At 39.7% G+C, this 95,567-nt stretch carries 70 protein-coding genes and 1 pseudogene; 32 read left to right on the top strand and 39 right to left on the bottom strand.

Translation table 11 applies throughout. From position 1 onward, the window contains the following. Positions 1-65: 65 nt before the first annotated feature. Positions 66-961, top strand: a pseudogene (locus tag FHK89_RS14350) (IS3 family transposase); the annotation flags it as partial. A 55-nt stretch (positions 962-1,016) separates the two neighbouring features. Here the strand turns inward: FHK89_RS14350 and FHK89_RS14345 are convergent. The 21 genes from FHK89_RS14345 to FHK89_RS14245 all read right to left on the bottom strand — a co-directional run bounded on the left by FHK89_RS14345 (position 1,017) and on the right by FHK89_RS14245 (position 21,769). Beyond that, positions 1,017-2,399: a DUF2868 domain-containing protein gene (locus FHK89_RS14345; protein ID WP_230661664.1), complete on the bottom strand. Its 1,383-nt coding sequence runs from the start codon at positions 2,397-2,399 to the stop codon at positions 1,017-1,019. 172 nt (positions 2,400-2,571) lie between these two features. Next, positions 2,572-3,303: a DarT1-associated NADAR antitoxin family protein gene (locus FHK89_RS14340; protein ID WP_230661662.1), complete on the bottom strand. Its 732-nt coding sequence runs from the start codon at positions 3,301-3,303 to the stop codon at positions 2,572-2,574. Positions 3,304-3,696: 393 nt separating this feature from the next. Continuing rightward, positions 3,697-4,599, bottom strand: coding sequence for a substrate-binding periplasmic protein (locus tag FHK89_RS14335; RefSeq protein ID WP_230661661.1), 903 nt, complete (start codon positions 4,597-4,599; stop codon positions 3,697-3,699). Positions 4,600-4,955: 356 nt separating this feature from the next. After that, entirely contained in the window at positions 4,956-6,446 is a 1,491-nt protein-coding gene (locus FHK89_RS14330) for a bifunctional 2-methylcitrate dehydratase/aconitate hydratase (protein ID WP_230661659.1), read from the bottom strand. Positions 6,447-6,662: 216 nt separating this feature from the next. Beyond that, a complete protein-coding gene (locus FHK89_RS14325) occupies positions 6,663-6,986 on the bottom strand; it encodes a DUF2834 domain-containing protein (protein WP_230661658.1) in 324 nt (107 codons plus the stop codon). 34 nt (positions 6,987-7,020) lie between these two features. After that, entirely contained in the window at positions 7,021-7,395 is a 375-nt protein-coding gene (locus tag FHK89_RS14320) for a VanZ family protein (protein WP_230661657.1), read from the bottom strand. Beyond that, positions 7,379-7,747 (bottom strand): immunity 51 family protein, encoded by a 369-nt coding sequence (locus tag FHK89_RS14315; RefSeq protein WP_230661656.1) that lies wholly within the window; start codon positions 7,745-7,747, stop codon positions 7,379-7,381. The genes FHK89_RS14320 and FHK89_RS14315 overlap by 17 nt, the downstream gene beginning before the upstream one ends. Positions 7,748-7,783: 36 nt before the next feature. Next, positions 7,784-8,386: a GNAT family N-acetyltransferase gene (locus FHK89_RS14310; protein WP_230661654.1), complete on the bottom strand. Its 603-nt coding sequence runs from the start codon at positions 8,384-8,386 to the stop codon at positions 7,784-7,786. A gap of 153 nt (positions 8,387-8,539) precedes the next feature. Further along, a complete protein-coding gene (gene prpF / locus FHK89_RS14305) occupies positions 8,540-9,814 on the bottom strand; it encodes a 2-methylaconitate cis-trans isomerase PrpF (RefSeq protein WP_230661652.1) in 1,275 nt (424 codons plus the stop codon). Positions 9,815-9,843: 29 nt separating this feature from the next. Further along, positions 9,844-10,110, bottom strand: a complete 267-nt coding sequence (locus FHK89_RS14300; RefSeq protein ID WP_230661650.1) for a type II toxin-antitoxin system Phd/YefM family antitoxin — start codon at positions 10,108-10,110, stop codon at positions 9,844-9,846. A gap of 113 nt (positions 10,111-10,223) precedes the next feature. Then, positions 10,224-10,517: a Txe/YoeB family addiction module toxin gene (locus tag FHK89_RS14295; RefSeq protein WP_230661648.1), complete on the bottom strand. Its 294-nt coding sequence runs from the start codon at positions 10,515-10,517 to the stop codon at positions 10,224-10,226. Then, positions 10,510-10,773 (bottom strand): type II toxin-antitoxin system Phd/YefM family antitoxin, encoded by a 264-nt coding sequence (locus FHK89_RS14290; RefSeq protein ID WP_227430350.1) that lies wholly within the window; start codon positions 10,771-10,773, stop codon positions 10,510-10,512. Before FHK89_RS14290 ends, FHK89_RS14295 begins: the two co-directional genes overlap by 8 nt. Before the next feature lie 83 nt (positions 10,774-10,856). Then, positions 10,857-11,531, bottom strand: coding sequence for a hypothetical protein (locus FHK89_RS14285; protein WP_230661646.1), 675 nt, complete (start codon positions 11,529-11,531; stop codon positions 10,857-10,859). 99 nt (positions 11,532-11,630) lie between these two features. Next, positions 11,631-14,255: a Fe/S-dependent 2-methylisocitrate dehydratase AcnD gene (gene acnD / locus FHK89_RS14280; protein WP_230661670.1), complete on the bottom strand. Its 2,625-nt coding sequence runs from the start codon at positions 14,253-14,255 to the stop codon at positions 11,631-11,633. Between the two features lie 192 nt (positions 14,256-14,447). Beyond that, positions 14,448-14,876 carry a PaaI family thioesterase gene (locus tag FHK89_RS14275; protein ID WP_230661644.1) on the bottom strand — a complete coding sequence of 143 codons (429 nt, stop codon included), beginning with the start codon at positions 14,874-14,876 and terminating at the stop codon, positions 14,448-14,450. Positions 14,877-15,272: 396 nt separating this feature from the next. Next, on the bottom strand, positions 15,273-16,403 hold the full coding sequence (gene prpC / locus FHK89_RS14270) for a bifunctional 2-methylcitrate synthase/citrate synthase (protein ID WP_230661642.1): 1,131 nt from the start codon (positions 16,401-16,403) through the stop codon (positions 15,273-15,275). Between the two features lie 81 nt (positions 16,404-16,484). Continuing rightward, complete coding sequence (locus tag FHK89_RS14265) at positions 16,485-17,180, bottom strand: DUF2059 domain-containing protein (protein WP_230661640.1); 696 nt, start codon at positions 17,178-17,180, stop codon at positions 16,485-16,487. An 82-nt stretch (positions 17,181-17,262) separates the two neighbouring features. Next, the gene (gene prpB / locus FHK89_RS14260) at positions 17,263-18,156 is read right to left on the bottom strand and encodes a methylisocitrate lyase (RefSeq protein ID WP_230661638.1); all 894 of its coding nucleotides are present in this window, start codon (positions 18,154-18,156) and stop codon (positions 17,263-17,265) included. 329 nt (positions 18,157-18,485) lie between these two features. After that, on the bottom strand, positions 18,486-19,562 hold the full coding sequence (locus tag FHK89_RS14255; protein ID WP_230661636.1) for a LysR family transcriptional regulator: 1,077 nt from the start codon (positions 19,560-19,562) through the stop codon (positions 18,486-18,488). A 54-nt stretch (positions 19,563-19,616) separates the two neighbouring features. Beyond that, positions 19,617-20,360 carry a hypothetical protein gene (locus FHK89_RS14250; protein ID WP_230661635.1) on the bottom strand — a complete coding sequence of 248 codons (744 nt, stop codon included), beginning with the start codon at positions 20,358-20,360 and terminating at the stop codon, positions 19,617-19,619. Positions 20,361-20,497: 137 nt separating this feature from the next. Beyond that, a complete protein-coding gene (locus FHK89_RS14245) occupies positions 20,498-21,769 on the bottom strand; it encodes an NRAMP family divalent metal transporter (RefSeq protein WP_230661633.1) in 1,272 nt (423 codons plus the stop codon). Between the two features lie 248 nt (positions 21,770-22,017). Between FHK89_RS14245 and FHK89_RS14240 the strand changes: the two genes are divergently transcribed. From FHK89_RS14240 to FHK89_RS14200, 9 genes are all read left to right on the top strand, one after another. Beyond that, positions 22,018-23,145: a DUF805 domain-containing protein gene (locus tag FHK89_RS14240; RefSeq protein ID WP_230661631.1), complete on the top strand. Its 1,128-nt coding sequence runs from the start codon at positions 22,018-22,020 to the stop codon at positions 23,143-23,145. A 60-nt stretch (positions 23,146-23,205) separates the two neighbouring features. Next, a complete protein-coding gene (locus tag FHK89_RS14235; RefSeq protein WP_230661629.1) occupies positions 23,206-23,787 on the top strand; it encodes a DUF805 domain-containing protein in 582 nt (193 codons plus the stop codon). 204 nt (positions 23,788-23,991) lie between these two features. Next, on the top strand, positions 23,992-24,789 hold the full coding sequence (locus FHK89_RS14230; RefSeq protein ID WP_230661627.1) for an RDD family protein: 798 nt from the start codon (positions 23,992-23,994) through the stop codon (positions 24,787-24,789). Positions 24,790-24,819: 30 nt separating this feature from the next. Further along, positions 24,820-25,953: a stage II sporulation protein M gene (locus tag FHK89_RS14225; protein ID WP_230661626.1), complete on the top strand. Its 1,134-nt coding sequence runs from the start codon at positions 24,820-24,822 to the stop codon at positions 25,951-25,953. Then, a complete protein-coding gene (locus tag FHK89_RS14220; protein WP_230661624.1) occupies positions 25,950-26,873 on the top strand; it encodes a hypothetical protein in 924 nt (307 codons plus the stop codon). The genes FHK89_RS14225 and FHK89_RS14220 overlap by 4 nt, the downstream gene beginning before the upstream one ends. Next, positions 26,870-27,916, top strand: a complete 1,047-nt coding sequence (locus FHK89_RS14215) for a hypothetical protein (protein ID WP_230661622.1) — start codon at positions 26,870-26,872, stop codon at positions 27,914-27,916. Before FHK89_RS14220 ends, FHK89_RS14215 begins: the two co-directional genes overlap by 4 nt. Then, positions 27,916-30,204, top strand: coding sequence for a DUF4350 domain-containing protein (locus FHK89_RS14210; protein ID WP_230661620.1), 2,289 nt, complete (start codon positions 27,916-27,918; stop codon positions 30,202-30,204). Before FHK89_RS14215 ends, FHK89_RS14210 begins: the two co-directional genes overlap by 1 nt. Before the next feature lie 24 nt (positions 30,205-30,228). Next, on the top strand, positions 30,229-31,371 hold the full coding sequence (locus tag FHK89_RS14205; protein WP_230661618.1) for an AAA family ATPase: 1,143 nt from the start codon (positions 30,229-30,231) through the stop codon (positions 31,369-31,371). A gap of 11 nt (positions 31,372-31,382) precedes the next feature. After that, complete coding sequence (locus FHK89_RS14200; protein ID WP_230661616.1) at positions 31,383-33,110, top strand: DUF58 domain-containing protein; 1,728 nt, start codon at positions 31,383-31,385, stop codon at positions 33,108-33,110. Between the two features lie 480 nt (positions 33,111-33,590). Here FHK89_RS14200 and FHK89_RS14195 read toward each other — a convergent pair whose 3' ends face one another. The 4 genes from FHK89_RS14195 to FHK89_RS14180 all read right to left on the bottom strand — a co-directional run bounded on the left by FHK89_RS14195 (position 33,591) and on the right by FHK89_RS14180 (position 37,559). Continuing rightward, positions 33,591-33,809: a hypothetical protein gene (locus FHK89_RS14195; RefSeq protein WP_230661614.1), complete on the bottom strand. Its 219-nt coding sequence runs from the start codon at positions 33,807-33,809 to the stop codon at positions 33,591-33,593. A gap of 1,350 nt (positions 33,810-35,159) precedes the next feature. After that, the gene (locus FHK89_RS14190) at positions 35,160-35,621 is read right to left on the bottom strand and encodes a DMT family transporter (protein WP_230661612.1); all 462 of its coding nucleotides are present in this window, start codon (positions 35,619-35,621) and stop codon (positions 35,160-35,162) included. A gap of 31 nt (positions 35,622-35,652) precedes the next feature. Then, entirely contained in the window at positions 35,653-36,597 is a 945-nt protein-coding gene (locus FHK89_RS14185) for a DMT family transporter (protein ID WP_230661610.1), read from the bottom strand. Between the two features lie 188 nt (positions 36,598-36,785). After that, entirely contained in the window at positions 36,786-37,559 is a 774-nt protein-coding gene (locus FHK89_RS14180) for a helix-turn-helix transcriptional regulator (protein WP_230661608.1), read from the bottom strand. Between the two features lie 767 nt (positions 37,560-38,326). On the opposite strand from FHK89_RS14180, the gene phbB reads away from it, so the two are divergent. From phbB to FHK89_RS14160, 4 genes are all read left to right on the top strand, one after another. After that, entirely contained in the window at positions 38,327-39,112 is a 786-nt protein-coding gene (phbB, locus tag FHK89_RS14175; protein ID WP_230661606.1) for an acetoacetyl-CoA reductase, read from the top strand. A gap of 226 nt (positions 39,113-39,338) precedes the next feature. Then, positions 39,339-39,896, top strand: coding sequence for a phasin family protein (locus FHK89_RS14170; protein ID WP_230661604.1), 558 nt, complete (start codon positions 39,339-39,341; stop codon positions 39,894-39,896). A gap of 206 nt (positions 39,897-40,102) precedes the next feature. Next, positions 40,103-42,292, top strand: a complete 2,190-nt coding sequence (phaC, locus tag FHK89_RS14165; protein ID WP_230661602.1) for a class I poly(R)-hydroxyalkanoic acid synthase — start codon at positions 40,103-40,105, stop codon at positions 42,290-42,292. Between the two features lie 212 nt (positions 42,293-42,504). Beyond that, entirely contained in the window at positions 42,505-45,036 is a 2,532-nt protein-coding gene (locus FHK89_RS14160; protein ID WP_230661600.1) for a DUF3141 domain-containing protein, read from the top strand. Between the two features lie 1,170 nt (positions 45,037-46,206). On the opposite strand, the gene FHK89_RS14155 is transcribed toward FHK89_RS14160, so the two are convergent. From FHK89_RS14155 to FHK89_RS14145, 3 genes are read right to left on the bottom strand one after another with little or no spacing between them, the layout of a single operon-like run. Further along, entirely contained in the window at positions 46,207-46,479 is a 273-nt protein-coding gene (locus FHK89_RS14155; RefSeq protein WP_230661598.1) for a hypothetical protein, read from the bottom strand. Positions 46,480-46,536: 57 nt separating this feature from the next. Then, a complete protein-coding gene (locus FHK89_RS14150; RefSeq protein WP_230661597.1) occupies positions 46,537-46,920 on the bottom strand; it encodes a hypothetical protein in 384 nt (127 codons plus the stop codon). Between the two features lie 54 nt (positions 46,921-46,974). Next, the gene (locus tag FHK89_RS14145) at positions 46,975-47,358 is read right to left on the bottom strand and encodes a hypothetical protein (protein ID WP_230661596.1); all 384 of its coding nucleotides are present in this window, start codon (positions 47,356-47,358) and stop codon (positions 46,975-46,977) included. A 713-nt stretch (positions 47,359-48,071) separates the two neighbouring features. Here FHK89_RS14145 and bioA point away from each other — a divergent pair. The 7 genes from bioA to FHK89_RS14110 all read left to right on the top strand — a co-directional run bounded on the left by bioA (position 48,072) and on the right by FHK89_RS14110 (position 67,039). Next, the gene (gene bioA / locus FHK89_RS14140; protein WP_230661595.1) at positions 48,072-49,346 is read left to right on the top strand and encodes an adenosylmethionine--8-amino-7-oxononanoate transaminase; all 1,275 of its coding nucleotides are present in this window, start codon (positions 48,072-48,074) and stop codon (positions 49,344-49,346) included. A 49-nt stretch (positions 49,347-49,395) separates the two neighbouring features. Next, a complete protein-coding gene (bioD, locus tag FHK89_RS14135; RefSeq protein WP_268993039.1) occupies positions 49,396-50,076 on the top strand; it encodes a dethiobiotin synthase in 681 nt (226 codons plus the stop codon). A 556-nt stretch (positions 50,077-50,632) separates the two neighbouring features. Continuing rightward, positions 50,633-54,181: a BRCT domain-containing protein gene (locus FHK89_RS14130; protein WP_230661594.1), complete on the top strand. Its 3,549-nt coding sequence runs from the start codon at positions 50,633-50,635 to the stop codon at positions 54,179-54,181. Between the two features lie 131 nt (positions 54,182-54,312). Further along, a complete protein-coding gene (locus FHK89_RS14125) occupies positions 54,313-62,436 on the top strand; it encodes a HEAT repeat domain-containing protein (RefSeq protein ID WP_230661593.1) in 8,124 nt (2,707 codons plus the stop codon). 3 nt (positions 62,437-62,439) lie between these two features. Then, on the top strand, positions 62,440-64,908 hold the full coding sequence (locus FHK89_RS14120) for a hypothetical protein (protein WP_230661592.1): 2,469 nt from the start codon (positions 62,440-62,442) through the stop codon (positions 64,906-64,908). A gap of 3 nt (positions 64,909-64,911) precedes the next feature. Then, positions 64,912-66,432, top strand: coding sequence for a reverse transcriptase family protein (locus FHK89_RS14115; protein WP_230661591.1), 1,521 nt, complete (start codon positions 64,912-64,914; stop codon positions 66,430-66,432). A 28-nt stretch (positions 66,433-66,460) separates the two neighbouring features. Then, positions 66,461-67,039, top strand: coding sequence for a hypothetical protein (locus FHK89_RS14110; RefSeq protein WP_230661589.1), 579 nt, complete (start codon positions 66,461-66,463; stop codon positions 67,037-67,039). Between the two features lie 43 nt (positions 67,040-67,082). Here FHK89_RS14110 and FHK89_RS14105 read toward each other — a convergent pair whose 3' ends face one another. Genes FHK89_RS14105 through FHK89_RS14095 form a run of 3 tightly spaced genes read right to left on the bottom strand, consistent with a single transcriptional unit; the run spans position 67,083 to position 68,941 of the window. After that, positions 67,083-67,502: a hypothetical protein gene (locus FHK89_RS14105; protein ID WP_230661587.1), complete on the bottom strand. Its 420-nt coding sequence runs from the start codon at positions 67,500-67,502 to the stop codon at positions 67,083-67,085. Positions 67,503-67,517: 15 nt separating this feature from the next. Further along, positions 67,518-67,949, bottom strand: coding sequence for a hypothetical protein (locus FHK89_RS14100; RefSeq protein ID WP_230661585.1), 432 nt, complete (start codon positions 67,947-67,949; stop codon positions 67,518-67,520). 38 nt (positions 67,950-67,987) lie between these two features. Further along, entirely contained in the window at positions 67,988-68,941 is a 954-nt protein-coding gene (locus FHK89_RS14095; RefSeq protein WP_230661584.1) for a hypothetical protein, read from the bottom strand. A gap of 267 nt (positions 68,942-69,208) precedes the next feature. On the opposite strand from FHK89_RS14095, the gene FHK89_RS14090 reads away from it, so the two are divergent. Continuing rightward, complete coding sequence (locus tag FHK89_RS14090) at positions 69,209-70,492, top strand: DUF711 family protein (RefSeq protein ID WP_230661582.1); 1,284 nt, start codon at positions 69,209-69,211, stop codon at positions 70,490-70,492. 159 nt (positions 70,493-70,651) lie between these two features. Next, a complete protein-coding gene (locus tag FHK89_RS14085; protein WP_268993035.1) occupies positions 70,652-72,910 on the top strand; it encodes an ornithine decarboxylase in 2,259 nt (752 codons plus the stop codon). A 50-nt stretch (positions 72,911-72,960) separates the two neighbouring features. Here FHK89_RS14085 and FHK89_RS14080 read toward each other — a convergent pair whose 3' ends face one another. The 5 genes from FHK89_RS14080 to FHK89_RS14060 all read right to left on the bottom strand — a co-directional run bounded on the left by FHK89_RS14080 (position 72,961) and on the right by FHK89_RS14060 (position 80,503). Then, on the bottom strand, positions 72,961-74,655 hold the full coding sequence (locus FHK89_RS14080; protein WP_230661580.1) for an AMP-binding protein: 1,695 nt from the start codon (positions 74,653-74,655) through the stop codon (positions 72,961-72,963). Positions 74,656-74,693: 38 nt separating this feature from the next. Then, positions 74,694-75,797, bottom strand: a complete 1,104-nt coding sequence (locus FHK89_RS14075; protein ID WP_230661578.1) for a CaiB/BaiF CoA transferase family protein — start codon at positions 75,795-75,797, stop codon at positions 74,694-74,696. After that, positions 75,787-77,931: a 3-hydroxyacyl-CoA dehydrogenase NAD-binding domain-containing protein gene (locus FHK89_RS14070; RefSeq protein ID WP_442966609.1), complete on the bottom strand. Its 2,145-nt coding sequence runs from the start codon at positions 77,929-77,931 to the stop codon at positions 75,787-75,789. Before FHK89_RS14070 ends, FHK89_RS14075 begins: the two co-directional genes overlap by 11 nt. Positions 77,932-78,034: 103 nt before the next feature. Then, complete coding sequence (locus tag FHK89_RS14065; RefSeq protein WP_230661574.1) at positions 78,035-79,243, bottom strand: acetyl-CoA C-acetyltransferase; 1,209 nt, start codon at positions 79,241-79,243, stop codon at positions 78,035-78,037. 108 nt (positions 79,244-79,351) lie between these two features. Then, the gene (locus FHK89_RS14060) at positions 79,352-80,503 is read right to left on the bottom strand and encodes an acyl-CoA dehydrogenase family protein (protein WP_230661572.1); all 1,152 of its coding nucleotides are present in this window, start codon (positions 80,501-80,503) and stop codon (positions 79,352-79,354) included. Positions 80,504-80,806: 303 nt separating this feature from the next. Here FHK89_RS14060 and FHK89_RS14055 point away from each other — a divergent pair, with 303 nt between their 5' ends. Next, entirely contained in the window at positions 80,807-81,514 is a 708-nt protein-coding gene (locus FHK89_RS14055; protein WP_230661570.1) for a TetR/AcrR family transcriptional regulator, read from the top strand. Positions 81,515-81,786: 272 nt separating this feature from the next. Here the strand turns inward: FHK89_RS14055 and FHK89_RS14050 are convergent, their stop codons facing one another. Then, positions 81,787-82,572, bottom strand: a complete 786-nt coding sequence (locus FHK89_RS14050) for an Atg14 domain-containing protein (RefSeq protein WP_230661568.1) — start codon at positions 82,570-82,572, stop codon at positions 81,787-81,789. A gap of 231 nt (positions 82,573-82,803) precedes the next feature. Beyond that, entirely contained in the window at positions 82,804-84,063 is a 1,260-nt protein-coding gene (locus FHK89_RS14045; protein ID WP_230661566.1) for an SLC13 family permease, read from the bottom strand. Between the two features lie 333 nt (positions 84,064-84,396). Between FHK89_RS14045 and FHK89_RS14040 the strand changes: the two genes are divergently transcribed. Both FHK89_RS14040 and FHK89_RS14035 read left to right on the top strand, forming a co-directional pair. Further along, on the top strand, positions 84,397-86,994 hold the full coding sequence (locus FHK89_RS14040; protein ID WP_230661564.1) for a plasma-membrane proton-efflux P-type ATPase: 2,598 nt from the start codon (positions 84,397-84,399) through the stop codon (positions 86,992-86,994). A gap of 53 nt (positions 86,995-87,047) precedes the next feature. Next, positions 87,048-87,896 carry a polyphosphate kinase 2 family protein gene (locus tag FHK89_RS14035; protein WP_230661562.1) on the top strand — a complete coding sequence of 283 codons (849 nt, stop codon included), beginning with the start codon at positions 87,048-87,050 and terminating at the stop codon, positions 87,894-87,896. Between the two features lie 265 nt (positions 87,897-88,161). Here FHK89_RS14035 and FHK89_RS14030 read toward each other — a convergent pair whose 3' ends face one another. Beyond that, complete coding sequence (locus FHK89_RS14030; RefSeq protein WP_230661560.1) at positions 88,162-88,785, bottom strand: TetR/AcrR family transcriptional regulator; 624 nt, start codon at positions 88,783-88,785, stop codon at positions 88,162-88,164. 192 nt (positions 88,786-88,977) lie between these two features. On the opposite strand from FHK89_RS14030, the gene uraD reads away from it, so the two are divergent. The 6 genes from uraD to alc all read left to right on the top strand — a co-directional run bounded on the left by uraD (position 88,978) and on the right by alc (position 95,494). Beyond that, positions 88,978-89,499: a 2-oxo-4-hydroxy-4-carboxy-5-ureidoimidazoline decarboxylase gene (uraD, locus tag FHK89_RS14025; protein WP_329958713.1), complete on the top strand. Its 522-nt coding sequence runs from the start codon at positions 88,978-88,980 to the stop codon at positions 89,497-89,499. A 55-nt stretch (positions 89,500-89,554) separates the two neighbouring features. After that, positions 89,555-89,926 (top strand): hydroxyisourate hydrolase, encoded by a 372-nt coding sequence (gene uraH / locus FHK89_RS14020; protein WP_230661556.1) that lies wholly within the window; start codon positions 89,555-89,557, stop codon positions 89,924-89,926. A 185-nt stretch (positions 89,927-90,111) separates the two neighbouring features. Then, positions 90,112-91,467, top strand: coding sequence for a urate hydroxylase PuuD (locus FHK89_RS14015; protein WP_230661549.1), 1,356 nt, complete (start codon positions 90,112-90,114; stop codon positions 91,465-91,467). A 161-nt stretch (positions 91,468-91,628) separates the two neighbouring features. Next, positions 91,629-93,077, top strand: coding sequence for an NCS1 family nucleobase:cation symporter-1 (locus tag FHK89_RS14010; protein WP_230661547.1), 1,449 nt, complete (start codon positions 91,629-91,631; stop codon positions 93,075-93,077). Positions 93,078-93,120: 43 nt separating this feature from the next. Then, positions 93,121-94,137, top strand: coding sequence for an allantoinase PuuE (puuE, locus tag FHK89_RS14005; protein WP_230661545.1), 1,017 nt, complete (start codon positions 93,121-93,123; stop codon positions 94,135-94,137). Positions 94,138-94,387: 250 nt separating this feature from the next. Further along, on the top strand, positions 94,388-95,494 hold the full coding sequence (gene alc, locus FHK89_RS14000; RefSeq protein WP_230661542.1) for an allantoicase: 1,107 nt from the start codon (positions 94,388-94,390) through the stop codon (positions 95,492-95,494). Positions 95,495-95,567 lie beyond the last annotated feature (73 nt).

Below are 95,567 nucleotides of genomic sequence, written 5' to 3'. Positions count from 1 at the left end.
TGATGTATGCTGAAGAAACCGTAGAGTAAAACTTGGTAAACTAACGTCTCAAATAGGAGTTTACCATGACAAAGAAAACACCCCATTACACAGTAGAATTTAAAGCTGAAGCTGTCAAAAAAATAGCAGACAATGGTGGCAATGTCAGTCAAACAGCCAGAGAACTTAAGATACCTATGCAAACCCTAGCAAACTGGCAGAACAAAGCTAACCAAGGCAAGCTTAAAGGTACTCAGCAATATGACCCTGAGCTTATTGCTCTTATCGAAGAAAACAAAAGACTGAAACGTCAGTTAAAGGTAGCCGAAGAAGAAAGAGACATACTAAAAAAGGCCACAGCGTACTTCGCCAAAGTCAGCAAGTGAAGTACGCCTTTATACAAGCTAATCAACAAGACTTTAGTATTATTAGCATGTGCAGGATATTGAATATCAAAGCTTCGAGCTACTACGACTGGTTAAACCGAGACATCAGTGAACAACAAATACACCGCAATCACTGTGAACTACTCGTTAGAGCTGCGCATAGTGAAACTAAACAGCGTTATGGCTACGAGAGACTACATGCTCATCTAACAGCTCAAGGAAACGACATTAGTAAGTATATGGTCAGACGCATTAAACAAGAGCATGGCATTTACTGTAAACGACACAAACGCTTTAAAGTCACTACTGATTCAAACCATGACAAACTTGTGTATCCTAACCTGCTTGAGCAAAAATTTGATGCTAGTTGTCCTAATCAAACTTGGGTTAGTGACATCACTTATATTTGGACTAATGAGGGCTGGTTATATTTAGCAGGGGTAAAAGACATCTATACCAAAGAATTGGTTGGCTATGCGTTAAATAAATGTATGACAAAAGAGTTAGTCTGTCGTGCATTGAATATGGCAATTAGAAACAAAAAGCCCAGTAAAGGCTTACTTGTACATTCAGACCGAGGCAGTCAGTACTGTAGTGATGTATGCTGAAGAAACCGTAGAGTAAAACTTGGTAAACTAAGGAAAAAATAGCTTAAAGCGACACCAAACCAATCTGCCTTTCTGCCAATGCCTTTTGCCATTGGTTATAACGCAGTTGCTGTTGATTTTGTTGTTCACGTTGCTCGTTGGTTATTCGCTCTGGGTTATCTCGGCTTAATTTTAGCAATGCTTCATCGGCTAATAACTGCACCACCAGCCCTTGCTTGGCATGACTGGCAATCTTATCCAGTTTGCGTAACACCCCTCTATCAGGTAAGGCACGAGTGTGAATGCCTAACAATACCTGCACATCATGATTATCCAAATAATCTAATAGCCGTTGTATGTCCTCACGCCCATCAACAACGCCAAAATCTTCAATATGATGCCCTGCACTAAACTGATACCAATTATCATCATGATATGGATATTCCAATAAGGCCACCAATTTTTTGCCTTGACTGACTTTTGCTTTGGGGGCAACAGGCTGTATCTGCTCATTAAAATCATCAGCATCGACTACATCACGTTGCCAAAAATCAATGATTTTTTGATAATAGGGCAGTTTTAAATCCAAACGCATTTTATTATGCGCAAATAGCCACGCACACACTGCCCACGCCATCGCACGAGGCACAATGCCATACATCAGCAAACTACCAATAAGCAAACTTGCCCATTGTCTGGCGATTGTCAACGGCATAGGCTCAGATACCAGACGACTTTGTGCCACCGCACTGGCATCAGGCACAGAAAAACCAACCTTACTGGGTAGCCAACCAAGCCACTGAGTTAGTGTTACCAAAGTATCATTAGATAATAAGGTTGACTCCCAACTAAAGGTATATTGACGCACAATCAGTAAAAAGATAATCGCAAACAGCATACCCGTTAACGTCGCCAGCCAAAGTTGATGGCTAAAACGCCCCACATACCAGCGCATACCTGTATGTTGCAACTGGCGTTCATATAAACGCACCGACGCTTGGGTGACATCATCTTTACCACGAATAAGTTGGCTTGGGCTGATAAAACTGGTGATGATACTTGGTGATTGCTTGCCTTGATTGACCAAGGTTAATACCAACCAAGCCAGCAACATCAAGGTATGAAAACCAAGCAGGCACACCAACACATAAAAAAAGTTCACCACATTGGCTTGCAGTAGGGTAAATAATCCCAAAAATCCTGAAACACACCAAATCACACTCATGATGATAATAATACCCTTAATACGAGCATCAATCTTGCCAAGAGTACCTGCCAGCGAGCCATTGGCATCAATTCTGGAGGCACGCCAATGCAATTTTTGTATCGGTGTGCCTTGCTCATCTTTGAGCTTTTCAGTGATGAGTAGTGGGTCGGCACTAAAGACGTGGTTTTGGCTTTCAAGCTCACGTACCAGCTCGGTTAATTGGTCTTGTTTGGATAGCATAATGGCTCTACAAAATAATCAGATGACAAATATAAAATAACAAAGATAAAAGAACAAAGATAAAAGAACAAAGATAAAAGAACAAAGATAAAAGAACAAAGATAATAAGAAATAGCCATAGTATATGGATTATATCGAAGGTGGTGAACCATTTGGCATAAATTAATTATTATCAGCTAGTCAGCTCGATTGTGTCATCATAAATACGTAAAAACTGCGACTGTGATTGCATCACCTTATCGAGTAGCCCACGCCTGAGCAATGCACAAAATAACGCCACCGCATGAGCCTGACAGTTGATGGATTTTTTTGGATTAAACTCAATATCCGTAAACGCATCATAGCTTAAAAGGGGTTGATGATATTCTGGGTGAGCAGTTAAAGCAGTGATATATAGCCAATCATAAAATGCGGTTAATGGCTGATTGTCCCAATGTTGCCCCTTAAAATTAAAGCCAATAATTGCCCCTGAATTTTTTAAACGAGGGTCAGTTTTTGCCTCTTTTGAGGTTTTATCTAACAAATCCAAATATTGCACAGGTAGGCTGGCGGGCTCTGCTGTTTGAAAAATTTTACTACTTTGAAAGGCACATTCTACGCTAAAATATTTATCTGCTTGATTTGATTTATTGGTATGTTGCGGGCTACTCATCATTAAATTAAACGCACTTAATGCCACGCCTAACTTATCTTTGGACTTGCTAGAAATTTCCAATACATTATGAATATTGGCATTTTTGGCTTTTAGGGCATTATGCAATGACTCAATACATTTTTGTTTTTGTAACAATGCAAAACCTGCAAACCACTTAAAGTCCACATTTTGAATATCTACTAGATTTTTTAATGAATGGTTTTGTTTGGATTGGGTGGGGTTTGCTATAAATACAGGACGGGTCGCCATTATAGTTCCTTATCGTGTCTCAATGTTACGATATTGCAATGTTATATCAAAAATAAAAAACCATAACCAACATTTGCTGATTATGGTTTTAATATAAATGTTTAGGTTTATAGTCAAAGAGCTACTAAACAGCTACGGTGTTGTCCTCTTAAAGCAATTCCCTGGCAAGGGAGAGTAAGGGAGAGTGTCGCATACTTTTTAGAACACCACCAATAATAAGAACCTGTATTCATAATCATAATCCAAAATCAGGGGAGTTTTAAACTAAAATTGTGTAATACAAGGCAAATTTGGGGGCGAATAGTCACTCTATTTAACCTAAAATTTAACGCCGTAGTACGTCTATTTTAGGCAAAAATCTACCATTATGGGTTGTAAATACAGGTCCTAATATTAATTGTTTAAGCTTTCTGTATTGTTGGTTGCAATACTGGATGCAACATTAGCGGGTAATATTGGTTCGGCAGATAGCCACTTGTCTTCTATTTGTTGCATTTTGCCACTGGCTATGAGTTTATCAATGCCATCATTGAGCTTATCCAGCAATTTTTGATTGCTTTTTTTGGTCATGATAACCTGTTGTGAGCTGGGTGTTTCCATATCTTCATAATCTACGATATCAAACTGATATTCAGGATAGCTTTTTGCTAAATACTCTAGCACCTGTCTATCCTCAAAAATAGCATCTGATTGTTTATTAACCATCTCTTTAAATGCAAAAAATATGGAATTAGGCTCAGATAGCTGGTTATATCCACCCACGTCCTTCATTTGTTCTACCTGTTTACTACCCTTAATGCCGCTAACATTCAATCCTTTTAAATCTTCTAAGCCATGAATGGTAATTTTTTTATCATTAATTGTTGTATTGGTCTTTTCATACATAATAGCAGCCGGAACGAATATATAAGACTTTGACAGTCCATATTTCGCTGCACGATCATCACTATAAGAGATACCTGCAATGGCCAAATCATTAGCACCAGATTCTACAGAGGCAAACATATGTTGTTGTGGCATACTGGTAAAATGAACTCTAAAACCCTCTAATTCACCAATAGCTTTAATGGTATCAATATCAATACCAACCAATTCTCCTTTGGTATCTAAAAAAGCAAAAGGTGGTGCACCGCCATAAGTCGCTACATTAAGAACAGGTAAGCTGGTGTCTGCTGTATCTGTACTGACTGACGTATCATCTTGAGAATCGACAGTATCCTGCGTAGATTGATTACACCCGACTAAAGATAAAGTAGCGATTAGAGGAAAGGAGAAAAGGGCATGGTATAACGTCATAGATTTTTCCTGTTTTTTAGAAAACAGCCTATTAAGTAGTATCTTATTTACAAAGATACTACTATTTTTAATTAGGAATTACGCAGCTTCATAGTTTATTAGCGACTGGGAATCACTTACTCACTGGCTGTAGGCTGTACATAGTTCTAGAGGCTCAATATAATTCCCAGCCGCTTTATTAAAACAAATATCGTACTTTTGTGTAAGTCCTATTAGCTATTTATTAATAATAAATTAATCTTATTAAGATTATATGAATAAATTCATATAAATACAAAGATTAAAGTAAAATCGCATCAGAAAACAAGAAAGCAAAATGAGAATGTATCTTACAATTTACATATATCAGTTACATATCAATTAACCACAAACAAATCCATAAACTCATTGACTGGCGTTTGCTCAAGTTTGTCTTGGTCAGTACACAGCTCGAAAATCTGCTCACAACGAGCGGCAATAAAACGAGTTGCTAAATTGGCTTTAAACTTCGCCTCTAGTACAGGAATACCTTTCTCACGGCGACGCTTATGCCCGATGGGGTATTCCACCGCCACTTTATCAGTACTGCTGCCATCGGTGAAAAATACCTGAATGGCATTAGCAATCGAGCGTTTGTCAGGGTCATGATATTCTTTAGAATAGCGTTCGTCTTCTTCCACCACCATTTTACTGCGTAGCTCATCAATCAATGGGTGCTGAGCATGGTAGCTGTCTTCGTAGTTTTCAGCAATTAAATCGCCTGTCAGTAGCGGCACAGCAACCATATATTGGATACAATGGTCACGGTCGGCAGGGTTGGCAAGCTCGCCTTCTTTGGAGATGATACGAATGGCGGATTCATGAGTGGTTAAGACAATTTTTTCAATCTCATCAATGCGGTCTTTGACTTGCGGATGCAAAATTACTGCGGCTTCACATGCTGTTTGTGAATGGAACTCGGCAGGGAAGCTGATTTTAAACAGCACATTTTCCATCACATAACTGCCAAAATCACGTTGGAAAGCAAATTTACGCTCTTCTTCAGGTTTGGTGGCTAAGTCTTTGTTGGTGTGGCTAAACAGCACATCATAAAATCCCCATTGTGGAGCTGACAATGCACCAGGGATACCCATCTCGCCACGTTTGGCAATATCGACCAAACGTACCGCTCGACTGGTGGCATCACCTGCCGCCCAAGATTTACGGCTACCTGCATTGGGGGCATGACGATAAGTACGCAATGCTTGCCCATCGACAATGGCTTGAGAAATGGCAGCCATCACACGCTCACGTGGTAGATTTTGTAATTTAGCGACCACTGCTGTTGAGGCAAGTTTGACCAAAAATACATGGTCTAAACCGACACGGTTAAATGAGTTTTCTAGTGCCAATACACCTTGGATTTCGTGTGCCATAATCATTGCCTCAAGCACCGCTTTCATGGTGAGTGGCTCACGGCCTTGGCTGATATTAACTTGGCTAATATAATCTGCCGTTGCCAAAATCCCGCCCAAGTTATCCGATGGGTGTCCCCATTCAGCAGCCAGCCATGTATCGTTATAATCCAGCCAGCGTATCATACAGCCAATATCAAAGGCGGCTTTGATGGGGTCTAAGCGGTGCGAAGTCCCCGGAACTCTTGCCCCATTTGGGGTGATTTGCCCCTCACAATCTGCCCCTAAATGCTTGGTACATTCTGGAAAACGTAGGGCAAGTAAACCACAACCTAAGGTATCCATCAGGCAGTTGCGCGCGGTGTTCCATGCCTCGCTATTTTCTATTTTATAATTTAAAACATAATCGGCAATTTTTTGGATTTCTGGGTCATAATCTGGACGAACATTGCTTTCGACATTGCTATGTGACATATTGCTTCCCTTGCTATGTTAATTAATGAGTTATTTTAAAAGTTAAAAAATAATCATTAGCAATCAATACTTACTATCAACTGATAATGATTATTAATTAATATAGCATAAGCAAGGGGAGGACGACAATAAGAGGGACAAAGAGTTATGTGAGAAAAGACTATAAGCTTGTAACGTAGTATGTGGCATTTTTAAAACAGTTAATTTATGTAATTTTTAATTTACATTATTAGTATAATTTTCTCTAAAATAAAGATACAAAGGTAAGCCACAAGAAACACCTACTAATAAAGTTGCGATAATACTCAGTATGCGTTTATTTGGTGGAACTGGTTTTTTATCCGTGACAATAAAATATATTAAGGCAATAGCAGATATCAGTACATCTACCCATGCAAATAAGCTAATTGGGTTATCAATAATTGAATGAAAAAACAATGATATATTAAAGCCATTATTCATCAACCAAAATATAAAAATAGTATAGGGAATAACTGCCCCTATGACTGCTAGTAGTAGATAAATTATTGATTTAGGCATTGGTTTCTCCAATACGTAATTTTGTTTTAGTTAATCAGCTTTTTTTATTAAGAAACAACTGCCAAATATAAGCCAAAACCACTGCTAATAATACTCCTGTACTATTTGCCAATAAATCTAGCCACTCCCCATAACGATTGACATACGGCTGGATTAACTCAATTGCACCACTAATAGCAATAACTCCTAATAATAACCCTTGCCAATATTTGGGTTTTGCCACCGCAATGGGAAAGCTAATTGCCATATAAGCAATCAGATGATGGGTTTTATCTGTGCCAGGGGCAGGAGGTAGACTGGGTAAAGGGAGTAATGACAATACCACTGTTAGTATTAAACATAACAGTGATAATTGCCACCAATAGTGGGTTAATAAACGATATAAGAAAGCATTAATCGAGCTCAGCACGAGTAAATAAATCCAACATGGTTTGCTCATCTTCACAAAGTTGTTTAAACGCCAATGCAAAGGCTTTTAAAGTTTCTTTATTTTCTATCTCTGTATAAGCACTAAACATACCTGCTTCAGGGTCAAAATTTATAATCTCTTGCCATTCTGGGTGTTTCTCTTCAATAAAAACGCTTGCCAAACTTGCCCAATCATAGCCATTACCTTCAAATCCTTCTTCAGCTCGGCTATCAAAAATATCCATTTTATAATCACCAACATCACCCATACAAAGTGACACGCTACTATCATGTTCTACCCAAAAAAATGGAGCGATTTGTTGTTCAAACTCTTGCTGCTGTTGATTATCCATCTTGTTATCCTTAATTTCTCGTTAATTTGCATAAGTTTAAACCATTAAATAAAGTAAGCCGATGATAAAGACAGCCGCTAACAATACCAATAGTCCATACAAAAGCTTTGTGGTGGTTGCAGCCACGCTTATGGTTTTCCCCTTCTTTTTTTGGTTGGGGTCTAAAATCATTGTTACATGTTCAATACCATCTTCAAGATATGGCATACCATCAATAACAAAGCCTAACGACTGATAAAATTGGGTCAGATAAGTCTGTGCAGAGATGATAATTGGGATTTTACGATAGTGTTTGTGGCAATACTTAATCGCCTGTTTCATCATTTTTCTTGCCAGCCCTGTACCTCGATACTCGGGCATGACCAATACTCGACCGATAGAAGGCATTGGCTTGGCACCATAAACACCTATCGTTTTGGGCATCAGTGTGCTGAACTCTGGAGCAATGATACGACAATAGCCAATAAGCATTTCATTTTGATGCGCAACCAAATGTAGACAGTCAAAATCCACCTCGTCTATATCTTGATATGCACAATTTTGCTCAACCACAAAGACCTGCGAGCGGGCGCGCAGAATATGATACAGGTCAACGTTGGTCAGCTCATCGAAAGTTTTAATAGATAATTTATAAGCCATGATTTAATTTTTACTTTCCAATAGTATATAAGACTTACCTATTTTATAGATTATTGCTTATGACTCATAGTTTTTCCTTATTCGATACTGTTAGATAAAATAAAAAATTTTAGCCTAACGGAGTGACAGTTCAACAGCCCCTAATGAGTTGTATCAATCGTCAAACGGAACAAATACCTCACCCACCATAATTCGTCTTGCTGAACGGCTCATCGATACCTTTTTGGCTTGCCAGCGACCTTCAACTTGCTCGGTTTTTCCGCCCACCAATAACGTCCCAGAAGGGTGACCAAAACGCACTTCTGATAATTCACCACCACCAGCCGCTTGATTGACCAATGTACCTTGTTTCTCATCAAAGGTAGTTGCAGCAGCAGCAATGGCAACGGCGGCTGTTCCCATCATCGCATGATGAAGTTGCCCCATACTCATTGCCCGCACAAGCAAATCAATCTCATCTGCTGATACCGTTTTGCCACTTGAGGCAGTATAGCTGGCAGGTTTGGCAACCCATGCTAGTTTTGGCACATGCTGACTGCTTTGGGCTTCACTAATATCGTTAAATAATCCCATCGCCACGCCACCATAAGCACGAATGGTTTCTAACTTGGCAAGCAGTTTATCATCACTATTGACATCACCTTGCAATTCAGTACCAGTAAAGCCTAACGCCTCCGCATTAACAAAAATAGTAGGGATACCCGCATTAATAAAAGTCGCTTGTAACTCGCCCAATTCTGGATACTCTGGCACAGCAAAGCTATCAACTAAATTACCAGTGGGGAACATATCGCTAGTAGCATCTACAGGGTCGATAAACTCAACTTTTACTTCAGCCGCAGGGAAGGTGACTCCATCTAATTCAAAATCACCCGTTTCTTGTACCTGTACCTTTTGATTGGCATCTAAATAAACAGGCACATGCGCAATGATAGTTTTGCTGATATTCTCTTGCCAAATGCGTACTTCGCAAATACCACTATTTTTTGCGCCATTTTTACCATCATTATTTTTACTATCATTAAAGCTGGCAGCAACACACTCGGCATCAACCAAGCCCATATTAATCGCACATGCACCCACCGCAGCAGTGAGATTACCACAATTACCACCCCAATCTATCATTGGCTTACTGATATTTACTTGTCCAAATAGATAGTTGACATCGTGGTCGGGCTTATCTGATTTAGATAAAATCACCGATTTTGAGGTGGAGGAACTGCCATTACCCAAGCCGTCAATTTGCTTACCATAAGGGTCAGGGCTACCGATGACGCGTAATAAAAACTGGTCACAAGCCTTGCCAGCGGTTTGACAAGATTTGGGTAAATCAGAGAGTTTAAAAAATATGCCTTTTGACGTACCACCACGCATATAGGTAGCAGGAACAGAAATTTGTGGGGCAAAAGGTTGTGTAGTTTGAGTCATGGAAAGTCCTTTTAGGTTTTAATTAGAAGTTAAAAGTCATCAGATAGTAATTCATCTAAGGTTACTCTAATAGCTTTGTCTTTATCATTCATACGCTGTTCTGCAATTTTACCTAGCTCTAAATCCTCCAATAATTCCATCATTTTTTCATAGGTTTCGGCAGGCACAAGATACCCTGATGGTTTATTGTGATTTAAAATAGCAATCGGCTGACCATCTGCTTGCTTTAATAGGGCAGTGGGGTTGCGTTTTAATTCTGAGATACTGGCGGTATGATTGGCAAATATGGGTTGCATGGTTTTATCCTATTTCTTGTAACTTGTTTTTATAAGGCACTAAATTTAGGTCTTATTTTAGCAATTATTTAAACCAGTGGCTTAGATTATCAACTCAATTATCAATAATGGCTTTAATAATGATAGCGACAAGAGATGATGGTTAAATACGCTTCATCAACCACATAAACCAAACGATGACTGTCATCAATTCTACGTGACCAAAACCCTGATAAATTCTCTTTTAACGGCTCAGGTTTACCAATTCCTGAAAATGGTGAGCGTTTGCAGTCGGTAATCAGCTTGTTAATGCGTTTCAGGGTTTTTTTATCTTGTGTTTGCCAATATATATAATCCTTCCATGCCTCATCAGTCCATGCCAGCAAGCGATTGTTATCTCGTCTGCTTTCTTGCCTACTATTATTCATCGTCTAGCTCGTGCAGTTCTCTAACAGCAGTTTTTCCTGCTTGATATTGAGCGATGGATTTTGCCAAATGATTGGCATTGGCAGGGGATTTAAGCAAATAAACGGTTTCCATCAAGCTATTATAATGTTCAAGTGACATGACCACCGCATCATCTGCATCACGTCGGGTAACAATCGTCGCATCAGCATCTTCTATAACTGTGTCTAATACTTCTTTAAAATGCTTTCTGGCTTGTGAAAAGCTAACAACACGCATGGCTTATTCCTTAATTGTACAATTTATAGTACAAGTATAAGATGGTTTAGCCATATTTGCTACTCATATTGCGTAAGTCCTAATTACATGAAATTCTCAGAATCAATTGACCTAACCATAACGTTTTTACAGCCAAGCGAAAAATGTAGCTTTGTTAAATGGCTAACTAACTGATAAGCATCATGAGATATGCTAACGTGAAAAATATCATACCAATCAACTTGATTACCTTTATCATCAACTAAGCAGTATTTGTTATGAGTCATCATAAATGTAGATGGATAAGGTAATGCTTGGTTTATTTCATAGTCATATTTATTCTCATGTAAAATTCTAAAAAATAATAACCATTCTGCATGTAAATCTGGAAAATTAGCAATACTGACAAAATCTTTTAGCAGTAATTTTGCCGCTTTTTTTAATTTAGTGGTATCAATAGCATTTCCCCATTCTCCAGCATTTAAATAATGCCACGTCGAAAAATCTATTATTGCTGGCATATTTTGGATAACATGACAAGCTCGTGCAAGTTGTTGATAAACAAAAAGCCATTGATAGTCTGTCGTAATAAAATCAGTATCTAAAAAACGCATATCATCATAGTCAAATATAATAAAAATATCAGATTGATGGATTAATTGACCAATGGCTAATATTGTCCAATCAGCATAGGGGGCGGGACAAGCATAATTGGCTGCTATGCGTAAAATTAAAGAAAAATAATCTGCACCGATATAAGAAAACTCATGTTTAGTCATAATAAATGTTTATAAAAAAATGGTAGTAAAAAATGAAAGCCAAATAGCATTACTTGGCTTTCATTCATTTTATACACTTATAGCATGAGATAGAATATTCTAAGCCGCACTCTTCGCCAAAAACTCCTTAGCAAAACGCTGTAGCATACCGCCGTTATTATACATCTCGACCTCATCTTCAGTATCCAGACGTACTTTAACCGCTACCTGCTCGCTGCGACCATCTTGGCGATTAATCACCAAAGTCATCTCACCGCCTGCACTTGGCGTACCAATGACATCATAAGTTTCTGTACCATCAAGTTTTAGTGTTTGCCGATTGACACCGTCTTGGAACTGCAATGGCAATACCCCCATACCGACTAAATTTTGACGGTGGATACGCTCAAAGTTTTCAGCGACGATACATTCCACGCCTGCCAGACGTACACCTTTTGCCGCCCAATCACGGCTAGAGCCTTGTCCATAGCCATCGCCTGCGATGATAATCAGCGGTTGGTCACGCTGCATATAGGTTTCAATACCTTCCCACATACGCATGACTTTGCCTTCTGGCTCGACACGAATATAAGAGCCTTGGTCAATACTACCATCGTTTTTGCGTACCATTTCGTTAAGCAGTTTTGGATTGGCAAAAGTCGCCCGTTGGGCGGTCAAATGGTCACCACGGTGGGTCGCATAAGAGTTAAAGTCTTCTTCGGGTAAGCCCATTTTTGCCAAATACTCGCCAGCGGCAGAAGAGGGTAAAATGGCATTAGAAGGTGACAAATGGTCAGTGGTAATATTATCACCCAATACCGCTAATGGACGCATACCTTTAAGTCGATTGGCTCGTGCCATTGCCCCTTCCCAATAGGGAGGACGACGGATATAAGTACTCATCTCACGCCAGTCATATAGTGGGTCAGAGGTGGCATCTTCCAGCACTGAGGCATCAAACATGGGGATATAAACACTGTCAAATTGCTCAGGTTTTACATGTGCTTTTACTAACGCATTAATCTCAGCATCTGATGGCCAGATATCTTTTAGATACACAGGCTGTCCGTCTTTATCATAACCAAGCGCATCTTTTTCGATATCAAAGCGAATCGTGCCTGCAATCGCATACGCTACTACTAATGGCGGTGATGCCAAATACGCCTCTTTGGCATAGGGGTGAATACGTCCATCAAAATTACGATTACCTGACAATACCGCGGTGGTATACAAATCACGGTCAATAATTTCTTGCTGAATCGCAGGGTCTAACGCCCCACTCATGCCATTACAGGTGGTACAAGCAAATGCCACTACATCAAATCCAAGCTGCTGCAAGTCATCTAACAAGCCTGCATCTTCAAGGTATAACTTCACCGTTTTAGAGCCGGGGGCAAGCGAGGTTTTTACCCAAGGCTTACGAGTCAGCCCCAAACGAGCCGCATTGCGTGCAATCAAACCTGCGGCAATCATATTGCGGGGGTTCGAGGTATTGGTACAACTGGTAATGGCAGCGATAATCACTGCACCATCTGGCATTAAACCATCTTCACTTTGCGGTAAGGCTTCGTTTTCTTTATGGGCAATACCACGAACGGCAAGCTCAGCCGTCGGTACACGCGCGTGCGGGCGTGAAGGGCCAGCTAAGTTACGAGTGACTTGATTTAAATCAAACTGCAATACCCGCTCATACTCAGCGTTTGCCATACCATCAGCCCACAAGCCAGTTTCTTTGGCATACTGTTCAACCAATTGGATTTGCGCTTCGGTGCGACCAGTCAAACGCAGATAATCTATGGTTTGCTCGTCAATATAAAACATCGCTGCCGTTGCCCCATATTCTGGGGTCATATTTGAGATAGAGGCTCTATCACCCACAGTTAAGCTACGTGCGCCTTCACCAAAAAACTCAATATAAGTGGATACCACGCCTTCGTTACGCAAAAATTCGGTCATTGCCAATACCAAATCTGTACCAGTAATGCCTTCTTTAAGTTTGCCAGTAATCTCAACACCCACAAAATCAGGACGACGCATCATCGACGGATTACCAAGCATCACACTTTCGGCCTCAAGACCACCGACCCCGATGGAAATCACCCCCAATGCATCGACCATAGGCGTGTGGCTATCTGTACCGACTAAAGTATCAGGAAAGGCGACTTTTTCACCGTCTTGATTGTGCATCACTTGTATCATAGGTGACATTTTCTCAAGGTTAATCTGGTGCATAATGCCATTACCAGGAGGCACGACATTGACATTATCAAACGCCGTCTGACACCAATTAATAAAGTGGAAACGGTCTTCATTACGACGCTCTTCCACCGCCCGATTTTTGGCAAAAGCATCTTCTTCATAACCGGGGTGTTCCACTGCTAAAGAGTGGTCAACAATCAATTGCGTTGGTACAATTGGATTAACTTTGGAGGGGTCACCGCCTTGCTCAGCGATGGCATCACGCAAGCCTGCCAAATCAACAAATGCCGTCTGTCCCAAAATATCATGACAGACCACACGCGCAGGATACCAAGGAAAATCCAAGGTTTGCTTACGCTCAATGTGTTGTTTAAGGGCAGCGGTTAATTGCTCAGGAGGGCAGCGGCGTACTAAGTTTTCGGCAAAGACTTTCGAGCAGTAGGGCAGTTTGTCATACGCGCCTGCTTCAATGTCTTCGATTGCTTGACGGGTATCAAAATAATACAAATCGCTGTCAGCTAATTGTTTTTTATATTGATTATTCATCGGTTGGCTAGGTGTGGTCATAGTGATTACCTTGCTAATTGGATTGTGGGTTTGGTTAACGTGGGTTTGGTTAACAATGTTCACGCATTTTTATGGGACAAATCATAAATGTATAAGTAAAAATTTCTTTTGTTGTTCCTCGCTAAATTATGTTGGTTAAATGAGTTGAATCTTAATCTTAATTTTGTAAGTTTAGCCAGCTTTGACCACCGTGCCTTGAGCGATGGCACATAAAACCTCAGCACCATCATCACCGTTATTCACGGTATCATTATTGATGACAAAAACCTCTGCCACACATACCGCTTGTTTGCGACCGTGTGATACCGCCCGAGCATGACAACGTAGCTTTTTCCCTTGAGCAGGTTTTAGATAATTGATTTTAAATTCAGACGTTAACGCATTGCCTTGTAACGCCAAACCGCCTGCAAAAGTAATGGCATTATCCGCCAAATAACTAATCACCCCGCCATGCGCAAAGCCATGCTGTTGCAAATGATGCGGCTTTAACTCAATCTCAATGGTGGCACTGTCACTTGTTACCTCAGTTAAACGAGCTTCAATAAACTGGCTAAATGGTTGTGATGCAAAAATTTGAGTAGCAAATTCACTTAAATCCATTTATTGCATTCCTTTTGGTGTTTTATTAGGGGCTGTTGAATATTAATCTTTGTAGGAAACATTGAGATAAACTTCGTAGGGTGGATTAGCAATAACCCACCAAACCATCAGAGCTAAAAAATAAGGTGGTGTTTTAAAAAGTATGCTACCCCCTCCCTGAGAGGCGTTAAAAAATTGCATTGCAATTTTAGCCTCGCAAGGGAATTTCTTTAAATAGAAATTCCTAAAAAGAGGGCGCTAGGGGGAGGGCAAAAATTATGGTAATTCATTAAAAATAACCACAGCATACTTTTTGAAACACTAGCAAAAATAAAACTAAAACAGGCTGCTAAAGCAAGTCTTAAAAAGGCACGACTCTAGCAAAGAGATTAGTAAAAAAATCAATAAAGGGACAAATTAGCCACGCTCAGCAATGGGCGGTACTTCTCTGGGTGCTTCACCGACATATTCGGCACTTGGGCGAATGATGCGGTTATTAGCACGTTGCTCAAATACATGTGCCGCCCAACCTGTCAGGCGTGAGCAAACAAAGATGGGGGTAAATAGTTTGGTTGGAATACCCATAAAGTTATAGGTGGATGCATGGAAAAAGTCGGCATTACAGAACAATTTTTTCTCACGCCACATCACTTCTTCACAGCGAACAGATACAGGATATAACACCTCATCACCAACATCTTTAGACAGCTTCTCTGCCCAACCTTTAATAATCACATTGCGCGGGTCAGATTCGCTATAGATGGCATGACCAAAGCCCATGATTTTCTCTTTACGCTCAAGCATACCCATCAAGCCTTCTTCAGCAGCTTCAGGTGAATCAAAGCCTTCGATAAGCTCCATTGCCGCCTCATTTGCACCACCATGCAAAGGCCCACGCAGCGTACCAATCGCCCCAGTGATACAAGAGAAAATATCTGATAGGGTAGAGGCACATACACGTGCGGTAAAGGTAGAAGCATTAAACTCATGCTCTGCATACAATATTAGTGATACGTTCATCACTCGCTCATGCAACTCACTTGGAGCTTTACCAGTTAATAGATGTAAGAAATGCCCACCAATGGTGGCATCATCGGTGACACAGTCGATTTGCACGCCATCATGGCTGTAGCGATACCAGTAGTTAATGATGCTTGGGAAGGCTGCCAACATACGGTTGGTTTTATCAAGCTGTTCATCAAAGCTATTTTCTGGCTCAAGGTTGCCCAGCATAGAACAGCCTGTACGCAGTACGTCCATTGGGTGCGCATCTTTGGGGATACGCTCTAGGACATCTTTTAGTGGTTTGGGAAGGTCACGTAAGTTTTTAAGGGTTGCTTGATACTCATCAAGTTGTGCTTGGGTGGGCAGTTCGCCATAAAGCAATAAATAGGCGACTTCTTCAAATACGCACTGTTCGGCTAAGTCTTTGATATCATAGCCACGATAAGTCAAACCTGATCCTGACTTACCAACAGTTGATAAAGAGGTTTTGCCAGCGACTTGTCCACGAAGTCCTGCACCTGAGAGTTGTTTTCCTGCTGCCATAATCAATTTCCTTTTGTTTGGTTGATTTCAAGTGGTGTTAAAGTTGATTTGCTACTTGTAGCGTATGAATAATAAAAAAATTTACTGATTCATATTAATATTACAGCGTGAAAGCTCAGCCTGTATGGTTGGGTTTAATGCTTCATACATACTACCTGCACCTTCGGCATTGTTTAATGCCATATACTTTTGTCCTACGGGTGACTGCATAAACTGCTGCATCTCTGCCATCTCTTGCTCAGAAGGGGCTGGCAGGGGATTGGTTACCTGTTGTCCGTTGAGTGTTTGTAGCTGCTCATTGCCATAGATAATCAATTTTTTGCCAACATCAGAGGAGTAAAACGCATTGAGCTTATCAAGCTCTTCTTTAGTCAGTTTGCTTTCAAAATAAGCTTGTGACTCTGCTAAGCCAATATTTTTATCACGCGCTTCAAGACAAGCTTTTTGTTCAGCGGTTAGTTGTCCGCTGTTAATCAACGGTTCAAATACCATATTATTTAAAGTATCCGAACTAAGCTGTGCTAAAGTCGTATCAACACCAGTTGCGGGTGCTGCTGGTTCAGGCGTTGCTACATTGTCATTATTTTCATTGACTGTAGTATCTGTCGTTGTTGGCGCGGTTGTGGCTGCCTCCGTGGTCTCTGTCACAGTTGCCGTATCAGTAGTAGTATCAGTGGTTGATTCTTTTTTATCACAACCACCAATCAACAGCACTGTTACCAAAGCAACCGTTGTGAATGCTACTTTGGTCGTAGGTTTTGCAGTATATAAACTCATAAATTTCCTATTAAATTAACCTTTATGGTATAAATTTAGTCATCAAGCCAAAGTGGCAATAAACTAAAGTAGAGACATTCTACTACTTTTTATCAGCAAATAGTTTGTCTAAGGTTTGCTCAAACTGATGGTAATTTAGAAAATCATATAGCTCCATACGAGTTTGCATGGTGTCAATGACATTTGCTTGTGTGCCATCTTTTAGGATATGTTCATAGACGTTAAGGGCCGCTTTATTCATCGCACGAAATGCTGAGAGTGGATACAGTACCATTTGTACGCCAACATTATAAAGCTGCTCGGTGGTATACAAATCCGTTTGTCCAAACTCAGTCATATTTGCCAATACTGGTATCTCTAGCACATCGGTAAACTTGCGATACATCTCGATATCGGTCAAGGCTTCAGCAAATATCATATCCGCACCTGCTTCTTGAAAGGCAACAGCACGCTCAACAGCAGCGTCTAAGCCTTCAACTGCTAAAGCATCCGTACGAGCCATTACCACAAAATCAGGATCAACTTTAGCGTCCAAAGCAGCTTTTAGGCGGTCAACCATCTCATTAGTAGAGACAATCTCTTTATTAGGACGGTGGCCACAGCGTTTTTGTGCCACTTGGTCTTCAATATGTACTGCTGCCACGCCAGCTTTTTCCATTTTTTTGATGGTTTGGGCAATGTTAAAGGCGCCACCCCAACCTGTATCAATGTCGACCAATAAAGGCGTATCCACCGCATTGGTGATGCGATGAGCATCTTCTAGCACATTATCTAGACTGGTCATACCCAAGTCAGGTAAGCCATAAGAGGCATTAGCCGCACCGCCACCCGATATATAGACAGCTTTATGACCCACTCTGGTTGCCATCATTGCAGTATAAGCATTGATTGTACCAACGATTTGTAAGGGTAAGTTTTGCTCATTTTGTTGTTGCATGGCTTGACGAAAGCGTGCACCTGCAGAAAGCTGAGACATGGTTGATTCCTTTTTTATTTGTGATTGATAAAGCATCTTATTGGTAGGATTATGATAGCGATTTGTGCGGGCAGGGGAAAGTAGTTGGTTTGGGTTTATATTGCTATATATTTAAGATTAATTGATTTTTATATTTATAAAATTTTAATCTATTTGTTTTTCAAATAAATATATCACGATAATAAATAAAAAGGCTGGCTTGTATTCAATAGTTGCAACTTGATGGGTTCAATCTATGATCTTTTATTACATAAAGTTACAAAAATATTATGGGTACACGCCTGAATGGTGATTGTTGTTTTATCTTGCTGTCATTTTTTGCGTACATTTTAATTTGATGCATTTTCAAAGCGGCGATAGGTGATGCCTTTTTCTTCATAAATACTATAAATTGCTTCTAGCAATGCAGCAAAAGCAGGGTGAGGAATACTTTGTAATATATTAAGGTAAATGGGGGAGGTGGCATTTTCATGTATCAAACGCTGATAGGTGATTTGCTGGGTGCGTACTGTTTTTAGGCTATCAGGTACTAAGGTAATGCCTTCACCGGCTGCCACCAATCCTAATGCGACTTGTAAATCACTCACAGTCGTGGTGTTATAAGGCTGGATACCATGTTGGGCAAATAGATGTAATAAAGGCTCACGCACTGCATCGGGGCTTGATATGGGCAGGTGCGTTTGATGATATAAAATAAGATGATTGTCAGCTAAATTCATTAAGTGCTGATTGGGTACATTTGCTAAGGGATGCAGCTTGGGTAATGCCACCACATAACGCTCATGGCGTAACAAAATTTGCCTGACCTGAGTAGAAGTTGGCAGATTTTTGTGTGGGCGCTGCTGACCATCCACTACAGAGGAAACAAGTTTTTTGGCGGTGTCACTTGTCTGTTTTGATAACCGCTTTGTAGACAATGAACCATTTATAGAAATTGGTGCGGTATGAGTATGAGAGGTAATGGCAAAACGTCCAAATCCGACATCAATCTCGCCTGATTTAAGGGCGGCAATTTGCTGATAAGAGTTGATGTCTTTTAGCTGTATTTCCAGATCAGGCATGGACAACTTTAGGCGGCTAATAATATCAGGTAATAAACCATAAAGCACCGAAGGTACAAAACCAATATTTAATGTAGATTGTGGCGTTGCAATGCGTTTGGTGATGTTAATCACCGTTTCAAGCTCTGTTAATAGTGATTGTGTGTGTTGCAAAAAAAACACGCCAGCAGGGGTTAGCTGTAAAGGGCGATGATAACGATCGAGTAGCTGGGTGCCGATATCTTCTTCAAGCTGCTTAATTAGACGGCTTAAAGTAGGTTGTGATAATTTTGTCGTGGTTGCTGCCTCACTAAAACTTTTTGAGACAGCAACGGCATGAAAAGCATGTAATTGTTTAAGCTGCATAACCATTCTTTAAAACATACTTCAATACATAAAAAAATCCCACAACAACAGACACTATTTACTTGTGCCTTCTAATACTTGCTCAATCTGCACAGTTTGACCATCTGCTAAGATGATGTTACCTGAGCTGATTTTGACAGTGACAGATTGGGGATCTTTGATTGCACGAATGATATTTAAGTTTTCAATACTACTACTCACTGCCATTTTGCCAGAGGAACTAGGGGCAATGGGTGGATTGAATGTGGTGATGGGGACATTAATATCCATGCCTTTTTTAAACGTATCTGCCTGCATGGTAATGGTACCAGCAAATGATTCAATAGGCTGCATACCATTGTTAGTCAACAGCAGGCGTAGTTTGACATTGTTTAGCCCTTCCTCACTGCTTTGCTCAATCGGCAGCAAGGTAATGGGATAGGTTTGGGCAAAACTAGGATTTTGGGTTGCTGTGTCAATTGGGCTTTTTTTACCAGTAGGATTATTCGGGTGCAGTGCTTCATATTCACGTTGCTGTTTGAGTGCATCACCAATGGTAGTACGTGGCATTGCACCAGAATCATAAGCACCACTGAGTTTCATCCGTAGCATATATCGGCTAAGTAGTTGTCTATCTTCGCTAGAGAGCTGATCAAAAGTATCACCTAGTTTGTCCTCCCAGCGTTCAGCATTGGTGGGAATGGTTTGTTTCATTGGATCTTTTGTGATCTTTTCACAGCTTGTCAATCCCAATAAAGCCGTGAGTAGAGCCGCACAAATAGGGATCAGAACAGGTTTTTTGGCAAAAAATGGGCTCATGGTTTGCTCCAGTTAGATTCTTATATTCATACTTTGATATAAATTAAATGCCAATACAATACAATCAGTGTAAACTTCTTAATACAGATAGCACACCTCATATATTGATTCTAAGTCACCCAGTAAAACTGCGATATTTATGCAAACATGCCAGCCAAATTCAGCAAGAATAAGAGGGTAAATCCTGCCAAAAACACCAGTCCTGCAATGGATAAAGCTTGCATACCAGCAGAAAGTCGTTGGCGACTTTTAACCAAGGAGTAATTTAACCAGCCAAAAATGGGCGCTGAAATAAAGGCAGAAATCATGGCAAATTTAAGCATGTCTGCTAATTTACCAGTAAAGAAAGCAATGATGATAAGACCACCAGCAGTAGCATAAGTGGTCCAAAATAGCACTTGCTTCTGACTGATTGCTGTCTCACCTTTGAGTAAACGCCAACACTCCGCATTGGCTCGTCCATAACCATCAGCACAGGTGATGGTTGTGCCAAACATACACATAAAGGCAACAAAGGCAACCAAAAATCGAGACCACTCTCCAATAGTCGCGGTATACATATTAATAAGCTGTCCGACATAGGCAGCACCGCTTGCCGTTTGAATTTCTTCTCCTGAGCCATATTGCACATACACGCCTAATGCCAAGAAAAATAAAGCCAAAATTGCAGAGGTGGCATAGCCCACATTAAAATCAATTAAGCCTTGACGGTGGGTTGTGTGATCAGTTTCTACTTTTACCGAAGTCCACATTGAGGTGATGGCTGCAAACTCAAGCGGTGCTGGCATCCAGCCCATTAATGCCACAATAAAGCCCAGTGTGGCTAGATTCCATGGTGATGCAGCAACAAAATCAGCAGTCATCACCGCAGGTTGTCCAGCGGCAATCAACACCGCCGCAATGGTAGTGATGGTCAATGCAATCATGATCCATTTAGTCACCCCATCGAGCAGTTTATAATGCCCAGCAATCAAAAATACCCATGATACACCCATCACAATCAGCGATAGCATGACCGTCGATAACTCAACACCAGCAGGCAACATAAAGCCCAATATCACGGCTGCTAACAATGCCACTGCACCTGTACTAATCACCGCAGAAGCAATGGATAAGATAAAATATATCCATAAATAAGTTTTGGATTTTTTGGCATAACCTGCAATCAAACTCTCGCCAGTATCATAAACATAGTCTGTACCAAAGCGAAAAAATGGATATTTAAATAGATTGGCAAGAATAATCATAATTGCCAATTGCCAGCCATATAAAGCTCCTGCTTGGGTTGAAGAGATCAAATGAGATCCTCCAATGGCTGCTGATGCCATTAATATACCAGGGCCAAATATTTTCCAGCTCATTTTTTTTGGCGTCGAGGCAGGTTCGGTGTGATTGGTTTGCAAAGTCATGGTTTCCTCAATTTAATATACAGCCCCTAGATAGAGCCTATAATTGGTTAAAAAACGCAGACTTTAACACGTCTATGAGACAATGTTGAATATTTTTTAGTCAACTGCATACCTATTTATATAGGTTATAAATGTCAGTTTGCTTGAAAAAATTGTACAGTTATCTATAAATAATATTTTCGTGATTACTTTAAGCATTAGTTTGGTTATAATAAAACTCCTTTCTACTTCATGATTCTGTCTGCCTTATGAAAGATTTTTTTAAGAAAAAGCGATCATCACAGCCACAACAAAATAAAACCAGCCCCACTAAAGGGGAGAGTCGTGGTAAAAAATTTTTAAATAGATTTGCTAAAAAAAAGCCACAGGTAGCACAAAACAACACTGAGACTGTTGACACTAGCAGCACAATGCCCCCTAATGATGGCAAAGCACACACCACAAATGGCCAAGTTCCCATATCAACATCGACACAGAATTTATCCAGTCATGATATGAGCAATGATGCCACATTGTCTACAGCCAGCATCTCAACGCCAGAATGGCGCAATAATAACTATAATATGCAGACATGGTATTCGCTAAAGGGTCGTATTGGGCGGGTGCAATTATTAGCATATAGTATGATATGGGGCATTGTTGTTGGTATTTTGCTGATTGCTGCAATGATTACTGGTTTAAATCCAATGGTATTCATGGGTGGCGTACAAGCTGATAGCGCACCGATCATCTCTTTAGCTCTATTACTGCTAATGATACCGGCATGGATCTTTTCGGTGATTATCTTACCTAAAAGACGATTACATGATACGGATAAAAGTGGTTGGTGGCTGTTACTTTACTTTGTACCCATCGCCAGTTTGTATCTTTTATATTTACTTTATTTCAAGCCTGGAGATAGTGGTAGAAATAAATATGGATTGCCCCCAGCTCCTTATAGTAAAGTAGAGTTGATATTAGCGATATTAGTACCTGTCTTTAGTTTACTCAGTCTGGGTTTATTGAGTATTTTTTCTGCGCAACTTGCTGCCATGCAGCCAGAGGTAACACAAACACAGGTTATCGAGGCTGATACTAATAATGCAGTGGTAGTAGCTGATGAGCCACAACAAGATGAGGAAATGAATACTGATGATACATTAGATGGTATCGATCCAGAGTCTGCTGCTCAAGTACAAGGTGCGATCGATAATGCTGTCAATAATCCCCAACCTCCCGAAGTCACCTATGATGAGTTTGTACGAGAGGCCCAAGCTAAGATTTTGGTAGATAAAAGTCAGCCTCCTGCTGATGAATCTGCTCTTGGTGACATATTTGTTGATGGTCAGAGTGACAATCAAGCCGAAACGGATGCTGCTACCAATAATAATGAATAAAATACAAAAAACAGACTGCCTTCCTTACGGCAATAAAATTCGTCATCAAGAGTTGCAAAGGTGGACTTAAATAAATCGTCTGATACATCTAAGTCCACCTCTACTGCGCAATTGTATCAAGCACCCACTGCCGTTTTAAGTCAATCATCAAACCTACAAATGATGCCAAATGAAACTACTTGGTATCATTTTTATGGGCGGATTGGGCGACTGCGCTATTTGAGTTATCAGTTGTTTATAATGCTCTCTTTTTATTTGCTTATGGGAGCATTGGTTTTTTTATTTGGTCTTATCACTCAAGCCAATGGTAGTGGTGATAACTCAATCACTACGGTGGTATTATCCATTATTTTTATGCCATTATATATAATCATGGCTATCTATAGCATCATCATCTACCCCAAACGTCGCTTAAATGATTTGGGGCGTTCAGGATGGTTGGCATTGACCATGTTTTTACCATTCATCAATATCATTTTTATCTTATATATCCTCTTTGCACAGGGTGATGAAGGTGTCAATCAATATGGCACACCACCACGCAAAAATAGCATCATTCATTATATTGCTGGCTGGATAGCTCCTTTCTTATTCTTGGTATTTATAATCGCTATATTAGCAGCCATGATACTTCCTTATTGATGCTGATGTGTACTTTGAGTGTTTATTAATACTTACTGTTCACCAAATATCTTTGGTTTGGTATTGCCCTTATTGGTCGTTGCTAGTATGGTAGCAATAAAAATTGCCACTGACTATCACCTGAGCACCCAAAAAAGACCTGAGCACCCAAAAAAGATAGCCAATGGATGGACTGTTTGAACAGCTAAGTAGACCCGTTAAGTTATGATTGATAATACAGCAAAGCACCCAACTCCTGAAGGCTTGATGCTCACCCTAGTTCCCGCAGGATTATTGCCACGTTGTAGTGCTTGGCTGATAGACTTTGCTATTCGTATGGTAGTTATGCTGATCATCTACTGGATAGGACTTTGGTTTGGTGAGTCTGGATTTGGTTTTATTGCCATTGGCTATTTTGTCATTTATTGGGGATACTCGGTATTTTTTGAGGTGTATCGCCATGGTATGACACCAGGCAAAAAAAGCCGTGGCATTTATGTGTGTCATGATGATGGTACACCCATTAGCCTGCAAGCTTCCTTAATTCGTAACTTACTACGAGTGGCAGATTTTCTGCCCATGGGTTTTATGGCTGGCATTTTAACAGTCATGTTTAATCGGCAGTCACAACGTCTGGGGGATATTGTGGCAGGGACACTGGTGGTATATCGTGAACAACAAGACTTAGCAAAGCTGTATCAAAGCATTTATGGGGTAACGGCAAAGGATACAAACGTACAAGTGGACAATACTGCCAATGCTTTTACCCATCAGGCGACTTTTGATGCGGCATCACCACTATTTTTTTATCCATTACAATTGGGTGAACAACAAGCCATGCTGTCATTGATGGAGCGGTTGCCTTTTTTATCATTGCCGCGGCAACAAGAAATCGCGTCTGTATTATCTCCTTTAGTCAAAGTGACTGCGCATGGCATCAGCCATACACAAGAAGAGGAAGCTTGTCGTTTGGCAATCATTGAGCGTGCCAGTATTATTCAAGGTAAAGCAGCAATCAAATAAATCAAAGAATGACTCGGTGAAACAAAGATAATGAAACAACAACAATTTGAGGCTCAACACCAGCAGCTATGGCAGCGATTTGATATTTTATTGGCAAATAAAGGTCAAAACAACGTCACCATGCCTCAAGTTTCATCATCATCACAATCACCACTACAATCTGCCTCAAGTTATGAATTTATTCGGCAATATCGTATTATTTGTCAGCATTATGCTTTGGCAAAGCAGCGACATTATAGCCCGCAATTAGTCCAGTCACTACATGATAAAGTAATGGCTGGGCATCAATTGTTATATCGTCGGCGTGGTCATGTCTGGTCAAAGATGTATCACTTTTATAGTTACAGCTTTCCGGTACAACTACGGGCACATGCCAACTTATTTTGGTTAAGTTTGGCGTGCTTTTTAGTGCCTGCCATCTTAATGGGTTGGGCATGTTTTGAGCATTCTGACATGCTATATAGCATCATGCCTGATGATCAAGTACGCATGATGGAAGAGATGTATAACCCTGCTAATGAAATGGTGGGACGTGATAGCTCAAGGCGATCAGATACGGATATTGCCATGTTTGGATATTATATTCAAAACAATATCGGTATTGACTTTCAGATTTATGGCATGGGTTTATTTGCAGGTTTAGGTACTTTATTAAGCTTGGTATATAACGGTTTAGTGATCGGTGGGGTGGCTGGGCATTTATCTGGTATTGGTTATGGTGAGACTTTTTGGACTTTTGTGGCAGGGCATAGCTCGTTTGAGCTGACCGCTGCGGTGATTAGTGGAGCAGCAGGACTACGCTTGGCACAATCACTATTTATGCCAGCAAACTATCGACGTATGGATGCGTTTAAAATTGCAGGTAAGCAAAGCATTGAGCTGTTGATAGGGGCGGCTTCTATGACTTTTATTGCTGCTTTTATTGAGGCGTTTTGGTCGTCTTCTAATGTGATTCCTGATACGGTCAAATACATCGTTGCTGCATTATTATGGATAATGGTGCTCAGCTATTTATTATTGGCTGGCAAAGAGCGCGTGGCAAATATGGTGGCTGACTCAGTACAAACTAACTTGGTATCTGCTAAATCAAAGACATATAAACCCAAAGCTTCTAAATTAAAGAGATTCGGCTTCATACGCTCAATAAAAGGTAAGCAATCATGAATATTGAGCAAATGAGTGTGGCAATACGTCCAATGACAACATCGCAAGCGGTGGATTTGGGTGTCATGATGGCACGGCATTGGTTTTTACCATTATGGAAGATCTGGCTTGGTATGGCATTGCCTTTTTTTATTCTTTTTTATTTAGGCAGCACCTTATTACAGTATTATTTGGCAGTACCAGCCAGTGATGCTTGGTGGTGGTTAGGTGGGCTAGGTGGCATCATATTTTGGTGGCTTAAGCCCCTCTACGAAAAACCCATGCTCTCGTGGCTGGGCTTCGCCTTATTCTCTAATCCGCCAAGTGTCAAAAGCACCATCAAACAAGGCTGGCTGGAGCTCAAAAAACATGCGTTTACGCTTTTGATTGCTCGCCGTTTCTCATTGAGCAGACAGTTGATGCTACCTATCTTAATATTAGAGAATCCAGAAAAGTCACAATTTAAATCTCGGTTTGGTTTGTTATTACGAGGACAAGGTAGTGGACTGGCATGGCACACCATCGTGATGCTACATATTGAAATGATATTTACCATTGGTATGCTGCTGTTTTTGCTGAATTTGATACCCACTACTTTTATGAGTGCAGAAACGTTTTTTACTTATCTCGAAGTCGCACCCACATGGACAGAGATACTTTGGATAACGTTGTATTTTTTTTCCATTAGCATCGTTGCCCCCTTTTTTATAGCCGGTGGATTTGCTGTCTACTTAACCAAACGCTGTCTACTTGAAGGTTGGGATGTGGAATTGGTATTCAAACGCTTAAAACAACGCTATCTACACTCACAACAAAGTGTATTATTGTTTGATACACCATTAAACAACCATCTAAATAACCATAATTTAAACTCAGATATTGCTCATACGATTCATACACCATCGACATCTGCTAATCGTCATCATGGGGACAGATTATGAGTATTTGGTGGCATAACTGGGCAGATGAGACACAAGATAATATTGCAAGTCTTGCTAAGATTAAGATCAAACTAAGCACGATTGTCATACTACTTGCCAGTGTTAACCCAAGTATGAACTTGCCTGCAATGGCTGTCACTGCAACTGCGACGTCAGCAGACACCGCGATAGCGTCTGAATCAATGACCCAGCCACGTCTTACTGATAACACGACTGACACCCAAACCAATATCAATGCTATCAATACGTCCAAGCCACTGAATACCTCTAATCAGGTGGTGCGTCAGCAATTGCAACACATCATCACCAGTGAAGACTATGCAACCAGTAAAAAACGTCAACACTGGCAGCTAAAATCCAAAGAAAACTCCAAAAATAATGAAGACAGCTGGCTGGTAAAACTGCTGAAATTTTTATTCGATTGGGATACAGACTCAGACAACTGGTTAGATATTAGTAAGCTTCAATTATTAGCAACCATTATTAAAACCTTGTTGATTGCTGCGCTGGTATTATTCATAGTATGGATTATTCATCATGCACAAAAAAATGGCTGGCTAAATACCGTATTACCCAAACGATATCACAAAACCTCAGTATCTACTCAGTCTGCCGCCAGCCAGTCATATTTGGGCGATTTACCCTCGCATCAACAGCTTGGTATAAATGTGCAGCGTTTACTTGCTGCTGGACAAATCAGCGATGCGGCATCACTATTGTATCGAGGCAGTCTGAGATGGTTGGCAGACAATCACTTGCTCAGTGTTGCCCCTGCCACCACTGAGCTGCAATGTATTGAACAGTTACATCATATTAATCGTCAGCTTAGCCAAAATACACACCAAGCTGCCACTCAGCATTATATCAACCAAATCATTGCGCACTGGATACAAGTTGCCTATGACACACCTTATCTGCTTGCGCACTCTGAGCAGTTAAGCTTGCAATTAAACAACTTAGCTGATGAGTGGTTATCTATGTTGCCGCTGTCTGTATCAGCCTCTACTCGTTTAAAAACTGCTCGTATAAAAGAGGAGAGATGATGAAAGCGACAAAAAAATGGAAATCACAATCACTACCTCGCAATATACGCAGTATGTCTCCGATCAAATTACTGTTGTTGTTTTTATTACTTGCCGCCTTGGTTTGGACAGGGGTGTGGTTTTGGCAAAATCTTGAACGTGTCGAAAAAATAGACTATGAGCCCAATAGCCGTATCAATTATAACCCTTATTATGCGGCTGAGTTATTGATTAATAGCCATAATACTGGTGATGATTATGGTGGTGCTTATACTGATTTGGATAGTGATTTAAAATTACTAATAGATAATCTGCCAAGCATTGATCCACAGTCACCGCAGCATCCTACACTACTGATTAATAGCATTGGTGGCACACTGACGCCAGAGCGGTTTCAAAAATTACGCTCATGGATAGAGCAGGGCGGGCATGTGATTACCTTTACGCAAGCTGAAATATCCCAACAGAACCTTGAAGAATTATTGGCTCGTCTACAAACATTAAAGCAGCAAGCTACTAATGGTGATAATCAATCAATCAATACTGATGAAGTACAAAAGAAATTTCTAGAGTTGGTGGATAATGATGCACAAATCAATGAAAAATTAAGCGAATTTGGGGGCAATAACCAGCTATTGCTACGTTTGGGCATCTTTGCTGTCAATCAATCAGAAGCTGATGCAGACAGTTTAGAGGAGAGTATAAAACAAAGCATTGAATCAGCAGCAAAAGAGCAAATAGAAAGCGAGAATAAAAAAGGTGATGCCGATAATATTGATGATTTGCTTGATGAGTTAGCAGTTACATTTCAATCCATTACCCCACTGAGTGTTGATGATGGAAACTCTATCATTATGGTGCAAACAGACAGCTCTTATAACCACTTAAATCATCAGATGTTTAAGCAGTTATACAGCACAGAAAAATCCTTATATCATGGAGTAACGGATAAAAAGCTGGCAGAACAGATTCGCCAATACCTCAGACAACAATTAGTCATCTTGCAAAAAACGTATGATGTTGATGTCAAAGTAAACTTGACTGCCAGTAGTAGCAAAGATGGCATCAACAACAAAGATATAGATAACACAAACGACAAGCCAACGGCTGATGCAACAGATGAGTCGTCAGGTTTAGATAGTGAGTTAAATAATGAATTGGCTGAACGCATTTTATTAGAAATGCTCAAAGAGAGAGACAGTAAAGAAGATGCTGCTTACTTGGCAAAATTAATAACCATCGCCATTAATCTTGATGATAAAAAATTATTACAACTATTCACCCCTGCCAAAGATATTTTCTTTGATAGCACTTTTGGCAAAGGGCGTATTAGTGTGGTTATTAACAATCAAAGCTTTACCAATCCTGATCCCAATCTTGATTTAATCAAACATGACAGCAACACAAATGCGAATACAACAGCCCGTTCCTCTAATCATAACTCTTCTAATAGCAATCCTTTAGAAGTACCTTTATTAAATACCCTAGATTGGTTTGGTTTGCGTATTAATCTTTCTAGCATGGACAATGCCTCATGGCTGTTAACTCTCACTCAAAACAGCTCGCAAGTGGTTATTTTGCCAAATACAGACATTGATGCGCTACCAGTCATGTTATGGAAACATGCGCGTTTGGCAATTTTAGGCTTACTATTATTGGTATTGGTATGGCTATGGTCACTATATGATCGCTTTGGCAAAACTCAGTATCTAACAGATAGCCAAGCACATGATATTTTGCGTTATTTTCAGCAAGTTGGGTATTATGGCTGGAAGTATGATCATGCAGTCAAATTAGCCGCAGCAACACAGCAGCAAATACAACAGCTATTGCAACAACACTTGCCACAACTGACAAATAGCAAGTCAGCAACATCAAAAACAGCGTCAATTCAATCCAATGGCAGTGCTATTAATCACACAATGAATACGGCTAATATTGATGAGATGATAGTGAATTTACAGCAACTATTATCCAAGCAACTACAAGATAAGTTCCAGATTAATGGCAACGTCATACAAGATAAAGAGACGCTTAACGACAACACTGCAATAACTACCACGACTGCAACGAATGATTGGCTAGATAAAGCCATGCAACACAATAAAGCCAGAGCGCAAGAAGCCATTAGTATCTCAAGGCTACAAACCGCCATTGCACCCCTACTATCTAATCTATTATCTGAGCGGCTACCATCATCTAATCAAACTCAAATGAATGCAAGCCAACAGATACCAGCCGCTTCTAGTGTCACTGAGTTTACCGAACTAACACAAACACTATGGGTAGTGCAATGGTTATTAAAATAGTTAATTATCAATCAGGAATGTATCATGAGCCTTATTAATGACAGTAACAATATAGATAATAACAGAGAAACTATTGGAAATAATGTTAGGGATAATGGTGCTATTAATACAGAGTCTCATAACAATGATGGCATGAATATGTCACCTACAAGCGGTCAAATTATGAATAACCAATCAACACCCAATCGTAGCAAAAACATCGATCCAAGAGCTTGGCAACAAGCAGCCACCCAAGTCAATGCCTTACTAGATGCTGTATCTAAAGCCGTTATTGGACAAGATACTGTGGTACGCCAGTTATGTGTCTGTCTGCTCGCTGGTGGACATGCATTAATCGAAGGTCTGCCAGGACTGGGCAAAACATTGATGGTCAAAGCCTATGCCAAAGCCATCGGTGGTAGTTATCATCGGGTACAATTTACTCCAGATTTGATGCCTGCTGACATTACAGGTCATACCTTATATGACATGCAAACAGGACAATGGAAAGTACGCCGTGGTCCAGTATTTTGTAACTTATTACTTGCTGATGAGATTAACCGAGCCTCAGCAAAGACACAATCTGCATTACTTGAAGTGATGCAAGAGCAGCAAGTCACTATTGAGGGGACAACTTATGATGTCGATCAACCTTTTATCACCATTGCCACCCAAAATCCATTAGAGCATGAAGGTACTTATCCACTGCCCGAAGCCCAACTGGATCGTTTTTTATTTAATATTTTGATTGATTATCCCGATGAACAAAATGAAGCATTAATGTTAAAGACAGTACTTGGTGGTCATATTGGTGCAAGTTTGGATCTTTCACAAGTACCACAAATCATGTCGCCTGAGCGTTTGCTATTATTACAAAAACTCACAGCCCAAGTGAGCATTGATGATCGTGTGATACATTATGCGCTACAAATTATCCGTGCCACTCGCCAGCATCATGGTATTGTGGCAGGTTCTGGGCCGCGTGGTGGTATTGCGCTGTTACGAGCGGCACGGGCAAATGCGCTACTCGATAGCCGTCATTATGTCATTCCTGATGATGTGGTCGCTGTAGCAACACCCGTTCTACGTCACCGTATTGCTTTAAGTGCTGACTATCAAATCGAAGGCGTGCGCCCCGAACAGGTCATTGCGCAGATACTTAATGCTGTGCCAGCACCTCGTCAATAAGTTATATTACTATGGATAAACGCAGCCCCACAGGTGCAACGCAGATACCAAAACAAAGCAGTCAAAGAAATAAGCCGCTTAGTCTTTGGCAGCGTATCAAACAATTTCAACCTAGCCATTATTTGGTGAAGGTGCTATTGGTATGGTGGTTGTTTGTATTGGTATTTACTGCCTTACAAATGATTTATGGCATGACATTGTTAACACAATCATTATGGTGGTTATGTATTTTGGCAGTAGTTGCCATTGCTATGTTGGTGTTAATTGATTGGCTATGCTTACGGGTGATAAGTCAGGTAAATAACTTTACCCTTGAGCGGTTTTATCCACATAATGTACCTATTTATCATGAAGTAGAGATTAAAGTTTTACTTACTTTTGAGGCTGATTTCTCTAATAAATCTAGTTTATCTTCATCATTATTATATTGGCTACAAAAAACAGGCATTGCCAGAAATATACAGTTGCAATTTTATGACAGCTATCCTGACCAAGTCACCACCTTAATTCCTACTGCTGAGCCATCTGCTGGACAACAGCAAGTAGATAGCATGCCCATTACAATGAATTTAAACCTCTATGATGATAATTATGACAATGACGATGCCAGTAGCGTAAATAACACTCATGGTCACAATCACAAACATATCCATCATCGCCTAAGTATTCGTTACCCTGTACTACCTATTGAGCGGGGCACAGGTTATTTTGGTGTTGCTTATTTACGATTATCTTCCCCTTTTAAATTGTTGCGTCGACAAATAATTTTGACAGAAAATATAGCACATACACCAGAGTTGGCAGATAAAAAATCTGCTAAATATTTACGTGTATTGGCTGATTTTTCGGGATTATTAAGCAATAAATTGGCAGCTGTTTTTGAACAAAGTGCTCATGCAGGCATACAGTCATTAGCACAGCAAGGGCATGGCAGTGACTTTTTAAAGCTACGAGAATATAGTGCTGGTGATGCCATTCGTCAGATTGACTGGAAAGCCAGTTCTCGACAACGGCGAATGATGAGCAAAGCTTATGAAGAGGACAATGATCAGCAGATTGTGTTATTGCTTGATTGCGGTGAGCAAATGCGCCATCAAGATCAAAGTTATGATATAGAAGAGAGTCGGGGCAGTGATTTTGACACTCAGGACACCCATCAGCAATCAACGCAAGTAGTGGGGCAATTAAACTATTTTGATCAAGTATTAAATGCTGCCCTGCTATTAGCTTATGTTGCTAACAAACAAGGTGACAGTATTGGGCTGATGACTTTTGGTGGGGTCGAACGCTATATTCCTCCTAAAAAAGGCAGTACCTTAATCCGTGATTTACTCAATGAAACTGCGGATATCAAACCCACCATGCAAACCAGCGATTATTATACAGCGGCTCATGATCTGAGACAGCAATTAAAAAAACGTAGCTTGGTGGTTATCATTAGTAATACAAGGGCAGAAGCCAGTGATGAGCTACGCCAAGCCATACAGTTATTAAGCCATCAACATCAAGTGGTATTTGCCAACTTAATTGAGCAAGATTTAGATGAACGCTTGCATGGTGATAATATGCCGATGAGTTTTGAAGATGCTTTGTTATATCATTCATTGACCGGCTATGAACAATCTCGCCAGCTTTTACATCAGTATTTAAGCCAAAAAACAGGGGCATTGTGCCTACAAACGACAGCAAATAGATTACCAATGCGCTTAACGCAGGCGTATTTATCGTTAAAGCGGTAGTTTTTGTATTTATAAAAATATAGAAAATTAAGAACAAATATAAAAAATTAAAACAAGGATTTTTTTGGGAAATATCTGAAGAGTAACTACTTAATTATAAAATTATACTAGGTTTGCTTTGATACACGCAGATAAATAAATTATATAGCCAAGCCTAAAGAACATAACATAAATATTATAAGATTTTGTTCTGTTAATAGTTGCTCAAACTGATGGTTAAAATCTAAATAGGCTATTAAGTTAAATATGATTATAGCACATAGAATTAACTTTTCTTTATCTTTCCTAATCAATGCATAATTCACTAAAATTATAGTGATGTATAGACAGAGGCTTATAAGGTTTATCCTCTTGATTAAAATAGTTAAACCAACAACATAAAAAGCTAAATATAAGTGCTTTTTAAGAATATTATTCACTAATAACCTCTCCATAAAACCATAAAACCATGAAAATTGATATTATGCTTATGGGTACATACTACTTTTGCTTCCCTCCATTAAAAAAGAAAGTAGTAAAAGACATTGCTGCATTAAAAAACGCACCTTCTAAAAAATTGGTTTCTTTAACATCATTATTAATGGATAATATAAGTAAATATATGATAGTAGTACTAATTAATAGATAAAGAATATACATAAATAGTCGCATTAATATTGACTGACGGTTAATATATTCTTGAAGTGATTTACGTTTCATGGCAATATCCTAATCATCCTTGTCTGCGACCAAACATTACTGTCATGTTAAAAACTACTTTAAGACCTAAGCTAGCAGGAGAAAAAATTAAATTAGCAGCTCCTACAGCTTATATTCTAAGATTTACAAAAAAATACGTTCTTTAATTAATTTATAGATAATTCCCGATATAATAATAAATCCAATTAATAAATATATTTTTTTGATATTTGCTTCAGTATTAATAAACTTCATTCTTACTAATAGTATTAATATAGCCAAAATTTGTAGTATAGAAAAAAAGTGATCTGCCATTTTTTGCATAAATATATATCAACCAATTTAATATTCATAAAAAAATATTTTCTTAATATTTAAATTTCACATAATTCAATTTTATTACAATAAAGTTGTTCATGTACTCATCCTATATTTACAAATTTATTTATTAAGTTAAGTGAAAATCTATAAATACCAAGTATATAAATAAATATATCCCAAAAAATACAAGTATATAATCAAATTTATCAAGCCTTCCATACCAAAAGAATGATTTTGCGACAGTTATAATAGTCCCTATTAGTAAAGAAAAAGCAATCACTTCATGGATCCTTCTGTTTTTTTATATTGAGTTTCTTATTCTCTCTTATTGAAAAGGTAAGCAGTGCTATAAAAAAGTTACTGAAAAATAATCCTAGAAAATTATCTAATAAGAATTTTTTATGAGCAAATATAACTACCATATAAGAAAAAATAACAGAATAAAATAATGATATTAATAATATTTTTTTGAAATTCATCTTCATTATTATTCCTATATAAAAAATTAATTTAGGTTATTTCTATATACTGTATAGCACTTTATTAATAGACATATAAAGAAAATACTACTTATCAAATGAAAAACATGTAAGTAAGGAATTAAATTGATTATATAACCACTAGAATAAACCATAATTGCAATTATATTTAAAGTAAATAATATATTAGCTATCACTATTAATAAATAACTAATTGAATGAAAATAACTTTTCCGTAAGAGGTATAGAATAATTATTCCTAATCCAAATGCAACAAGTCTATTTAACAATAATAAAAATTTATATGTAAACACACTTACTCTCCTGATGTACATTGCTTCAAAGAGGGTAATGCACCATAGCCAGTTAAAATTTAACCTTTCCTTTTGTAAAATCAATTAAAAATAGAAATATTGAATAAGAAAACCCTGCCAAAATCGATAAAATTATATTATCCTTGATAATAAAGTAAGCAATAACAATGATATATACAAAAAATATTATTATCTTCAACGTTGTGTCAAACATATTTATTTCCAAAAGAATTCAAAGAATGCATTGCTGATAACTTTTATCTGCCTTTCGCTTCACCATATATCATTATTAAGCCACCAAGTGTCACTAATAGCAAGCCACCTATCTTAAAAGGATTGATAGGGCGGACTTCTAAACCAAATAATCCTGTTTGGCTTAAAATCATGGCAAAATACATCTGACCTAAAAATACCCATAATAAGGTATTCGCTGAGCCAATTTTTGGTGCAGCAATAAACATAAACAGAATATAAAAACTACCAAGTAAGCCAGATGTCCACATCCACCATGAAGCATGACTGGCAAAAGGCGGCTTGATGCCCCCACTGATGAGGTAAGATAAAATAAGTGAAGCGACGGCACCGCCTAAATACAAATAAAAAGTAGATTGTATTTGTGAGGCTTGCGTATTTTCTCGAAAAGCATTCACAATAGCCAATTGTAGCGGAACAATTGCGCCACCTAGCAGACTGATAACGACATAAGGTATGATTTTCACTGTGAGTATTCCTAATATCTATTATTATTAGCTATTGTTGTCTTTCAAAAGGTTGCTTACGTTGAACGATCTGGTATAGCAATAAACCCATACATACTATAAACACTCCCAGCATACTCAACGAACTAATTGAAGTATCAAAAACCAGACTTTCTAATATCATGGTTAATAATGGCAACAGAAAAAATAGCGTACTGACTTTATTTGCTGAGCTTATTTTTAACATCACCATCAGTAAAAGATAGGCACCCACAGAAACGATTGCCCCCATCCAAATTAAAGACGCCATAGAATAGGGGTTAACCTCAAAGTAAAACCCTTTAAATAAGACTATCAATGAAAACATAATGACAGCGATGGTTGTTTGTATTAACAAAATGACGATATTAGTATTGGAATTAGAGCTAAAGGTAGGTAAGTGAACCTTTGCCTGAGCAATCGTCCCAAAGGTTATTGCTAACAGTGCCAAGACAGAAAATAGCAACCCCAGTGTATTGACTTCATTAATAGCATGATAGCCGATGGTTGCGATAACCAATCCTAAAAAGCATATCAACAATAAAAATAAATCACGATAATTTAGGGTAGGTGAGGTCAGTATAGCGGTCAATAGGGGCTGTAACCCTAATATCAAAATGATGATGCCAAGAGACAAGCCTGTTTGTATCGCTAAAAAATAAAACGTCAAATAAAAAACCTGCATTAACAAGCCAGCATAGATAATTTGCCATAAATTAGCTGAGTCAGTGAGCAGGCGCAAAAATAATTGATAATTGCTTGGGTGAGTCTTTGGCTTGGCTAAAAAAATAGCGAGTAACAGCGTTAAAGCAATTGCTGAGCGTAGCAGTAAAAAACTCCAAGGCGTTGTATAATTTAAGCCAACTTTTGCAAATACCGCACCGCCACTCCAAATAACTAAAAAACCGATGGGTATGGTATGGCTTATTATTTTTTGTTTTGATAACTCGATAATCAATGCGAATTCCTTAATAGTGAAAGCAGCAATTAACTGACCTTACTAATTAGCCTGACTCACCTAGCTGGCTGGCATAACTGTAGGAAGTTAGGCTGTTAAATTGAGTATATTGTTTTTGTGGGGTTTAAAATTAGCAGAAAAGATGGTTTTATATACAAATAAGCTGATTAGCTATTTATTGATTTATGTTATTTGGTTATTTGGTTATCTGATGAGATATGACTGCCATCCCGAAGTTTGGCAGGAGTATGTTGGTAAAATTGGGTAAAACGACGGGTAAAAGCGGTCACACTTTGATAACCACATTCTTCAGCGATGATGGCAATCGGTTTGTCTGTATTGAGTAGCAGAGCAACCGCTTTTTGCATCCTGATATTGGTAATATAGTCATAAGGGGTGCAATCAAAGTAGTCTTTGAAAATCACCTTAAATTGACTCTCACTAAGGCAGGCAGTTTTTGCTAAAGATTGAATACTATGGCGAGCTGCTATGTCTTTTTTGATGTGTTGAATGGCTAAATATAGTCGAGCGTCCATTTTTTTCTTAATGGGGTTGTGATAGATAAGCTTAGATAGCAATTCAAACAATAGATCAAACATTAGTGCTTCTATGTTTGCATCTCGCATCGACATCAATTGCTTTTCTACAAAGGCTACATAAGATAAGGTCTTATCATCTAACGCAAAATGGGTGTCTTCTGCAGAGGGCAGAAGCCTATCAATGCTGCCTGTGACATTCATCACTAAAAAGCGAAAATCTTCATTTGCTTGAAATTGATGATAGGTATTCTTCTTAATTATCAAAACCTCACCATAATAAACCGTCATGACCTCATCATTTATCCTCATCTTGATATTACCAAATAAAGGAATGGTGATTTGATGGTAATGATGTGTGTGTCCCTCTATTTGTTGTTTATAAGTTCTGATATATAGGCTATTTTCTTGATTGTCACTCACCATATTTTCTACTATCCAAGTTTATTTAAAAGCTTGATTAAAATCCCAACTACAAAATTTTGTGTTATTTACATAGTTTACGATTTGTCATTTTTACCCATTATTTTACCCATCTTCCTTGATATATTAGTTTTTAGAAATGCTATAATATTGCTAGATATGACACTTATCCTATCAATCACATAATTATTAGCGCACCATTAGATAGTATAACTTGCCTTTGATTAAAGTATATTATTCTGCAATCCGTTGATTTTTAACTAAATATTATGGTAAATTATGTAAGTATACTAAAGACATTAAAAAATAATATTATTATTGTTTGTAATTTAATATAATAAGATGTACAGTTGTAAACTATATATTTGTAGGAAATGCTAAAAACATTTTTTCTTTCTAATTAATAAATATTAATAGTTTTGTAAAAAAATTTTCATATTGTTATGTCATACTAATAAATTATAAACTTGACTAAAACTCAAATTCTTCATCACATTTGTCATTCTAATACTGGTACAAGCAAGGAAGCCAATCATAGCTGTTTTTATAACAGTTACTGTGAGTGCGCCTGATTTTGTGCCAGTATTATTTTGATTGGGTCTAGTCTACATAATATTATCAGTTATTTAGTAGTTATAATAATTTGTCATTATAAGAAAGTGATAAAATGATAAGGATATAATCAGTAGATGTTTTATCTAAATACTTATTATTAAACACTACCATTATAAGTTGTTATTTTATTTTTAATTTTACATAAGAGGTGTTAAATGCCAGATTCGAACTTCCAGCACAACCTAACTCCCGGAACTTTAGATGAAAAAGTCGCCATCGTAACAGGTGCATTTGGTGGAATAGGAACAGCCATTTGCAAGAAACTTCTCAAAGAGAACTATCATATTATCGCAACTTTGAGTAAAGACAATCCTGAGCGTATTAAAAAGTGGTGTGAGGATAATGGTTTTGATGCAAGTAACTTCGAATTTTTGCCCGTTGATTTAAGTGATCATGAACATGCGCTACAGACCATGCAAGATGTGGTCAATCGCCATAATAGTATTTATGCGTTAATCAATGCAGCAGGTATTACCTCTGATAGTAGCTTTAAAAAGATGACGTTAGCTCAGTGGCGACAAGTCATTGATACCAATTTGATGTCTTTATATAGCATTACTCACCCTGTTTTTTGCAAAATGCTACAACAAAGAACAGGACGTATCGTCAATATCAGCTCAATTAATGGTCTGCGTGGGCAGTATGGACAAACCAACTATTCAGCCGCTAAAGCAGGCATCATTGGCTTTACCAAAGCATTGGCTTATGAAGGGGCAGCAGCATTTATAACAGCAAACGTGGTTGCACCTGGATACACACACACACCAATGGTTGATACCGTACCTGACCACATTATGGATAAAATCAAGCAAACCATTCCAATGAAGCGTCTGGCAAATGCTGATGAGATAGCAGCAGCTTGTATGTATCTAATTAGTGATGAAGCCATATTTGTAACAGGCGAGACGTTGTCGGTCAACGGTGGACAATATATGTCTTAGGGCTTATTTAGCCTTAAAAATACCCAATGACTTTACGTAAGTAAACTTTACCAATGTAAAGTCATTCAATATGACTCTAAATAAAGGAGGAAAATGCTATTAAGTTGCCTTACCTATGATAGTTTTTTAATGAGATTATTTTAATTTAGTTAGCGTTTTACCCAATGCAATAACTGTAACAGCTCATATTTATTTTTTTAAACTTATAACAAATCGGAGTTACCAAATGTCAAATACAAATCCTCAAGATTATATCAATCAATTCAATGAAAATGCACAAAAAATGTTTCAACCTTGGAGCAAACTAAACCAAGCTTTTTTAAGAAATGCTGAAATGATGACTGATTTTTCATTAAACACCATCAAAACTTATTCAGAAATGAGCTTGGACAACCTACGCCAAGTGGCTAAAATTGACTCACCAGAGTCTGCCAAAGAATTTAGTAGCAAACAAGCAGAAATGCTAAATAATATCAGCCAAAAAATGTTGGCTGATGCACAAAAGCTAACTGAACTTGGTAACTGTATGCAAGACGAAATCATGCAAGTGATGGGTGATGTATACGAAGAAACCAGTGAGCACATGCAAACTACAATGCAACAAACTGCTGAACAAGCAACTAAAAATGCTCAAGATTATGCTGCTAATATGAACAAAGTAGCAGAGCAAGTGGCAGAAAAGGCTTCTGAAGCAGTAAAATCAGCTACTCAAGCAACTACGGCTGCAACTAACGCATCAGCGTCTACTGCAAGCAATGATAAAACAACTGCTAAAAAACCATAGTATTAAGCCGCTTTATTTGTTTTAAGGCTTACTGCTTATAACTTTGACGTATTGATGTTCATAAGGGTGAGTTAAAGAAATTTTACTCACCTTTTTTATTACCAATTTTTCTATTCTATTTTTAATCATCTTTTAGTAGCCCTAGGGTCAACCGATATATTATGATGCCAGTTAGCTACAACAAATATTAACATGGGGGAGGGCGTATGCAGGATAGTGAAGACAGTAGTAGCCAAAACCAAACTAAAGAATCATTCAACACCACCTCGCAATCAAATTCTAGTAGTGAACCCGACATGAATTCAGATACAACTGATGACACATTTGACATAAATCAACTCAGTCAACTTTATTTACAACAATTACAACAGCTTAATTCATTAAACCAATCTTATGTTGAAGGTCTACAGCAAACCCAAAATCCATTAGAGGCGAATATAAAGTTGTGGCAAGGCTCAGTTGATTATTTTAATCAGTTTTTTAAACCTTATACGGCTGCCTTTGATGGACTCAATCCTAATTCTAATAGCAGTTCTAACCCTAATTTCAATGCACAGCAGGAAACTGAGCAAGCTACTTCGTCCACAGCCCAGGCCACTCAAGCACATTCTCTTAATAATCCTCTAGAGAGTATGAATGAGCTGTCACAAAAGTTACTCAATGAAACTTTGTACCGAGTCACCCAAAGTAGTGATACAGGGCAATCGTTGATGTTTAATTTATTAGATGGCTGGCAAAAATTTACCACAGGTGCAATGGATAACAGTCCGCGTTTATTGATTGCCCAACAAACCAACTTTTTGCAACAACAATTACATCTGTGGCAAAACACCATCATGCAAGCGACAGGAAAAAATGCACCTGCCGTTATCACGCCAGCAAAAGGCGATAAACGCTTTGCCGATGAGGAGTGGTCAGAAAATCCACTGTTTAATTATTTAAAGCAAAACTATCTTTTAACTGTCGATAGCATGATGGATGTGATTGATAATGCTAAGGGCATTGATGATAAGACGCGGCAGCGTTTGTCATTTTTTACCCGACAATGGTTAAATGCAGTTGCCCCAAGTAATTTTTTATGGAGTAATCCTGAAATATTACGCTTAACGCTAGAGTCAGGGGGACAAAATCTAATCACTGGGTTGCAGCAGTTTACCCAAGACTTAGAAAAAAGTGCGCAAGTTTTAAATATCAGTATGACGGATAAAAGTGCCTTTCAGTTGGGTGAAAATATTGCCAGTACCGCAGGTAAGGTGGTTTTTCGTAATCGTATGTTTGAGCTTATCCAATATACGCCAACTACTGATAAGGTCAATAAACGTCCTTTATTAATCGTGCCACCGTGGATTAATAAGTTTTATATCATGGATTTAAAAGAAAAAAATTCTTATATCCGTTGGGCGTTAAATGAAGGTCATAGCGTTTTTGTTATCTCTTGGGTCAATCCTACTCGTGCTTATAAAGATGTGGGTATGGAAACTTATATGCACGAAGGCTTACTGACAGCGTTGGATGTCATTCAAGAAATCACTGGTGAGCCTGATGCCAATGTCATCGGTTATTGTATCGGTGGTATGCTATTGGCATTGACTTTATCTTGGCTGACCGAACATAAGCAAGACAAGCGCATTGCCAGTGCCACTTTTTGGACAACAATTTTTGATTTTAGCGACCCTGGTGATTTGGGTGTATTTATCGATGAGCGTGTGGTTGATGCCCTTGAGCAAGAAGAGGCGCACCAAGGGGTGTTTGATGGACGCTTGATGGGTGTGGCATTTAGTTTATTACGTGAAAATAGTTTGTATTGGAACTATTATATTCAAAATTATTTAAAAGGGGAGCGACCTACGCCGTTTGATTTGTTATATTGGAACTCTGATTGTACCAATGTCACCGCCGCTTTACATAGTTTTGTGTTGCGTGAGCTATATTTAGGTAATAAGATGGTGAAAAGACAACAGCTAAGCTTTGATGATATTAAAGTAGATTTGTCTAAAGTCACCATTCCATGCTATGTAGTGGCAACACTGCAAGACCATATTGTCAAATGGCAGGGCAGTTACCAATCGACACAAGTGCTTGGTGGTGATGTGACTTTTGTTCTTGGTGAGTCAGGTCATGTGGCTGGTGTCATCAATCCACCTACGGGTAAATATGGCTTTTATACTTATGATGAGTATCCTGTTAACCCTGATGATTGGTTTGAAAAGGCACAAAAACAAGATAAAAGTTGGTGGCTACATTGGGCAGAATGGATTAAACAGTATGGCGCAGGTAAAGTCGATGCCAGAGAAGCGGGCATTGACTTTGCTGGCAAGCCATGGACAACTTTATGCGATGCACCCGGAGAATATGTATTGGTGCAAGCACAAGACGCACTAAATGCAGTCCCTTAACATTAGTCCCTAAACTTTAGCCCCTGAATACCATTTTGATTAATTAACCTATCTAGGAAAACGAGTGTAAGTACTACAAGTAGTAGACTAAGTGAGTTTGACAAAGATAGGTTATTTTAGCGAATTGGTATAACAATCAAATCCTTAATGGCGAGTGTGGTAACGGATTTTAAATACACTCAAATAAACCCTTAGCAAAATTGGAATGTATCATGAGAGATAATAGAGATAACATAGAAAAGAACATCAATAATCCAGACAAAGCAGAAGTATGGCTAAGTCGTAATAATCCAGCTCGCACCATCTCTGGTTCAACTCCAGAATTTCAGGATTTGATTTTTAATAATTTGCAAAAAAATAAGTCCATTTTTCAAGAAATATCAAAACAACGTCACTATAATGAACAAAGTTCTGAGTTTATGTCTAAGGTGCTATCAAGACATCAAGCTTTTAATAATGAAAAACTACAAAAAAATGTCAAAACCCTAAGTAAAGATGCTAAAGAAGTGTATACCAGTTGGACAAAGGTCGCCACCCCGCAGCGACTGTTCCAAGCATGGCTCAATTATAGTACCGATAGTAGCAAACGCTTGCTGCAAACTGCCGAGGTGCTTAAAGAGCGTGGTGATATATTTATAGAGCATGAAAGGGCCGGCTGTCCACCAGTGCTGGATTATGATTACGAAGTTATCATGGATGCAGGCACATTTAGACGACCCAGCAACTATGTGTTATTAAAAATCAAGCCACCTGAAGGGGTGGTCACCGATGATAACAATCGCCCTTATATCATTATTGATCCCAGAGCAGGGCATGGTGCAGGTATTGGTGGCTTTAAACATGAAAGCCAAGTAGGGGTTGCGTTAAATAATGGGCACTGCGTTTATTTTGTTGCCTTTAAACGCTTTCCTGAGCCAACACAAACCATCGCTGATGTCACTTATGCCGAAGCGAAGTTTTTTTACGAAGTTGAAAAGCGACACCCCAATGCAGAAGCCCCTGTAGTTATTGGTAACTGTCAAGGCGGCTGGGCGGCACTTATCTTGGCAGCAACTAACCCCAATATCAGAGGCCCAATTGTGATGAATGGTGCACCTGTATCGGCGTGGAGTGGTCGTATTGGTACTAATCCGATGCGTTACAAAGCAGGGGTTAATGGTGGTACTTGGCTGTCTATGCTCAGTGCTGATTTGGATAATGGCTTATTTGATGGCGCATGGTTGGTACGCAACTTTGAAGAGATGCACCCGTACCGCAGTTATGTGGGCAAATATTATGATTTATACAAAAACCCTGTTGCCAATCGTCAGCGGTTTTTAGACTTTGAGCGTTGGTGGGGTGGTTTCTTTTTAATGAATGAAGCCGAGATTCGCTGGATTGTCGAAAATATCTTTGTCGGTAATCGTCTTGCCCGTAATACAGCGCAATTAGAACAAGGGGTTAACATTGATGTGCGCAATATCAAAGCGCCATTAATTGTATTTGCCTCGCATGGTGATGACATCACCCCGCCACCACAAGCATTGTCATGGATTTTAGATGCCTATAGTGACGAAAAAGAAATCGAAATTTGTGGTCAACGCATTATTTATATGATTCATGAGCAGGTAGGGCATTTGGGCATCTTTGTTAGCTCCAAAGTTGCCAATCATGAACATAAAGGCATTGCCTCAGTAATGGAGATGATTGAAGTATTGCCACCTGGTTTGTATGAGATGGACATTGACCATTTTGAAGGCAGTGGTAAGGATAAAACCTTCTCGGTTGACTTTGCCCGTCGCAGCTTTGAAGACTTGAGTAAAGCCATTGGTGATTATCGTACCGATGAAAAGCTATTTAGAGCTGTGCATCGTGTTTCTGAAATGCAAACATTGGCTTATGAGCAGAGTTTACGTCCACTGGTTAAAGCCATGAGTAACGAAACCTCAGCGCAACTGTCACGGGCAATGCACCCCATGCGACTACAAAGAAGTAGCTGGAGTAGCAAAAATCCACTGGCAGTAACCACAAGTCGCTTAAACCAAGCACTATTTGGTGAAGTGGAAGAAAAAAACAGTGATAACTATGTGCCTGAGAAGAAGAAAAAGCCGACCAATCCTTATGAGCGTTATGCCAAAATTAGGCTACCTGCCAAAGAATCTATGAGCCAAGACAATTTCTTTTTGCAAGTAGAGAAGATGTTTATTGATAGTGTGCAGATAACCCTTGATTTTTGGAGTGATTATCATGACATGCTCACCGAAACCATGTTCTTTGGTATATGGTCAATGCCATGGTTTCGTAAATATGGCAAACCAGTACGTTCACGCCGCTTAATGGACAAAGATACACTGCATGAGTTGCCAAAGGTCGATAAGATACTCACGAGAATATCTGAAGGGGGCTATGTCGAAGCGGTAATACGTATCTTTATCTTAAGTAATATTGTGGCTGATAATAATATCGACCGTGACCAATTGTTCCGCTTGACGGAAGTACTGACGGAGCAAGCACCTTTTAATGAGTTGTTAAATACTGATTTGGCAAGAATCATACAAGACCAAACGCTGATTGTACGCTTTGCTGAAGAAAAATCCATCACCACATTAAGACAACTCATCAAAACAAAAGCGCAGCGTGTTAAAGCAATGAAGTTGGCTTATCATGTGGTTGGTAGTGATGAAGATGATTTAGACCCTAAAACTCTAGCGATGTTAAATCGACTTAAAAAGGTGATGAATTTAACAGATAAAGATATTAAGTAGCGTTTTGCTTGCTTTAATATAAAGATATATAGATATAGGGTTGTCATGACGTGAGTTGGTAATTGCTAGCTCACGTCATTTTTTATTGTTTTGATAAATATTAAATATTGCTTTTGTCATTTTTCCATCTTTTCCTTAATACAATCAAATGTAAGATACATATAATTGCATATAATACAATAAAAACCTTATCTATTTTAAATACTAGACCAATGACTATCGCTAAAAAACAAATGATTGAAATTAGAACATTTTCAATATTATTCTTAATAAAGGTGATTTTGTTAGTTTCCATAAATAATATATCCATTAATGGTTATTTTTTGAAAAAAGGACTTATGGAAAGTAGGAGTATTAACCATATAGTAAAATAACTCTCGCCTAAGTTATCTAAGCTATTGTTATTATTTAATGATGTTTTTTTTCAGTATTTATAGCTAGATAATAAAAACCTATAGAATTTATAAATACTCCTAATATATAGAGAAAATATTTTAAAATAGTGCTTGTGAATTGTGAAGCACAAACTATAAACAGCATTCCTATACAGTTTATTGTCATAAAAATAATCATTTTTTTTATATTTTTCTTCAACATCTGAACCTCTAAATTGATATAAATTAGCAACTCTTTTATTGTATATATGTAACAAAACCGATTGCTGCTAAAATATTTACCAAATTTTACCAGCAATTTTTTAGTATATACATATTGTATGTATTAGTATCTATATGATAGATATAAAAAAATAAAACTAGAAATTGTTAAAAGAATTATATTTATAATGACACCTATAATATTTGATTCGGTAAAAGAGAAAAATAATACATAATTTTTACTTGATAAATAAAGTAATATAATCAACATCTGAGGAAAAAATAAAAATACTTTATATATCATATTTATCTTAATGGTACCAAAAAAGCCAATTGTTTTTAAAGGAGTAATAGTTCCATACAAGAAATATAAGGATAAATAAAACCATGAGTAAAAAAAATTAATAGAACCATTATTAATTAAAATAGATAAAAATAATAAAATAATGATTAAAAATGTTTTATTTTTAGTTTCAAAATAAAGAATTAGAAACGAAATAGGGGGTAATAATCCTAGTAATTTCTTATATGTTAAATTGTTAAACATTAATAATCCTATTTTTTCACTAAAAACTCAAGGGTGGTTATTGTTCTTTCTACCATGAAAAATACCAATAGGAGCAAGTACCAGCATGACGATAACAAATAATAAATCTGCTAATCCAGCATTTGGGTTGCTAAAAGTTAACATTTGATAGAAGTAGTAAACAAAGATAGGGTAGGATAAACCTAAAATTATTATTGTTATTTCTTTATTTTTCTTATATTTATCAGATGCGTATATATCAATGATACACATGATTACAATATAATTAAAAAATAAAAACTTAAATATGAGCTGTTCCATATATACCTCAATCATAAAGTTATATAAATAATATATAAATTTACTTAACTATAATTCTTAAAATTTCTGATTATTAATTACTTGTTTAAAAAAATATTGGATTTCATTCATATAGTCAGATGTTAAGTATATGGTATACATAGGCATGTCATCAAAATCACTTTTAAATGTTGTAATATCATTATAATCTTCATCTATGACTGCTTTAATAATGTATTGTTCTAGATTATTTTTAGCAGAAAATATTGGATTGCCGTTTATATCATCAAACCCTTCATAAAAATGTGTATTAAAGAAGGGGGTAGTCCAGTTTTTTATATCTTCATTTATCTCGTGTAGTATTTTGAAAAATATATTATAAATATAAGATTCGACAATTTTGTATTCAGAAGGATTACCTAGCCATTTTTTACTCAAAGTCATATTTCTGATATTTTCCATTTCTTCTCTTTATCCTTACTGCTTGACTTTATAGGTTAGTGACACCTAATACCTTTATTTTAACTTTTTAATAATATCTCTAAAAAAAGGTTCTATTTTATTTGTATACTCTGAGGTCACCCACAAGGTATTCATAGGTATATTATCAAAATCACTTTCATAAGATGAATAGCCAACACTATTCTCTTCATATACAACTAATCTTACAATATAATTTTTTGGTATATTTCTGGCTGAAAATATAGGATTGGCATCCATCATTTTTTCACCATTTCCCCAAAGTGTATTAAAAAATGGAATAACCCAGTCATCTTTTTTGCCATCTTCTTCATCTAATATATTAATGAATGCCCTTTCAATAGCATTCTCAATGTATGTGTATTTGTTAAAATCACCTAACCATAAATTAGAAATATCAATATTTTTTAGTATATTCATTGGAACGCCTTAAAAATTTTATAGATAACAAATATAAGAATTGAAAACAATAATGAATAGTGGGCATTAGTTTGTTTTCTATGTTTGTTTCTAGATCTATGAAGTTTACCTTCTGATTTTATAACTATATACAAAGTAATTAAAAGTAAAAGTAGGAGTAAGAGGTTTCTTTCATATAATAATCTATAATTCATAGCATATTTTCCATGAGTTAACTACTGAAGCGCCTCCAATTAGATATCCTATTATAGTTAGTTGTTTCATATCCTTATGTGCTTACATTTTTTATGTCTGAAAACTCCTACTAATATCTTTAAAATCAATGCAATCATGGGAAAAATGAGGGCAATTAATGATAGTAGTTAAATCCATATATATCTGAGAACCGTTGTGTTGTTATGATTATGATGCTCGTAATACGTATTTATATAACGTGTTGAGTTGCTAAAAAGCATAGCACAATTTGTCTGCTATGAGCGGTGGGGAATGATTTAATAACATCAAAGGTGCGAGCAATGGCAGGCAGGATAAAAGCCGGCGATAAGCTAAAGCATTGATATATATGACTTGATACACATTATTTAACATAATATACATTATGCGAAAACAAACCAATCGAAACAGGGGGCTTGTATCCAATAAAACCAATAACTTATATATTCGCTGTTATAATACGGATTCTGTCTTAAAATTCGTCTCGCTTAGGTCTTACAATGAATCAGTTCGACAGCCAACACCTTTGGCATCCTTATACAAGCTTGCCACCCGCATATCCCAATATCGTCATTGACCATGCCGAAGGTGTTTATCTTTATACTAAAGATGGACGTCGTATGCTTGATGGTATGTCATCTTGGTGGTCAGCGATTCATGGTTATAATCATCCAAAGCTTAACGATGCCATACATCAACAAGTCAATAAGATGTCGCATGTGATGTTTGGTGGCTTAACTCACCAGCCAGCAATTGAGCTTGGCAAAAAACTTCTCGCCATTGTACCTGATAAATTAGATGCCATCTTTTATGCTGACAGCGGTAGCGTCTCAGTTGAGGTCGCCTTAAAGATGGCATTGCAATACCAAGTGGCAAATGGTAAGCCCAATAAAAAACACTTTGCCACCACACGCTCAGGCTATTATGGCGATACATGGCATGCAATGAGCGTTTGTGACCCTGTCACTGGTATGCACGGCTTATATGGTAAGCAACTGCCAATTCAGTATTTTATAGATGCACCACCTATGGGCTTTGATCAACCGTTATCTGCTGATGTTAAACAAAACCTATCTGATTTTTTTGCCAAGTATCATCAAAAGCTGGCTGCCTTTATTATTGAGCCGATTGTACAAGGTGCTGGTGGGATGCGTTTTTATAGTCCTGAGTATTTACAACTGTTACGCAAGCTATGTGATGACTATGATGTATTATTAATTACCGATGAAATCGCCACAGGATTTGGGCGTACAGGTCAATTATTTGCGTGTCAACATGCACAGATTTGCCCCGATATTATGACCATTGGTAAGGCGTTAACAGGTGGTTATATGACCTTTGCAGCCACGTTATGTACTCGCCATGTTGCCGATACCATTAGTCATAGTGATACGCCAGCACTGATGCATGGTCCAACATTTATGGGTAATCCCCTCGCCTGTTCAGTTGCCAATGCGTCGGTTGATTTAATCCTATCCAATGATATTCCCGCCAAAGCTCGTGCGATGCAAAGCAAGCTTTGGCAATATCTAACTGTTGCTAATGAGCTGACAGCGGTTAAAGAAGTTCGTTGCTTAGGAGCTATTGGGGTGATTGAACTACATCAAGCCATTGATATGACAAAATTTTCACAATTATTAGCCAAAACAGATATTTGGGTGCGTCCATTTGGTACTTTGGTGTATTTGATGCCACCACTTATTACTAATGATGATGAGCTTAAGCATTTATGCACAACGTTAATAGATTTATTGATTAAATATTTTAATCAATAATTTCAATATAATTAATTATATTTTAAGAAAAATTTAGGATTAAGCTATTATGACAGTACTTTTTATTACAGGGATTGATACCGATATTGGTAAAACCTATGCCACAGGCTGGCTTGCCAAAACCATGCAAGCACAAGGCAAAAAGGTGATTACCCAAAAGCTGGTACAAACAGGCTGTATAGGCATTGCTGATGACATTATCACCCATCGACAAATGATGAGCATTGACCTACAGCAAGTGGATAAAGATGGTATCACCTGCCCTTATGTATATCCAAAGCCTGCCTCACCGCATTTTTCGGCGTCCTTAGTTAATGATAAAATTGACCCAGAGCGTATCAGCAGTGCGACAAAACAGCTTGAGATTGAGTATGAGATTGTATTATTAGAAGGGGCTGGCGGGGTTTTAGTGCCATTGAACAATGACTTATTGACCCTTGATTATATTAGTGAGTGTCAATATCCTGTGGTATTAGTCACATCAGGTAGATTGGGTAGCATCAATCATACCTTACTTAGCATCGAAGCGATTAGTAAGCGGGGCTTACAGTTGCATAGCGTTATATATAATCACTATTTGGGTGGAGAGTTAGATACTGATAGGGTTACTAATAGCGATGAGCAGATTGGTCATAGTAGTATCAGCAATAGTACCAAAGATTATTTACAACGCTATCTACAAACCAATTATCCTAAGTCACAGTGGTTAGAATTACCACTGATAGTTTAGTTAATGGCTTCAACGAATGATTGCGAGTTAAAGAACTTGCCATAAAAAAACCCCAGTTATTATGATAATAACTGGGGTTTAGTGTGTGTTGTTGATTTACCTCATAACTGGGTACATGGAAGACTCACTGACCTACACCTAATATAGCCCTCTAGTGTAATTAGTTCAATCACGTTTGCGTGATTGCGCCAGCGAACTAATACACTAGAGGGCTATATTAGGTATTAGTAGGGCTGAAACAGTCTTCCTTGTGTCAAATGTACAGGCTTGTCTCGTGGACGACGCAACATCGTCCCTCACTGCAAGCAGTGAAACGCTAAATCTCACAACGGTTGCTATTGTGCAATAGTCAAAGATTGTTGTCAATGCTCTTTTTACTATCCACCAAACAGTAACGACAACAGTTGTCGTTTACTTTTTAATAAATTGTATTATCTATTAAAAAGTAAACATTTTTATGCTATAAAGATACCCATTATTATCATTTAGTTATAAAACCTATTTATAAAACCAACAATTAAATATTCATTATTCTATTTTGACAAGGCAGTTCATCATGACGCTGACATTTTCACAAGTATCACATGCTTGGCAAGTACAAGACCCTACTTTGGTTGATAAACTTCTCACTTTGGCATCACAACCAGACCCAACAATAGACAAGCCAATTCCCGAAGATGAGCTGACCTTTGAGCGATTTTTAAGCAAGATTTTTAGTGTTGAGTTTCGAGAAAAGCACCCAGAGGTGCAGTTTGCTGAGCGGGTGGCGATGATTGCCAAACTTGAGGCAGATGAAGGCGTCTATCCCCTACCTGACCGTTTTAAGATTCATCTGATTTTAACTGCCTTATGGGACGATGGCAGTGCCTATTCTCGGCAGGTGTTAAAACAAGCGATTGCTCGCCTGCCACTTAGCTATGGGGTGTGGAAAGGCTTTAAATACATTTATAAACAAGCTGAATTTTTGCATGATTATGAGATATTTGGTTGTTTGAGTGCCAAAATTGACGCACATCGCTTTGATAATAGTATGCGAACCCCTGTCAGCAAGGCGACCAAAACCTATATGAGCCTAAGAGCATGGCGTTATTTACGCACGCTCGGTCATCAGTTGCCTGTTTGTTATATTGAGGCAAGTTGTGCGGTGCTGGTGGCGTACGATGAGGATATAACGCTCAATGGTGAGCAACAACGTAACAGTTGGGTGCTTAATCATATTTGTTTTCATAATAGCAAAGAGCAAAATTATGGGGTCAGTCGCTTTGGTTATAAGCATCGCCAAAAGCTGTTTGATAATAAATCACGAGCATTTGCTGAGGCGTGGCAACAAGACCCTGAGCCGTTATTTACAGTACTCAAACAAGCCAAAAATGAGGCGGTTCGCCAGTTTGCCACTGACAGTTTAAAGCATGATTTTCAGACGCAGTTGCGTGATGTCAGCGTGCAAACCATTCAAGAGTTATCATCAGGACATAACCACAGCCAAGCTCGTGATGAGATGATTGTTTGGCTGTTGACCCAATCACCAAATTTTGAAAAAGCCCGTTTTAGCGAGTTGGGCTTGCATACGGTGGTGATTAAGCTGTTGTATTCTGATAATAAAGACGCTTATGAATACGCCATTAGTTATGCCAAAAGTTACGCCCAAGATTTGCCATTAAATGAGCTGATGTTTTTGGCAATCTCTGAACATGCCAGCGTGCGTAAATTTGCCATTGAGCAGATTTTAAGTCGTGACCCTCGCAAAGATGTCGGTATTGAGGGTTGGGGTCAGCTTTTAGATACCGATTATCATCATAAGGTGGCAGGCGAGCAGTTAAGTAAGCATTTTAATCGTCGAGATTTGACCCCTGAGTGGTTTTTTGAGCGGTTAATCAGTGCTAATGAGCATAGTGTCAATTTTGCCAGTAAACAGTTGCCCAGTTTATATTCAGCAAAAGAGTTAGGGGCAGATTATTTTATCAATATCAGCCGTTACATTGATGTTGAATATAATGGTTATGGGGGCGGTTATATCAATTATCACAGCCCTTATAACAAAGCGATGAAACAGGCGATGGCGTTTGTTTTAAAACAGTTAAAAACGCTGGATTTAAATGCGGTTGATGCTGAAGTTTGGCAACGGCTGTTATTGCACCCCTTATCGCAAGATACCATTGAAGAGTGGATAAATGAAGAATTAATCACTGCCAATCGTTTGCCGATAAGTTTTTGGCAGGCATTGGCGTATGAGACTGATTGGAATAGTAATGAGTGGATACAACAGCTTATCCATGGTGATACTTCCACAAATACTAATGACAATACTAACAACGATGAAAGCGACAACAAAGATACTGATAATCCCAACAACAAAAAAATTGCCACAAATTGGCAACGCCATTTAACCTTTAATGAGGACTTAGCATATAGCGTACGATATTGGCTGTCTGATGTGCGTCGTTTTGCCCCTACCCAGTTGGGTTTTGATTGGCTGATGAAACTGGCTCAAAGTGAAAAAAGCGTTTATCGTGAATTTGCCATTGATAGGATTAATAAAGGCTTTTTACCTGCCGACTTTGCCCCAAGCAAGCAAACAAGTCATCAAGACAATGAGCAACCCGAATCGCCCACCGCTAATGCTAATACCGTAACAACAGTGACTGTCGATTTGTCAGGGCAACGCTATTTGTTCACTGGCAAAATGAATAGTATGAGCCGAGGTGAGGCAGAAAAACTGGTGAAAGAGGCAAATGGCTCGATTAGCAGTGCGGTCAATAATAAACTTGATTATTTGGTGATTGGTGATGAAGGCTCACCGTTATATGGCAATGGTCGCAAAGGCAGTAAGCAGTTAAAAGCTGAGGATTTGATTGCCAAAGGGGCGGAGTTAAAAATCATTTCAGAAACCGCCTTTTTGCAAATGCTCACAGGTCAAGTGCGTGAGGCAAGCGAGGACGAAGTGTTGGCAGGGGCAAACGCCTTATGGCACATGGCAACCGATGACCCCACCGCCCCCATTAGTGAGTTGGCGATTAGCTATTTAAGCCATCACCATGCCGATATTTGTTTGGCATTGACTGACCGCCCTGTCGACCCTGACGCGATTATTCCTGCTGAATTTTTTAGCCCTGAGCGTGTCATTCCGCTACTGCAACATGGCAACATTCGCTTGCGTGAGTTTGGTTTGTTATTAAGCAAATATGAGTTGGCAAATTGGCAACCTGATAGTAAGCAATGGGTGATGATGGCTGAGTCCACCCATAGCGAGGTGCAAGAGCTATTAACCCAAGCCTTTATCAGTGAGCAAACCGCTGAAAATCGTCGTTATCATCTAAGCCCAAGTGAGTTAAAACAACGTTTAAGTGCCAATACGTTATATGCCTTAATTGATAGCAAACGTCGTTTTGCCCGACAGCTCGGTATTACTTTATTACAGCGTTATCCTGAGTTTCAACAGGTGGAAACCTTATATTATCTGACCCAAAGTAGCGACCGTGAAGTGCGATATTCTGCGGTGACTATGCTATGGCAACGCTTTAAAAACCGTCATATCAGCGACAGCCAGTTGCAAGATTATCAAACCAATAAACAAGCACAAAGAGCTGATAGCACTGATACAAAATCTAATTCAAAAAATGATAAACAGGCTGGTAAACAAAATGACATCACTAATACGGTAAGCCCTACAACAACCATTTATGAGCCTGCCAGTAGCTTGCTAGAGAATGTACCTGCTGATTTTGAGCAGTTATTAAGTTTGTTAAGACGGGGATTGTATGAACTGCCCCCTGCCCGCTTACCTGCCACGCCAGAGAGCAAAGCGGAGAGTAAGGCAAACGATAAACAACAACAAAAATATGGCAAATACAATCAGCAAAGCAAGCAGGCTGATGAGAAAAAAGCTCATTTAAAAGTCATTTCTGCCAGCCAAGCCAAATTGGCATTGATTGAAACTTTCCGTGATGTGGCATTGGCTGACCGCAGTTTTGCTCAAGTAATTTTGCCCATGCTTTATACCTTTACCCATTCGGCAGGCAAGATGGAACGCCACGCTTGTTTGGTAGCGGTCACTCGTTTACTAAACCGCTATCCTGAATTGGCAGAACATTTACAGGTAAGTTGACCCTCCCCCTAGCCCCCTCCCAATGGGAGGGGGAACAGTTCCCTCCTCCTTTTGGGGAGGGTTAGGAAGGGGGTAGCATACTTTTTTAGAATACTATCCAAATATTAAAAAATTAAAACCGAGATAATCTTATGAAAAACAGCACATTACCTTATTGGGGGCAGATTAATGCCCTAGTCAGTCAAGACAATATCAGTATATTTACTACTCGCCAGCCCAATTATACAGACAGCAACAAACAAACCAGCCCAATGCTGTATCGTATTGACAGCTCAAAAGAGCCATTAACCTTGCAAACCACCGCCATGCCTTGTGCCATACAAGCCATGTGTGCATTGGCAGACAGCACCATTATGATGGTTGGGCAAGATGGTCATTTGTATCAAAGTGATTGGCAAGCCAAAAAAATCAAACAAGTAAGTGATACCTCTGCATTTGATAAGTTGGCGGAATTTGCTGATTTTGTAGACACAAATAACAATGATAACAACCATAAGAAACACAATCCTAATGCCGTTGCTATGGCAACTTTGGAAGGGGCAATCGCTGTTTTATATCCTCGTCATATTGTGGTTTGGCAATATCAAAAACATCAAGTTGGTGATTGTCTAGCAGTTTTACCATTAAGCCAACAGTTGCAATCAGACAATACCTCAGAAAATGCAACGGACAGCACTGCCAATATCACCAATACAGGCACAGGCGTTGCCACCACTTTTGCCACCTCCAGCGATGGTAAATGGTTGGTAGTGGGAAATACTTTGGGACAAGTCAGCAGTTATCAGTGGTTGGGTCAGAGTTCGGCTCAGGGTGATGATACAAATAATACAACCGCCACCGCCAGTTTTGCCTTTAGTAGTCAAGCCATGCTCCATGACGGCAAAGTTAATGCGCTATGTTTTGAACCTGTTAGCCAGTATTTCTTTTCGGCAGGGACAGATAAAAAACTACTGCGTACCCATGTGCAAGGTGATTTGCACCCCTTAGATAGAGCCAAAGCCAGCCAGCATAGCGAGATGGTCACTGCCTTACTGGTATCGGACAGCCGTTTATATACAGGGTCGGACGATAAATCCATCAAATCATGGGCATTTGATAAAGGTCAGCCCAACAGTTGCAAAGAGGATTTGAGCAAAATTCGCCAATTAAGCCTTGTTAATTATTTGGGGCAGTCAGCGATTGTGGCGGTTGGTACTGACCAAAGCCTACGTTATGTATTAATCACTGATAGCAGTGCGGGCAAATTGGGCGAGGTCGCTCATATTATCAAAGATGGCTATCAACAGGTACAACAATTATTAACCGATACTTCGGCTCATGCTGACACTGCCTTTAACGAGGCATTAGAGCTGTTAAATGGGCAGGTTGATAAGCAAAATTTAACCCTCGTTAGTAACGTTTTAGACAAATTAACCGCCAAAGACAGTCACAAGGTTGAGCAGTTAATTGCATGGATTGCTCAAAGTGGGCTTGATAATGGACTGGATAAAGCCCCCAGTATTTTAGAAAAACAGCTAAATAACGCCCCAAGTAAACGTGGTCGGCAAATAGCGTTTGAGGCGTTGGCAAGCCTTGCTTATCAGCAACAACAACAAGCAGATGAGGCTCAAACCCTTGATAGCTATGAATATTTAGACATTGCCCTAAAAAGTAAGCATGAAGACGTCGTGACATTGGCAGTCAATGGTTATTTTGACGTTGCCAAGCAATCTGAAGATTTACAGCGTCTAGTGTTGCCAATACTACAAGAAGTATTGTGCCAAAATCAATTTGCCAATGTGCGTAAACAGGCTTTGGTTATTTTAGAAACCTTACTGCCCGAGGACAGCCCAAAAGCCGATTTGATGGCATTAGAGAGCAACCATAGCGATATTAAACAAGCAGGATTAATCCGTTTATATCAACGGGGTATGTTGGACTCAATAGAAGTTCGCCGACAGTTAATGTTATTACAAAATAATGAGGCACAAATGGTTCGCCAAACCGCCTTTTATGTGTCCGTTTTGGCAGAGCCTAAACTTACTGAGGCACTTAAACACGCCTCACAACAGCTAGGTGATAATCAGCTACAACGTATTTTGCAGGACTTTAATGATTTTCGTTTGTGGTCAGATACCTTAATATCCTCGGCAAATGAGCCGTCACAAAAGCAATCTGCCTTACAAAAACTGTCACAAACTTTAAAAACTGTTGCCAATAAGGTCACTGGCAAAGACACCAACCAAAAAGATGATAAAAACAATGCCAGTAGCAATAATAGCAGTAGCAACAGCAACACAGCTAACACAACAGTGGCACTGGATTTTACCACCCAAGACTTTGCCAATGTTGACAATGTTAACCACACGAACAATAGCATTGATAAAACACCGCCAATACAAACTGCCAACCTAAGTAATGCCGAGCTTGAGCCACTATTGCAAGGTTTGGGTAATCCACATGCAGACATCTGTTTTCACTCTGCCTATGCACTAGCTTGCCTACAAGATAGACGGGCGTTTGGCTCACTGATTCGTCTAATGCATGACCAAGATAACAACATTCGAGCTGGCGTGGCAGTGGCGTTGGCAAACTTAGGCGACATCGATGGTAGTGCTGAAGGTAAGGATATTTTACCTTTATTGCTTGATGATAAAGTGGACAACGTACGCCAAACGGCAATGAATGCTTATGGCAAATTGGCAGATAATCCATTGCAATGGGCGTCCGTTGGCTTTGCCAGTAAACATCAAGACATTCATGAGCGGGCATTGGCGATTTTCTTAACCCAAGCCAATACAGCAGACAGCACCACTAGCAATACCCTTAGCGAGGAAATGACCGCCGTCTTATTACAAGCACTAAATAACCCCTTTGAAAGTATCCGCCAAGAAGTGGTGAAAGTGCTGTTAAATTGGGTGATTAATCAGACGCACAATGCTGATAATGCTAATACTGATAACAGCGTTGATAACAGTCCTGCCCCCCTTGTCAAGCTGATTGATACCTTAAGCCATAGCCAGTTTAAGGACGTGCATCAAGTAGCGGTGGCAGAATGGCAACATCAGCTATTGCAACAACAAGAAAAGCGTGGACAAACTACCGCCGAGCAAAAACAAGCCCAAGATGAACAAAATCAGCAGGTATTAAGCCTATTTTTAGCCGATAAATTTAATGACATTCGCAGGCAAGCCATTGATATTGCCCTAAAACAAAAGCACATCAGCATTGCCAGTGTCATCAACTCTGCCCTTGCCAGCCCATTTTCGGACATGCGTAAATTGGCGTTACATGAAGTCAATAAACACGCCAGTGCCAAACTAACTGAGCAAGTGTTGCCAACTATTAGCACCTTATTTGATGATGACAGCCAAGAATTGCGAGAAAAGGCATTAGATACCGCGTTAATACTTTGCAAAACGGTGAGCAATCAGCAATATCAAAACATGCTCACTTCGGCGTTAAGCAGTCCTTATGCCGAAATTCAGCTGAAATCTGCCACCTTATTGGCACAACAATGCCAATTGCAACAACTTAGCAGTCATGTGGATATTGATAACAGCGATGATATTCATCACATTGTTGACGAGCAAAACAATATTGATAAGCAAAACAGTAGCAATGCAAATCAAACTAACCAAAATAGCCAAGCCAATCAGGCTTATGCCGTGTTTGAGCAGTATTTAGCCAAACCCATGCCAACGCTAAAAAAAGACAGTGAAGACTATCGCCAATGGCAACGCCATATTGAGCAGTCTTTAGAAGGGTTGGCGGTGTTATGTTCGTTCTCTGCTGATGGTTTTTATCAGTCCAATACTCACCTTGACCAGCAAGCACAGCCAAAGCAACAACAACCACAACAAAAACATTGGCACGCTTTTGATTGGTTTGTGCATTATCTTGACCATGCAGACGCCGACTTTCGTACCTTAGCTCCACAGCTTATGTGGGTTGCCCGCCCCAATACCCTGCCTGCCCATCGTGATAAATTGATTGACTGGCAAAATGATGAGCGAAATATCGTCAAACAATCTGCCAGTATTGCTTTGGCGGTATGGGGTGATAACAATGGCGAGCAGTTATTTACAAAAGATAAAAGAGGCTTAAAAGCCATCAAATACCCATTAACCGAATTGCACTGGCTACAAGCCCGTAATGGTTTAGGTATTGCCAATGCCAATATATTGGCTGATGCGATGAATGATAATGGGTCTTATGAAAAGTTAAATGAGGCAAGCCGTTTATTGCTGGTATTTTATGATTTGCTATCTATGTATAGTAAAGATAACGAGCAATCTCAGCCCAAACGACTGATTAGCAGTTTAAGTTTTGCTAGTGACAAATCAGCGGTATTTATTGCCAATGTACTGGCACGCTTTGAGCAAAACAGCCAGAAAGATAGTCAGCATGACAGCAACAATACCACCAGTACAAACACACCCTCAATTCAACCACGTATTTGGCAGTATCTTAGTGATTATCTGCAACAACAGTTAAAACATATATTCAATGGCTATATTAACAATAAAGAGCAACAAGAACTATTAACCATCATCACTGCCGAGCGGTTATATCAGTTGGCACAGCAAATCATATTTGCCAATCCGTTACGCAAAGCCCATGCCATTGAGGTGTTATATCGGTTATCAGAATTGTTAGGTTTGCCAGAATATAGTCGCAGTTCCATTGTTGTCAAAGAAATGGCTCATGCATGGCAACGAGGCTATGTGGCACTAACTGACAACCTTAATAACTCTTTAAATGACGACAATAGCGACAGTGTTCATGTTGGCGTCAATATTGATGTCAATGCTGATGACACTACTCACTATCCATATCAAAGTTTAGCATTTGGGGCATGGCTGGATATTATCCGTCAAGACAGTTACCAAACCCATTATGCCAACACCGCCATTCATGGCTTAATGTGGCTCACCAAACAACCACAACAAAACCAAGCACACAGCTCAGCCGACTGGCAAGACAGCGTTCGTCGAGTGTTGTTACCACTACTCAATTATCGTCATTATGATGTGCGTGAATTGGCATGGCAAAGTTTGCAACAGCTGAACGCCCCTGCACAAAAACTAAGCGAGCAAGCCATTAGCTCACCGCATTTGGACATGATTAAAAAGGGCTTAACGCTGTTAGTCGATAATACTGACGCCAGCACTGAGCAGGTCAACGAGCAATTAACCGAGCTATTGCAAAGTAACAGCCTGCAACTTGCTGACGAAGTATATAAACTGCTTCAACAGCGTGTTGGCAACTTGCCAGCGTCCTTATCGGCACTGACCGCTTATAACGTCTTATTACGTCAACAAGTAGTAACCCAGTGGCAATCGGTACAAGCGGTTAATACTTCTAGTAGCACCAGCACTGATAATAAAGATAAAGCCACTGACGACAAACTGACCTTGTTGCAAACCGCCATGCACAATGACGACTTGCAAACCCGTTATTTGGCATTGTGCCAGCTTGCTGATAACTATATTAGCCAGCAACCCACTGAGATTTTGACCGCCTTATTTAAGCTATGGCGAAATATGCCAGAGCGTTATTCACAAAAAAATATCTTAGATAAGATTTATACGGCGTTGGATTTCTTACAAAACAAGCAGGACAAAGCACAGACCCAAGCTGACACAAAACAAGCTGAACAAGGCGAATATACGGCTATTTATCAACGCTTTAGCCAGCAACTATTAACGCTTATTGACGCACCTGAAAACAAAGGCGAAGTTGATAGCATTTATCAAACCATTGGTAAATTGCGTGATGTCAGCCTTGTGCCTGCCTTGCTAAAACAGTTGCAAGATAGCTACCAAAACAGTGGGCATAGTGGACGGAAAATGAGCAAACATGCCCGTAATCAACTGATTCAATGTATCGTCACCATCAGTGGTTTTGACCAAACCATCATGGATTATGAAGACTTGCAAAGCACTGAGCATTGGCAAGAAAAACAACACACCCGCTACCCTGAGGTATTGCTAGATTTATTTAACCATCTATTGGCAGTTGCCGATTATGATAAGGTCTATGAATTATTAAGCTCGATGGCATGGGCGGGCAAAGAGATAGACAAAGACAAGCCACAAAATATCAATCAGCAAATTGACCTTGCCTTGCAACGGGCGTATGAGCAAATCCCCGATAGCAAACCACAGTACCGCCGTCGCCTGATTGAAACCATGGTATTTCGTGCCGACAAACGTCAAGGTAGCCTAACCAGCTTACGCAAAGCCTTACAAAGTCGTGAGCCAGAGATTCAATTTTTATCAGCAGAAGGGCTGGCAAAACAAGGTAGCTTTGAGGGTTTAAGTATTTTAATGGCAACCATTGATTACAACACTGATGGCGAGTTGCGTCGTCGTGGCGTATTGGCATTGGGTGAATTGTTAGGCAATGCGTATGACAATGTTCATAAGCAAGAGCTTAGAAATACAGAGAAACAGACTACCCAAAATGCGCAATATATCCATGCTATTGAACAAGCCTATGACAAGCTGATTAAACTGGCTCAAGATAATGAGCATTATCTAAAAGATGTGGCAAGTGAGGCATTGGGACGCTTAAGCCAAGACGGTCAATTTGAACACAGCGACACCATTTTTGCCTTATTGAAAACTCAGTTACACAACTTAGAGGTTTGGGACAGTGCCCTTATTCATTGTCTAAACGGTTTGCGTTGGCTAAACACCACCCCTGCATGGGAAGAGATTCGCCAATATATCCGTCGTTATCTACAAACAGAATGTTTCTTTGCTCCACAAGACCACGCAGTGACACTGCTACGTCATGCCAGCAAACCCATTGACATTGAGGCAAATAAAACCCTACTGCTTGACATCATCAAACAATCAGGTGAGCAAGACAGCGAGCTTGACGATGATACCGTAATCATCGCCTTTAAAACGGCACAAGCTCTCTGGAAAGAAAAAGGCACAGAAAAAGACAATGAAAATGGCAATAAAGAAGGCAACGAAACGGAAAATGAGCAACAGCAAAACAACGTCTATCCTTACGATTGGGCAATGCTATTAAGTTGCGACCCATTGTGTGAGGACGAAACCATCGGCGAGCAATTAAGCCTAAAACGCATTTGCCAACACGCCAGCATTGATGAGCTAACCGACTTTATCAATCGTTATCAGCGTCGCCTTGATAGCACCATCAAACAGCGATTGGCGGACAGTATATTGGCACGTCAAGACATGCCTGTTAGTAGCTTACAACAGCTTATCAGCAGTGACACTATTACTAGCAAACATATTGGATTGCGTTATCTTAATCAATATCCAAATAGCTATCTTAATGCGGACAACACCAATATTGTCGAGCTGTTATGGCAACAATTTGAGCTGGCTAAAAATCAATGGGCTGGCTTATGTAAAGAGGTGAGCCAACGCCCTGCTCTAACCCAAAACGGCTCATGGCTAGAGCGTAGTGAGCAGATTGCCGATACCATCAAGCAACTGCTATGGCTACTTATCCGCCATACGGATAGCACAGATAACACTACAAAACAACGTCTAAATGAGCTATGGACATGGCTCATTGACAACCAAAATAACCCTGTGTTATCAGCGGTTAAATCGTTGGCAACATGGGTCGATGGCTGGTGGAATCAAGCCTTATTAGCACAGCTTGCCAGCTTGTCCTCTACAAAGGCAAATACTGCAAACATTGCCGAGCCGTTAGAGCAACTATTACAAACTTATCATGCCTCACAAGGTATCGCATGGCTAAATAACGACACGCAACAGCTATTGGGGCAAATACAGCAAGTTATCAGTTTACAACAAGCAGGCAAAGTCGATAAGACAGATAACACTGTTCCTGCCAATAAAGATAATGCCACACCAACAGATAGCTTTGTAGAAAAATCACCCAATCAACAACTGCTGGCATGGATTAAAGCCGATGATGCTGAAAGTTTGATGAATTGGGCATTTGATAACAGCTTAACTATTAACTTACGCTTGCGCGCCATTGAGAGCCTATCACAACTGCATGACCCACGTATTGAGCAGTGGCTACAAACGCTGATTGACAGTCATCAAACGGACAGTGCTGACAATGTTGATAACACTGATAATACCGATAGTGTTAGCCAAGAAATTGCAAAAACCGCTTATAAAGTATTACGCCGTTGGCAACGAGCCATAAGCCGTCAACAACAAAAACGGGCTTTGCCTCAGTCACAATTATTGACACAAGCACAGCCCCTGACAGACACGCCAGCCAACGCCACCAGCGGTAAAGGAGAATAATAAATGAGCAATGACCAACACAATAATCCTCAACAAAATGACACGTTAGACAGTGCAAATGACGTGAATACGGATAGCTTAGACAATGCTAATGACGCCAATAACAGCCTAAATGCTGATGGCGTGATGATGAGAATGGATTATGCTCGTCCAAGCCAAGTAATAGACAGTCAAGTAATTGAGCAACAAGTGATAGACAGTCAGGTAATTGATAGCCCTGTTAATACAGACGCGTCACTTAGCCAAGATAACAGCGAAAAGCTAACCCAGCATGTGGCATTATTTACCGAGCTAAACCGCCAAGATGTCAAATTCCATGCTAAGGTCAAATCGCCTTTGCTGTTTCGTGATACCTTATCGGCATTGTTTGATGTAGTGAGCAGTGATTATCGTTATGTCCCCAAAGACCGCTCAGCTTATAGCGTATTTATGCAAATGCGACGAGCCAACGCCAATAAAAACCTGTTTACCGCCCAACGGCAATATTTTGAATGGCTGTTTAATAACGACCCACTAGCCTTTTGTATCCTTGACCCGATTATCCAAGTACATGAGCAAGGCATTAGCTTTGAAGTGTTTAGTCGTGACGAAGGCTGTTATGCCCAGTTGACCTTAAGCCATGATATTTTTGCCAGCCAAAGCAGTGCTAACGGTGCTGATAACATCAACTACGGCACGACCAGCATTGATTATAGCAGTGCTTTATACGAAGGCATTCAACGTATCCGTGACTATACGCCAACCAGCCTTGATATTGGGCATGAGGCGGTCAGTTTACAACGCCTAAATGAGGCAACAAATAACGACAACCAACAAGCAAACGGTAAAAGTGAGGCTAATAACGAAACAAACGAAGTTGAAGTTAATGAAGTTATCGAAAAACGCATTAACGTTCCCAAAAACTGGATACGCTCGTTATTACAAGTGCAGTCAGCGTCACAACTGCCCCAAGACAGCATTGAGCTAGACCCCATCGCCTTATATAACGTCTTGTTTGAATTGCGTATGCATGCTGACATCAAAGGCAAACGTCGGGGCTTATTAATTGAGCTACGCCCACAGCAACAGCCAATTATTATCCTAGAGCCGTTTAACATTGCCGTTACCAGTCAAGTCAGCAAACACGCCCGCCCTTATCAAGGCTCACAAGCCAAACTTATCCGCCTTTGGGGTCGTCGTCGCCTTGCCCTACTCAAACGCCTATTGCCCCATTGCAAAACGGTTAATGTATCCTTACTTGGGCAAGGTATGCCAAGCTATTGGACGCTGGCGGGTGACGGTTTCCACTTTACCTTTGCCATGACAGGCTTTAGCCAAAGCAACTGGTCGCAAGCATTGGGCTTTGACTTATTACTGCCCAAACGCCCACAAAGTTTGAGCATTGAGGGTGAAGTTGATGACAATGCTAACAATAACAGTGCTGACCAATCAGACCTACAAGCCTTACTTGAGCAGTTGCAACAACAGCCCAGTAGCCTTGCTGATTTAGCCAAAACTAATAAAAACAACAAAGACAATAAAGAAAGCAAAGCCAACAAAACCGCTATCCGTCAACAACTCTTATCCGCCAGTCAGCAAGGTTTTATCCGCTATGACATGGCAACGCAAACCTATTACTACCGTCCATTAACACAAACGCCACTGGATATGCAGGCATTTGCCTATCATAATCCTGCTGAAAAACAAGCCTATGACCTTGTTAGCCGAGCCGACGCTATCCGCAAATTTTCGGTGGATAACCTTGCCAGTCAAGGCATACTTATCCAAGCGGACATTCATGTTAGTGAGGACAGACGCAGTTATCACAGCCAATTACAACTTGGCGACGAAGGTATCGTCAGTCGTGCCGAATGTAGCTGTCCGCAATTTTTGCAACATCGGCTGACACAAGGGGTTTGCTCACACCTTATCGCCCTGCGTTTGGCATATAACGACTTTGACGCCAGTCGTGACCCACAAGCCCAAGCCAACTGGCAAGAAACCCGTATTTTAAGCAAACGTATCAATATGAATACTAACGGTACTAATGCTAATAACAACGCTACGAATACTCAAACCGATGAGCAAAGCAATGCTGACTTTAACCCTGTCTTGGATTTAACCGCTTTATCAAATAGCAACAGTAAAGACAACCGTAAAAACAATAGTAAGGACGATAACTCGCAAGACAGCAACAACCATAACAGCCATGCAGGCATGAGTAGTGTGAATATACAGCAAGTGCAAATCACCCTAAAAGCCAAAAAAGTGATTATTGAATACCTTAATCATGACCCACGCAAACGCAAATATCAGCATTATCAACACCAAAACGGGCAAGGCGAAACCACTGGCGACAGCAATGCTATCAATACTGCTACCAACACACGCCAGCAATTTGTCTTTAACCAGCCCAAACAAGCCAAACAAGCCTTTTTACAACACATTGCCAAATTTGAAGCCGATGGCTTTATTGAAAATCAAGGGGTGTAACCGATGAGTAATCGCAACAATAACAGCAACAACCCAAATAACGCACAACAGCTATCACAGTATATCCATAACAACCAAGCTCATCATGGCAACCTAATCAACCCCAATGGTAATGAAAAGCTCAACGAGCTACAACAGCTTTGGCAAGACATTGAACAAGCAGGCGGGCGTTATCAATACGTCCAGCAACAGCTTGTTAAACAAGGATTTTTGGTTGAGCGTCAGCCCATTGACAACATGAGTCCCAAAGAGCGTGACCGCTACAAAAAACAACTCAAACAAGAAGCCCTTGAAGCCAAAAAGCTCAAACAACAAGCATGGCAAGCCTACAAAGCCCAGCACATTGTTTATCTTGGTCGCGATATTTACTGGACGGACGACACCAGCCCCGACCAATGGGACGTAAAAGACGCCAGCAATCGGCTGATAGAAAACCAACTGCCCCTTATCGACAAGCCCCAAAAGCTGGCAAGCTCCCTAAACTTGACCATACCACAGTTAAAAGGCTTGTGTTATCAGCGTGACGTTGCCACCAACTTAACCTACAACCACTTTACCATTGCCAAACGCAACGGCACGCCTCGGCAAATCTGGTCGCCCATTCCGCGCCTAAAATATGCCCAACGCTGGATACTCGATAATATCCTCAATAACCTGCCCATTCATGGCTCGGCGCATGGCTTTGTGCAAGGCAAATCCATCGTTAGCAATGCGTGTGTGCATACCGATAGCGAACTGCTGATTAAACTGGATATCAAAGACTTTTTCCCCAGTGTGCATTGGCGAAGGGTTAAAGGCGTGTTTCGTCATGCAGGCTATCATGAGCAAATCGCCACCTTATTGGCACTGCTTTGCACCGAATCACCGCGTCAAATCGTGCGTCAAAATGGAGTGACCTACTATGTCGCCTTAGCTGACCGCTGTTTGCCACAAGGCGCACCCACCAGCCCTGCCCTCACCAACATTGTCTGTCTAAACCTTGACCGCCGATTAACGGGACTGGCGGATAAATTGGGCTTACGCTATAGCCGTTATGCCGATGACTTAACCTTTAGCCTACCCAAAACCGACACCACCACTGGTAAACCAAGTAAAAAGCCAAATACAAAGACCGCTAAAACTGCTAATGACAACTCTACCAACAATAACAATGAGCAAAACCAGCTTATTGGGCAACTGCTTGGCTCAGTAAGTAAAATTTTGACTGAGGAAGGCTTTGCCATTAACAGTGATAAAACCAAAATCATTCGCACAGGCAATCAGCAAAACGTCACAGGCTTGGTGGTCAATGGTGACGGTACGCCCCGAGTGCCTCGCAAAACCAAACGTATGCTAAGAGCCGTCATTCATAACCTACAAAATGGCGGAAAACTGCGGGCTGATGAGAATTTTAATACCCTAATGGGCTATGCCTCATGGATTGCCATGACCGACCCAGAGCTTGGAGCAAGCTATTTGCAACAGCTTGGGGAGTTAAGCAAGGAATTTGCTAAAAAGGCTGAAAAAGAGGATAAGACTGAATGATGCTCATTAGGCTTAACTATGTATAACTATGCGTATTAATATAGATGTCCTTTTAGCAAAAGGATACCGCATTGTAGATACTCAGCCAGCTCAAAAAATGACGATGGAAAATATATTGAATGATATATTTTCCTATTTTGATGATTATCCAAAGATGGGGTTTTCTTTTATATATTACCCAGATGAAATCATCGTCATATCCAATAACGCAAATGAGTTATTTAAGGTTTTTGGCTATTGTATATTTGGATTTTTTGTCATAGATAGCCATGAGCATATCTTGATATTGCCTAATGAAGGCTTGGACTTTAACGATGATAAGGTATATGTTAATCGCTCATTAGCTGTGTTTTTGCAATGTTATTCATTATTTTTATCTAAAATCTTCTTATTAAAGTCAAAGATATTTGATAAAGATACTGATGAAGTTGCTTTAGTTGAGCTTGCCAACAATACGGCTAATAAGCTAATGCAAGAAATAGCCTGTTTAGATAAAAAGGCTTTAAAAGATGATGGTTTTTGGTGCTTAATGATTTATATAATGCAAGAATTAGAGATTAAACTTAATCTACCCATATCAGAATATATCAACAGCAATAGATTATAAATGGGTTTGGCGTGGATATTTTAACAGCTCAATTGATTTATATTTACTCATATAAATCAATAATTACTTGAAAATCAACATCTTTCAATTTTAATGAAGGGTCTAAATCACCATAATTACGACATACTTTAAAAGCCATTGCAAAAACCTTTAAAAAATCATCATCAATGGTTTCTATGTTATTTATGTTGATAATCTTATATTGGTAATAATTTTCACCAAGTTCTTCTGATATTTCTGTTATTAGTTTATAATATTTTCCTTTATAAAGAAAAATATAATATTCTGAGCCTACCCTTATGATCGGGTCGAAATCTTTTTGTATTCTAGTTCTGCTTAAATATATTTTATTTTCTTTATCAATAGCGTATGCCTGACCTGCCCATAAATCAAGATTATATAGTTCACCCCAACTTCGCAATAAGTCAAGATCTCTTCTTTCTTTAACAAAATTAATCTGCATATTATTTCCCCTAATTTACTCATATAAATCAATAATTACTTGAAAATCATCGTCTGCCAATTTTAATGAAGTATCTATATCACCATAGTTGTTACATAATTTATAAGCCATTGCAAAAACCTTTAAAAAATCATCATCAATGGTTTCTATGTTATTTATGCTGATAATCTTATCTTGGTAATAATTTTCACCAAGTTTGTCTGATATGTCTGTTATTAGTTGATAAAATTTTCCTTTATAAAAAAAATTATAAAATCCTGAGCCTACCCTTATGTTAGGGTCAAACTCTCTTTGTATTCCAGTTTTGCTTAAAAATATTTTATTTTCTTTATCAATAGCATATGCCTGACCTGCCCATAAATGAATATTATATAGTTCACTCCAGCTTCGCAATAAGTCAAGATCGCTTCTTTCTTTAACAAAATTAATCTGCATATTATTTTCCATCATTTATTTCCCTTTAATATAGGTAAGTACCACTTACTCTACATCACCCGACCTGTGATACACGCCCGAGCAAACTTGATATCGTCATAGTCTAAGTTATCTAAATCTGCTTGCGTTGCAATATATTGTTCAATACTAGTTTTTGTATCAGGGTGTTGTAAATGGTTCAATCCATGTAATGCCCCATATTGACATTCTTTACTATCTAATTGCAAAATTTTATTTAACGTCGCAAACATGACGTTTTGCAAAGGAATAATATCCTCTTCTTTGCAATGATAACTAAATAACTCCATTGTATAGCTAAATGCCAAACCGTCCCACAACATATAACGATGATGCTCAATAGCGTCAGAAACAAACAGCTTGGCATATAAATCGTAAATAGCCTCTATCACTGTCTTACGAGCCTCAAAATCAATGCGACTGTCATAAGCTAATGTTTCAAAACCATAATCAAAATGGCTTAAAATAAAGCTTAAAGCATCATTCATTTTTTTTAAGCCGTACTGATTAAACAAGACATCAGATTGCTGAAAAAATTGTCGATAATAAGCTAATAGCTGTGGTGGATTGCCATCAATCCAGTTTTGGGCAGGTTGTGGGGTTTCATACACTCTATTATCAAATTCCAAAGATATATTGGCATGAGTAATAAACTGTAGAAAATCCTGATAACAACCATTTTCAAGATTAAGATAGTTTTGCTGTGTCTGATATTCAGCCCACGTCAGTGGTGTATTGCGGATATATCGTTTGAAGAAATGCTTTAGATAATCATCATTTGTAGAATTGGTTGGCAAAATATTATAAATTGCCTGAGCCTCTTTTTGACTAGCCTGTAATAAAGCAAATTTTGGTAATTGTTGACAAGATATAAACTTAAGCTCTAGCTGATAAGGGGCTAAAAATTGGTTTAGGTCATGAACATAATTTAAATGTAAGATATCTGGACGAGTTATCCAGTAGTTTTCAAGACGATTTTTAAACATATAAGCTGTCGCAAACATGGCGACAGGTGCGGTCTGGTGAATAGATGATACGATTTTGTCTGTTTAGCATAGCAAGGATTTTTATAAACTACAATTTAAAACTGCTTAGCAATACTTAACTGAGCATTATAAAAACTGTACTGAAAAAAAACAGCCATACAGTACAATCACTATCGCTTAAACTGTATAGCGACTGTATTTTGAAAATAGACTAAAATATGGCGCTATTCATTTAAGTCATTTAAGTCAAGTGTTGAGGAATATAAGATGAGTAAGCAACATGCTTTAGATATAACCAATAAACAGCTATGTAAAGTCCGCACCATCAGCACTTTTATCAATTTGAGTGCTGATAAAAATCAGTGGCAAGCAATATTACAATCTGCTAAAACTCAATGCGATAGATTCACCCATGCCCTACAAAATATTGGCTATCAGGTGCAATCCATTCGTATTGTTACCAATCCATTTAGCGAATATCTCAATACGCAGGATTTAGCATCAGCAAAAGCAGACTTAGAACAGTTGATGCAGGTATTACAACAAATTCAAGACAACTCAAATGAGGATAATCACAACAGCCAAAATAATAGCACTATGCGTCTACGGTTTGCCATTGGTGAGGCAAAAACGGCACAAGAGATTGCTTTGCTACCTGAGCTAATTCGTGATTATGGTGATTTATGTAATGCGTGTGTCAATGTCACTGCTGATGAACTGGGCATATTAGATAATGAACTGATTAGCACTTGTGTGCAGGCAGTGGAAAAAATTAGCCAAATTACCCCACGTGGTGAAGGCAACTTTAACTTTACTGTCAATTTTAACTGCCCTTCTTATATCCCCTACTTTCCTGCCAGTTATCATCGCGGAGAAATTGACCAAGGTTTTGTAATTGGTTTAGAAACACCTGATTTATTACTTGCCAGTCTGCAAAATCTGCAAACGCCAAAACAGCAATCCTACCAACAACGTCTTAACCAAGCCTATCATGCCATGCGTGCTGCGCTGCAATATCATATAGATATTATTCAAGATTGCATTGAGTCTGCCAATAATAAGACAGATTGGTGTTATTTGGGTATGGACACCTCAGCCGCCCCTTCAAAAGATTGCACCTCTATGGTGGATATGTATAAAGCATTGGGTGTACCCTATTTTGGCGCAAGTGGTACAGTGGAGATATCCGCTTTATTAACCCGAGTGTTTAAGTCTTTACAAAATGTTACGGCGGTTGGCTTTTCGGGATTGATGCTGGCAGTGACTGAAGACAGTGGCTTGGCGCAAGCGACCATTGATGGTGAGTTTGATATCCGCTCATTGCTCACTTATAGCAGTGTGTGCGGCATTGGTCTAGATACTGTCCCAATTGCAGGGGATACCTCCAGTGATAAACTTTCTGCATTGATGCGTGATACGGGTACGATGGCATATCGCCTCAATAAGCCTTTAACCGTACGTGTGTTCCCTGTGCCAAATTTACACGCTGGCAAGCTGACTGAGTTTGAAAGTAGCGATTTGTGTAATTGTGCCGTTTTGGCTGTGCCTTAGATTTTTTATGGTTTCTTTTTCTCTTGGTTTTGTGGCTTCTGTTATCATTGTTGTTTTTTTGGTAGCCATTTTATTTAATTTCATCATATTTTCATTGGTTATTATTAGGATTTCACGTATAGTTTTACCTTTGTTTGCAGTAAAGACAGGATACGCCCTATGAAGATTGCCGTCAGTAATGGCATAGAGTATGCGCTCAATTGTAACTACCGTTTGACCGATGTTCGTGGTACAGATTTTACCAATATTGCCGCCATTGTGGTGACAATGGAAGACATGCCTGTAGCATGGGCAGAAATTGAAGACTTGGGATTTAACATTCCTATTTTTGTGGCGATAAAATATGGATATAGCGTCCCTGATGAATGGCTACCGCATATCTATGGGGTACTAGAGCTTGCCGACGACCAAAAATATTATAATGGTCAACTGGTTAATGCTGCTGCGGCTCACTATATTGACACTTTAGACCCGCCATTTTTTCAGGCATTGCGTGAATATACCGATTACGGCAATGCTGCTTTTGATTGCCCTGGTCATCAAGGTGGACAGTTTTTCCGTCGCCACCCCTCAGGCAGACGCTTCTTTTTATATTTTGGTGAAACCCTATTTCGTGCAGATTCTTGTAATGCCGATGTGGGTTTGGGTGATTTACTGATTCACGAAGGCCCCGCTTACGAGGCGCAAGCGCACGCCGCCAAAGTATTTAATGCCGACAAGACTTATTTTGTATTAAATGGCACGTCGTCTTCTAATAAGATTGCCATTGGTGCGTTGGTAGCGCATGGGGATTTGGTGTTATTTGACCGCAACAATCATAAGTCAGTGTATCAAGGTGCGCTGAGTATGAGTGGTGGTACAGCCGTTTATCTTGAAACCGACCGCAACGCTTATGGCTTAATTGGCGGTATTGCAGCACACTGTTTTGATGAAGCCGTCATTCGTGAGCGTATCCGAGAAGTTGCCCCTGAGCGTGCTGATAACCAGCGTCCTTTTCGCCTTGCTGTGATTCAGCTTGGTACCTATGACGGTACGATTTATAATGCCCGTCAGGTGGTCGATAAAATTGGTCACTTGTGTGACTATATTTTATTTGATAGCGCATGGGTAGGTTATGAGCAGTTTATCCCGATGATGCGAGATTGCTCACCGCTACTACTTGAGCTTACGCCAGATGACCCTGGTATTTTGGTCACCCAATCGGTACACAAACAGCAGGCAGGATTTTCCCAAGCCTCACAAATTCACAAAAAAGACAATCATATTAGCGGGCAAGCTCGTTATGTCAGCCATAAACGCTTTAACAATGCCTTTATGATGCACGTGTCCACCAGTCCGTTTTATCCGTTGTTTGCCTCACTTGATGTCAATGCAAAAATGCACGAAGGCAAGGCAGGACAACGCATGTGGCATGAATGTATCATTGGTGGTATCGAAGCGCGTAAAATGCTGCTTGATACCTGTACCATGATTCAGCCGTTTGTACCGCCTACCATTGAAGGCAAGCCATGGCAAGATTATGACACTGAAACCATTGCCAATGACATTCGCTTTTTTGCCTTTGAGGCAGGCGCACGCTGGCATGATTTTGAATTGTATGAAAACAATCAATATTTTATTGACCCTTGTAAATTGCTGCTCACCACACCGGGTATCGACATGCAAACGGGTGAATATGAAGCCACAGGTATTCCTGCGGTTATTTTGGCGCATTATTTACGTGAAAGCTCGGTCATTCCCGAAAAAGCAGATTTAAACTCCATTTTATTTTTGCTCACCCCTGCCGAAACATTGGCAAAATTCCAACATTTGGTCGCCCGTATCGTGCGTTTTGAAGCGCATATCAAATCCAACAGTCCTGTGGCTGAAGTTTTGCCTAGTTTGGCAAAAGCCTATCCACAGTATCGTAAGCTAAAAATTGGTGAGTTGTGCCAACGCTTGCATAATTTTTATGCCAAACATCAGCTAAATAAACTGCAACAGCAAATGTTTGAATATGAGCAGCGTCCAAAACTTGCCATGCGTGCCTTTGATGCCCATAATGCGTTTATCCGTAATGAAATTGAGCTGGTGCCAATCAGTCGCATTCAAGGTCGCATTGCCATGGAGGGTGCATTGCCCTACCCACCAGGCGTTTATTGTATTGTACCCGGTGAGATTTGGGGCGGCGCAGTACTTGAGTATTTCTTGGCACTACAAGAAGGGGTCAATAGTTTACCGGGATTTGAGCCAGAGGTTCAAGGAGTGTATTGGGAGATAGATGAGCAAGGGCGCAAAGTGGCTTATGCCTATGTACTAAAAGATAGCAATGCTACTGAGGATACTCAAGGTACTGCTGTCGGTAAAAACGTGGTACAAAATGATGATGAAGCGCAAGATATCCTTCATAATGCGCTATCACCGTTTGGGCAGTTGTAGCTTATAAACCCTTCCCCTTTTTTAAGAGGACGGCACTAAAAAGCACCTGATTAGGATTGAACAGGTGCTTTTTCACGCAGCTCGTTGCGCAAAATTTTACCTACCGTAGATTTTGGTAACTCATCACAAAATTCAATATGCCGAGGACATTTATAACCAGTTAAATTCTCTTTACAATACGCAACCAGTTCTTCCTTACTAAGGCTGGCATCTGATTTAACCACAAAGGCTTTAACCGCTTGTCCACGTTTGCTATCTTCGATACCCACCACCGCACATTCCTCAACTTTTGGGTGCATACCCACCACGCCTTCCACTTCATTGGGAAAGACATTAAAACCACTGACAATCAGCATGTCTTTTTTACGGTCAAACAATGTCACATAACCATCTTTTTGAATGGCCCCCACATCTCCCGTCTTTAAATAGCCATCATCAGTAAAATAGTCTGAATTATCAATATGATGATAGCCGATGGAGACATTATCACCTTTAATACATATCTCACCTTGTTCACCAATGGGTACTTCATTACCATCATCATCACGAATGCTAAAATCCACACCCGGTAGCGGCATACCCACTTTACCAGTAAAATCACCCCCTGCAATCACAGGATTCAGCGTTCCCACTGCCACCGTTTCAGTCATACCCCAGCCTTGGACTAATGCTGTACCCGTCATATCAATCCATTTTTGTGAGGTTGCTGGCGTGGCTGCCATACCACCAGACATAGATAGTACCAGATGCTTAAAATCCACCGTATCAATATTAGGGTGGCTGATAAGCCCTTGATATAAAGTGTTGACCGCAGGAATGATATGAAAAGGACGAGCGGCTAAAGTTTTTACAAAGCCATCTAAATCACGCGGATTGGTAATAAAGGTAAAATGATGTCCTGTCCGAATACCAAGCATCACTACCATAAAGGCATAAAAATGATACATAGGTAGCGCTATAATGGTATTTATCAAGGTATCTTTGGGCATTTTTTCATAAGTTGGTGCAAGCCATGCATCAAATTGTAGTGTTCCTGAAATGACATTTTGATGACTTAACAACACACCTTTGGCAATCCCTGTTGTGCCACCTGTATATTGGATAAAACCCAAATCTTCAATATGTTGAATGGGACGTGAATAAGGTAATTTTTTGCCTGTTGCCAGCACAGATTTAAAATCAGTCAAGGTATATTGGCTATTGGTTTGCAAATGATGTGTGGGAATGGATTTTTTGACATGCTTTGCCATGATATTCACTATCGTGCCTTTAACCATGCCCAGCATATCGCCAATTTTACTGACAACCACAGTGTTTATTTTAGTCTCAGCAATGATTTTTTCTAGTGTCTTACAAAATGGTTCAAGAATAAAAATAATAGATGCTTCGGTATCATTAAGTTGATGCTTTAGCTCTCTTGGTGTATACATGGGATTAATGGAAGAAACAATAAAACCTGCACGGATAATGGCAATGACTACTGGCATATACTGATTCACATTTGGCATCATCAGTGCCACGGTGTCACCTTTTACCAGCCCTCGGCTTTGCAACCAAGCGCTAATATGATGAGAGATTTCCTCAATCTGCTCATAAGTATAAGTCACCCCCATATTTGAACTAAACTCCCGTTTGCTGTAGAGGGCAAAGTTTTCATCAAAAAATTGGGTTAATGAATTGTATTCATTATTAGCCACCGTCTCTACCACACCTTCAGGATAGTTTTTTGTCCAAAATTTTTCCATGTGCTTATGTTCCTTTTTTAGCCACCACTTTATTATTCTTATTTGCTATCTGCCATCGTTATTATTTGCCAACCTGACGTGGCTTGATACGCATCTTGATGGGCAAACAATGGGTGTGCTCTTGCCTCATCTAAATTGAGTACTGGAGTCACACACACATCGGCATCAGCAAATTTTTCTTGCCAATACGATAATGGCTGGCTGGCAAATGTTTGTGCCACTTTTTGTGCCGTCTCAAGACTGGCGTCCATATTGGGTAGCACACCTCGTTGCCAGTGTTGATTTTTAAGCTTGGGCAACCTAAGCACTTCACACAATCCTTGCCAAAATTTCAGCTCCAGTGAACCAACTGCCATATAACGGTTGTCGGCGGTTTTATATAACCGATAACAGGGCAGTACTCCCCCTAAAAAATCTTGCTGTGGTTGTGGTTGACAGCCTGTCATTGATTTTACCAGTTCACCTGTGGCTTTTGGCATTACCATGTGATGATATAAACTGTGCGTCATACTTACTGCAATGTGTCGCCCTTGCCCAGTGCGCTGCGCGGCAAAAACGGCTGCCAATAAAGCAATCACTGCGGTATCACTACCACCTGCCAAATCAGCAAATTGAATGTTTGGCATCGCTTGTATGCCATCAGATGTTTTGAGTTGATCCAAGACACCACTCATCGCCATAAAGTTGATATCATGACCTGCTTTGCTTGTCCACTCATTAGCGTTATCGCCATGTTGTGAGCTTGGTACACCATAACCAGTGATAGAGACCATCACCAGTTTTGGGTTAATAGCATGTAAGGCTTTGGCATCTAGCCCCATACCATCTAGTACATCAGGACGAAAACTATCAAGCATCACATCAGCATCTTTGATATGCGCTTTGATGGTTTCAATGCCTTGAGGGTCTCTAAAATCAACCTTTTTAGTTGTTTTACCATGATTAAGCGCATCAAATATACTGCCAAATGCACGTGCAGGATCACCATTTTTTGGTTCAATTTTAATGATTTCTGCCCCCAAATCTGCTAATAATCTGGTGGCAAAAGGACCGGGTAAATTACGGGTTAAATCAACCACCCGCAATCCTGTAAGACAATCTTGCATATTAGTTAACATCTGATTATTTAGCTTATTCATCATCGACAAATACCTCCCCTTTTTCTGCTTTTTCTATGATGATGCTGGCAGGCTCAAAACGCTCACCATATTTTTTTGCTAATACACGGCTACGCTCTACAAACTTATCTGCTCCCATGGCATTAATAAATTGCAATGTACCGCCATGCTGTGGGGCAAAGCCCCAGCCAAATATTGAGCCAATATTGGTATCAGACACTGAGCGTACGACATTCTCTTCATAGCATTTTGCCGACTCATTGGCTTGAATAAATAGCAAACGGTCAATCAAATCTTGTTGCGGTGGCTGCTTATCTTTGGTTGGGAATAAATTGGTTAGCTGTGCCCATAAATGTTTTTCGCCATTTTCTGGGTAGTCATAAAAGCCTTTACCCATTTTTTTACCTTCACGACCATGCTCTTCACCAACCACTTTTAGTACCTCATAAGAGGGGTGCACGATTACTGGTTTGCCCTCAGCCTGCATATCACGATTATTTTGCTCGGTGATATGACGTACTAGACTGAGTGATACTTCATCTTGCAATGCAAGTGGCGGCATTGGCATACCTGCTTTTAAACCAGCGACTTCGATACTACGAGGGTGGATACCCTCTGCTAACATGGCAATGCCTTCTGAGACATAGGTAGCAAACACACGTGAGGTATAAAAACCACGACTATCATTAACCACAATCGGTGTTTTGTTAATTTGCAGCACATAATCAAAGGCTTTGGCTAATGTCTCATCATCGGTTTGTTTACCCATGATAATCTCAACCAAAGGCATTTTATCTACAGGTGAAAAAAAATGCAGACCGATAAATTGGTTTGGGCGGGTGCTAACTGTTGCCAAGCTTGTGATGGGTAAGGTTGAGGTGTTGGAAGCATATATCGCAGATTCAGGGATAACCGCTTCACTTTGATGGGTACAGTCCGCTTTGATTTCACGGTCTTCAAATACCGCTTCAATCACCAAATCACAGTCTTTTAAATCATCATAAGAGATTGTTGGTTTAATTAAATCCAGCAGTGTTTGTTTTTTCTCTACAGTCGAGTGCCCACGGCTAATGGCTTTATCTAGCAGTTTAACTGAATAGCCTTTGCCTTTTTTGGCAGATTCAATGTCTCTATCTAATAACACCACTTCAATACCTGCTTTGGCAGTGACATAAGCAATACCTGCCCCCATCATGCCTGCCCCAAGTACTGCTACTTTGTGTACTTGTTTACGCGCAAAACCTTCAGGGCGTGATTGACCTTTTTTGATTTTATTAAGCTGTTTCCATAAGGTGTTAATCATATTATTTGCCTCTTGTGATAACGCACAAGTGGCAAAATAACGGGATTCAATTTGCAGTCCAGTATCTATATCGACCAGACAGCCTTCATATACACACGACATAATATGGGTGATGGCAGGATAGTTGCCATGTGATTTTTGATTTGCCATTGCTGGCGCGATAGAAAATATTTGTACTACTTTTGGGTGCTTGCTATCGCCACCTAAGATTTTAAATCCTTTTTTATCCCAAGGTTGCTGTGCCTTGGGATTGGTTTTGATCCATGCTTTAGCTTTTGCAAGCAAATCCTCTTTATCACTGGCGATGTCATCAATCATACCAATCGCTTTTGCTGCATCAGGACGCAGCTCTTTACCTTGCGTCATCAGCTCTAAGGCTTTTTGAATACCGAGCAAACGTGGCAGCCGTTGTGTCCCACCGCCACCAGGCAGCAAGCCAAGTTTTACTTCAGGCAGTCCCAATTTGGTTTTGGGTGAATCTATGACAATACGGTGATGACATGCCAAAGCAATCTCAAGACCACCACCTAATGCTGTGCCCGTAATAGCAGCAACCACAGGTTTGCCAGCAGTTTCTAATTTACGCAGACTGCCCTTTAAATCTTCCACCAACTCAAACGCCTGCTCATAAGTATTGATATCGCCCAATGCATCAATATCCGCACCAACAATAAATGTCTCTTTGCCCGAAGTTAAAATTAAGCCTGTGGCTTTATCATCATTAACAAAGCCATCAGTTAACTTTGCAAATGATTGATTAAAACCATCACCAATGACATTCATTTTACGATCACTTTGATTAATAGTTACAGTTACGATGCCATCACTATCACGCTCAGCCGAAAAATTCGCCAAATCATTTATGATCTTTATGCTATCTACACTATCTACGTTATCTGTTGTCATGTTATATTCCTTTATCCCTTATCTCTTAATGTTCTTTAGAAAAAATAGCCACTTAAACACGTTCAATAATAGTCGCAATACCCATACCTGCACCCACACATAACGTAATCATGGCAGTGTTTAGATTTCGACGCTCTAGCTCATCTAGTGCAGTCATTAATAAGATTGAACCAGTTGCTCCCAGTGGATGACCCATCGCAATCGCACCGCCATTAACATTGACAATATCAAGCGCTACGCCAAAATCACGTGCCGTTTTTAAAGGTACGGCAGCAAAGGCTTCATTAATTTCCCACAAATCAATATCAGAAGCTTGCATACCAGCTTTATCTAACGCTTTTTGGCAGGCAGGCGTAGGGCCAGTCAACATAATGGTTGGCTCAGAACCAATCACCGCTGCCATGGTTACTTTTGCTCGAGGTTTTAGCCCTGCTTTTTCTCCTGCTGCTTTACTACCGAGTAAACACAGTGCTGAGCCATCAACAATACCCGATGAATTACCCGCATGGTGAACATGATTTACTTTTTCGATGGTGGTATATTTATCTAAAATAACGCTATCAAAGCCCATTGTGCCGACCATAGCAAATGAAGGGTTTAATTCAGCGAGGATTTCTACATTGGTATTTGGGCGAATGGTTTCATCTTTATCAAGCAGCAACATACCATTCATATCCGTCACAGGCACAACAGACTTATCAAAATAGCCTTTTTCCCATGCCGTAGCTGCACGCCGATGTGACTCAGTGGCAAACGCATCAACATCTTGACGGCTAAAACCTGCTAGCGTTGCTATTGTATCTGCCCCCACACCTTGTGGTACAAACTGTGTCGCTTGATTTACCCGAGGGTCCATATACCATGCACCACCATCAGAACCCATTGGTAAGCGGCTCATCGACTCCACCCCACCAGCAACAACCATCTCTTCCATACCAGACATAATCTTTGCAGCGGCTAAATTAACCGACTCCAGTCCAGAGGCACAAAAACGAGACAAAGTAACCCCTGCAACTGTCTGATGCCAACCTGCATCTAATATGGCAACCCGAGCAAGGTCAGAGCCTTGTTCACCAATAGGCGTGACACAGCCAAGCACAAAATCATCGACCAAACTGGTATCAAGATTATTACGCTGTTGTAGTTGTTGTAGCAATGTACGCACCAACCATATTGGCGTGGCTTGATACAAAGAACCGTCTTTTTTGCCTTTGCCACGAGGGGTACGTACGGTGTCATAAATATAGGCTGTTTGAGTCATAAAAAAATCCTTTTTATCTTTTATAGAAGAGCCATGCTAGAAGAAATATGTTAGCAAGGCTATTAAAGCGTATCTCTAAAAATAGAACAGGGTGATGATGAGATGCGACTACATAAAGCGTGATGCCAACTCTTTCATAATTTCGTTAGTACCGCCATAAATTTTTTGTACTCGTGCATCAGCGTATAAGCGTGAGATTGGGTATTCTTTCATATAACCATAACCACCAAATAACTGTAAACACTCATCTAACACCTCACACTGCTTTTGGGTGACATAATATTTAATCAATGACGCTTGTGGTACAGTTAGTTTATTTTGCATAATCGCCTCAATAGCAGCATCGGTCATACTACGGCAAGCCAGATAATCAGCATAACATTCGGCTAACTTAAAGCGGGTATTTTGAAACTTAAAGATGGGCTTACCAAACGCCTGCCGCTCTTTGGTATAGTTAACCGTCAAATCAATACCCAGCTTCATCGCACCCACACCCGTCAAAGCAATAATTAGCCGTTCACGAGGAAGCTCTTGCATCAATTGCATAAAGCCCATACCTTCGACACTACCGAGTAGATTTTTTTGTGGTACACGCATATTATTAAAAAATAGCTCAGACGTATCTTGTGCAGACAACCCAATTTTATCTAGATTGCGCCCACGCTCAAATCCTTCGGTCTTATCGGTCTCGACCACAATAAGAGAAATTCCTTGTGCGCCCTTATCTTTGTCTGTTTTACAGGCAATAATCACAAGATTGGCAAGCTGCCCATTGGTAATAAAAGTTTTTGAACCATTGATGATATAGTCATCACCCTCTTTTATCGCTGTGGTTTTGATATTTTGTAAATCTGACCCCGTACTTGGCTCAGTCATGGCAATCGCAGAGATATATTCCGCCGTTGCCATTTTTGGCAACCATGCTTTTTTTTGTTCTTCCGTTCCATGATTAAGGATATAAGGAGCAACGATGCCTGAATGAATCAAACCACCAAAACCCGACTGATTTGCTTCAGCTTGTGCATAAATCAGGACGGCTTCATGACCAAAATCACCACCAGCCCCGCCATATTCCTCTGGTATTGACGCACATAAAAATCCCATCTCCCCTGCTTCTTCCCATGCTGCACGGTCTAATACTCCATTGGTAAGCCATTTTTCTTCGTACTGCTCCCAGCTTTTAAACATTTTTAATGCACTGTCATACAACATCTCATGCTCTTGTGTCATCCAATTTGATTTAAAATGCTCAATACTCATTGTGTCTATCCTTAAACAGGGTGGTTGCTGTGATGAAATAACGAAAAAGAAATTGCAGATTTTATGCAAATTAGAGTTGCTTAATAAGGGTAATTTATATTACTATTACCATCTTTTTAACTGAAATTTTGCAAAAAAATCATCTGATAAAAACCATAGTGGCAAAAAAAATCAATGCCTGCAACCTATACTAATATAATAGTAATGAAAATTACTGTTTACTGGATTAAATTTTGATAATGATGTATAAAGACGGATAAATTCGCTTATCAAATAAATCAGCAAAAAGGATTGTAAAATAATATGAGTACAAACACCCATACTCATAACGAGAGTAATTTGGCCAATCAAAAAAGCAGTGATTCATATCATGATAGCCAAAAGATACCCACGCAAAAATTAGAGTTAAAACCACTGTCTGCTATGCGTACCTCGACATTAGATAAAATCGAAAAAGCAGTGATTCAACTTTTTGCAGGACACGATGCCAATGAAGTAACCATGATGCAAATCGCCACAGCAGCAAATGTTTCTTTACAGACTTTATATAAGTATTTTGGTGATAAACAAACGGTTATCTATACCATACTCGACCGAGTGCTGGCGCGTCTTGCTGCCCGTATGATTGACCATCTGCAAGGTATTGACAGTGTGCAAGATAGACTACGCAAAACGCTTTGGGTATGTTTTGATTTTGTAGATAATCATCCTGACGCAGTAATGGTATTGTCCACTGCTGTGCCGGTATCACGTTATCGTAATATTGCCATTTATGAAAATGAAGAGTTGCTTAGTGCCTTATTAACGGTACTTTCAGATGGGCAGCAACGGCATGTGCTTAACGATGATGTGCCGTTATACATCTTATTAGATGTGTTTATGGGTTTTATTAGTCGTTTGGGATTGATGCATATCATTCGACAAAAATCTGAGCCGATGACGGCTGATTTTGATGTGTTATTTAAAATGTTATGGCGGGCGATTTCTAAACCTGAGTCAGGGGTTTGTTGAGTTTTCATTAACAGGTTTAAGTTGTTTATATTTTTTGTTTTTTACTAAAAAATCCTTGTTATTTATTTGATAAGGGTTTTTTCTTTTTTTTGGGTTCTTTTTGTTTTAAATATTATTTTTTTTGCTTAGGCTATTTTATATTTTACCCCTTCCTAATTTAGCGATGCAAGACGAAAAGCTATGCTTATAGTACAAAACATGGGAGGGGGTATATGATTTTAGAAAATAAAGTTGAGAGTGGAACTCTAAATGGTTTAATAATTGAGAGCTACTTATTTATCAGCACCGCCTGTCATCGCTTTAATCTTCCGAATGTTTTCTATGGTTCGATTGTTTCTTCTAATATTCTCTCTTCTCTGAGCAATTTCCTCTTCGTTTCTTCTAGTAATCTCTTCGTTTCTTCTAATATTCTCTCTTCTTTGAGCAATTTCTTCTTCGTTTCTTCTAATATGCTCTCTTCTCTGAGCAATATTCTCTCTTCTTTGAGCAATATTCTCTCTTCTTTGAGCAATTTCTTCTAACATGCTTTGTTCAATAGCTTCTGCATGTGCTATATATTCTTGATAAATCACATCTGATTGGCTGTCTTTAACATTGACAAAGCCCGTTGCAATTTGTGCCTGCTGTGCTGCATTTAATATATTTTGTTTGTAAAAATGACCAGAGACTTCCCCACGTACCCGCTCATTTAGTGCCAATATCGACCCTCTTAACATCTCTTCATCGCTATAGTTAGGGCTCACTGCTCTAACAGCATCTGCATAAATATTCATAAATTGCTGAGTAAATAGCGGATAATGCTCAGCCGTGTATAAATAGACCGCTCGTGCTTCCATCTCGGTTGGGTCATTGGTATCTGGTAACGAATCTACCTGCTGTTGTGCCGTTTGCAAAATTTGCTGCGCTTTGGCAGTATCTATCACCACGCTTGCGCTACCAAACTCAATAGCCTCTGCTTGAGCAGGTAATGCAGTCAAGCTAAGCGGCAATAATAGCAGCCAACCTGCTCTTTGATGACAGCTATCAAAAAACGTATTAAAAAAATTATGGGTAGTCATGATAATTATCCTCATTTTTTTGGGGTATTTTTTAAATTATGGTTTAGTAACTTTCACTCAAGCCCACAGCTTCGTAAAATAAACGGTACTAAAAAATCCAATGCTCGCTGCTTATCTTGCTCATCATACGCTTTTTTGTCTATTAAACCCAAAATTTCTGTTTCAAATTCAGCATAACGTTGTTAATGCTTATACGACGCGATAAAAATTCAAAAAATTAGAAGTTTTATTTTATTGCATAATCCACATCCAGCTTAATAAGATGGCAAATGAGCTAAGTGCGGTTGGAATACCATATTTTGCAAACTCAGCAAAACTAATTTTGATACCAAAGTTAGCAGCATATTGCACCACAACAATATTTGCCATACTACCAATTAACAGCATATTACCCGCAAAAGAGTTTGACAATGCCAGTGCATAACCATTCACAGGGTTGCTAAAGTCGGTGACATTGACCAATAGCATCACTGCTGCTGAATTATTAATTAAGTTGCTCAATACGCCACTGGTAATAGCAAGAGTAAATGGATTATCTAAATTAATATGGTGGTGCGTTAAGACCCCTACCCCTTGCTGTGCCAATCCAGATTGATGAAAAGCACCAACCACCACAAACAGTCCTGTAAAAAGCAATAGTAACTGCCAGTCCACCCCTTGTAATACCTGCTTACTACTCAAACGGTGGCTACATAATAATATCCCTGCCATCGTTAACGCTGCCAGATAGTGTGGTATATCGGTAAAAAACAAACATACAATAATAGCTAAAGCTCCAAGACCTTTGATTGTCCGCCATGTATTAAATGGCATATCATCAGTGATGCTATGGCTGGGTGTTTTGCCTTCTGGTAGATGAAACTGCTTGCGTCCCAAAAAATATACCACACCATAAGCTGCTGCCATTGCTAAGCATACTGGTGTTGCTACCCACGCCATATATGCTCCAAAATCAAGGTGTGCAAGTTGCCCTACCAAGACATTTTGTGCATTACCAATGGTGGTTAATGTGCAACCAATATTGCTGGCAAGAGCAAGTGCTATCAAAAAAGGCACAGGATTGTAACCTTTGTTGAGGGTGGCTTGGGCAACTACAGGTGCAAAGGCAAAGCAAACCACATCATTATTTAAAAAGGCAGCTAAAAATCCTGATGCAACCATCAATATGGCAAGGAAAACCGCAGGTTTATCCAAATATTGTGCAATAAAAATGGCAATTCGATGATAAAAGCCAGCCAGTCGTAATTGTGAAGCAATCACCATTAAAGAAAATAATAAAATCATTGAAGACGCACTGATACTATCAACTGCTTGTTTTAAGCTAACACTGCCAACCGCCAGCATGGCAATGCTACCCAGTAAAATAATACCTGTCCTATCAAGCGCCAAACCATAAATGCGCCCAATAGCAATACCAAGATAAGTCAAACAGAAGATAACCAATGTGGTCATTTGCAAGGTATGTGGGGCAAGATGAACAATGGCATCCATATTGTTATGTCCTAAGTTTAAATCTTATTAAAAAATGACTTGATAAAGAATAGCGATATTGAATAATATTATAGTTATATTAAAACCTATTTTTTATAGTCATTGATGATTGTTATTATCAATATAAATAAATTGAGTTTATTAGGCTAATTGTATTACTGGCGATAGTAACGCAGTCTTTTAGTTCTAAAATAATCTAAAATAAAATAAACTGAAAAGACATCTCCAGTCAATTCTAATAATATATTCATCATAAAATAATACATAATTTTGTATGACAATATAAAAATATAGCATGCTTATACTTTATTAATACATAATAAGGAGAAGATAATGGATGATGTAAAACAACAAAAAAAAACTCCTGATGCTACTAAAGCTTCAACCTCACTTGACCTTGAAAAAGCCCCCATTGATGCTGTCATTAGCAAGCTAAATACCAATCCTGAGCAAGGGTTGACGGCAGCAGAAGCAAAACAGCGTCTGGATAAATATGGCTCAAATGCGTTAAGTGAAAAAGAAGAAAGTTTTGCTCATAAGTTGCTAAAACACTTTACTGGACCTATCGCTTATATGATTGAGGCAGCAGCGATTGTTTCAGCGCTTATTGGGCATTGGGAAGATTTTGCCATTATTACCACCTTGTTATTATTTAACGTTGCCATTGAAGTGTGGCAAGACCGCAAAGCCTCAAATGCACTATCTGCGCTAAAAAAAGGACTCGCACCTGAGGCAATAGCCAAACGTGATGGCAACTGGCAAAACATTGATGCTGCAACCTTAGTCCCGGGGGATATTGTCAAAATTCGTTTGGGTATGATTGTGCCTGCTGATATTCGTTTATTATCGGGAGATTTTGCCAGTATCGACCAAGCTGCCTTAACGGGTGAGTCTTTGCCTGTTAATAAAAAAGTGGGTGATGAGGCGTATTCAGGCAGCATCGTTAAGCAAGGTGAAATGGAAGCCGTGGTGATTGCCACAGGCTCAAATACCTTTTTTGGACGTACTGCCAAACTCGTTGCCAATGCAGGCTCTGCCAGCCATGCCCAAAAAGCGATGTTTCAAATTGGTAACTTCTTAATCATTATTGCGGTGATTTTGGCAACCATCATGGTCGCCTTCCGCCTATATCATGACATGGTGGTTACTCATACTTGGAGTATGCACGATGGACTGTCTATTTTGCAGTTTGTCTTGGTATTATTGGTTGCTTCAATTCCTGTGGCAATGCCGACTGTCTTTTCCATTACCCTTGCCTTAGGGGCATTGGATTTATCCAAACAAAAAGCGATTGTGTCAAAATTATCTGCCATCGAAGAGATGGCAGGGGTGGATATTTTATGCTCTGATAAAACCGGCACATTGACCAAAAATCAACTCAAACTTGGTACACCTGTACTCATCGCTGGCAAGGACGCACAAGATTGTATCCTTGCAGGGGCATTAGCCTCACGTAGTGAAGACCATGATGCCATTGATACGGCGGTGATTGATGCACTTAGCGATACCAATGCCACCAAAGCCTACACCGTACAAAAATTCACCCCATTTGACCCTGTAGGCAAACGCAGTGAGGCGATTATCACTGACTCAGCAGGCAAGCAATTTATGGTCAGTAAAGGGGCGCCACAAGTAATGGTGGATTTGGCAAAACCTGCTCAAGAGGTGGTTGATAAGGTCAATCAAACGGTCAGTGAGCTTGCTGCCAAAGGCTCTCGGGCGTTGGGTGTGGCACGCTCAGAAGATGGCGGAAAAACGTGGTCATTACTGGGTATTTTACCGATGTTTGACCCACCACGTGATGACTCTAAAGCCACTATTGAATCCGCAAATGCCAAAGGCGTGAAGGTAAAAATGATTACAGGTGATGATACTGCCATTGCCATCGAAACTGCCCGCCAGCTTGGCATGGGAACAAATATCTTTACTGCCTCAGATGTATTCCCCAAAGACATGGACCCTGATAATGTTCCTAAAGCCATTGCTGACCAAATCGAGGCAGCAGATGGCTTTGCTCGTGTGTTTCCTGAACACAAATATGCCATCGTTAAAGCACTGCAACAGCGCGGGCATATCGTTGCCATGACAGGTGATGGGGTCAATGATGCCCCTGCATTAAAGCAAGCCAACTGTGGAACGGCTGTATCAGGAGCTACAGATGCTGCACGTGGGGCGGCTGCCTTAATTTTGACCGCACCGGGGCTATCAGTGATTAATACTGCCATTAATGAGGCGCGGCAAATTTTTGCTCGTATCACCAGTTACACCATTTATCGGGTTGCTTTGACCATGTCGATTATGTTTTTGGTGGTGATTTCGTCCATTTTTCTTAATTTCCAACCCTTAACTGCTGTGATGATTGTGGTTATTTCATTACTTGATGATGTGCCGATTATGGCTATCGCCTATGACCACACGTCAATTAGCAAACAACCAATCCATTGGGAAATGAAAAAATTACTGCCCTTATCAGGCATTATCGGCTTTTTTTCAGTCATTCAATCGGTGGTATTGCTGGTCTTTGGCTTTAATGCTTTACATCACCCAGATACTTACTCATGGTTTAGTGTTGCTAATGAAGCAGAGCTGCAAACCATCATGTTTTTACAGTTGGTTACTGGTGGGCATTTATTGCTATTTATCACCCGCTCTGAAGGCTGGTTTTTTCAGCGTCCTTACCCTGCTGGTATCTTATTTGGAGCAATCGCTGTTACCCAAGTTATCGCTATTGTCATGTGTGGTTTTGGCTGGTTTATTAAAGCCATCTCTTGGGAAATGGTCGCCCTTGTCTGTTTATACGATGTTATCTGGATGTTTATCATTGATGCCATTCGTCAAGTATCAGATAAAATGATTAATCATCGCAGTGAGCAACATAAAAAAAGTATTGCTACGGTGAACACACCGCTAAACCCTGCCACAAAAATCTAAATTGAAAACCTTAACGCTTAATAACAGTAATAATAACAAAAGGAATATAAACCATGAGTAAAGATAATAACTATCAAAATTACCAAGTAAAACAAGGTAAAAAACTCAAGCTTAGCGATATTGACCCCAGTGATACAGGCGGCTATAGTGAAAAAAAAGCGTTAGAGAAAACAGCAGACTACTGCAAAAAATTGGCAAAATGGCAAAGCAAACTTTATGCTGAAAAAAAGCAATCGTTACTGATTGTTTTGCAAGCATTGGACGCTGGAGGCAAAGATGGTACGGTCAATCATGTCATCAATGCCCTAAATCCACAAGGGGCAAAAGTGACAGGCTTTAAACAGCCTACTGCTGAAGAATTGGCACACGACTTTTTATGGCGGATACACCCACATACACCTGCACATGGGGAAATTGCGGTGTTTAATCGCTCACATTATGAAGATGTATTAGTGACTCGAGTGCATAAAATTATCGACATGCCAACCTGTAAAGCTCGCTATCAACGTATCAAAGAGTTTGAAACATTGCTCACCGATAATAATACCAAAGTGGTCAAATTCTTTTTGCATATCAGCAAAGACGAACAGCTTAACCGCTTTGCTGAGCGTCTTGATAATCCTGCCAAAAACTGGAAAATCAGCGACTCGGATTATAGCGAGCGTCTATTGTGGGACGATTACACACAAGCCTTTGAAGACGCACTGTCAGCGACTTCTACCAAAGATGCTCCGTGGTATGTTATCCCTGCCAATAATAAATGGTATCGCAACCTTGTGGTGTCACAAATCCTTGCTGATACATTAAAAGCCATGCACCCACAATATCCACAGCCTAGCGTGGACTTGGATAAAATCCGCCAAGAATATCATCAGGCAAAAGTAACTGAGGATAAAAAATAAAAATAGCATCTTAAAAGTTATAATAAGTCAGCCTAAAATCACATAGATTAATCTTAGTTCAGGATAAGAAACATCAGTATTTTAGGCTAAACTTAAGATGATTAAAGACTACAAATTATAAGCCTCTTGGAATTTGGGCTAAAATTTGTATAGCTTATCTAGTTTGCTAGAGTATTTGAGTAGTTAAAAATAAAATAATCTAAAATCAAATATTTAAAATGACTCTTATCCTAAACTCAGCTTAATACTGTGATAGATTTAACCGCTACTCAAGCCCACAGCCTCGTAAAATGAACGGTACTAAAAAATCCAATGCCCGCTGCTTATCTTGCTCATCATACGCTTTTTTGTCTATTAAACCCAAAATTTCTGTTTCAAATTCAGCATAACGCTGCGTGCTTGCCCACAACAAAAATAATAACTGTAATGGGTCGGCAATACTGATTTTTCCTTGACGGTGCCATGCCTGCATCACTTCCACTTTATCTGCCGCCCAAGCCTTCATGGTTGTCGCCATAAAATCTTGTAGATGTGGTGCGCCATTGATAACTTCTAAGGCAAATAGCTTATGGCGATTGGGGTGCGTAAACGCTTGCTCAAGTTTGACATGGATAAACTGGGTAATCACCACTTTGGGGTCACTATCAGCAGTCATATTTACCAAGCCTTCATTCCATTCATCAATGATGGTAGTTAATACTGACCGATACAGGTTTTTTTTACTTTTAAAATAGTAATGAACATTTGCCTTAGGCAGCCCTGCCCTATCGGCAATGCCTTGCATGGTCGCACCTTTATAACCTTGTTTAATAAATTCATGCTCAGCAGCAGCTAGTATTTGCTGTTGGTTTTGCTCACGAATTTGTTGTTGACTGCGATGTGTGTTCATATTTTAGGCTTTATCAAGAGTTGAATTAATGGATAAGGTCAATGGTTATAGTTTTGCTTAGGCTATTTTTAATGGGTTAGGTCAAACTAGAATACAATTTATTAGCCAATAATAGCCTAAAATTAAATATTTTTCATAAAATAGTTGACCAAATGGTCAGGTTTTTGCAAAATAGGTTATCTTTTATCCGTTATGATGGAATCTATTGTGAACCTAAACCAGTTTAACCAGTTATCCGCCGATGATGCCACAAAACAGCTGTTAACCTGCTGTACCAGTGAAAATTGGGCAACACAGCTTGCCAGCCAACGTCCTTTTGCTGACCTCGACTCCCTGTTAAGCAGCAGCGATAAGATTTGGCAGTCCATGCAAGAGGCGGATTTATTACAAGCGTTTGAAGGACACCCACAGATTGGCAATGTGGCAACGTTAAAAGAAAAATATCGCAACACCCAAGCCAGTGCAGCGCATGAGCAATCAGGGGCAAATAATGCCGATGATGCCACTTTGCAAGCCCTAGCCGATGGCAATCAAGCCTATTTGGATAAGTTTGGTTTTATTTTTATTGTGTTTGCCACAGGCAAGTCAGCACAGCAAATGCTCGATTTGCTACAAGCTCGCCTGCCTAATAGCCGTCAGCAGGAGCTACAAAATGCCGCTGCTGAGCAAAATAAGGTTACGCGTTTACGTTTAACTAAGCTTATTACAAATTAATAGTTTCATAACTACTGTTATCTTTAACACCACATTTAACATAAAGGAAGCCACCATGACCGACCATACGTCAGCCACCTTATCCTCGCATATTTTAGACACCCACCTTGGCAAACCTGCCGCAAATATTGCCGTCACTTTACACAAAGTTGACGCTAATAACGACACCACCCTACTGGCAAACGGTACTACCAATGATGATGGACGTGTCACCCCTGACAGTTGGCAGTTTGTCAGTGATATTGATAGCAAACTTAGCACTGGACGCTATACCCTTACTTTTGATACCCAAGCCTATTTTGATGCACAACACTTAACTGCCTTTTATCCACAAGTCATCATTGATTTTGTGGTTTCTGATAGCAGTCATTATCATGTGCCATTACTATTAAGCGCACATGGTTATAGCACCTATCGCGGCTCGTAAATATTTGATTAATTTGTGATTTGGTGCAAAGTTGTTGTTAATTGCAGGTAAGTTAGTGGAAGCAACCTTTAGTTGCTTAGGCTATTTTTAATTATTTGTTTTAACCACTCACCAAACATAACCTCTTACTTTATATTTATTTATATTAAAAAATAGTTAAAATTTAGCAAAAGGACAGTGGCAACATGGGTGCGTATTTACTTGATTGGTTTCAGTTATTTTTTCGATGGTTTCATGTCATCACAGGGATTGCATGGATTGGGGCATCGTTTTATTTTGTTTGGCTCGATTTAAGCCTAGAAAAACCACCAAAATGGAAGCAAGATAAAGGTATTTCTGGGGATTTGTGGGCAGTACATGGTGGTGGTTTTTATGAAATTGCCAAATACAAGCTTGAGCCAGAAAAAATGCCGACAACACTGCATTGGTTTAAATGGGAAGCCTACACCACTTGGCTGACGGGTATGACCATGCTAACGCTGGTATACTATTTTAATGCCCAAGCCTATTTGATTGACCCCAGCAAAGTTGCCTTTAGCTCCACTTCTGTAGCGGTTGCCACCAGTTTGCTGTTTTTGTTTGGCAATTATTTTACTTACGAAGCCATTGTGCGTAGCCGTCTGGGTAAAAATGCGCTGATTTTTAGTGTGCTGATTTTTATCTTAATGGTATTTGATAGCTGGCTGGCTTATCAATTATTTAGCTCTCGTGCTGCTTATATCCATGTGGGTGCAATCTTGGGTACGATTATGGCAGGTAATGTGTTTTTTGGCATCATGCCAGCCCAACGTGCCTTGGTGCAGTGTGTGCGTGATGGCAAAAAACCGGGCAAAGAAGTTGCCGAATTGGCACTACAAGCCAAAAACCGCTCATTGATGAATAACTACTTTACCCTACCACTAATCTTTATCATGATTAGTAACCACTATCCGATGACTTATTCACATAAGCATGGCTGGTTGGTGTTGGTATTTATCGGTATCATTACTGCAACGGTGCGTCATTACTTTAACCTCAAACATCGTGGCTTTAAACGTCCTCGTTATTTGGTGATTCCTGCCATTTTGACCGTATTTTTGATTATTTGGATGCGTCCTGAGCCAGTCGAGGCAGTTGCTGCTGCGCCAGTACAAACTACCTCTACTGAAGCAGCACCCAACCCAACAGACCCACATGACCATGAACAGCCAACCACTCAAACCAATGCTAATAGTACCAACGATGATACAGCAGCTCAAACCACAGAAAATACAGAAGTAGCGACGACTGACAATCAAGCAGAAGCCACATCAGCAGATGCAAGCGAGGCAATTTTGGCAATCGTGCATCAGCGTTGTAGCACGTGTCATTCTGCACAGCCTACCCAAGCAGGCTTTAACGCCCCACCACAAGGTATTATTTTGCAAACGGTGGAAGATTTAAAAACCCACAAAGCCAAAATTGTACCTGCGGTACAAACCAAGTATATGCCATTGGGTAATTTAACCCAAATGACTGATAGTGAAAGACAGCAGTTGGTGGCGTATGTATCGGGGTTGTAAAATACAGTACAGTATCATTACTGTATCGCTGTCATAATCGTTATAAACATTAAAAATGAATAAAGGGTCAAAAAAATTTGCGCCATTTGATGTGATATTTGTTAATGTTTGGTTATGATTATTAAGACCATCATTAACTATTTTTTATAGGAGTACCAACCATGAGGGAACATGACCCACATCATTCACATCATCTAGATGTCCACAACACCCAATCCAGACTTTACAATGAAGACTTAGCACCACTTAAAGAAAATGAGCGCAGTTGGGGCTGGTTTGAGATTTTTAATGTCTGGTCAAATGACATTCAAAGTTTATTTGGTTATACCTTAGCTGCCTCGTTATTTTTGACCTATGGGTTAAGTGGTTGGTGGGTGATGCTTGCCATCATTGTTGCAGGCTTTGTGGTAATGCTAATGGTCAATCTAACAGGGCGACCCAGTGTCAAATATGGCATTCCTTTTCCTGTGTTAATTCGTGCCAGCTTGGGGGTGAATGGTGCAAACCTGCCAGCAGTATTACGGGCAATTATTGGTATTTTTTGGTATGGGGTACAGACTTACTTTGCCTCAACTGCTGTAACTATTTTGCTTAACATTATCTTTGGTGAAGTAGAAGGCAGCTTTTTGGGGCTAACCACAACCGCATGGATTGCTTTTATTATGGTTTGGCTGTTTCAGCTAATGTTATTTTGGTTTGGTATTGAACCCATCAAGCGTTTTTTAAACTGGGCAGGACCTTTGGTTTATGTCGTTATGATTGTGTTGATGGGTATGATTTGGTATCAAGCAGGGGACGCCTTATTACCTGCCATTGACAGCATATTTTCAGCAGATAATAATTATGATGGTAGTCCATTTTTTGCCTTTACTGCGATTGTCGGTACGATGGTGGCATACTTTGCAGCAGTGGTGATTAACTTTGGCGATTTTTCACGTTTTTTACGCAGTGAACGAGATATGAAACTGGGTAATTTAATCGGCTTACCCATTAATATGGCATTTTTCTCATTTATTGCCTTAGTGATTACCGCAGGCACATTGGTACTTTTTAATGAGGCGATGACCAATCCATCAGATATTGTTGACCGTGTCGACACTTTGCCATTGACCATTGTCGCTGCCCTTACCTTTTTTGCCGCAACGGTTGGCATTAATATGGTTGCCAACTTTATTCCACCTGCGTATGATTTGGCAAACTTATTCCCCAAGCATATCAGCTTTCGTAAAGGTGGCATTATTACCGCCATAATTGCCTTTTTTGTAGGAGCATTGTGGCTCTCTTTTATCAGTCAAATTGGTATCGTTGGCTTTGTCAATGCTGTTGGTGCAGTGATTGCCCCATTCTTTGGGATTTTAGTTGCTGACTATTATTTGATTAAAAAACAACAGCTTGATGTTAATGAGTTATTTAATGACAGCCCAACTGGTACCTATTATTATCATAAAGGCTGGAACATTAATGCAGTCATTGCCTTTGTTTTAGGTGGTATCTTTTCTATTGCCACCGTATTAGTGCCTGCTCTATCTAAGCTTGAAGGCTATGGATTTTTACTAGGCGCAATACTAGGCGGCTTTTTCTACTGGTTATTGATGAAAAAACAATCATAAGGGTTTGTAAAGTTAATAAATAACCCAAAACTTGGAGTATAAAATGAGCAATACCTCTCAATCGCAACAAACCACACAGGTCAATGATATTTTTGACCATGCCAGCTACCCTCGTGATATGAAAGGCTATGCTGGCAACCCACCCAAAGCCAACTGGAAAGGTGGGGCAAAAATCGCGGTACAATTTGTGCTCAATATCGAAGAAGGAGCAGAAAACAGCGTTATTCATGGCGATGGACAATCAGAACGCTTTTTATCGGATATTCTTGGCACACCAGAGTTTAACAACCGCCACCAATCCATCGAATCGGCGTTTGAATATGGCAGCCGAGTCGGGGTTTGGCGAGTGCTCGACGTATTTAAAGAATACGGCTTACCACTGACTACCTTTACCTGTGCTGCTGCGGCGCAAAAATCACCGCACATTATTGAGCGAGTATTAGAAGACGGTCATGAAATCGCCAGTCATGGCTTGCGTTGGATAACGTATCAATATATGTATCGGGAAACCGAACGTCAGCACATCGAGCAAGCAACGCAAATCTTTAAAGACATGCTCGGTTGGCAACCTGTCGGTTGGTATACAGGACGTGACAGCCCCAACACTCGTGAGCTAGTCGTTGAGCAAGGTGGCTACACTTATGACAGCGACTCGTATGCCGATGAACTACCTTACTGGGTCAACGTCAAAACCTCAAAACAAACGAGCGAGGGTGAGCTTATCGTCCGTAAACCACATTTGGTTATCCCCTACTCGCTAGAAACCAATGACATGCGCTTTGCCTCAAGCCCCGGCTATACCAATGCTGAACCTTTTTACCAATATCTCAAAGACAGCTTTGATACCCTATATGAAGAAGGCGAACACACACCCAAAATGCTGTCTATCGGCTTACATTGCCGTATGATTGGGCGGGCAGGACGTATTGTCGCTCTGAAAAAATTCTTGCAATACATCACCAGTAAACCTGACGTTTGGGTGTGTCGCCGTGATGAGATTGCCAAGCATTGGTATGAAAACCACCCTGTCACTGCGGACAATACCGTCGATTGGTTGTAATCTCTATAACTTATTCTTAGCAATGTTCTAACAGGATAACCCCCTCCTAGCCTCCTCCCTGAGAGGCGTTAAAAAATTGCACTGCAATTTTAGCCTCGCAAGGGAATTTCTTTAAATAGAAATTCCTAAAAGGAGGGGAAATAGCTCCCTCCCCCTTTGGGGGAGGGTTAGGGAGGGGGTAGCATACTTTTTACAATACGAACAAACCACCTTAGCCAAACTTTCCAAAATATATGACAAAGGAAACAAAATGAGCCATAGTAATCAACAAGTTGGACAACATATCGTTGCAGACAACCTACCTGAAACCCTACCCGCTTTTAGCAAAAAAACCAATGTTGCCGATAGCCGTCTGGGTGCAAAAGCCCTATTTGCCACCGATGACTTTTTTGCCCCCAAAGAGCGTATTTTAAGCCCTGATATTCCGACCTTTATCGTTGGTAAATTTGATGATAACGGCAAATGGATGGACGGTTGGGAAACTCGCCGTAAACGTCATCTGGGTTATGATTATCTGGTCATCGAGTTGGCACGTCCGACCCATATTGCAGGGCTAGATATTGATACCAGCCACTTTACGGGTAACTACCCCTCTTCTGCCAGTGTTGACGCCCTCTCTGCCCCTGAACTTCGTGGTAACAGTAAAGCGGACAGCTTTAATAAAGACGACTGGGACAGCCAAGATTGGCAAACGCTACTTGATATGACTGCCCTACAAGGCAATAGCCATCACTTTTTACCTTGTCAATCTGAGCAAGTCATCACTCATTTACGCCTAAACATCTATCCTGATGGCGGTATCGCTCGCCTACGTGTGTATGGTGATATTGTCTTTGCTCAAGATGATGCCAATAACAATGGGGCGAATGACAAAGGTCAAATCGACCTAGTCGGTGCGTTAAATGGTGGACGAGCCATCGCTTGTAATGACGCTCACTTTGGGGCGGTAGAAAACCTATTGCTACCCAACAAAGCACCAAACATGGGCGAAGGTTGGGAAACTCGCCGTCGTCGTGAACCCGGTAACGACTGGTGTATCATTGCTTTGGGACAGGCAGGTATTGTCGAAAATATCGAAATTGATACCGCTTATTTTAAAGGTAACTTCCCTGATAAAGTATCTATTCAAGCGGTCTATGCTCCAAATACCCCTGACGCTACCTTAGTCACCCAAAGTATGTTTTGGCAAACACTGCTAGAGCCACAATCACTATCAGCCGATAATGTGCATGAATTTGACCAAATCGCTGACTGGGCAAAAGACACTGCCATTACCCATATTCGAGTAAATATTTTCCCAGATGGTGGTATCAGCCGAGTACGTTTATTTGGTAAAGTGGTTGGTGAAGCTAAGTGATAAAGTAAACGGATAGTTTTTTATACTACTGTTAATTTTTCAAAGTTTTATACCCCAACCCTCCCCCTAACCC

It is taken from the genome of Psychrobacter sp. I-STPA10 (genome assembly GCF_021012795.1).
In the GTDB taxonomy this organism is placed as follows: Bacteria; Pseudomonadota; Gammaproteobacteria; order Pseudomonadales; family Moraxellaceae; genus Psychrobacter.
This window is presented reverse-complemented; position numbering and strand designations above follow the sequence as displayed.

Bases quoted from the DNA above. Each gene is read 5' to 3' on its own strand.
- FHK89_RS14345 (WP_230661664.1), bottom strand. From the start codon at position 2,399: ATGCTATCCAAACAAGACCAATTAACCGAGCTGGTACGTGAGCTTGAA.
- FHK89_RS14340 (WP_230661662.1), bottom strand. From the start codon at position 3,303: ATGGCGACCCGTCCTGTATTTATAGCAAACCCCACCCAATCCAAACAA.
- FHK89_RS14335 (WP_230661661.1), bottom strand. From the start codon at position 4,599: ATGACGTTATACCATGCCCTTTTCTCCTTTCCTCTAATCGCTACTTTA.
- FHK89_RS14330 (WP_230661659.1), bottom strand. From the start codon at position 6,446: ATGTCACATAGCAATGTCGAAAGCAATGTTCGTCCAGATTATGACCCA.
- FHK89_RS14325 (WP_230661658.1), bottom strand. From the start codon at position 6,986: ATGCCTAAATCAATAATTTATCTACTACTAGCAGTCATAGGGGCAGTT.
- FHK89_RS14315 (WP_230661656.1), bottom strand. From the start codon at position 7,747: ATGGATAATCAACAGCAGCAAGAGTTTGAACAACAAATCGCTCCATTT.
- FHK89_RS14310 (WP_230661654.1), bottom strand. From the start codon at position 8,386: ATGGCTTATAAATTATCTATTAAAACTTTCGATGAGCTGACCAACGTT.
- prpF (WP_230661652.1), bottom strand. From the start codon at position 9,814: ATGACTCAAACTACACAACCTTTTGCCCCACAAATTTCTGTTCCTGCT.
- FHK89_RS14300 (WP_230661650.1), bottom strand. From the start codon at position 10,110: ATGCAACCCATATTTGCCAATCATACCGCCAGTATCTCAGAATTAAAA.
- FHK89_RS14295 (WP_230661648.1), bottom strand. From the start codon at position 10,517: ATGAATAATAGTAGGCAAGAAAGCAGACGAGATAACAATCGCTTGCTG.
- FHK89_RS14290 (WP_227430350.1), bottom strand. From the start codon at position 10,773: ATGCGTGTTGTTAGCTTTTCACAAGCCAGAAAGCATTTTAAAGAAGTA.
- FHK89_RS14285 (WP_230661646.1), bottom strand. From the start codon at position 11,531: ATGACTAAACATGAGTTTTCTTATATCGGTGCAGATTATTTTTCTTTA.
- acnD (WP_230661670.1), bottom strand. From the start codon at position 14,255: ATGAATAATCAATATAAAAAACAATTAGCTGACAGCGATTTGTATTAT.
- FHK89_RS14275 (WP_230661644.1), bottom strand. From the start codon at position 14,876: ATGGATTTAAGTGAATTTGCTACTCAAATTTTTGCATCACAACCATTT.
- prpC (WP_230661642.1), bottom strand. From the start codon at position 16,403: ATGGCAGCAGGAAAACAACTCTCAGGTGCAGGACTTCGTGGACAAGTC.
- FHK89_RS14265 (WP_230661640.1), bottom strand. From the start codon at position 17,180: ATGAGTTTATATACTGCAAAACCTACGACCAAAGTAGCATTCACAACG.
- prpB (WP_230661638.1), bottom strand. From the start codon at position 18,156: ATGTCTCAGCTTTCTGCAGGTGCACGCTTTCGTCAAGCCATGCAACAA.
- FHK89_RS14255 (WP_230661636.1), bottom strand. From the start codon at position 19,562: ATGCAGCTTAAACAATTACATGCTTTTCATGCCGTTGCTGTCTCAAAA.
- FHK89_RS14250 (WP_230661635.1), bottom strand. From the start codon at position 20,360: ATGAGCCCATTTTTTGCCAAAAAACCTGTTCTGATCCCTATTTGTGCG.
- FHK89_RS14245 (WP_230661633.1), bottom strand. From the start codon at position 21,769: ATGACTTTGCAAACCAATCACACCGAACCTGCCTCGACGCCAAAAAAA.
- FHK89_RS14240 (WP_230661631.1), top strand. From the start codon at position 22,018: ATGAAAGATTTTTTTAAGAAAAAGCGATCATCACAGCCACAACAAAAT.
- FHK89_RS14230 (WP_230661627.1), top strand. From the start codon at position 23,992: ATGATTGATAATACAGCAAAGCACCCAACTCCTGAAGGCTTGATGCTC.
- FHK89_RS14225 (WP_230661626.1), top strand. From the start codon at position 24,820: ATGAAACAACAACAATTTGAGGCTCAACACCAGCAGCTATGGCAGCGA.
- FHK89_RS14220 (WP_230661624.1), top strand. From the start codon at position 25,950: ATGAATATTGAGCAAATGAGTGTGGCAATACGTCCAATGACAACATCG.
- FHK89_RS14215 (WP_230661622.1), top strand. From the start codon at position 26,870: ATGAGTATTTGGTGGCATAACTGGGCAGATGAGACACAAGATAATATT.
- FHK89_RS14210 (WP_230661620.1), top strand. From the start codon at position 27,916: ATGAAAGCGACAAAAAAATGGAAATCACAATCACTACCTCGCAATATA.
- FHK89_RS14205 (WP_230661618.1), top strand. From the start codon at position 30,229: ATGAGCCTTATTAATGACAGTAACAATATAGATAATAACAGAGAAACT.
- FHK89_RS14200 (WP_230661616.1), top strand. From the start codon at position 31,383: ATGGATAAACGCAGCCCCACAGGTGCAACGCAGATACCAAAACAAAGC.
- FHK89_RS14195 (WP_230661614.1), bottom strand. From the start codon at position 33,809: ATGAAACGTAAATCACTTCAAGAATATATTAACCGTCAGTCAATATTA.
- FHK89_RS14180 (WP_230661608.1), bottom strand. From the start codon at position 37,559: ATGGTGAGTGACAATCAAGAAAATAGCCTATATATCAGAACTTATAAA.
- phbB (WP_230661606.1), top strand. From the start codon at position 38,327: ATGCCAGATTCGAACTTCCAGCACAACCTAACTCCCGGAACTTTAGAT.
- FHK89_RS14170 (WP_230661604.1), top strand. From the start codon at position 39,339: ATGTCAAATACAAATCCTCAAGATTATATCAATCAATTCAATGAAAAT.
- phaC (WP_230661602.1), top strand. From the start codon at position 40,103: ATGCAGGATAGTGAAGACAGTAGTAGCCAAAACCAAACTAAAGAATCA.
- FHK89_RS14160 (WP_230661600.1), top strand. From the start codon at position 42,505: ATGAGAGATAATAGAGATAACATAGAAAAGAACATCAATAATCCAGAC.
- FHK89_RS14155 (WP_230661598.1), bottom strand. From the start codon at position 46,479: ATGGAACAGCTCATATTTAAGTTTTTATTTTTTAATTATATTGTAATC.
- FHK89_RS14150 (WP_230661597.1), bottom strand. From the start codon at position 46,920: ATGGAAAATATCAGAAATATGACTTTGAGTAAAAAATGGCTAGGTAAT.
- FHK89_RS14145 (WP_230661596.1), bottom strand. From the start codon at position 47,358: ATGAATATACTAAAAAATATTGATATTTCTAATTTATGGTTAGGTGAT.
- bioA (WP_230661595.1), top strand. From the start codon at position 48,072: ATGAATCAGTTCGACAGCCAACACCTTTGGCATCCTTATACAAGCTTG.
- bioD (WP_268993039.1), top strand. From the start codon at position 49,396: ATGACAGTACTTTTTATTACAGGGATTGATACCGATATTGGTAAAACC.
- FHK89_RS14130 (WP_230661594.1), top strand. From the start codon at position 50,633: ATGACGCTGACATTTTCACAAGTATCACATGCTTGGCAAGTACAAGAC.
- FHK89_RS14125 (WP_230661593.1), top strand. From the start codon at position 54,313: ATGAAAAACAGCACATTACCTTATTGGGGGCAGATTAATGCCCTAGTC.
- FHK89_RS14120 (WP_230661592.1), top strand. From the start codon at position 62,440: ATGAGCAATGACCAACACAATAATCCTCAACAAAATGACACGTTAGAC.
- FHK89_RS14115 (WP_230661591.1), top strand. From the start codon at position 64,912: ATGAGTAATCGCAACAATAACAGCAACAACCCAAATAACGCACAACAG.
- FHK89_RS14110 (WP_230661589.1), top strand. From the start codon at position 66,461: ATGCGTATTAATATAGATGTCCTTTTAGCAAAAGGATACCGCATTGTA.
- FHK89_RS14105 (WP_230661587.1), bottom strand. From the start codon at position 67,502: ATGCAGATTAATTTTGTTAAAGAAAGAAGAGATCTTGACTTATTGCGA.
- FHK89_RS14100 (WP_230661585.1), bottom strand. From the start codon at position 67,949: ATGGAAAATAATATGCAGATTAATTTTGTTAAAGAAAGAAGCGATCTT.
- FHK89_RS14095 (WP_230661584.1), bottom strand. From the start codon at position 68,941: ATGTTTAAAAATCGTCTTGAAAACTACTGGATAACTCGTCCAGATATC.
- FHK89_RS14090 (WP_230661582.1), top strand. From the start codon at position 69,209: ATGAGTAAGCAACATGCTTTAGATATAACCAATAAACAGCTATGTAAA.
- FHK89_RS14085 (WP_268993035.1), top strand. From the start codon at position 70,652: ATGAAGATTGCCGTCAGTAATGGCATAGAGTATGCGCTCAATTGTAAC.
- FHK89_RS14080 (WP_230661580.1), bottom strand. From the start codon at position 74,655: ATGGAAAAATTTTGGACAAAAAACTATCCTGAAGGTGTGGTAGAGACG.
- FHK89_RS14075 (WP_230661578.1), bottom strand. From the start codon at position 75,797: ATGATGAATAAGCTAAATAATCAGATGTTAACTAATATGCAAGATTGT.
- FHK89_RS14065 (WP_230661574.1), bottom strand. From the start codon at position 79,243: ATGACTCAAACAGCCTATATTTATGACACCGTACGTACCCCTCGTGGC.
- FHK89_RS14060 (WP_230661572.1), bottom strand. From the start codon at position 80,503: ATGAGTATTGAGCATTTTAAATCAAATTGGATGACACAAGAGCATGAG.
- FHK89_RS14055 (WP_230661570.1), top strand. From the start codon at position 80,807: ATGAGTACAAACACCCATACTCATAACGAGAGTAATTTGGCCAATCAA.
- FHK89_RS14050 (WP_230661568.1), bottom strand. From the start codon at position 82,572: ATGACTACCCATAATTTTTTTAATACGTTTTTTGATAGCTGTCATCAA.
- FHK89_RS14045 (WP_230661566.1), bottom strand. From the start codon at position 84,063: ATGGATGCCATTGTTCATCTTGCCCCACATACCTTGCAAATGACCACA.
- FHK89_RS14040 (WP_230661564.1), top strand. From the start codon at position 84,397: ATGGATGATGTAAAACAACAAAAAAAAACTCCTGATGCTACTAAAGCT.
- FHK89_RS14035 (WP_230661562.1), top strand. From the start codon at position 87,048: ATGAGTAAAGATAATAACTATCAAAATTACCAAGTAAAACAAGGTAAA.
- FHK89_RS14030 (WP_230661560.1), bottom strand. From the start codon at position 88,785: ATGAACACACATCGCAGTCAACAACAAATTCGTGAGCAAAACCAACAG.
- uraD (WP_329958713.1), top strand. From the start codon at position 88,978: ATGATGGAATCTATTGTGAACCTAAACCAGTTTAACCAGTTATCCGCC.
- uraH (WP_230661556.1), top strand. From the start codon at position 89,555: ATGACCGACCATACGTCAGCCACCTTATCCTCGCATATTTTAGACACC.
- FHK89_RS14015 (WP_230661549.1), top strand. From the start codon at position 90,112: ATGGGTGCGTATTTACTTGATTGGTTTCAGTTATTTTTTCGATGGTTT.
- FHK89_RS14010 (WP_230661547.1), top strand. From the start codon at position 91,629: ATGAGGGAACATGACCCACATCATTCACATCATCTAGATGTCCACAAC.
- puuE (WP_230661545.1), top strand. From the start codon at position 93,121: ATGAGCAATACCTCTCAATCGCAACAAACCACACAGGTCAATGATATT.
- alc (WP_230661542.1), top strand. From the start codon at position 94,388: ATGAGCCATAGTAATCAACAAGTTGGACAACATATCGTTGCAGACAAC.